108 protein-coding genes, 1 tRNA gene and 1 riboswitch (2 of these 110 only partly in view) are annotated in these 111,400 nt (G+C 64.4%); of the genes, 50 read left to right on the top strand and 59 right to left on the bottom strand.

Annotation, left to right across the window (positions count from 1 at the left end; translation table 11 throughout):
- The 6 genes from I6F09_RS11145 to soxA form a co-directional block, all read left to right on the top strand.
- Window positions 1-1,891, top strand: partial view of a molybdopterin cofactor-binding domain-containing protein gene (locus I6F09_RS11145; RefSeq protein ID WP_225188054.1) — the 3' portion only. The gene continues 296 nt to the left of window position 1, outside the view; the window shows 1,891 of its 2,187 coding nt (coding positions 297-2,187); its start codon lies beyond the left edge, outside the window; it ends in the stop codon at window positions 1,889-1,891.
- 104 nt (window positions 1,892-1,995) lie between these two features.
- Window positions 1,996-3,267, top strand: a complete 1,272-nt coding sequence (locus tag I6F09_RS11140) for an NAD(P)/FAD-dependent oxidoreductase (protein WP_225188053.1) — start codon at window positions 1,996-1,998, stop codon at window positions 3,265-3,267.
- A complete protein-coding gene (gene soxX / locus I6F09_RS11135; protein WP_036004323.1) occupies window positions 3,260-3,706 on the top strand; it encodes a sulfur oxidation c-type cytochrome SoxX in 447 nt (148 codons plus the stop codon). The genes I6F09_RS11140 and soxX overlap by 8 nt, the downstream gene beginning before the upstream one ends.
- Window positions 3,707-3,711: 5 nt before the next feature.
- Complete coding sequence (locus tag I6F09_RS11130; RefSeq protein WP_225112691.1) at window positions 3,712-4,179, top strand: SoxY-related AACIE arm protein; 468 nt, start codon at window positions 3,712-3,714, stop codon at window positions 4,177-4,179.
- Window positions 4,179-4,496, top strand: a complete 318-nt coding sequence (soxZ, locus tag I6F09_RS11125; protein WP_036025996.1) for a thiosulfate oxidation carrier complex protein SoxZ — start codon at window positions 4,179-4,181, stop codon at window positions 4,494-4,496. The genes I6F09_RS11130 and soxZ overlap by 1 nt, the downstream gene beginning before the upstream one ends.
- Window positions 4,493-5,272: a sulfur oxidation c-type cytochrome SoxA gene (gene soxA / locus I6F09_RS11120; RefSeq protein ID WP_225112693.1), complete on the top strand. Its 780-nt coding sequence runs from the start codon at window positions 4,493-4,495 to the stop codon at window positions 5,270-5,272. Before soxZ ends, soxA begins: the two co-directional genes overlap by 4 nt.
- 53 nt (window positions 5,273-5,325) lie before the next feature.
- Here soxA and I6F09_RS11115 read toward each other — a convergent pair whose 3' ends face one another.
- The 3 genes from I6F09_RS11115 to I6F09_RS11105 form a co-directional block, all read right to left on the bottom strand.
- Window positions 5,326-6,990 (bottom strand): regulator, encoded by a 1,665-nt coding sequence (locus I6F09_RS11115; protein ID WP_225188052.1) that lies wholly within the window; start codon window positions 6,988-6,990, stop codon window positions 5,326-5,328.
- A 9-nt stretch (window positions 6,991-6,999) separates the two neighbouring features.
- The gene (locus I6F09_RS11110; protein WP_225139651.1) at window positions 7,000-7,698 is read right to left on the bottom strand and encodes an isochorismatase family cysteine hydrolase; all 699 of its coding nucleotides are present in this window, start codon (window positions 7,696-7,698) and stop codon (window positions 7,000-7,002) included.
- A gap of 326 nt (window positions 7,699-8,024) precedes the next feature.
- Window positions 8,025-8,978: a hypothetical protein gene (locus I6F09_RS11105; RefSeq protein ID WP_057026814.1), complete on the bottom strand. Its 954-nt coding sequence runs from the start codon at window positions 8,976-8,978 to the stop codon at window positions 8,025-8,027.
- Window positions 8,979-9,140: 162 nt separating this feature from the next.
- On the opposite strand from I6F09_RS11105, the gene I6F09_RS11100 reads away from it, so the two are divergent.
- The gene (locus I6F09_RS11100; RefSeq protein WP_225188051.1) at window positions 9,141-12,617 is read left to right on the top strand and encodes an indolepyruvate ferredoxin oxidoreductase family protein; all 3,477 of its coding nucleotides are present in this window, start codon (window positions 9,141-9,143) and stop codon (window positions 12,615-12,617) included.
- Window positions 12,618-12,673: 56 nt separating this feature from the next.
- On the opposite strand, the gene I6F09_RS11095 is transcribed toward I6F09_RS11100, so the two are convergent.
- From I6F09_RS11095 to I6F09_RS11085, 3 genes are all read right to left on the bottom strand, one after another.
- Window positions 12,674-13,693 (bottom strand): trypsin-like peptidase domain-containing protein, encoded by a 1,020-nt coding sequence (locus I6F09_RS11095; protein ID WP_036026003.1) that lies wholly within the window; start codon window positions 13,691-13,693, stop codon window positions 12,674-12,676.
- 92 nt (window positions 13,694-13,785) lie between these two features.
- A complete protein-coding gene (locus I6F09_RS11090; protein WP_225155448.1) occupies window positions 13,786-14,235 on the bottom strand; it encodes a gluconate 2-dehydrogenase subunit 3 family protein in 450 nt (149 codons plus the stop codon).
- Window positions 14,236-14,242: 7 nt separating this feature from the next.
- Window positions 14,243-15,841, bottom strand: a complete 1,599-nt coding sequence (locus tag I6F09_RS11085) for a GMC family oxidoreductase (RefSeq protein WP_225188050.1) — start codon at window positions 15,839-15,841, stop codon at window positions 14,243-14,245.
- A 201-nt stretch (window positions 15,842-16,042) separates the two neighbouring features.
- On the opposite strand from I6F09_RS11085, the gene I6F09_RS11080 reads away from it, so the two are divergent.
- Entirely contained in the window at window positions 16,043-16,831 is a 789-nt protein-coding gene (locus I6F09_RS11080; protein WP_109144585.1) for a thermonuclease family protein, read from the top strand.
- Between the two features lie 221 nt (window positions 16,832-17,052).
- On the opposite strand, the gene cyoD is transcribed toward I6F09_RS11080, so the two are convergent.
- From cyoD to I6F09_RS11060, 4 genes are read right to left on the bottom strand one after another with little or no spacing between them, the layout of a single operon-like run.
- Window positions 17,053-17,439, bottom strand: coding sequence for a cytochrome o ubiquinol oxidase subunit IV (cyoD, locus tag I6F09_RS11075; protein ID WP_036026014.1), 387 nt, complete (start codon window positions 17,437-17,439; stop codon window positions 17,053-17,055).
- On the bottom strand, window positions 17,436-18,077 hold the full coding sequence (locus I6F09_RS11070) for a cytochrome (ubi)quinol oxidase subunit III (protein ID WP_036037890.1): 642 nt from the start codon (window positions 18,075-18,077) through the stop codon (window positions 17,436-17,438). Before I6F09_RS11070 ends, cyoD begins: the two co-directional genes overlap by 4 nt.
- A complete protein-coding gene (gene cyoB / locus I6F09_RS11065; RefSeq protein ID WP_225188049.1) occupies window positions 18,077-20,077 on the bottom strand; it encodes a cytochrome o ubiquinol oxidase subunit I in 2,001 nt (666 codons plus the stop codon). The genes I6F09_RS11070 and cyoB overlap by 1 nt, the downstream gene beginning before the upstream one ends.
- Complete coding sequence (locus I6F09_RS11060; protein ID WP_036026020.1) at window positions 20,067-20,900, bottom strand: ubiquinol oxidase subunit II; 834 nt, start codon at window positions 20,898-20,900, stop codon at window positions 20,067-20,069. Before I6F09_RS11060 ends, cyoB begins: the two co-directional genes overlap by 11 nt.
- A gap of 243 nt (window positions 20,901-21,143) precedes the next feature.
- Between I6F09_RS11060 and I6F09_RS11055 the strand changes: the two genes are divergently transcribed.
- Window positions 21,144-21,944 (top strand): SDR family NAD(P)-dependent oxidoreductase, encoded by an 801-nt coding sequence (locus I6F09_RS11055; protein ID WP_225188048.1) that lies wholly within the window; start codon window positions 21,144-21,146, stop codon window positions 21,942-21,944.
- Between the two features lie 157 nt (window positions 21,945-22,101).
- On the opposite strand, the gene I6F09_RS11050 is transcribed toward I6F09_RS11055, so the two are convergent.
- Window positions 22,102-23,412: a sorbosone dehydrogenase family protein gene (locus I6F09_RS11050; RefSeq protein WP_225188192.1), complete on the bottom strand. Its 1,311-nt coding sequence runs from the start codon at window positions 23,410-23,412 to the stop codon at window positions 22,102-22,104.
- Window positions 23,413-23,675: 263 nt separating this feature from the next.
- Between I6F09_RS11050 and I6F09_RS11045 the strand changes: the two genes are divergently transcribed.
- The 3 genes from I6F09_RS11045 to I6F09_RS11035 all read left to right on the top strand — a co-directional run bounded on the left by I6F09_RS11045 (window position 23,676) and on the right by I6F09_RS11035 (window position 26,219).
- Complete coding sequence (locus I6F09_RS11045; RefSeq protein ID WP_036004266.1) at window positions 23,676-24,866, top strand: urate hydroxylase PuuD; 1,191 nt, start codon at window positions 23,676-23,678, stop codon at window positions 24,864-24,866.
- 143 nt (window positions 24,867-25,009) lie between these two features.
- A complete protein-coding gene (locus tag I6F09_RS11040; RefSeq protein WP_225188047.1) occupies window positions 25,010-25,867 on the top strand; it encodes a VOC family protein in 858 nt (285 codons plus the stop codon).
- Window positions 25,868-25,943: 76 nt separating this feature from the next.
- Window positions 25,944-26,219 carry a hypothetical protein gene (locus tag I6F09_RS11035; RefSeq protein WP_225188046.1) on the top strand — a complete coding sequence of 92 codons (276 nt, stop codon included), beginning with the start codon at window positions 25,944-25,946 and terminating at the stop codon, window positions 26,217-26,219.
- Here I6F09_RS11035 and I6F09_RS11030 read toward each other — a convergent pair.
- The gene (locus tag I6F09_RS11030; protein ID WP_225188045.1) at window positions 26,216-27,253 is read right to left on the bottom strand and encodes a L,D-transpeptidase family protein; all 1,038 of its coding nucleotides are present in this window, start codon (window positions 27,251-27,253) and stop codon (window positions 26,216-26,218) included. The two genes, I6F09_RS11035 and I6F09_RS11030, sit on opposite strands and share 4 nt — an antisense overlap.
- Window positions 27,254-27,431: 178 nt before the next feature.
- Between I6F09_RS11030 and I6F09_RS11025 the strand changes: the two genes are divergently transcribed.
- Window positions 27,432-28,394 (top strand): lytic transglycosylase domain-containing protein, encoded by a 963-nt coding sequence (locus tag I6F09_RS11025; RefSeq protein WP_225146164.1) that lies wholly within the window; start codon window positions 27,432-27,434, stop codon window positions 28,392-28,394.
- Between the two features lie 43 nt (window positions 28,395-28,437).
- On the opposite strand, the gene I6F09_RS11020 is transcribed toward I6F09_RS11025, so the two are convergent.
- Window positions 28,438-29,502, bottom strand: a complete 1,065-nt coding sequence (locus I6F09_RS11020; protein ID WP_225188044.1) for a DUF1236 domain-containing protein — start codon at window positions 29,500-29,502, stop codon at window positions 28,438-28,440.
- Between the two features lie 108 nt (window positions 29,503-29,610).
- On the opposite strand from I6F09_RS11020, the gene I6F09_RS11015 reads away from it, so the two are divergent.
- Window positions 29,611-30,069: an NUDIX domain-containing protein gene (locus I6F09_RS11015; protein ID WP_225188043.1), complete on the top strand. Its 459-nt coding sequence runs from the start codon at window positions 29,611-29,613 to the stop codon at window positions 30,067-30,069.
- A gap of 11 nt (window positions 30,070-30,080) precedes the next feature.
- Here the strand turns inward: I6F09_RS11015 and I6F09_RS11010 are convergent, their stop codons facing one another.
- Window positions 30,081-31,064: a tripartite tricarboxylate transporter substrate binding protein gene (locus tag I6F09_RS11010; protein ID WP_225127499.1), complete on the bottom strand. Its 984-nt coding sequence runs from the start codon at window positions 31,062-31,064 to the stop codon at window positions 30,081-30,083.
- Between the two features lie 429 nt (window positions 31,065-31,493).
- Between I6F09_RS11010 and I6F09_RS11005 the strand changes: the two genes are divergently transcribed.
- Both I6F09_RS11005 and I6F09_RS11000 read left to right on the top strand, forming a co-directional pair.
- Window positions 31,494-32,138, top strand: coding sequence for a hypothetical protein (locus tag I6F09_RS11005; RefSeq protein WP_225188042.1), 645 nt, complete (start codon window positions 31,494-31,496; stop codon window positions 32,136-32,138).
- The gene (locus tag I6F09_RS11000; protein WP_036026046.1) at window positions 32,135-32,404 is read left to right on the top strand and encodes an HGGxSTG domain-containing protein; all 270 of its coding nucleotides are present in this window, start codon (window positions 32,135-32,137) and stop codon (window positions 32,402-32,404) included. The genes I6F09_RS11005 and I6F09_RS11000 overlap by 4 nt, the downstream gene beginning before the upstream one ends.
- A 113-nt stretch (window positions 32,405-32,517) precedes the next feature.
- On the opposite strand, the gene I6F09_RS10995 is transcribed toward I6F09_RS11000, so the two are convergent.
- Together I6F09_RS10995 and I6F09_RS10990 are read right to left on the bottom strand one after the other, a co-directional pair.
- The gene (locus I6F09_RS10995; RefSeq protein ID WP_036037914.1) at window positions 32,518-32,700 is read right to left on the bottom strand and encodes a hypothetical protein; all 183 of its coding nucleotides are present in this window, start codon (window positions 32,698-32,700) and stop codon (window positions 32,518-32,520) included.
- 172 nt (window positions 32,701-32,872) lie between these two features.
- Complete coding sequence (locus I6F09_RS10990; protein WP_036026050.1) at window positions 32,873-33,097, bottom strand: DUF3606 domain-containing protein; 225 nt, start codon at window positions 33,095-33,097, stop codon at window positions 32,873-32,875.
- 344 nt (window positions 33,098-33,441) lie between these two features.
- Between I6F09_RS10990 and I6F09_RS10985 the strand changes: the two genes are divergently transcribed.
- From I6F09_RS10985 to I6F09_RS10965, 5 genes are all read left to right on the top strand, one after another.
- Window positions 33,442-34,683, top strand: a complete 1,242-nt coding sequence (locus I6F09_RS10985; RefSeq protein ID WP_036026052.1) for an MFS transporter — start codon at window positions 33,442-33,444, stop codon at window positions 34,681-34,683.
- Between the two features lie 67 nt (window positions 34,684-34,750).
- Window positions 34,751-35,944: a M20/M25/M40 family metallo-hydrolase gene (locus I6F09_RS10980; RefSeq protein ID WP_225127508.1), complete on the top strand. Its 1,194-nt coding sequence runs from the start codon at window positions 34,751-34,753 to the stop codon at window positions 35,942-35,944.
- A 267-nt stretch (window positions 35,945-36,211) separates the two neighbouring features.
- Window positions 36,212-37,414, top strand: a complete 1,203-nt coding sequence (locus I6F09_RS10975) for a hypothetical protein (protein ID WP_074447521.1) — start codon at window positions 36,212-36,214, stop codon at window positions 37,412-37,414.
- Between the two features lie 172 nt (window positions 37,415-37,586).
- Entirely contained in the window at window positions 37,587-38,675 is a 1,089-nt protein-coding gene (locus I6F09_RS10970) for a mandelate racemase/muconate lactonizing enzyme family protein (protein WP_225188041.1), read from the top strand.
- A gap of 220 nt (window positions 38,676-38,895) precedes the next feature.
- On the top strand, window positions 38,896-40,044 hold the full coding sequence (locus tag I6F09_RS10965; RefSeq protein ID WP_225188040.1) for an amidohydrolase: 1,149 nt from the start codon (window positions 38,896-38,898) through the stop codon (window positions 40,042-40,044).
- Window position 40,045: 1 nt separating this feature from the next.
- On the opposite strand, the gene I6F09_RS10960 is transcribed toward I6F09_RS10965, so the two are convergent.
- On the bottom strand, window positions 40,046-40,261 hold the full coding sequence (locus tag I6F09_RS10960) for a hypothetical protein (RefSeq protein ID WP_036004204.1): 216 nt from the start codon (window positions 40,259-40,261) through the stop codon (window positions 40,046-40,048).
- A gap of 91 nt (window positions 40,262-40,352) precedes the next feature.
- On the opposite strand from I6F09_RS10960, the gene I6F09_RS10955 reads away from it, so the two are divergent.
- Window positions 40,353-41,075 carry a DUF72 domain-containing protein gene (locus tag I6F09_RS10955; protein ID WP_225188039.1) on the top strand — a complete coding sequence of 241 codons (723 nt, stop codon included), beginning with the start codon at window positions 40,353-40,355 and terminating at the stop codon, window positions 41,073-41,075.
- A 1-nt stretch (window position 41,076) separates the two neighbouring features.
- Here the strand turns inward: I6F09_RS10955 and I6F09_RS10950 are convergent, their stop codons facing one another.
- Together I6F09_RS10950 and I6F09_RS10945 are read right to left on the bottom strand one after the other, a co-directional pair.
- The gene (locus I6F09_RS10950) at window positions 41,077-42,264 is read right to left on the bottom strand and encodes a CoA transferase (protein WP_225188038.1); all 1,188 of its coding nucleotides are present in this window, start codon (window positions 42,262-42,264) and stop codon (window positions 41,077-41,079) included.
- 141 nt (window positions 42,265-42,405) lie between these two features.
- Window positions 42,406-42,873 carry an EF-hand domain-containing protein gene (locus I6F09_RS10945; protein WP_036004194.1) on the bottom strand — a complete coding sequence of 156 codons (468 nt, stop codon included), beginning with the start codon at window positions 42,871-42,873 and terminating at the stop codon, window positions 42,406-42,408.
- Between the two features lie 207 nt (window positions 42,874-43,080).
- On the opposite strand from I6F09_RS10945, the gene I6F09_RS10940 reads away from it, so the two are divergent.
- Complete coding sequence (locus I6F09_RS10940) at window positions 43,081-43,968, top strand: hypothetical protein (RefSeq protein WP_225188037.1); 888 nt, start codon at window positions 43,081-43,083, stop codon at window positions 43,966-43,968.
- 30 nt (window positions 43,969-43,998) lie between these two features.
- On the opposite strand, the gene I6F09_RS10935 is transcribed toward I6F09_RS10940, so the two are convergent.
- From I6F09_RS10935 to I6F09_RS10910, 6 genes are read right to left on the bottom strand one after another with little or no spacing between them, the layout of a single operon-like run.
- Window positions 43,999-45,048 (bottom strand): LacI family DNA-binding transcriptional regulator, encoded by a 1,050-nt coding sequence (locus I6F09_RS10935; protein ID WP_225188036.1) that lies wholly within the window; start codon window positions 45,046-45,048, stop codon window positions 43,999-44,001.
- The gene (locus I6F09_RS10930) at window positions 45,045-45,689 is read right to left on the bottom strand and encodes a ThuA domain-containing protein (protein ID WP_036004213.1); all 645 of its coding nucleotides are present in this window, start codon (window positions 45,687-45,689) and stop codon (window positions 45,045-45,047) included. The genes I6F09_RS10935 and I6F09_RS10930 overlap by 4 nt, the downstream gene beginning before the upstream one ends.
- Before the next feature lie 10 nt (window positions 45,690-45,699).
- A complete protein-coding gene (locus tag I6F09_RS10925; RefSeq protein WP_225188035.1) occupies window positions 45,700-46,797 on the bottom strand; it encodes a Gfo/Idh/MocA family oxidoreductase in 1,098 nt (365 codons plus the stop codon).
- 21 nt (window positions 46,798-46,818) lie between these two features.
- Window positions 46,819-47,664 carry a carbohydrate ABC transporter permease gene (locus I6F09_RS10920; RefSeq protein ID WP_225188034.1) on the bottom strand — a complete coding sequence of 282 codons (846 nt, stop codon included), beginning with the start codon at window positions 47,662-47,664 and terminating at the stop codon, window positions 46,819-46,821.
- A complete protein-coding gene (locus I6F09_RS10915) occupies window positions 47,657-48,598 on the bottom strand; it encodes a sugar ABC transporter permease (RefSeq protein WP_225139672.1) in 942 nt (313 codons plus the stop codon). Before I6F09_RS10915 ends, I6F09_RS10920 begins: the two co-directional genes overlap by 8 nt.
- A 3-nt stretch (window positions 48,599-48,601) precedes the next feature.
- Window positions 48,602-49,867: an extracellular solute-binding protein gene (locus I6F09_RS10910; RefSeq protein WP_225134205.1), complete on the bottom strand. Its 1,266-nt coding sequence runs from the start codon at window positions 49,865-49,867 to the stop codon at window positions 48,602-48,604.
- Window positions 49,868-50,026: 159 nt separating this feature from the next.
- Here I6F09_RS10910 and I6F09_RS10905 point away from each other — a divergent pair, with 159 nt between their 5' ends.
- Window positions 50,027-50,785: an SDR family NAD(P)-dependent oxidoreductase gene (locus I6F09_RS10905; protein WP_057026998.1), complete on the top strand. Its 759-nt coding sequence runs from the start codon at window positions 50,027-50,029 to the stop codon at window positions 50,783-50,785.
- A 76-nt stretch (window positions 50,786-50,861) separates the two neighbouring features.
- Here I6F09_RS10905 and I6F09_RS10900 read toward each other — a convergent pair whose 3' ends face one another.
- Window positions 50,862-51,080: a hypothetical protein gene (locus I6F09_RS10900; RefSeq protein WP_225188033.1), complete on the bottom strand. Its 219-nt coding sequence runs from the start codon at window positions 51,078-51,080 to the stop codon at window positions 50,862-50,864.
- Between the two features lie 514 nt (window positions 51,081-51,594).
- Here I6F09_RS10900 and I6F09_RS10895 point away from each other — a divergent pair.
- Window positions 51,595-51,873 (top strand): hypothetical protein, encoded by a 279-nt coding sequence (locus I6F09_RS10895; protein ID WP_225188032.1) that lies wholly within the window; start codon window positions 51,595-51,597, stop codon window positions 51,871-51,873.
- A 514-nt stretch (window positions 51,874-52,387) separates the two neighbouring features.
- Here I6F09_RS10895 and I6F09_RS10890 read toward each other — a convergent pair.
- The 9 genes from I6F09_RS10890 to I6F09_RS10850 form a co-directional block, all read right to left on the bottom strand.
- The gene (locus I6F09_RS10890) at window positions 52,388-53,101 is read right to left on the bottom strand and encodes an ABC transporter ATP-binding protein (RefSeq protein ID WP_057026842.1); all 714 of its coding nucleotides are present in this window, start codon (window positions 53,099-53,101) and stop codon (window positions 52,388-52,390) included.
- The gene (locus I6F09_RS10885; protein WP_225188191.1) at window positions 53,082-53,813 is read right to left on the bottom strand and encodes an ABC transporter ATP-binding protein; all 732 of its coding nucleotides are present in this window, start codon (window positions 53,811-53,813) and stop codon (window positions 53,082-53,084) included. The genes I6F09_RS10890 and I6F09_RS10885 overlap by 20 nt, the downstream gene beginning before the upstream one ends.
- Before the next feature lie 32 nt (window positions 53,814-53,845).
- Window positions 53,846-54,835, bottom strand: coding sequence for a branched-chain amino acid ABC transporter permease (locus tag I6F09_RS10880; RefSeq protein ID WP_036026083.1), 990 nt, complete (start codon window positions 54,833-54,835; stop codon window positions 53,846-53,848).
- Window positions 54,836-54,851: 16 nt separating this feature from the next.
- Window positions 54,852-55,721, bottom strand: coding sequence for a branched-chain amino acid ABC transporter permease (locus I6F09_RS10875; RefSeq protein WP_036004151.1), 870 nt, complete (start codon window positions 55,719-55,721; stop codon window positions 54,852-54,854).
- Window positions 55,721-55,879: a hypothetical protein gene (locus I6F09_RS10870; protein WP_225139674.1), complete on the bottom strand. Its 159-nt coding sequence runs from the start codon at window positions 55,877-55,879 to the stop codon at window positions 55,721-55,723. The genes I6F09_RS10875 and I6F09_RS10870 overlap by 1 nt, the downstream gene beginning before the upstream one ends.
- Before the next feature lie 64 nt (window positions 55,880-55,943).
- Window positions 55,944-57,068 carry an ABC transporter substrate-binding protein gene (locus I6F09_RS10865; RefSeq protein WP_225134249.1) on the bottom strand — a complete coding sequence of 375 codons (1,125 nt, stop codon included), beginning with the start codon at window positions 57,066-57,068 and terminating at the stop codon, window positions 55,944-55,946.
- 82 nt (window positions 57,069-57,150) lie between these two features.
- Window positions 57,151-58,593, bottom strand: a complete 1,443-nt coding sequence (locus tag I6F09_RS10860; protein WP_225171675.1) for a glutamine synthetase family protein — start codon at window positions 58,591-58,593, stop codon at window positions 57,151-57,153.
- A 33-nt stretch (window positions 58,594-58,626) separates the two neighbouring features.
- Entirely contained in the window at window positions 58,627-59,985 is a 1,359-nt protein-coding gene (locus tag I6F09_RS10855) for an aromatic ring-hydroxylating dioxygenase subunit alpha (RefSeq protein ID WP_036026089.1), read from the bottom strand.
- Window positions 59,986-60,041: 56 nt separating this feature from the next.
- Entirely contained in the window at window positions 60,042-61,760 is a 1,719-nt protein-coding gene (locus I6F09_RS10850; RefSeq protein WP_225188031.1) for an amidohydrolase, read from the bottom strand.
- Between the two features lie 145 nt (window positions 61,761-61,905).
- Between I6F09_RS10850 and I6F09_RS10845 the strand changes: the two genes are divergently transcribed.
- Genes I6F09_RS10845 through I6F09_RS10835 form a run of 3 tightly spaced genes read left to right on the top strand, consistent with a single transcriptional unit; the run spans window position 61,906 to window position 64,358 of the window.
- Window positions 61,906-62,268: a 2Fe-2S iron-sulfur cluster-binding protein gene (locus tag I6F09_RS10845; RefSeq protein ID WP_346730114.1), complete on the top strand. Its 363-nt coding sequence runs from the start codon at window positions 61,906-61,908 to the stop codon at window positions 62,266-62,268.
- Window positions 62,265-63,503, top strand: coding sequence for an FAD-dependent oxidoreductase (locus tag I6F09_RS10840; protein ID WP_225188029.1), 1,239 nt, complete (start codon window positions 62,265-62,267; stop codon window positions 63,501-63,503). The genes I6F09_RS10845 and I6F09_RS10840 overlap by 4 nt, the downstream gene beginning before the upstream one ends.
- A 60-nt stretch (window positions 63,504-63,563) precedes the next feature.
- Window positions 63,564-64,358, top strand: a complete 795-nt coding sequence (locus I6F09_RS10835) for an IclR family transcriptional regulator C-terminal domain-containing protein (RefSeq protein WP_109144609.1) — start codon at window positions 63,564-63,566, stop codon at window positions 64,356-64,358.
- Window positions 64,359-64,386: 28 nt separating this feature from the next.
- Here the strand turns inward: I6F09_RS10835 and I6F09_RS10830 are convergent, their stop codons facing one another.
- Window positions 64,387-64,728, bottom strand: coding sequence for a 5-carboxymethyl-2-hydroxymuconate Delta-isomerase (locus I6F09_RS10830; protein WP_036004140.1), 342 nt, complete (start codon window positions 64,726-64,728; stop codon window positions 64,387-64,389).
- Window positions 64,729-64,948: 220 nt separating this feature from the next.
- A tRNA-Gln gene (locus I6F09_RS10825) sits at window positions 64,949-65,023 on the bottom strand.
- A gap of 243 nt (window positions 65,024-65,266) precedes the next feature.
- On the opposite strand from I6F09_RS10825, the gene I6F09_RS10820 reads away from it, so the two are divergent.
- A complete protein-coding gene (locus I6F09_RS10820; protein WP_225139678.1) occupies window positions 65,267-67,045 on the top strand; it encodes an acyl-CoA dehydrogenase in 1,779 nt (592 codons plus the stop codon).
- 107 nt (window positions 67,046-67,152) lie between these two features.
- Here I6F09_RS10820 and I6F09_RS10815 read toward each other — a convergent pair whose 3' ends face one another.
- Window positions 67,153-68,385, bottom strand: coding sequence for an MFS transporter (locus I6F09_RS10815; RefSeq protein ID WP_225188028.1), 1,233 nt, complete (start codon window positions 68,383-68,385; stop codon window positions 67,153-67,155).
- Window positions 68,386-68,593: 208 nt separating this feature from the next.
- Here I6F09_RS10815 and I6F09_RS10810 point away from each other — a divergent pair, with 208 nt between their 5' ends.
- The 7 genes from I6F09_RS10810 (at window position 68,594) to I6F09_RS10780 (ending at window position 76,964) form a co-directional block, all read left to right on the top strand.
- Window positions 68,594-70,255 carry a bifunctional metallophosphatase/5'-nucleotidase gene (locus I6F09_RS10810; RefSeq protein WP_225188027.1) on the top strand — a complete coding sequence of 554 codons (1,662 nt, stop codon included), beginning with the start codon at window positions 68,594-68,596 and terminating at the stop codon, window positions 70,253-70,255.
- A gap of 123 nt (window positions 70,256-70,378) precedes the next feature.
- Window positions 70,379-71,308 carry a histone deacetylase family protein gene (locus I6F09_RS10805; RefSeq protein WP_036004131.1) on the top strand — a complete coding sequence of 310 codons (930 nt, stop codon included), beginning with the start codon at window positions 70,379-70,381 and terminating at the stop codon, window positions 71,306-71,308.
- 73 nt (window positions 71,309-71,381) lie between these two features.
- Window positions 71,382-71,633 (top strand): exodeoxyribonuclease VII small subunit, encoded by a 252-nt coding sequence (locus tag I6F09_RS10800; protein WP_008132970.1) that lies wholly within the window; start codon window positions 71,382-71,384, stop codon window positions 71,631-71,633.
- Between the two features lie 627 nt (window positions 71,634-72,260).
- Window positions 72,261-74,189 carry a 1-deoxy-D-xylulose-5-phosphate synthase gene (dxs, locus tag I6F09_RS10795; protein WP_225127537.1) on the top strand — a complete coding sequence of 643 codons (1,929 nt, stop codon included), beginning with the start codon at window positions 72,261-72,263 and terminating at the stop codon, window positions 74,187-74,189.
- Between the two features lie 218 nt (window positions 74,190-74,407).
- Window positions 74,408-74,962, top strand: coding sequence for a nucleoside 2-deoxyribosyltransferase (locus I6F09_RS10790; protein WP_225188026.1), 555 nt, complete (start codon window positions 74,408-74,410; stop codon window positions 74,960-74,962).
- A 27-nt stretch (window positions 74,963-74,989) separates the two neighbouring features.
- On the top strand, window positions 74,990-75,724 hold the full coding sequence (locus I6F09_RS10785; protein WP_225150024.1) for a TlyA family RNA methyltransferase: 735 nt from the start codon (window positions 74,990-74,992) through the stop codon (window positions 75,722-75,724).
- A complete protein-coding gene (locus I6F09_RS10780; protein ID WP_225188025.1) occupies window positions 75,717-76,964 on the top strand; it encodes a methyltransferase in 1,248 nt (415 codons plus the stop codon). Before I6F09_RS10785 ends, I6F09_RS10780 begins: the two co-directional genes overlap by 8 nt.
- Before the next feature lie 6 nt (window positions 76,965-76,970).
- On the opposite strand, the gene I6F09_RS10775 is transcribed toward I6F09_RS10780, so the two are convergent.
- From I6F09_RS10775 to I6F09_RS10755, 5 genes are read right to left on the bottom strand one after another with little or no spacing between them, the layout of a single operon-like run.
- A complete protein-coding gene (locus I6F09_RS10775; protein WP_225146185.1) occupies window positions 76,971-77,822 on the bottom strand; it encodes an ABC transporter permease in 852 nt (283 codons plus the stop codon).
- A gap of 2 nt (window positions 77,823-77,824) precedes the next feature.
- Window positions 77,825-78,673, bottom strand: coding sequence for an ABC transporter ATP-binding protein (locus I6F09_RS10770; RefSeq protein ID WP_225188024.1), 849 nt, complete (start codon window positions 78,671-78,673; stop codon window positions 77,825-77,827).
- Entirely contained in the window at window positions 78,670-79,716 is a 1,047-nt protein-coding gene (locus I6F09_RS10765) for an ABC transporter substrate-binding protein (RefSeq protein WP_225112637.1), read from the bottom strand. Before I6F09_RS10765 ends, I6F09_RS10770 begins: the two co-directional genes overlap by 4 nt.
- A gap of 41 nt (window positions 79,717-79,757) precedes the next feature.
- Window positions 79,758-80,972 (bottom strand): CaiB/BaiF CoA-transferase family protein, encoded by a 1,215-nt coding sequence (locus I6F09_RS10760; protein WP_225188023.1) that lies wholly within the window; start codon window positions 80,970-80,972, stop codon window positions 79,758-79,760.
- A complete protein-coding gene (locus I6F09_RS10755; RefSeq protein WP_225188022.1) occupies window positions 80,969-81,904 on the bottom strand; it encodes a hydroxymethylglutaryl-CoA lyase in 936 nt (311 codons plus the stop codon). Before I6F09_RS10755 ends, I6F09_RS10760 begins: the two co-directional genes overlap by 4 nt.
- On the opposite strand from I6F09_RS10755, the gene I6F09_RS10750 reads away from it, so the two are divergent.
- Window positions 81,848-82,903, top strand: a complete 1,056-nt coding sequence (locus I6F09_RS10750) for a GntR family transcriptional regulator (protein WP_225188021.1) — start codon at window positions 81,848-81,850, stop codon at window positions 82,901-82,903. The genes I6F09_RS10755 and I6F09_RS10750 overlap by 57 nt on opposite strands.
- Before the next feature lie 84 nt (window positions 82,904-82,987).
- The gene (locus tag I6F09_RS10745; RefSeq protein WP_225188020.1) at window positions 82,988-84,067 is read left to right on the top strand and encodes a Tat pathway signal protein; all 1,080 of its coding nucleotides are present in this window, start codon (window positions 82,988-82,990) and stop codon (window positions 84,065-84,067) included.
- On the opposite strand, the gene I6F09_RS10740 is transcribed toward I6F09_RS10745, so the two are convergent.
- The gene (locus I6F09_RS10740) at window positions 84,064-84,663 is read right to left on the bottom strand and encodes a hypothetical protein (protein ID WP_225188019.1); all 600 of its coding nucleotides are present in this window, start codon (window positions 84,661-84,663) and stop codon (window positions 84,064-84,066) included. The genes I6F09_RS10745 and I6F09_RS10740 overlap by 4 nt on opposite strands.
- Before the next feature lie 111 nt (window positions 84,664-84,774).
- On the opposite strand from I6F09_RS10740, the gene I6F09_RS10735 reads away from it, so the two are divergent.
- Complete coding sequence (locus tag I6F09_RS10735; protein WP_225188018.1) at window positions 84,775-85,614, top strand: nucleotidyltransferase domain-containing protein; 840 nt, start codon at window positions 84,775-84,777, stop codon at window positions 85,612-85,614.
- Window positions 85,615-85,621: 7 nt separating this feature from the next.
- Here the strand turns inward: I6F09_RS10735 and I6F09_RS10730 are convergent, their stop codons facing one another.
- Window positions 85,622-86,257 (bottom strand): hypothetical protein, encoded by a 636-nt coding sequence (locus I6F09_RS10730; RefSeq protein ID WP_225188017.1) that lies wholly within the window; start codon window positions 86,255-86,257, stop codon window positions 85,622-85,624.
- A 193-nt stretch (window positions 86,258-86,450) separates the two neighbouring features.
- Complete coding sequence (locus I6F09_RS10725) at window positions 86,451-87,314, bottom strand: DUF1194 domain-containing protein (RefSeq protein ID WP_036004084.1); 864 nt, start codon at window positions 87,312-87,314, stop codon at window positions 86,451-86,453.
- Between the two features lie 259 nt (window positions 87,315-87,573).
- Window positions 87,574-87,650, top strand: a riboswitch (Fluoride riboswitch).
- A gap of 118 nt (window positions 87,651-87,768) precedes the next feature.
- Between I6F09_RS10725 and I6F09_RS10720 the strand changes: the two genes are divergently transcribed.
- The 3 genes from I6F09_RS10720 to clpS all read left to right on the top strand — a co-directional run bounded on the left by I6F09_RS10720 (window position 87,769) and on the right by clpS (window position 89,831).
- Window positions 87,769-88,971: an MFS transporter gene (locus I6F09_RS10720; protein ID WP_225139685.1), complete on the top strand. Its 1,203-nt coding sequence runs from the start codon at window positions 87,769-87,771 to the stop codon at window positions 88,969-88,971.
- Window positions 88,972-88,999: 28 nt separating this feature from the next.
- Complete coding sequence (gene crcB / locus I6F09_RS10715; protein ID WP_036004076.1) at window positions 89,000-89,383, top strand: fluoride efflux transporter CrcB; 384 nt, start codon at window positions 89,000-89,002, stop codon at window positions 89,381-89,383.
- Between the two features lie 142 nt (window positions 89,384-89,525).
- Window positions 89,526-89,831, top strand: coding sequence for an ATP-dependent Clp protease adapter ClpS (gene clpS / locus I6F09_RS10710; RefSeq protein ID WP_036004073.1), 306 nt, complete (start codon window positions 89,526-89,528; stop codon window positions 89,829-89,831).
- Window positions 89,832-89,873: 42 nt separating this feature from the next.
- On the opposite strand, the gene I6F09_RS10705 is transcribed toward clpS, so the two are convergent.
- The 4 genes from I6F09_RS10705 to fabI form a co-directional block, all read right to left on the bottom strand.
- Window positions 89,874-91,064 carry an adenylate/guanylate cyclase domain-containing protein gene (locus tag I6F09_RS10705; protein ID WP_225188016.1) on the bottom strand — a complete coding sequence of 397 codons (1,191 nt, stop codon included), beginning with the start codon at window positions 91,062-91,064 and terminating at the stop codon, window positions 89,874-89,876.
- A gap of 62 nt (window positions 91,065-91,126) precedes the next feature.
- Window positions 91,127-92,215 carry a chorismate synthase gene (gene aroC / locus I6F09_RS10700; protein WP_036026145.1) on the bottom strand — a complete coding sequence of 363 codons (1,089 nt, stop codon included), beginning with the start codon at window positions 92,213-92,215 and terminating at the stop codon, window positions 91,127-91,129.
- A gap of 186 nt (window positions 92,216-92,401) precedes the next feature.
- Complete coding sequence (locus I6F09_RS10695) at window positions 92,402-93,001, bottom strand: histidine phosphatase family protein (RefSeq protein WP_225139687.1); 600 nt, start codon at window positions 92,999-93,001, stop codon at window positions 92,402-92,404.
- A 12-nt stretch (window positions 93,002-93,013) separates the two neighbouring features.
- Window positions 93,014-93,829, bottom strand: a complete 816-nt coding sequence (gene fabI, locus I6F09_RS10690; protein WP_018648668.1) for an enoyl-ACP reductase FabI — start codon at window positions 93,827-93,829, stop codon at window positions 93,014-93,016.
- A 172-nt stretch (window positions 93,830-94,001) separates the two neighbouring features.
- On the opposite strand from fabI, the gene I6F09_RS10685 reads away from it, so the two are divergent.
- Both I6F09_RS10685 and I6F09_RS10680 read left to right on the top strand, forming a co-directional pair.
- A complete protein-coding gene (locus tag I6F09_RS10685; RefSeq protein WP_225155412.1) occupies window positions 94,002-94,490 on the top strand; it encodes an RNA polymerase sigma factor in 489 nt (162 codons plus the stop codon).
- A 106-nt stretch (window positions 94,491-94,596) separates the two neighbouring features.
- Window positions 94,597-95,367 (top strand): anti-sigma factor, encoded by a 771-nt coding sequence (locus I6F09_RS10680; RefSeq protein ID WP_036004055.1) that lies wholly within the window; start codon window positions 94,597-94,599, stop codon window positions 95,365-95,367.
- Between the two features lie 317 nt (window positions 95,368-95,684).
- Here I6F09_RS10680 and I6F09_RS10675 read toward each other — a convergent pair whose 3' ends face one another.
- Both I6F09_RS10675 and I6F09_RS10670 read right to left on the bottom strand, forming a co-directional pair.
- The gene (locus tag I6F09_RS10675) at window positions 95,685-96,647 is read right to left on the bottom strand and encodes a J domain-containing protein (RefSeq protein ID WP_225112631.1); all 963 of its coding nucleotides are present in this window, start codon (window positions 96,645-96,647) and stop codon (window positions 95,685-95,687) included.
- A 166-nt stretch (window positions 96,648-96,813) separates the two neighbouring features.
- Window positions 96,814-97,215 carry an RT0821/Lpp0805 family surface protein gene (locus I6F09_RS10670; protein ID WP_346730116.1) on the bottom strand — a complete coding sequence of 134 codons (402 nt, stop codon included), beginning with the start codon at window positions 97,213-97,215 and terminating at the stop codon, window positions 96,814-96,816.
- 119 nt (window positions 97,216-97,334) lie between these two features.
- On the opposite strand from I6F09_RS10670, the gene pdxH reads away from it, so the two are divergent.
- Together pdxH and I6F09_RS10660 are read left to right on the top strand one after the other, a co-directional pair.
- The gene (pdxH, locus tag I6F09_RS10665; protein ID WP_036004041.1) at window positions 97,335-97,976 is read left to right on the top strand and encodes a pyridoxamine 5'-phosphate oxidase; all 642 of its coding nucleotides are present in this window, start codon (window positions 97,335-97,337) and stop codon (window positions 97,974-97,976) included.
- A gap of 26 nt (window positions 97,977-98,002) precedes the next feature.
- A complete protein-coding gene (locus I6F09_RS10660; RefSeq protein ID WP_036004050.1) occupies window positions 98,003-98,755 on the top strand; it encodes an SDR family oxidoreductase in 753 nt (250 codons plus the stop codon).
- 213 nt (window positions 98,756-98,968) lie between these two features.
- Here I6F09_RS10660 and I6F09_RS10655 read toward each other — a convergent pair whose 3' ends face one another.
- Window positions 98,969-99,187, bottom strand: a complete 219-nt coding sequence (locus I6F09_RS10655) for a hypothetical protein (protein ID WP_035696491.1) — start codon at window positions 99,185-99,187, stop codon at window positions 98,969-98,971.
- 204 nt (window positions 99,188-99,391) lie between these two features.
- Window positions 99,392-100,369: a magnesium transporter CorA family protein gene (locus tag I6F09_RS10650; RefSeq protein WP_109144626.1), complete on the bottom strand. Its 978-nt coding sequence runs from the start codon at window positions 100,367-100,369 to the stop codon at window positions 99,392-99,394.
- Between the two features lie 339 nt (window positions 100,370-100,708).
- Here I6F09_RS10650 and I6F09_RS10645 point away from each other — a divergent pair, with 339 nt between their 5' ends.
- Window positions 100,709-101,389 (top strand): L,D-transpeptidase, encoded by a 681-nt coding sequence (locus tag I6F09_RS10645; RefSeq protein ID WP_036031037.1) that lies wholly within the window; start codon window positions 100,709-100,711, stop codon window positions 101,387-101,389.
- 36 nt (window positions 101,390-101,425) lie between these two features.
- Here I6F09_RS10645 and I6F09_RS10640 read toward each other — a convergent pair whose 3' ends face one another.
- Window positions 101,426-102,508, bottom strand: a complete 1,083-nt coding sequence (locus I6F09_RS10640) for an extensin family protein (RefSeq protein ID WP_225188015.1) — start codon at window positions 102,506-102,508, stop codon at window positions 101,426-101,428.
- Window positions 102,509-102,573: 65 nt separating this feature from the next.
- Between I6F09_RS10640 and I6F09_RS10635 the strand changes: the two genes are divergently transcribed.
- Both I6F09_RS10635 and I6F09_RS10630 read left to right on the top strand, forming a co-directional pair.
- The gene (locus I6F09_RS10635) at window positions 102,574-104,202 is read left to right on the top strand and encodes a fatty-acid--CoA ligase (protein ID WP_036004029.1); all 1,629 of its coding nucleotides are present in this window, start codon (window positions 102,574-102,576) and stop codon (window positions 104,200-104,202) included.
- Between the two features lie 253 nt (window positions 104,203-104,455).
- Window positions 104,456-105,310 (top strand): DUF1499 domain-containing protein, encoded by an 855-nt coding sequence (locus tag I6F09_RS10630; RefSeq protein WP_057026863.1) that lies wholly within the window; start codon window positions 104,456-104,458, stop codon window positions 105,308-105,310.
- A 71-nt stretch (window positions 105,311-105,381) separates the two neighbouring features.
- Here the strand turns inward: I6F09_RS10630 and I6F09_RS10625 are convergent, their stop codons facing one another.
- From I6F09_RS10625 to I6F09_RS10610, 4 genes are all read right to left on the bottom strand, one after another.
- On the bottom strand, window positions 105,382-106,299 hold the full coding sequence (locus I6F09_RS10625; protein ID WP_225188014.1) for an MBL fold metallo-hydrolase: 918 nt from the start codon (window positions 106,297-106,299) through the stop codon (window positions 105,382-105,384).
- A gap of 162 nt (window positions 106,300-106,461) precedes the next feature.
- Window positions 106,462-107,676, bottom strand: coding sequence for an acyl-CoA dehydrogenase (locus I6F09_RS10620; protein ID WP_036004014.1), 1,215 nt, complete (start codon window positions 107,674-107,676; stop codon window positions 106,462-106,464).
- 136 nt (window positions 107,677-107,812) lie between these two features.
- Window positions 107,813-108,889, bottom strand: a complete 1,077-nt coding sequence (gene ribB / locus I6F09_RS10615; protein WP_036004011.1) for a 3,4-dihydroxy-2-butanone-4-phosphate synthase — start codon at window positions 108,887-108,889, stop codon at window positions 107,813-107,815.
- Window positions 108,890-109,078: 189 nt separating this feature from the next.
- Window positions 109,079-110,809, bottom strand: coding sequence for a cation:proton antiporter (locus tag I6F09_RS10610; RefSeq protein WP_225188013.1), 1,731 nt, complete (start codon window positions 110,807-110,809; stop codon window positions 109,079-109,081).
- A gap of 67 nt (window positions 110,810-110,876) precedes the next feature.
- Here I6F09_RS10610 and I6F09_RS10605 point away from each other — a divergent pair, with 67 nt between their 5' ends.
- Window positions 110,877-111,400, top strand: the 5' portion of a protein-coding gene (locus I6F09_RS10605) for a DUF3124 domain-containing protein (protein ID WP_225188012.1). Its footprint extends 4 nt past the window's final position; 524 of the gene's 528 nt are visible here — the first part of the coding sequence; the start codon lies at window positions 110,877-110,879; its stop codon lies beyond the right edge, outside the window.

Here is a 111,400-nt window from a genome sequence, read left to right as displayed (position 1 = left end):
CGGCCAGAGCGTCGCCCGCAAGCGCGTCTGGGGCGATTTCTCGACCGGCGGCAGCCGCGGCATCCGCTCCTCGCAGGACTATGTCCGCAAGGGCGGCGCCACCGCGCGCGTGATGCTGATCCAGGCCGCAGCCGACGCCTGGAAGGTGCCGGCCTCCGAATGCAGGGCCCAGAACAGCGTCATCACCCATACGCCCTCGGGCCGGACCACGACCTATGGCAAGGTCGCCGAAGCTGCGGCGAAGCTGACGCCGCCGGCGGACGTCAAGCTGAAGGATCCGAAGGACTGGAAGCTGATCGGCAAGGGCGTCAATCGGCTCGACACGGCCGACAAGACCACCGGCGCGATGATCTACGGCGTCGACGTCAAGCTGCCGGGCATGCTGAACGCTGCGATCAAGGACTGCCCGGTGTTCGGCGGCAAGCTGAAGAGCTTTGACGAAGCCAAGATCGCCAACTTGAAAGGCGTCAAGAAGGTGGTCAAGGTGGGCGATACCGCGGTCGCGGTCGTTGCTGACACCTGGTGGCACGCCAAGACCGCGCTGGAGGCACTGCCGATCGTGTGGGACGAAGGCGACAACGCAAAAGTCTCCAGCGAGTCGATTGCGAAATGGCTGGCCGAGGGCCTCGACAATGCGCAGCCCGCCTATGTCGGCAACAAGAACGGCGACGCGAAGGCCGCGATTGCCGGCGCCGCCAAGAAGATCGAGGCCGTCTACTCCTATCCCTACCAGAACCACGCCACGATGGAGCCGATGAACGCCACCGCGCTCTACACGGCCGACAGATGCGAGGTCTGGTGCGGGACGCAGAACGGCGAGGCGGCGTTTGCAGCGGTGCTGGAAGCGTCCGGCCTGCCGCCGGAGAAGTGCGACGTGCACAAGGTGATGTTAGGCGGCGGCTTCGGCCGGCGCGGCCAGACCGACTATGTCCGCCAGGCGGTTATGATCGCCAAGCAGATGCCGGGCACGCCGATCAAGCTGCTGTGGTCGCGCGAAGAGGACATGGCGCACGGCAGGTATCACCCGATCACCCAGTGCAAGATGACCGGCGCGTTCGATGCCAACAACAACCTGATCGCGCTGCACTACCGCCTGTCCGGGCAATCGATCCTGTTCTCGCTCCGCCCCGAAGCGTTGCAGAACGGCATGGATCTCGCGGCATTCCAGGGCGTCGCCCAATCCGGCGAAGCCGCATTTGGCTATTCGGTGCCGAACCTTCTGGTCGAGCATGCGATGCGCAACCCGCACGTCCCGCCCGGCTTCTGGCGCGGCGTCAACGTCAACCACAACGCGATCTACATGGAATGCTTCATGGACGAGCTCGCCCATGCCGCAGGCCAGGACCCGCTCGAATTCCGTCGCAAGCTGATGGGCAACCACCCCAAGCACCTCGCGGTGCTCAATGCGGTTGCCGAGAAGATCGGCTGGACCACGCCGGCGCCGCAAGGCGTCTATCGCGGCATCGCCCAGGTGATGGGCTATGGCAGCTATGTCGCCGGCGCCGCCGAGATCTCGGTGACAGAGGGCAGCAAGATCAAGGTGCATCGCATCGTCGCCTCCACCGACCCCGGCTACGTCGTCAATCCGGCGCAGGTGGAGCGACAGGTCGCCGGCTCCTTCGTCTATGGCCTCTCCGCGCTGTTCTACGGCGGCTGCACCGTGAAGGGCGGCAAGATCGAGCAGACCAACTTCGACACCTACAACTCGATGCGCATCAACGAGATGCCGAAGGTGGAGGCGGTGATGGTGCCGAGCGGCGGGTTCTGGGGCGGCGTCGGCGAGCCGACCATCGGCATCGCGGCGCCGGCGGTGCTGAACGCGTATTTCGCCGCGACCGGCAAGCGCATCCGCCATGTGCCGCTACGCGACCAGAACATCACCTTCGCGTAAAGCATGATCCGGAGAAGTGTGGAGCGGGTTTCCGAAAAGATCATGCTCAAAGGACAAATCGCGGCGGCCGTATCGGCCGCCGCAGCATTTTCCGGACAGGTCTCATGAATGCGCCGGTGACGCGGCGGAATGCCGTCCTCGGCATCGCCGTCGCAGCCACATCGCTCGCCGCCCCTTCGATCCTGCGCGCACAATCGGCGGGCCGCGTCGTCGTGGTCGGCGGCGGCTTTGGCGGCGCCGCTTGCGCCCGCGCGCTCAAGCGCGCCGATGCTAAATTGCAGGTCACCCTGATTGAGCCGAACAAGACTTACATCTCCTGTCCCTTCAGCAACGAGGTGATCGCGGGCCTGCGCGAGATCGAGGCGCAGCAGTTCGCCTATGACAAGCTTGCCGCCGGGGGCATCAGCATCGTCACACAGGCTGCGACGAACATCGACACGCAAACACGTCGTGTGACGACGGGCGATGGCACCACGTTCGGCTATGACCGCCTCGTGCTCTCGCCCGGCATCGACTTCCATTTCGAAGCCCTGCCCGGCTACGACGACGCCGCATCGGAGACGATGCCGCACGGCTGGAAGGCCGGCGCGCAAACGCTTTTGCTGCGCCGGCAATTGGAAGCGATGGCGGACGGCGGCACGATCGCCATTGCAATCCCGGCCAATCCTTCCCGGTGCCCGCCAGCGCCCTACGAGCGCGCGAGCCTGATCGCGCATTACCTGAAGTCGAGAAAGCCGCGGTCGAAAGTTCTGATCCTCGATGCCAAGGACGCGTTCTCTCAGCAGCGGCTGTTCGAGAAAGCGTGGAAGGAGCTCTATGGCGACATGATCGAGCGCGTCGCACTGTCGCAAGGCGGCCGCGTCACCTCGGTCGATCCGACGATGCGAACCATCGTCACGGAGTTCGGCAACTACACCCCTGACGTCGCCAACGTCATCCCGCCGCAGCGCGCGGGGCGCATCGCCGCCATCGCGGGCGCTGCGGACGCGACGGGCTGGTGCCCGATCGATCCCGTCACGTTCGAGTCGAAACTCGTTTCGAACGTCCACGTCATCGGCGATGCCTGCCTCGGCGGCGGCATTCCCAAATCAGCATCCGCTGCGAGCGCGCAAGGCAGGGCCTGTGCTGGCGCGATCGTGAATCTCTTTGCAGGCCGCGCGCCGGAGACGCCACGCCTGACAGGCGTCTGCTACAACGTCGTCGCGCCCGGTTACGGCTTTTCGTTGGCCGGCAACTACGAGCCCAGGGGCGACATCTTCGCCGAGGTCGAGGGCGGCGCCACCAGCCCGGTCGACGCGCCGCGCGAATTGCGCGCCCGCGAGGCGGACGAGGCCGAGCGCTGGTTTGAAACCATCACGGCGGACACCTTTGGCTAGAGCACCGATCCATATCGCAGCGCTGATCTCTGCCAGCCTCGCCTGCAGCGCGAGCGCGGACGAGCTCGTGCCCTACACAATCGTCGGCGACGGCATTCCCGCCTCGCTCACCGGCTCGCCCAGCGATGCCACGCGTGGGCGCGCGCTGGTGCTCGCACGCACGACGACCTGCATCCTCTGCCATTCCGGCCCATTTCCGGAAACGCGGTTCCAGGGCGACCTCGCGCCTGATCTTGCCGGTGCCGGGAACCGGTGGTCCGCGAGCCAGTTGCGGCTTCGACTGGTCGATGCCTCGCGCTTCAATCCGGACACCATCATGCCGTCCTATTATCGCAACGACGGCCTCGTCCGCGTCGGACGCAACTTCGCCGGCAAGCCGATCCTGTCGGCTGCGGAGATCGAGGACATCGTGGCTTTTCTTGCAACGCTTCGGGACTAGGTTTCATGCCAACCACGCGACGACAATTCTTGAACCTCGCCGGATGCGTGACAGTCGCCGGCACGGTCCCGATCGTGACGCTGCGGCCGCTTCAAGCGACGCCGGCGATGCTCAACGCTGCGATCCGTAACCTCGTCGGCGAAGCCCAGCTTCGCAACGGCAGGATCAGGCTCGACATTCCGCCGCTGGTCGAGAACGGCAATACGGTGCCGATGACGGTCAGCGTTGCAAGCCCGATGACGGCGGACGACCACGTCAAGAGCATCCACGTCTTCAACGAGAAGAACCCGCAGCCGAACATCGGCAATTTCTATCTTGGTCCTTCCTCCGGCCGCGCCCAGGTCTCGACCCGGATCCGGCTCGCCGACACCCAGAAGGTGGTCGCGATCGCGCGCCTGTCCGACGACACGTTCTGGCAGGTTGCCGCCGATGTCGTCGTGACGCTGGCGGCCTGCACCGAGGAGATGAACTGATGGCCGCCCTCATCAACGTTCCCTCGAAAGCCAAACGCGGCGAGATCATCGAGATCCGCACGCTGACCTCGCACATCATGGAAACGGGATTCCGCCACACCGCGGACGGCAAGCTCGTGCCGCGCGACATCATCACGAGCTTCATCTGCCGCTACAACGGGGCCGAGGTCTTTCGCGCCGACCTGTTTCCGGCGATCGCGGCGAACCCATATTTATCGTTCTTCACGGTGGCCAAGGAGAGCGGCAAGTTCGAGTTCGAGTGGATCGGCGACAACGGCTATTCGTCCACCGCATCGGCATCGATCACGGTCGAATGATTGTTTGGCGCGCGATAGCGGCGGCGATATTCCTCGTCACAGGCCCAAGCCTGCTCGCCGCAGAGATCCCGCCCGATGCGCGCCGCTCCGGCTATGCCTTCATGGGGCCGGACTCCCGGGCGATGCAGGACGACGACACCGCCAATCCCGGCATGCTGTTCGTGCTCGACGGCGAGCAGCTGTGGAAGAAGAAGACCGGCAGCGCCGACAGGGCATGCGCCGATTGTCATGGCGATGCGCGCACCAGCATGAAGGGCGTCGCGGCGCGTTATCCTGCCTTCGACAAGGCCCTCGGCCGTCCCGTCACGCTCGACCAGCGCATCAATCTCTGCCGGGCCAATCATCAGCAGGCGACGCCGCTACCTTACGAGACCCGCGACCTGCTCGCATTGTCCGCCTTCGTCGCCCACCAGTCGCGTGGCAATCCGATCACGGCCGGCGACGATCCGCAACTCAAGCCGTTTGTCGACCAGGGCCGCGACCTCTTCATGCAGCGCGAAGGCCAGCTCAACCTTGCCTGCACCAACTGCCATGACGACAATTTCGACAAGCGCCTCGCGGGCGCTCCGATCACGCAAGGACAGCCGACCGGCTATCCGCTGTATCGACTGGAATGGCAGACGCTGGGCTCGCTGGAGCGACGGCTGCGCAGCTGCATGAGCGGTGTCCGCGCCCAGGCCTATGATTACGGCTCGCCCGAGCTGGTCGCGCTCGAGCTCTATCTGATGTCGCGCGCGCGCGGCCTGCCGATGGAAACGCCGGCGGTGCGGCCCTGAAACAGCAACGGCCGGACCATCCGCCCGGCCGTTCCGCAACAATGAAGCCGGGCCTACTCCGCCGGTGCGGCCGACATCTCCGGATGCGCGGCATAGTGTTCGCTGGCGCCGAGCTTGCTGGCCGCGAACAGGCCGGCGGCCATCACGGCGTAGGCCAGCGCGACCGCGGGGGTCACGCCAAAGCCGCCGATGCCGACGGCCTCGCCATGCATGAAGCCGAAATAGGTCAGGATCGCCCCGACCAGCGCAAAGGCGGAGGCCTTCTCGAAATCGCGCTCGATGATGAAGACACCGATAGCGCCGAGGATGAGGCCGCCGAGGATGGAGCCGCCGCCCATGACTTCGAGGCCGTGATAGAACACGCCCTGCTGCGGCAGCGCCGCCACCGCTGCGGTCTTGACCGCGTCGGCCTTGTCGGCCGCCATCCCGCCGACGGTTGCTGCCGCAGTCATGGTCGAGGCCAGCATCGTATCGATCTGGAGCTTGGCCCAGGCGGCAAGGTGCGGGGTCAGTGCCAGCACGATCGCAGGCGCGTGCTTGACCGGCGTGGTCTGGAACGCCTGCGCGCCGATCAGCATGCCGATGTAGAGCAGGATCGGAGAGATCGCGACCACGGGCATCAGCGCCAGCAGCACCGAGATGATGCCGAACCAGGACAGCACCACCACCATGATGCCGGTCGCAGCCGAATAGCCGATTCGGCCGCCCATCGCCTTCCAGCCGGGATGGCCGATATAGACCGCGTTGATGAAAGGATTGCCCATCAGGCAGCCGATCAGGCTGACGACGCCGTCGGCGGTGAGCACGCGCGTGGTCGGATAGTCGTCGCCGGCCGCTTCCGCGCTCTCGACATTGTCCATGGCTTCGACGAGGTCGTAGATGCCGAACGGAATGGCCGTGACCAGGATGATGCCGAGGAATTCGAAGCCGGAGAAGACGTAGCCAAACGCCGGGATCGGCACCGAGAAGCCGAAATTGGCGAAGGCCGCACCGACGCCCGCGATGCTCAGGCCGCCGAGGCCGAGCCCGAACAGGTTCGAGCCCCAGGCGATGATCATGCCGGCCGCGATTGCGACGAGGCCCGCGGGAATGCCGCGCCAATACTTCACGCCGCCGAACCAGCTCACCAGGATGATGGCGAAGCAGACGAGACCGATCTGCGGCGTCATGTACATCTCTAACGCTGGCCGCATCGAGATGAAGGTGACGGAGACCCCTGCGAGCGTGCCGAGCAGCGCCCCGCGCGGCGTGATCTTGCGGATGAACGGCGCGAGGAAGCCGCCGATCATCAGGATGAAGCTCTGGAAGAATACCCAGACGAGGCCCGCCGACCACCCCTTGAGCGGATCGCCGGTCTTGAGCGTGATCGGCAGCATGATCACGAAGGTCACGATGAACATGTGCGGCACGCTGACGCCCGACGGCAGCGCGCAGACGTCGTTGCGGCCGGTCTTCTGGGCCAGGCGATAGGCGAGATAGGCGTAATAGAAGGTGGAGAGACACATCATCAGCCCGAGCGCGGGCAGGATGCGGCCGAACACGAGGCTGTCGGGCATCTTCAGCACGAAGCGCAACAGGCCCGTGAGCACCAACATGTTGACGAGGATGTTGGCGCCGAAGCCGAACAACGCGTTCCAGTCGCCCGACGTCCATAGCGCCGGCTTGAAGTCGAACTTGTTCAGATCAGAACTGCCGGCCGTCCCCGTCAATGTGCTCATGATATACCCCTATGTGGTCGAAACCTTCATTGCCTCCAGAACTGCGGCTGAATCCGCGACCCAACCGAAGATGCCGCCCTGGGCCTTGATCATCTTCAGGCCCATCTCGTGAAACTCGGGGAAGTAGGACGCGCAGCCGTCGGCGATGACGACGCAGCGATAGCCGCGGTCGTTGGCCTCGCGCACCGTGGTGTTGACGCACACTTCCGTGGTGACGCCGCACACCAGCAAATTCTCGATGCCGTATTTTTCCAGGACCTCGCCGAGCTCGGTCGCGTAGAACGCCCCCTTGCCGGGCTTGTCGATCACGATTTCGCTGTCGAGCGGATAGAGCTCGGGAATGATGTCGTGGCCGGCCTCGCCGCGAATGAGGATGCGGCCCATCGGACCGGGATCGCCGATGCGAAGGCTCGGCGCGCCGCGCTCGACCTTGGCCGGCGGCGCGTCGGAGAGATCGGGCAGATGCCCCTCGCGCGTGTGAATGACCAGCATGCCGGTGTCGCGCGCGGCCGTCAGCACCGCGCCGATCGGCTTCACCGCGCGCGCGAGCTGGCTGACGTCGTTGCCCAGCGTCTCGCCGAAACCGCCGGGCTCCATGAAGTCGCGCTGCATGTCGATGATGAGGAGTGCGGTGGCGGGCCAGTCGAGCGTGATCGGCTCAGGCTCGGCGCTGACGACGCCCCTTGTCGGCTTGGCTGAGTTCAACATGACGGCCCCGCGAGAACTCTCCTGAGCGGGAGTTCTGCAAGCGCCGTGCCATTGTGTACAATTGCGGTTGAGCGCGGGTAGCGAGGAATTTGTCGTCTGGTCAAAAGGTTACGCCGGCGATCGGCGTCTGCTCATTCCCTGTGCGATGGCTTCGCGCCGTGCATCTGCTTAAAGGATGAGCGGCCTCCGCTCGTCATTCCGGGGCGACGCGAAGCGTCGAGCCCGGAATCCATCGGGCGGCAGTGCGCGAGGTGAGATGGATTCTCTGATGCGCAATTGCGCATCATAGCTCGCGCTGCGCGCGCCCCGGAATGACGGGAGTGGGACTACCGCCCTGCCCCATACAACTGCCGATGCTCTTCCTCATACGGGGCGTAGGACTCCTTCAGCGTCGCCATGTTCAGCAGCATGGCCGCCACCATCGTGCCCGCCTTGTCGAACACGCGCGTCTTGACCCAGGCGCTTTCAGTGCGGCGGCTGCCGGACAGCGCGACCACTTCGCGCTCGACCTCGTATTCCTCGCCCTCGAAAAGTGGACCCTTCAGCAGGCGGATCTCCTGGTCGGCGAACAGGCCGACGGCCGGGCCCTTGGCCGGCAGCGGATCGTCCTTGGAGCGGTACTGGAACAGCACGCTCAGCATCTCCATGGGGATGATGGGCTTGCCCCACGGATTATCCGCGCCCGAATAGTACGGCGAGCTTTCGGTGATGACGGCGAGCTTCTGCCTCAGCGAGAACGGATAGAGGTCGCCCATGTTCTGGTCGAACGCCATGCGCACCGACTGCCGCTTGCTGGTCTGCGCCACCTTCACATCGCGCAAGATCACGGGATCAGTGAGCGGCTTGAGCTCGCCAAGGCGCGCCTCGAGCGCCGTTGCAACCGGCAAATCGCCGACTGATGCCGTGCCGCGCAGCACCTCAGTGCCGTCGCGCTTGACCATCTGGATCTGGCACTGGCGGGTGCCGGGCAATGGCTTCGCCAGGATCGCCTGCACCTCTTCGCCCTCATAGCAGACGCTGCGGTAATGTGCTGAAAGGCAGCCTATCTCGAACCAAGCCTGCCCCCACAGCCGCTCGCCGAGCGGAGCGAACTGGCTGAAATGCGTCGGGCCCTCGATCGTGCCGCCCTTGAAGCCGAGCTTCTGCGCGGTGGCGTCGTCATGGATCGAGGCGTGCGCGTCATAGGTCTGCGCCTGCAGCATCTGGCGTGGCTGACGCCACGGCCCGATCAGGGCCTCTGCCGTCTCCGTGATCTCGGTGTCGAATGCGTTTGCAGTCATGGCGCTCTCCGCGTGCAAGCCATGACTAGCAGGAGCGCCACGGATGCGGCCAGCGATATTGACTTCGCTGGCCCATCCTTTTGACTGTCACAATCGCATCGCGCAGCCGCGATTCCTCCCGCACCGCAAACCTCCCGCCGAACGAAAGACGAGGACTTCCGAATGACGCTGTTGCAGGTCGAGCTGGACGACAAATACCGGCTCGAATCGAAGCGGATCTTCCTGTCCGGCACGCAGGCCCTGGTCCGCCTGCCCATGTTGCAGCGCGAACGCGACCGGCTTCAGGGCCTCAACACCGGCGGCTTCATCTCGGGCTATCGCGGTTCCCCGCTCGGCATGTACGACCACGCGTTGTGGCGGGCGAAGTCGCACCTTCAGCAGCACGACATCGCTTTCGTCCCTGGTTTGAACGAGGACCTCGCCGCAACTGCGGTCTGGGGCAGCCAGCAGGTCGGCCTGTTTCCCGGCGCCAAGGTCGATGGCGTGTTCGGCATCTGGTACGGCAAGGGCCCGGGCGTCGACCGCTCGGTCGATGCGCTCAAGCACGCCAATGCCGCCGGCACCTCGCGCAACGGCGGCGTGCTGGCGCTCGCTGGCGACGACCACGGCTGCCAGTCCTCGACGCTGGCGCATCAGAGCGAGCAGGTGTTCGCGGCGGCGCTGATTCCCGTGATCAATCCTGCCACGCTCCAGGACTATCTCGACCTCGGCCTCTACGGTTTTGCACTGTCGCGCTTCTCGGGCTGCTGGGTCGGCTTCAAGGCGATCAGCGAGACCGTGGAGAGCTCCGCGTCGATCTATAGCGACCCTGAACGCATCCAGATCGTGGTGCCCGACGATTTCGAGATGCCGCCCGGCGGCCTCAACATCCGCTGGCCCGATCCGCCGCTCGAGGCTGAGAAGCGCCTGTTCGGCCCCAAGATGGCCGCGGTGCAGGCCTTCGCCCGCGCCAACCAGCTCGACCGCATGGTGCTAGATTCCAAGCCTGCGCGGCTCGGCATCGTCGCGACTGGAAAAGCCTATCTCGACCTGCGCCAGGCCCTCGTTGATCTCGGCATCACCGACAAGGACGCGCAGGACCTGGGCCTTCGCATCTACAAGGTTGCCTTGACCTGGCCGCTGGAGGAAAGCGGCGCGAAACGTTTCGCTGAAGGTCTTCAGGACGTGCTGGTGGTCGAGGAGAAGCGCGGCTTCATCGAAGACCAGCTGATGCGGATCCTCTACAACGTCGATGCCTCAAAGCGCCCGACCGTCACCGGCAAGCGCGATGAGCGCGGCGCACCGCTGTTGCCGAGCGAGGGCGAGCTGACGCCGACCATCGTCGCTGGCGCGCTGGTGGCGCGCTTGCGCAAGCTCGGCCATCACAGTCCCGTGCTGGAGCAGCGCCTCGCCAGGCTCGAGGCCTTCGACAACCCGGTGACGACCAGCACGCCGATCAAGCTCGCGCGCACGCCGTTCTTCTGCTCGGGCTGCCCGCACAACACCTCGACGCGGGTGCCCGAGGGCAGCCGCGCCATGGCCGGCATCGGCTGCCACGGCATGGCGCTGAGCATGCCGACCCGCCGCACGGATCTGATCTCGCATATGGGCGCCGAGGGCGTGAACTGGATCGGCCAGTCGCCCTTCACGAACGAGAATCACATCTTCCAGAATCTCGGCGACGGCACCTACACGCATTCCGGCCTGCTCGCCCTTCGTGCGGCTTCGGCCGCCGGCATCAACATCACCTACAAGATCCTCTACAACGACGCCGTGGCGATGACCGGCGGCCAGCCCGCCGAAGGCGCCTTCAACGTCGCGCAGATCGCCCATCAAGTCTGGGCCGAAGGCGTCAAGCGGCTTGCGATCGTCTCCGACGATCCCACAAAGTATCCGCAAGGCGGATACTTCCCGCAAGGCGCGACCATCCACCACCGCCGCGAGCTCGATGCCGTGCAGCGCGAGCTGCGCGATATCAAGGGCCTAACGGTCATCATCTACGACCAGACCTGCGCCGCCGAGAAGCGCCGCCGCCGTAAGCGCGGGCTCTATCCCGATCCCGCCAAGCGCGCCTTCATCAACGAGCTCGTTTGCGAAGGTTGCGGCGATTGCTCGCAGGCCTCGAACTGCGTCTCGGTGCAGCCGCTGGAGACCGAATTCGGCCGCAAGCGCCAGATCGACCAGTCGAACTGCAACAAGGACTTTTCCTGCGTCGAGGGCTTTTGCCCGAGCTTCGTCACCGTCCATGGCGGCTCGCTGAAGCGGATGAAGACCTCGGCTGTGGATTCCGGCCAGCTGTTCGCGGATCTGCCGCTGCCGCCGGCGCGTGAGCTGGACGGGCCCTACAACATCCTCGTCACCGGCATCGGCGGCACCGGCGTCATCACCATCGGTGCCCTGCTCGGCATGGCTGCCCATGTCGACGGCCGCGGCTGCTCGGCGCTCGACTTCACCGGCCTGTCGCAGAAGAACGGCGCGGTGATGAGCCATGTCCGCATCGCCCCGAAGCCGGAAGATATTTCCGCGGTCCGCATCACCACGGGCGGCGCTGACGTCATCCTCGGCTGCGACATGATCGTTTCCGCGGGCCCGACGGCGCTGAGCCGCGCCGAGCGCGGTGTGACCAAGGCCTACATCAACGCTGATCTGCAGCCGACCGCGAGCTTCGTGCAAAACCCCGATCTCGATTTCGAGATGGGCGCGATGCAGACCGTGCTCCGCGACGCCATCGGCGACAACAACCTCGACATCATCGACGCGACAGGCATTGCCGCGGCCCTGATGGGCGATTCCATCGCCACCAATCCCTTCATGCTCGGCTTTGCGTTCCAGAAGGGCGCGATCCCGCTGTCGCTGGAGGCCCTGCTCCGCGCCATCGAGATCAACGGCGCTGCGATCGAGATGAACAAGCTCGCCTTCACCTGGGGCCGGCTCGCAGCCCACGACATGTCGCGCGTGCGCAGCGTGCTTCAGTTCAAGGCTAGAGCGTCCGCGCCGGCGAAATCGCTCGACGACATCATCGCGACGCGCACCGAATTCCTGAACTCCTATCAGGACAAGGCCTATGCCGACCGCTACCTCGCAGCCGTCGCGAAGGTGCGCAAGGCGGAGAGCGCGGCTTCGCCTGAGTCAACCGAGCTCACCGAAGCGGTCGCAAAGAACCTGTTCAAGCTGATGTCCTACAAGGACGAATATGAAGTCGCCCGGCTCTACACCGACGGCAGCTTCGCCAAGAAAGTCTCGGAGAAGTTCGACGGCGACTTCACGCTGAAGTATCACCTCGCACCGCCGATCTTCGCCAAGCGCGACAAGGCAACCGGACATCTGCAGAAGCAGGAGTTCGGCAGCTGGATGACCCACGCCTTCCGCGTGCTCGCCAGGCTGAAATTCCTGCGCGGCACCGCGTTCGATCCGTTCGGCCGCACCGAGGAGCGCCGGACCGAGCGCAAGCTAATCGCGCATTACCTGGCGATGATCGATCAGCGGATCACAGGGCTGAAGGCGGAGCAGATCCCGCTGCTGGCGCGGCTCGCGCGCGTGCCGGAGACCATCCGCGGCTTCGGCCACGTCAAGGAGGCCAACATCAGGCTGGCGGCGGCCGAGACGGCGCGGCTGGAAGCGGAGCTGGAGAACAGCCGCTTTGCCGCCGCGGCGGAGTAGAGGCTAGGCGCCAGCCTCTCTCCGCGTCAGGCACATACACGCTGTCATCGCCCGGTTCAGCGCGCCGGCTTGCGCTCGATCGGGTCGATATCGATCGCCCGGAGGCGGCCGAGGCGCAGCACGTCCATGGCGAGCCGGCGGCCGATCCGGTCGCGGTCGAGCACGCGGATCAGATCGTCGACGCCATTGATCTCGACGCCGTCGAGCCTGATCACGACGTCGCCGGGCAACAGGCCTGCCTTCGCCGCTGGTCCATCCGGCTCGATCTGCATCAGAAGCGCGCCCATCTTGTTCTCGACCCCGGCCAGCACCGCGTGCCGCCGCGGGACCGGCGCGGTCTGCCCGGCGACACCGATATAGGCGCGGCGGACATAGCCGTGGCGGATGATCTCCGACAGCACGAATTGCGCGGTGTTGCTGGCGACCGCAAAACAGATTCCCTGCGCGCCATTGATGATCGCGGTGTTGATGCCGATCACCTCGGCATGCGACGACACCAGCGGCCCGCCGGAATTGCCGGGATTGAGGGCGGCATCGGTCTGGATCACGTCCTCGATGGTGCGCCCGCTCACCGAGCGGATCGAGCGGCCGAGCGCCGAGACCACGCCGGCCGTCACGGTCGATTCGAAGCCGAGCGGATTGCCGATCGCGATCACGAGCTGGCCGCGCCGCAGGCTCTTGGAATTGCCGAGCGCGGCATAGGGCAAGTGCCGCACGCCATTGGCACGCAGCAGCGCCAGATCCGTATCGGGATCAACACCGAGCACCTGGGCGTCGCCGACATGGCCTTCGACGTCGCGCAGCCGGATCTCCTTCGACGTGCCGACCACATGACTGTTGGTGAGCACGAGCCCATCCGGCGAGATCACGATGCCGGAGCCGAGCCCGCCGCGCTCGCGACCGTTCGACACCTTGGGGCCGGTCTCGACGCGCACGACCGCGGGCCCGACCCGGTCGGTCACGTCGATCACGGCATTGGAATAGGCGTCCAGCAGCGCCCGGTCATCGGCCGGGCCAGGCGCCGTCGTCCGCGATGACGGTGCGTCATCGGCGATATCTGAGGTGAAGTCCAACATGGCAAGAGTCCTCGAAGGCTCACACAGATGGTGGCCTGCTCCCGGAGGCGCAAGTGGCCCGCCTGGAGCGCAGGGCCGGACTGCCCAGATGGCTAGGGCGGGCGCCTCAGCGAGCCACCTCTCGCCTTGACCGGATCGAGCAGCGACCAGTCCCCCTCTGGGAGCACATGGCCCTTGGGGAATGGCGCGCGCAGCTCGAGCCCCAGCGAGCCCAGCACGCGGTCGTCGCGGTAATAGCATTGCAGCACGACACGGACGAGCGTTGCGGCGGCGGCGCCGCCGCTCTTCCGAAACTCATGCACCACCGCATCGCGTCTGGCGGCATCGAGCTCGGCAAGCGGGCCCCCGGCGAGCCGCGCCAAATGATCCAGCGCCGCCGCGACCAATTTGGTATCGCGACCGAGCGTTGCCAGCATGTCGGCCTGGATCGCGGGATCATCGGCGCCCGGCACCTTGTACTCGTCACTGGCCGGGATGATCATCGCGGCGATAGCGCGGAGATCGTCGCGCTGCCTGCGTGTCAGTTGGTTGTCTGCGGACATTACACCCTCAATCGAACAGATTGGCGAGGCGCTGCTTCATCTGGTCGGCGATGTAGAGCGCGAGGGCCTGGATGGTGGAGGTCGGGTTCACGCCGCCCGAGGTGACGAAGATGCTGCCGTCGACGATGAAGAGGTTCTTCACGTCGTGCGAGCGGCCCCATTCATTGACGACGGAACGCTCGGGATCGGTGCCCATGCGCGCAGTGCCGAGCAGGTGCCAACCGCCCCAGGGGATCGGCGAGTTGACGCAGATGTCGCTCGCGCCGGCCGTCTCGAGGAACTCGCGGCCGCGCGCCAGCGCGTGCTCCATCATCTTCCGGCTGTTCTCGCTGATGGTGTAGTCGACCTTCGGCGCGGGAATGCCGTGACTGTCCTTCAGCACCGGATCGAGCGTGACACGATTGTGCTCCTCCGGCAGATCCTCACAAATCGCGGAGAAACCTAAGCGATGGCCGTTGAGCTTGCGGAACACGCGGTGGTGATCCTCGCCCCACGGCAAGATGCCCTTTTGCTCGCTCACGACCGCTTCGAACACCGGCCCGGCCCCGCGCACGAACTGAACGCCATAGCCGCGCACGAAACCGCGCGACAGGTCGGTGTCATACCATTGCTTGCTCCACAGGCAGGTCGGCGGCGCGCGGTTGGAGTCAGTCGGCTCCTTCACATAGCCGTAGATCTGCGCATAGGGATGGAACATCAGGTTCTTGCCGACGAGGCCCGACGAATTGGCGAGACCGTTGGGGAAGCGGCCCGATGCCGAGTTGAGCAGCAGCCGCGGCGTGCCGACGCCGTTGCATGTGATGACGACGACATGCGCGGGCTGAAACTGCTCGATGCCGTCTTTGTCGTAATAGACCACGCCCGAGGCCATGCCGTTCTCGTCGGTGGTGATCTCGCGCACCCGGCAATGCGTGCGCAGCTCGACGCCGGCACGGATCGCATGCGGCCAATAGGTGATGTCGGTGGAGGATTTTGCGCCTTGCGCGCAGGCCGGCGTGCAATGCCCGAGATTGATGCAGCGCGCCCGGCCCTCGTAGTCCATCGTCGCGACCGTGGTGTCCGACGGCCACCAGTGCCAGCCGAGCTTGTTCATGGCCTTGGCGATGATGGCGCCGGACAGGCCCATCGGCTGCTGCGGCATCGGCGGATGCGTCAGCGGCGACAGCGGATCGCCCGATAGCCCCGACGTGCCCATCATGCGGTCGTTCTCTTCGAAGAACGGAGTCAATGCCTCGTAGTCGATCGGCCAGTCGTCGGCGACGCCGTCGAGCGTCTTCACCTTGAAATCGGAGGGATGCAGCCGCGGCCAGTGCGCGGTGTACATCACCGTCGAGCCGCCGACCGCGTTGTAGTTCACGACCTTGATGGGAGAGTTGTCGTCGTTGATAGGGTAGTCCTCGGGACGGCCGCGAACATTGGGGCTCGACGACCACTCGCCGTAGAACTTGGCCTCCCAGTCGCGGCCCGTGCTGGGATATTCCGCCGGGTTCATCCAGCCGCCCTGCTCCAGGCAGAGGATGTGCATCTTGGTCTCGGCCAGCGACCACGCCACCGCCGCGCCCGAAGCGCCGGCGCCGATGATCAGGACATCCACCGGGTCTTTCATCGCAACCTTGTCCTCCCCCTCGCCGCTTACCGGGCGATTCGGCCTTGCGCGGTCAGCGAGGCCGGCGAAACGATACGGGCAGAGCGCCGGCGGAGTAAAGCGGCGGGGCCGGAATGTCGCACTTCGCGAGGCGCAGACCATTGGTCTCGCCACATCCGGATGCTAGGAACGGGGCGCACGAGCCATCGATAGCGAGACCGTATGTCCTTCCAGAAAATCTTTGCAGCCGCCCGCGCTTTTGCGCTCGTTTCGTTTCTCGCCTTGTCCGGATTTCTGGCCTTGTCCGGACCAGTTTCCGCGCTGACCGGCGCCGCGACGGCCCGTGACGGCAACTCGGTCCAGCTCGGCGACGTCACCTACCGGCTCGACGGCGTCGACGCGCCGGAGCTCGACCAGGTCTGCATCGACAATAAAGCCGATGCCTGGACCTGCGGCATCGAGGCCCGCGACCAGCTCGCGAAGCTCATCAACAAACGAACGGTGCGCTGCGACGATGTCGGACCCGAGAAGAGCTTTGGCAAGCGGCACCGCGCCATCTGCACGGCCGAAGGCGACAAGGCCAGCCTGAACGAGCAGCTGATCAAGCTCGGCTTTGCCCTCGCACGCGAGCCCATGAAGGCCAACGTCAAGCCGGCAGCCACCGAGGCCAAGACGACGGCGGCGGGGATCTGGAAGGGCTGTTTTGTTGCACCGCAAGATTTCCGCAGCGGCAAGAAGGACGGCGCGCTGCTGGGCACCGCCTGCCGCCCGGACCGCGACAAGGAAATCCGCGCCGTGCTGTTTCCGGAGGAGCTGACCATGCCCCCCAATTGCAGCATCAAGGGCAAGCTCGCGGTGCGCGCCCGCGTCACCGGCAATATCGGCATCTACCATCTGCGCGGATGTCCGAGCTATCCCGCGACCACGACACCGGATCGCTGGTTCTGCTCGGAGGACGACGCCCAGGCGGCCGGCTTCCGCAAGGCCTACAATTGCCGCCGGCCAAGGTGAGCAAGCTCCCTCACGCATCCGTGAGTGGTAATCCGAGACCGTATTGATCCGGAATTGAACTTCGTCGGCGGTTGCTGCATTTGTATGCCAACGCAAGCGCCCTTGCGCGAGCGTTTCCTTGGCAGCAATCCGGCTCCGGCCGATTGTCTTTGCTTGGGCGTTTCCTCCCTAGACTTGGGCCGCTTGTCACAAGCAAGCGGCTCTTTCTTTTTGCGCGGCTGTCACTGCATCCGCATGATCTGGTCCATCGGCGGCATGTTGGCGTTGAGATTCGCCATGATCCAGACCGTGCCGCCGACCACCAGGAACACCACCAGCAGACCGAAGGCGAGCGCCAGCACGTTGTTGGTGTTATCGGGGCCGGTGGTGATGTGCAGGAAGAACACCAGATGCACGCCCATCTGTGCGATCGCGAGCACGATCAGCGCGACGGGAATCGAGGGCTGCCAGACCAAGTCCGTGCCGGCGATGAAGAACGACGTCGCCGTGAGCAGCAGCGCGAGCACGAGCCCGACGACGTAACCGAGGATCCTTGCGCCGACGCTATGCTCTTCTTCCTCGCCCGGCGCGAGGTCGCGTTTGACCATCCCATGCGTCTGCTCACTCATGGCGCGCTCCCGAGCAGGTAAACGACGGAGAACACTGCGACCCAGACGATGTCGAGCGCGTGCCAGAACAGCGCAAAGCACGTCATCCGGCGCAAGATGTCCGCGCGAAAGCCCTTGGCGAACACCTGGGCCATCATGGTGAGAAGCCACAGCACGCCGGCGGAGACGTGAAGGCCATGGCAGCCGACCAGCGAGAAGAACGCGGTCAGGAACGCACTGCGTGACGGGCCATAGCCGCGCGCGATGAGGTCGGCAAATTCGCGAAACTCGAGAACGAGGAATATCAGCCCGAGCACGCAGGTCACGGTCATGCTAAGATAAAACCAGAACCGGTTGCGCACGTCGGCGGCGATGCTGGCCATGCCGCAGGTGAAGCTCGACAACAGCAGGCAGACCGTCTCGATCGCCACGTTCCTCTGCTCGAAGATCTCCGCGCCCTTGGGGCCGCCGGCGGTCTGGCCTGACAGCACCGCATAGGCCGCGAAGAAGCAGGAGAACATCACGATGTCGGAGAGCAGGAAGATCCAGAAGCCGTAGGCGGTCACGATCCGCTTCGGCGCGGGGCCGGGATGCTCGATGACGAGGCCGATATGATGGGGATCGGCGTGCGCGTGGCTTGCGGTCGCGGTCATCGCCATCAGACTGCTCCCGCCATGCTGACGAGGTTGCGCCGTTCCTCGATGTTGCTGCGGTCGATGCGGGCGACCTCCTCGGCCGGGATGACGTATTCGTCATGGTCGCGCCAGGCGAACACGACGAAGGTCGCCCAAGCGCCCAAGCCGCCCAGGATCACCATCCACCAGATGTGCCAGATCAGCGCGAATCCCATGATGGTGGCGAAGAAGGCACAGACGAATCCGGTCGGGGAATTCCGGGGCATCTCGATATCCTGATAATCCGGCGTCTTATGCGCGAGCGATTGCTGCCTCGCGCGCGCCTTCATATCCCAATAGGCGTCCTCGCCGCGCACATCGGGATTGAAGGCGAAGTTGAACACCGGCGGCGGCGACGAGGTTGCCCATTCCAGCGAGCGCCCGTCCCAGGGATCGCCGGTGCGGTCGCGCAACGCCTCGCGATTGCGGATGCTGACGACGAGCTGCACGATCTGACAGATCACCCCGATCGTCAGCACCGCCACGCCGACCGCCGCAACGATCATCCAGGGCCGCCAGGCCGCGACGTCGTAGTGCTGCATGCGCCGGGTCATGCCGAGCATGCCGGCAATGTAGAGCGGCATGAAGGTTATGAAGAAACCGATGAAGGTGAACCAGAACGCGGCCTTGCCCCAGCGTTCGTCGAGACGGAACCCGAACGCCTTCGGGAACCAGTACTCGAAGCCGGCAAAAACACCGAACAGCACGCCGCCGATGATCACGTTGTGGAAGTGCGCCACCAGGAACATGCTGTTGTGGAGCATGAAGTCGGCCGGCGGCACCGCGAGCAGCACGCCGGTCAGTCCGCCGATGAGAAACGTCACCATGAAGCCGACCGACCACAACATTGGTGTCGCAAAACGGATGCGGCCGCCATACATCGTGAACAGCCAATTGTAGATCTTCACGCCGGTCGGTATCGCAATGATCATGCTGGCGATGCCGAAGATGGCATTGACGTTGGGACCTGCGCCCATCGTGAAGAAGTGGTGCAGCCAGACCATGAAGGAGACGACACAGATCGCCATGGTCGCGAGCACCATGGAGCGGTAGCCGAATAGCGCCTTGCCGGAGAAGGTCGAGACCACCTCGGAGAAGATGCCGAAGGCGGGCAGCACCAGGATGTAGACCTCGGGATGGCCCCAGGCCCAGATCAGGTTCATGAACATCATGACGTTGCCGCCGGCCTCGTTGGTGAAGAAGTGGAAGCCGAGATAGCGGTCGAGCAGCAGCATCGCCAGCGTCGCGGTAAGGATCGGGAACGCCGCGACGATGAGGAGGTTCGAGGCCAGAGTGGTCCAGCAGAACATCGGCATGCGCAGGTAGTTCATGCCCTTGGTGCGCAGCTTCAGCACGGTGGTGACGAGATTGATGCCGGCCACCAGCGTGCCGAGGCCGGAAATCTGCAGCGACCAAGCGTAATAGTCGACGCCGACGCCGGGCGAATAGGACAGTTCCGACAGCGGCGGAAAGGCGAGCCAGCCGGTGCGCGCGAATTCGCCGACCACGAGCGAGATATTGACCAAGAGCGCGCCGGTCGCCGTCAGCCAGAAGCCGACCGAATTGAGCGTCGGGAAGGCGACGTCGCGCACGCCGAGCTGGAGCGGTACGATGAGGTTCATCAGCCCGATCACGAACGGCATCGCCACGAAGAAGATCATGATGGTGCCGTGCGCGGAGAAGATCTGGTTGTAGTGCTCCGGCGGCAGATAGCCCTGCGACTGATACGCCACAGCCTGCTGGATCCGCATCATGATGGCGTCGCTGCCGCCGCGCAGCAGCATGACCGAGGCGAGCAGGATGTACATGACACCGATGCGCTTGTGGTCGACGCTGGTGATCCATTCGCGCCAGAGATAGGGCAGATGTCCCTTCACCACGACCCAGCCCAGCACGCCGAGGATCGCGACCAGCACCACCGCGCCGGCCACGAGCGGAATCGGCTGGTCGAGCGGGATGGCCGACCAATCGAGCTTACCGAGCATCATGGCCTCCACTGTGCGACCGGCCTGCTTCGGACGCGAGGGCCGGCCCGGGCCCCGGCGGAATATGCTGGGTCGCGATCAAATCGAACAGGCGCGGATCGTCGAGGCGGTAGACCGGCCTGCCCTTCTCAATGCCCTGCTGCATCAGCTTCTTGTAGCTGTCCTCGTTCAGCACCGCGTCCGTCTTAGCCGTGTTCGCCACCCAGTCCGGGAAGGCGAGCGGCGAGATCACGTTGACGTCGAACATCATGTCCGGGAAACCGTCGCCGGAGAAATGCGCGGACAGGCCCTGAAGCTTGCCTTCGTTGTCGGCGCGCAGGTTCAGCTTCGTCACCATGCCGTTCATGGTGTAGATCATGCTGCCGAGCTGCGGGATGAAGAACGTGTTCATCACGCTCGATGACGTCAGCTGGAAATTCAGCTCGGCGCCGGCCGGCACCGTCAGCGTGTTGACGGTGGCGATGCGCTGGTCCGGATAGATGAACAGCCATTTCCAGTCGAGCGAGACCGCCTGGATCCGCACTGGGCTGCCGGTGCCCGGCACGGGCGCGGCGGGATCGAGCTGGTGCGAGCCGATCCAGGCGACGCCGCCGAGCAGGATCACGGTGAGCGCCGGAATAGACCACACCACCATCTCGACGCGGCCGGAATAGACGAACTCCGGCTGGTAGCGCGCCCTCGGATTCGAGGCGCGAAACCAGAACGCGAAAGCCAGAATCGCGAAAATGGTCGGCACCACGATCACGAGCATGATGAAGACCGAATCGACCAAAATAGTTCTATTGGCCGCAGCCACGGGCCCTTGCGGATCGAGCAGATTCATCGGCAAGCCACTGGTGGTTGGGAAGCCCCGAGACTGAGCCTAGCGCGGGAAAGGCTCCGCGACAAACGCTGCGAGGCCGGAACGGTTCCTCGACCGCAACGGCCAGCCATGCGCGATGGACCGGCCGCCACATGCAATTCCGTGCGATGTCAATGACATGAACGCGGAAAGCGCGCTCTTCTCTCCCAGGAGCGCGATTGCTAGTCTGCACGAAAATAATGACAAGGAAGGGAGTAAACCGAGATGCGCTTGAAGGACAAGGTCGCGATCGTCGTCGGCGCCGGGCAAAGCCCCGGCGAAGGCATGGGCAACGGCCGCGCGACCGCGCTCACCTTCGCGCGCGAGGGCGCCAAGGTCTTGTGTGTCGACCACCATCTGGAATCGGCGCAGGAGACGGTCACGATGATCACCGCGAAAGGCGGCACGGCGGCGGCCTTCAAGGCGGACGTGACCAAGGCTGCGGATATCAAGGCGATGGTTGCGGACGCGCAATCGCGCTGGGAACGTATCGACGTGCTGCACAACAATGTCGGCGTCAGCCTCGCCGGTGGCGATGCCGAGCTGCTGCAATTGACCGAGGAGGCATTCGATCGCGTCGTCGCGATCAATCTGAAGAGCTGCATCCTCGCCGCGAAGGAAGTGATCCCGATCATGCGCGCGCAGAGAAGCGGCGCCATCATCAACATCTCGTCGATGGCCGCGATCACCACCTATCCTTACGTCGCCTACAAGGCGACGAAGTCGGCGATGATCGCCTTCACCGAACAGGTCGCCTACCAGAACGCCGAATACGGCATCCGCGCCAACGTCATCCTGCCCGGCCTGATGAACACGCCGATGGCCGTCGACACCCGCGCCCGCGAATGGCACAAGACCCGCGCCGAGGTCGAAGCCGAACGCGACAGCAAGGTGCCGCTGCGCAGAAAGATGGGTACGGGCTGGGACGTCGCCAACGCCGCGCTGTTCCTGGCGAGCGATGAGGCGAATTTCATCACCGGTGTGACGCTGCCGGTGGATGGTGGTGCGAGCGTGAGACGGGGATGAGGTGCTCTTCTTCCTTCTCCCCTTGTGGGAGAAGGTGGCGCAAAGCGCCGGATGAGGGGTTCTCTCTACACCTGAGACTGCTCGTGACGATAGATACCCCTCACCCGGCTTCGCGTTCGCGAAGCCACCCTCTCCCACAAGGGGAGAGGGTGCAGCGTCACCGCGGCGCGCTTGTCACCCACCAGATCGTGCCGTTGCCATCTTCCGAGATCAGCAGCGATCCATCTTTCGCCACCGCCACTCCCACCGGCCTGCCCCACACTTCCGTATCGTTCACGACGAACCCGGTGACGAAATCCTCGTACTCGCCGGTCGGCTTGCCGTCCTTCATGCGGATGCGGATCACCTTGTAGCCGGTGCGTTTCGACCTATTCCAGGAGCCGTGCTGGGCGGCGAAGGCGTCGCCCTGGTATTCGGGCGGAAACTGCGCGCCCTGGTAGAAGGTCATGCCGAGTGAGGCCGAGTGCGGCTGGATCAGCACATCGGGCACCGTCACCTTGTCCTTGAGATCCGGCCGCGCGCCGGCATGGCGCGGGTCTTCATTGCCACCGATATAGAACCATGGCCAGCCGTAGAACGCGCCTTCCTTCACGCTCGTGACGTAATCGGGCACGAGGTCGTCGCCGAGACCGTCGCGCTCATTGGTCGAGCACCAGGGCAGACCGGTCTGCGGCTGGATCGCGAGGCCGACGCAGTTGCGGATACCGGTGGCATGGATCTTTCGCTCCCTGCCGTCAGGGTTGAAGGCCAGCACCGCGCCGCGCTCGAGCTCGCTGGCCCATGTGGCGCCGAGCGGCTGCGTCTTCGCCCACGCCTCCATCCCGCCGGGCGGCGTGCCCATGCCTTCGGCGACGTTGCTGAGCGAACCCACCGACACCAGCATACGCTTGTTGTCGGGAGTGAAGACGATATCGCGGGTGGAATGGCCCCCATCCGGCAGGCTTGCGACAACCGTCTCCGCTTTGCCGCGCGCCTTGAGATCGCCGGCCTTGTAGGGAAAGCGAACGACGCTGTCGGTGTTGGCGACATAGACCCATTGCGGATTGTCGCCGTTCGGAAAGAAAGCGATGCCGAACGGCTGCCGCAGGCCGCTGGCGAAGATCTCGTTGGTCGCGACCTTGCCGCCCTCGCCCGCGCGCAGCACCCGAACGGTGCCGGCGCGTGTTTCCGCGACGAACACATCGCCATTCGGCGCCACGCGGATGATGCGCGGCGCACGCAGGCCTTCGGCGAACAGCTCGATCTTGAAGCCGGCCGGCACTTGGAGCTGGGCTTCCGGCGGACGCGGCACCACGCGCGACGAGCTCGCAACCGATCGCGTGGCGCCGGGCCTGACCAGATCCTGCGGCCGGATCAGCCTGACCGTGCCGGGCTTGTCGGCGCGCCAATCGCCATAGGCATCCTTGCCCTGCAACACGGGCTCGGCGTGTGCGCCGGCCGCAGCAGCAGCCAGCAGCGCTGCGAGCATCGCCACGAACCTTATCCTGTCGCTCAATTCGTCGTCCTCCGCCTTGGGCGTGTCGTGCGTCAACGCCGATCACCCGCAAAAGGTCTCTCGGCGAGTTTGGCGCCTGCCGAATCCCACGTCAGTTCATGCCCGCACGATGTGCATCAGCCGCAGTCCATCATACTGGAAAATGCGGTTGAACGGTGCGACACATTGTGAGGGCGGCGATCGCCGGTTACGGTCATGGAGGCTGCGGCATCCAGGTCGCGCCGGATGAGGAGATCATGTGGGGATCCGTCATATCGGAATGGGCGAGCCTGCTGCTGCGCTGGCTGCACGTGGTGGCCGCAATCGCCTGGATCGGCAGTTCCTTCTATTTCATCGCCCTCGACCTCAGCCTGAAGCCGAAGGCCGACCTGCCGGGCGGCGTGCAGGGCGAGGCCTGGCAGGTCCATGGCGGCGGCTTCTACCGGATCATGAAATACCTGGTCGCGCCCAGCCAGATGCCGGACGAGCTGACCTGGTTCAAATGGGAGGCCTACACGACCTGGCTGTCCGGCTTCGCGCTGATGGTGGTGGTGTATTATCTCGAGGCCGACCTGTTCCTGGTCGACAAGTCGATCCTCGACCTCACATCATTCCAGGCCGGACTGTTCAGCTTCTGCAGCCTGGCGCTGGCGTGGCTGCTCTATGAGGCCGCCTGCCGCACCGGGCTCGCCCAGCGCGAACTGCCTTTCGCCATCGGCGGCTATCTGTTCCTGGTCGCACTCACTTACGCCTTCACCCATGTGCTGAGCGGACGCGGCGCCTTCAACCAGATCGGCGCGATCATCGGCACCATCATGGTCGCCAACGTCTTCACGCTGATCATTCCGAACCAGAAGAAGATCGTGGCCAGCCTGATCGCCGGACAGGCGCCTGACCCCAAGCTCGGCAAGGCCAGCAAGGAACGCTCGGTCCACAACAATTACCTGACGCTTCCCGTCGTCGTGCTGATGATCAGCAATCACTACCCCCTGCTCTACGCCACGCGCTTCAACTGGATTATCGTCGCGATCGTCCTGGCGCTCGGGCCGGTGATCCGCCACTTCTTCAACGAGCGTCATGCCGGGCGCAAATCGCCCTGGTGGGTGTGGGGCGTGGCCGCGGCCGGCGTGATTGCGATCCTCCTCCTCTCCGCCGCCGGACCGCGCGAGGTGAAGACGGGCGCATTGTCGGCGCCCGTCACGGCCGCCAATGTCGAGGAGATCGTGATGTCCCGCTGCAGCATGTGCCACGCGGCCGAGCCGGTCTGGGCCGGCATCGTCACCGCGCCGAAGGGCATTGTGCTCGACACGCCCGAGCACATCCATCGCAACATCCGCCTGATCGGACGGGTCGCGGCCTGGTCGAATTCGATGCCGCCGGGCAACATCACGGAAATGACCGGCGAGGAGCGCGCCGTCCTCGCGGCTTACCTCGAGCAGGCGCGCTGAAGCGTGTCGGAGGATGCCTCGCGCGGAATGAAATTCCGCTTCTCTCGCGGAATTGAAAATGACTTGACGGCCCATCCGGCGTAGACATGGCCGGCAGCCGCCGGCGCGGCGCAAAATCAGCTTGCAATCGGGGAATAACAACAGTGGCCCTCAAGAACGTCATCGGTATCGACCACGCCGTCGTCATGGTGAAGGACCTCGACAAGGCCGCCGAGAACTACAGACAACTCGGCTTCACGGTCTCGCCGCGCGGCACCCACAGCGCGCATATGGGCACCGGCAATTACACCATCATGTTCGACCCCGATTACATGGAGCTGCTCGGCGTGCTCGTGGCGACCGAGCACAATGCGCCGGCCCGCGCCTTCGTCGAGCGCCATGGCGAGGGCATCGAGCGCATCGCTTTCACCGCAGTCGATAGCGCCGCCGGCGCCGAGGAGATCCGTGCACGGGGCCTCGAGCCGATCGGCCCGACCGATTTCGAACGCCCTGTCACGCTGCCAGATGGCACGATCTGGGCGGCTAAATTCCGCACCTTCATGTGGCCGACGGCTGAAGCGCCGGGCGGCGTGCGCATCTTCGCCTGCCAGCACAAGACCCGCGAGACCGTGTGGATCCCCGAGCTGATGACCCACGCCAATGCGGCCAAGCGGATCAAGCAGACGCTGATCGCAACGCCAGAGCCCGCCAAGGAGGCCGCGCATCTCGCCCGCCTGATCGACCGCGAGGCGAAGACCGACGCGGACGGCGCCGTCATCGTGCCCTCCGGCGGCGATCGCGCCGACTTCGTCTATTTGACGCTGGACCAGCTCGCCAAGCGTTATCCCGGCGTGTCGCTGAATGGCCTCTCAGAGCGCGGTGCCGCCGCGCTGGTGCTGGTCAGCGGCGATCTCGCCGCGACCGAGAAGGCGCTGGGGCCAGCCGCCGTGCGCAGCGGAGCTGCGATCTGCGTGCCGCCGGCCAAGGCCAACGGCACCCTGCTCGCCTTCATTGCCGGCTGATTTGAACCAATTCTTTAACGGGCGTTTACCCGGCGGCTGTAGACTTCCCGGTCATCAAGCCACCGGGGCCAAATGCATGTTCAAAGAGGGATCGCCGATCGCCTATGACGCGCCGGCCGAGCTGAAGAAATGGCCGTCGCTGAAGGGCGAGCGGCAGAAGGATCGCGGGCCGCCCTATCTCGTCTACAACGGCACGCTCGCCGAATGCGTCCGCGAGCTCATGGGCAAGCCGATCAAGGGCATCTCGCTCTACGACATCATGACGACGCCGCAGGCCGCCTTCGATCAAAACGTGCTGTCGCCCGGCGACGCCGCGGAGATCGCGATGCGCAAGAATTTTCCGAAGGACTAGTTCGCGGCACGCTTCGCAGCGGGCGTGCCCTGCCGCTTCGATGAGGATTCCGTCGGCGCATCGAGGAAGACGACGGGCATGCCGCGCTTCACGTTCTCGCCGAGCACACGCGCGTCCCAATTGGTGAGCCGAACGCAGCCGTGCGACGCCGACTTGCTGACCTTGTCGGGCTCTGCCGTTCCGTGGATGCCGTAGCCCTGCGCCGACAGGCCGATCCAGTATGCGCCCACCGGATTGTTCGGACCCGGCTTGATGTCGAACGGTCTCTTGGACTTGACGCTCTTGAACTTGTAGTCGGGATTGTAGCGGTAGGTCGGCAGCTCGTGGCTGGCGGTGACCTTCAGCGTTCCGGTTGGCGTCGGGCGATCCGGACTGCCGACTGACGCCGGATAGAACGCCAGCAGAGCGCCGCTTGCGTCGAACGCTTTCAAGGTCCCGTTGGTCTTATCGACTTCGAGCCGGGCAATGCGCGGCAACTCGCGCCGCGCCGGAACATTGGCAACCACGATCGTCTCTCCGGCCTTGTCGAACGCCTTGCCCGGATTGAGCACCTTGAGCAGATCCGCGCTCATGTGGAATTTCTCGGCAAGTCCTTCGAGCGGGCTGGTGTAGCTCAGCGCATCCAGCGACTTCATGTCATCGAGCTTGGCCGGCAGCTTCTTTAAGAACGGTCCCTTCACGTCGGGGTCGGTGATCTTGTAGTCGACGAGAATCGGGCCCTCGCTCGCTGCAGTCAGCTTGTCCCAGAGCTCCGGCGCCACAACCTTGTCGGATGCGATGCCGTTCTGCTCCGCGAACGCCTTGAGCGCCTTCTGCGCGTTCTCGCCGAACTTGCCGTCGATCTCGCCGGGCGAAAATTGCGCGCGATCGAGCAGCACCTGAAGCTTCACCACGGCTGCATTCAGCTTGTCGGTGGCCGGCGGCTTCGCAGGACGCGCAGCCTCGTTCACCGCAGCCCGATCGAGATTGCCTGCGAGCGCCGGGCCGGCGAGCCACAGCGACATCACCGCGCCTAGTATCCATCGCATCGTCATCGCGCATCCCATTCGCAAACAGCCCGCAAAGCCGCGGAGAGTTTCTCTTCGGGAACACCGTAGTAACACCGAAGGAACCGACGAGATCGCAGCTTTGCCGCAATCGGACGGTTAAGAACTTCCTATCGCCGGCGCATCGCTGGCCGTTCCATCCCACAGTTCGAGGTTCTCCCAGGAAATGCGATTTGTCGTCGCGGCTTGCGCCGCGTTTCTGCTTCTGATGTGCGATCTCGATCCGTCGGCATCCCGCCAAGCATCACGTTTCGACACCACTGTTCTCAAGAACAATCATGCCTCGTCACTTGTTCCGGTGGTCGAGCTCTTCGTCGCCAGCGTGCAAGCGATCGAGCTTGCCAACGCGCACGCGGCTTACGAGCAGGTGATCGAGCCACCGCGCGCGGTTGAGCCGGTGGTGCAGGCGGAGCCCTCGCCAACCGAACGATTTTGTCACGCGCTGCGCGAGGCCGCCGAGTCCAGCGGCATTCCGGTGCCGTTCTTCGCGCGCCTGATCTGGCAGGAGAGCCGCTTCAAGTCCAACGAGGTCAGCCATGCTGGCGCGCAGGGCGTCGCGCAGTTCATGCCGGGGACGGCCGCCGAGGTCGGGCTCGACGATCCCTTCGATCCGATGAAGGCCCTGCCGGCGTCGGCAAAATTCCTGCGCAAGCTGCGCGACGATTTCGGCAATCTCGGCCTTGCTGCCGCGGCCTACAATGCCGGTCCCGGCCGCATCCAGAAATGGCTTGCCAGGCAGAGCGAGCTGCCGCGCGAAACGCGTGACTATGTCCGGATCATCACCGGCACCAAGGCCGAAGACTGGACCGAACGGTCGGAGGCACTCGCGATCCGCATCGACCTGCCGCGCGAAGCGCCATGCGAAGGCATCGGCAGTCTCTCGAAGGCCAAGGACGTCGCCTGGGTTCCGGTGAACCTGACGCCTTCGGTGGCGAACATCATTCGCAAGGCGGAGCAAGTCGCGGCGCGCGTGACGACGAAGGGCGCCCGCAAGCGGCTCGCCACACTGTTGCGGAAGAATGTCACGGCTCCCGGCAAGGCCCGCAGCATGATCGCGGCACGCGCGGCCGGAAAGAGCGCGAAGGCTCGCGCCGTTCGTCTCGCATCGCGCGAACGGACGTCAGGCTAACGATCGGAGCCGCTCGCTTGCGGCGGCTCCGACCCAAATCGACCTAGTCGATCTCCTCGATCACCCGCCGCTCGCGCGGCTCGATGACATAGGTCCGGGTGTCGCGGTGGATGTAGCGATATTCACGCAAGCCCGGCGCATCGCGGTAGACCGTGGTCGGGAACTCCTCGACCTCGACGCTCTCGGGAAGACGGTCACCGACGCGGATCTCACTGCGCGCCGTGCTGCCGGTGGTCCGCACTTCCTTGCGCCCCTCGGTACGGGTTTTCGCATGCTTGCGGATCACCTCGCGATCGCGATCCGAGAACTTGCTGGCGCTACGCTCGCGCGTGGTCGTCGTTGTCGCCGTGGACTGGCCTGAATACGGCAGCACCGTCACGATCTTGTAGGTCGCCGGATCGACCACGACGATCTGATCTTTCACCAGCGCAAAGCTGTAGCCGCGATATTGCGGCACGATCTCGACGACGTCGGGCGGCAGCGTCGAGAGGTGCACGTCGCGCGGCACCACCGTGCCGACGTTCAGCGCGAAATTGACGTTGGTCAGCGGCCGCACGTTGAGGTGCGAGATCGACGCGCTGATCTTGGTCTCCTGCTGCTTGTTGAGGTTGACGTCGGTCTGGGCGGCCGCCTGGTTGCTCGTCGGCGCAGACGGTGCCTGCTGGGCCTGGTTGGTTCCAGATGCGGCCGGTGCCTGCTGGGCTTGATTGCTGGCCGGCGGCGGATTGGACCGGTCCTGTGCCTGGTTGGTGTTCGCAGCTGGCGGGTTGGCGCTCTGCTGCGTTGCAGGCTGGTTACCGGCTGCATTGGAATTCGCCGTCCCGCTCTGCGACTGCGCAGTCGAGCCCGTATTGGCGGTGCCGGAGCCGGACGATGGTGGATTGGTCTGCGTGGTCTGGGCCGGCGTTCCCGACGACGGGGATTGCTGCGGTTGCGATGTGGTCTGCTGCTTGTCGGTCGCGCTCGACGGCGAGGTCGTGGATGGCGCGGTGGAGTTCGACTGGGACTGCGGCGTCTGCTGAGACGGCGGATTCGTGCTGGGCGATTGCGCAAACGCGGCGCTCGCCAGCACCACCCCCAATGCGGTGGTTGCCAACAGGCGGATCATGGTTCACTCCCTTTCATCAAATGAACATTGGCTACTAACCTGCGCTAGGACGCGCAGTTCCACTTTTTCCCGAGGGAAGGCCGCGGCTCTTTTTCTGCGGAACCTGCAATGCCATCGAAGAGTGCCGGGATCATCGCTTATCGCAAGCGTGGGAACATCGAGGTGCTCCTGGTCCATCCCGGAGGGCCGTTCTGGCGCAACAAGGATCTCGGCGCATGGTCGATCCCGAAAGGCGAGTACGCGGACGGAGATGACGCAGAGGCCGCTGCGCGACGGGAGTTCGCCGAGGAGCTGGGACAGGAGCTTTCCATGCCGTTCACCCCGCTCGGCCAGGTCAGGCAGCGCGGGGGCAAGCTCGTCACTGCCTTCGCGGCCGAGCTCGATCTCGACGTGCGCAGCATTCGCAGCAACACGTTCGAGATGGAATGGCCGCCGCGCAGCGGCAAGCGGCAGGCCTTTCCGGAAGTCGACCGCGCCGAATGGTTCACGCTCGACGCGGCGCAGGAGAAGATCAATGCAGGACAGCGTCCGCTGCTCGACCGGCTTAAGCTGCTGATGGGCAGATAGCGCGTCGCGCCCTATTCCGCCTTGATGTTCGCCGCCGCGACCACCTCTGCGAGCTCCTTCGTCTCCTTGGCGATCTTCGCGGCGTAGTCGGCCGGGCTGAGCACGCTGACGACGCCTTGCGCGCCGAGCTTCTCCTCGGCCGAGGGATCCTTGGCGGCGGCGACGATCTCCCGATGCAGGGTTTCCAGGATCGGCGCGGGTGTTGCCTTGGGCATGAAGAAGCCGACCCAGAACGAGATGTCGAATCCGGGATAGCCGGCTTCCGCCACGGTCGGCACGTCGGGCAGCGCCGGCAGCCGCTCGGCCGAGGACACCGCCAGCGCGCGCAGCTTGCCGGCCTTGACCAGCGGCACGGCGGAGAGCGGATCGAACACCGCCAGCACCTCCTGCGCGAGAATGCCGACCTCGGCGGCCGAGCCGCCGCGATAGGGCACATGGATCAGCTTGATGCCGGCCTTCTGGCTGAGCAGCTCCATGGCGAGATGGGCGAGATTGCCGTTGCCGCCCGAGCCGTAGGCGAGCGCGCCGGGCGCGGCCTTCGCCGCAGCGACGAGATCGGCCACCGACTTGACGTTCGCCGTCTTGGGATTCTCGGGATTGACGACGAGGACGAGCGGCGCCGAGACCACTGTGGTGAGCGGCGCAAAATCGACTTGCGGATCGTAGCGGATGTCCTTGAACAGCGTCTTGTTCAGCGTGATCGTCGACGAGTTGCAGGCGAGCATGGCGTAGCCGTCCGCATCGGCGCGCGCGACGCCTTCGGCCGCGATCATGCCGTTGGCGCCGGCGCGGTTCTCGACGACGAAGGGCTGGCCGAGCTTGTTGCTGAGCCGATCGCCAATGATGCGCGCGACGACGTCGACCGGGCCGCCCGCACTGAAGCCGACCATGATCTTGACCGGCCGCGACGGATATTTCTGCGCGAGAGCCTCTGTCGCCGGCGCCAAGGCGCATAGAGCTGCGATGACTGCCAGCAGGCGGGCGGTTCGTTGCATTCGTTCTCTCCCAGACCTCTTGGCGCCGCTTGTGCATGCTTGTTGGTGCGACGCCGTAGAAGTCATGAATAGCGGCCGTGCCGGATTTCGCAATCGCGTTTGAGCGCCGGCATTCCGCCGCACGGCACGTGTGTGCCGCTTCCAAAACAAAAGTGCGAAAACAACCCCTTGCACAGTAGACCGCCCCTTTCAGAACAAAGGCTTGCGCAGGGCCGAGGAAATTTTTCGGATTTACGAAATAAATTCTGTCGCGTCGGGCAAAACAGTGCCATAATGCCATCATCGCAACGGTCGCGAGCGTCACGGCCTGCCGGCCCGGACCCGTGCCGACGCGGTTGCGCCTAAACCCTTCATCGACATTCCGAAATCCGCATTCGCGCGCAGCGGCGAACGGCCGTTCGCGCTTGCGCGCTCAAAGGACACATGCCCATGACGACAGCTCTCGAACGCCACATCCCCTCGCCGCTCGCGGCATCCGATCGCAGCGTCCCCGCCGCGACCCCGCGCGTAAAACTCTACAAGCGGCGCATTGCGATCAGCCATCCCGACCCACAGGCCGGCGAGCGGCTGCTGGCCGAGGCGCTCGGCGCCGCCGACCGCGACGCGATGCACGGCATGCTGAGGCAATTGGTCAAGGCCAGCGTGGTCGGGCAGAAGCCGGATGAGGCCAATCTCGCCTTCATGATCTCGACCATCAGGAGCATCGCGCCGAAGGATTCCATCGAGGCCATGCTGGTGTCGCAGATGGTGTCGGTGCACATGGCGGCGATGCGCTGTGCCTGCCGGCTCGCCTGCACCGACGATCTCGCACAGCAAGAGGGCGTCGCCCGCGCGTTGACCCGACTCTCCCGCACCTTCGCCGCCCAGGTCGAAGCGCTGAACCGTCATCGCAATAGCGACGAGCGCGCGATCACGGTGCAGAATTTGTCCGTGCAGGACGGCGGACGGGCGATCGTGGGCAACGTCACGCAGCATGCCAGCATGATCATTGCGGAGGCTGGCGCAATGGAGACGACTTCGAATGCAGAAACGGGCGCAGGCCGCGAGGTCCATACGAGTGGCGCCTGCGTATGACCGGCGATCACATCCGTCATACCGATGCAATGCAGTCGAGCCCGCGCTGCGGGGCGCAGACGCGCCGCGGTCTCGCGTGCCGCGCGCCAGCCGTGCACGGCAAGCGCCGCTGCCGCATGCATGGCGGCGCGCCGAGATCGGGCGCTCCGAAGGGCAACCGGAATGCATATCAACATGGAATGTGCACACCGGACGCCCGCGCCGAGCGACACCGGATGAAGGCCTTGCTGGAGGACGCTTGGAAGCTGCTGATCGAGTTGAAATAGATTGCGGCCCAGGAGCGACGCGGATGACGCCATTCCGGCGCGAGACATGACCTCAAGAAAACGAAGCTCTGATGGAGCCTTAAGCCAAAAAGCTCGGTGCCGCAGCCATAGAACTAGGGCCGTGTATTTGCCGGAGCCACAGGGACAATCTGCAGCCCAGCTGCGTTCAGCGCTTCAGTGATTTGCTTGGCCAGCAGCTTGGCTTCCTCAGTGCCGATTTGAGCGTCGGGAAGCCGCTCGAAGAACGCACAAAGCGTCGTCGCTATGATGGTATTGACCTGGTGCGCATCAACCATTTGCTGCACGCGACATTAAGAATGACTTCACCGGCGCGGCGGTCGCCTGCCGGGCCGTGGCGGGTCATCGCAAGCCGAAGAACGAAAGAATGACGGCGATCACAACGATGAGCCCTATGAGGTAGATCAGACTGTTCATCGCAATTCTCCTTTCCCACGTGATGGGTTGGATTCATTCGAGGGTCGTCGCTGCGTCCCTGGCACTACCTTGCTGAACGGCCAGCTTTTCGAGCTCCACTTCCTTCTCGATGGCCGCCAGAGAGTTGCCGATCTTGTCGACGATCCTGACCAGATCGGCATTGGAGATGCGAAGCCGCCTGCGGACCGACTTGACCTGCTCAGCGTTCGCAAGATCGAGCGTCGTGCGAATGGGCCGTGGCGGTCTCGAGGACAGCATGATCAGGTCTCCCTAACCTAGGTAAGAGAGACGATGTCTCCTTTGTTCCTACGTTCGCCAACGGAAGCTCCCAAGAGCGAAGATGATGCAACCGTCGCGCGCACCGCGGAGACGCCCACAACACTTTATCCCCGCGGCGCAACGCCATGACTCCCTACCAGGCTGAGTGCCGTCTCGAAGGTGGTGCGTTGCAATGCGGCTAACCTCTCGGCAATGGCATTGCTCGAGAGGTCGAGTACCAGTCCGAGGTCACATTCCGGCATGAGGGGGGCGCGCTGCCGCCATTGGCACCCGCCCCCTCAATCCTGTAACCCACCCTAAAACCTTCTCGGGACGGGACGCTCATGACCAATGCCGACGACGACGCGGGCACCGCCACCCGCGCGCTGATCTTCGCGCTGGTCGCGCTCGCCTGCGGCCACATGCTGTCGACCCTGCTGCGCACCATTCCGGCGGTGAGCCTCGACCTGATGGCGGCGGATTTCCACATCGAGCCGCAGGCGCTGGCGAGCCTCACGTCGGTCTACCACTTTGCCTTTGCAGCCTCGCAGATCCCGGTCGGCGCGGCGATGGACCGGTTCGGCGTGCGGCCGGTGTCGCTCGCCCTGCTGGCGGGAACCGTGTTCGGCGCGATGGCCTCGGGGTTTGCGACGGGGCCCGAGAGCTTCGCCGTCGGGCAACTGCTGCTCGGCGTCGCCACCTCGGGCATGCTGATGTGCCCGATGACGCTCGCAGCCAAGCAATTGTCGGCGGCGCGATTCGGATTGTGGTCGGGCGCCATCCTCTCGATCGGCAATATCGGCATGCTGCTGTCGGCGAGCCCGCTCGCTTTCGTGATCGATACTTACGGCTGGCGCGCCGGGTTCTGGATCTCCGCAATCGGCGGCATCCTCGTCGCGCTGGCGGTGTTCGTACTGGTGCCGCACCAGCCGGCCGAGCACAAGGACGAGTCCTCGCCGCTGTCGCAGATGATCGATGTGGTCAGGCTCGGCCTGTCACGGCCGCTGCGCGGCGTGATCGCGCTGGCGATGGTGTCGCTGGCGAGCACGCTGGTGCTGCGCGGCCTGTGGGGAGGACCCTGGCTGATGGAGATCAAGGGCCTGACGCGGATCGAGGCCGGCAACCAGCTCGGCGCGTTCACGCTGGCGATGATCGCAGGCCCGCTGCTCGTCGGCATGATCGACCGCAGGCTCGGCCGCCGCCGCGAGCTGGTCGCCGGCACGCATGCGATCGCGGCGCTACTGCTCGCGCTGATGGCGCTGGGAGCGCCGCACTTTGCCGTTGCATGGCTGTTCGGCGTGAACGTCATGCCGCCCTCCTACGATCTGGCATTGTTCGTGCTCATCGGGCTCTTCACCTCGGCGCAGCCGCTGCTGTTCGGCATGTCCAGGCAACTCGTCGATGCGCAGGTCGCCGGCAAGGCGCTTGCGGCCGTCAATCTCGCCTTCTTTCTCGGCACTGCGCTGATGCAATCCGTCACCGGCGCGGTGGCCGCGCTCGCGGGGCTGCCGGCGGTGCTGCTGTTCATGGCGGCGGCACTGGCCGTAGGCGTGCTGATTTTCTTGATCTACACGCAGCGCGTCTGAGCCCCTTGCGAAATGCGGAAGCGCAGGAGATGCTGCGCCGCCATCCGCATCAAGGGAATTCGAGTCCATGCCTGTCGACACCAAAGCCGCCACCGATCGTCTCATGCGCTTCCTCGCCGTGGAGGGCGTCACCGGGCAGGAGGCGGCGATCGGGCGGGAGCTCACGGCTGCGCTGAAGGAGAGCGGTGTGCCGGCGAAGGCGATCCGGCTCGATGACGCCAACACGCGCATTCCGGTGCCGACCGAGACCGGCAACCTCATCGTCGACCTGCCCGGCCGCGGCGCGCTGCACAACCATCCACGCATCATGTTCATGACCCACATGGACACGGTGCCGCTGTGCGCCGGTGCCAAGCCAAAGTTGACGGGGCGCAAGATCGTCAACGACGCCAAGACCGCGCTCGGCGGCGACAATCGCTGCGGCTGCGGCGTGCTGGTGACGCTGGCCGCCGAGCTCCAAAAGCAGAAGCTCGATCATCCGCCGATCACGCTGTTGTTCTGCGTGCGCGAGGAGAGCGGGCTCTATGGCGCGCGGCACGTCAAGCTCGACGAGCTCGGCAAGCCCGTGATGGCGTTCAACTATGACGGCGGCTCGGCCTCCAACGTCGTGATCGGGGCCGTCGGCGCCGACCGTTGGACCGTCGAGATCTTCGGCCGCGCCTCGCATGCCGGCGTCGCACCCGAGCGCGGCATCTCCTCGACCATGATCATGGCGCTGGCGCTTGCGGACGTGAAGGCCGGCGGCTGGTTCGGCAAGGTCGTGAAGGGCAAGAGGCAAGGCACCAGCAATGTCGGCCCGGTCACCGGCGGCGAAGGCCGCCCCGCGGGCGATGCCACCAACGTCGTCACCGACTACGTGCACGTGCGCGGCGAGAGCCGCAGCCATGACGGAAAATTCTTCAAGGAGATCACCAAGGCCTACAAGGCCGCGTTCGAGAAGGCGGCCAAGAAGGTCACCAACGCGCAAGGCAAGTCCGGCAAGGTCAAGTTCAAGGCCGAGACCGACTATTATCCGTTCCGCATGAAGGAGAACCTGCCGGTGGTCAAACGCGCGATCGAGGCGGTGTCTGCGGTGGGCGGAACGGCGAACGTGCGCGCCGCCAATGGCGGCCTGGACGCCAACTGGATGGTCCGCCACGGCGTTCCGACCGTGACCTTCGGTGCCGGCCAGAACGAGGCGCACACGGTCGACGAATGGATCAATCTCGACGAATACGACCGCGCCTGCGCGCTGGCGGTGCAGCTGGCGACGATGCGGTGAGATGGCAAACGGCACGTCATAGCGCTTTAACACGGCTCTGATCTAACGGGTCGATCGCGGCTTCCGTGAAGTCCGCGCCTGTCCCGTGCTGCCATCGATGGCGAGCACCGTCACGCGGTTCCTCGGCCGCAATCAAACCGAGTCAGGAGCAAACCTCCGCCATCAACTCCAAGTAGATTCAGATCCAAGCGTGACCGCAGTGCGTCTCGCCGAGACCTCCGCTGTTTTCAGAGTCACGTGACTGACATGAAATGGGAGTGATGCGCCATGCGCACGATGCCGAACGACACCCTGATTCTTACCTTTCCGGACTTCAGCCAAACCGCGACCATCGTCGGGGATCCCAACTTCCCGATCGACGGCTGGGGCGGGAACGACACGGTGACGGCAACCATCCTCAACGCGGACGTGTTCGTTACGCTGATCGGCGAAGACACGGTCATGCAGGGCAATTCCCACGGCGGCAACGACACGCTCACGGCGAACGTGGATTATCCCTTCAGCGGCGCCACCATTATGGGCGACGCCGAGACCATGTTGGGCAATGCTGCAGGCGGCAGCGACACGCTCACCGCCGACGCCGGCGGCAATTTCCGCTCCAACATCTCCATTTACGGAGATGCCGGAGGCGACATGTCGGGCAACACGCAAGGCGGCAATGACACGCTGACAGGCGTGACCGGTGGGCGCGCCTTCGAGAACGTGTTCAGCGGCGATGCCGGGGGATCCATGAGCGACAACGCGCATGGCGGCAACGACACGCTGAACGTATTCGAATATGCATACGAAAGCACGGCGACCCTCAGTGGGGATGCCATCGGTGCCATGACCGGCAATACAATCGGTGGCAACGACGACCTCACGCTCGGCATCAGCAGCGGCATGGCGATCGGAGGTGGAACGCTGGCCGGCGATTCGCTCACGTCATTGACCGACAATGCCCAGGGTGGCAACGATACCCTGACCTTCGTGACGAATGGCGGCGAGCCGCCGCCGGCCGTCTACGGCTCCCAGCTGATTGGCGACGCCATGAACATGTCCGGCAGTGCGCGTGGCGGCAATGACATCCTCAATGGCGGAGAGTTCACTGATCATCTCTACGGCGATGCGCGGACTTATGCGCCATCTACCCCTGGCTCTATCACCGGCGGCACGGACACGCTGAACGGCGGCGCGGGTAATGATCAGCTGTGGGGCGGACCGAACAACGATGTTTTCGTCTTCACGGCCGGCTCCGGCAACGACGTCATCAACGACTTCAATCAAGGCAACATCGCGGTCGGCAGCACCGCGGGGGAACTCGACGTGATCAACCTGCACGACTACGGTTTTGCCGACTGGGCGACCCTGTCCGGCCTCATCAGCGATGACAGCTCGGGCAATGCGGTGATTCAGCTCACTGCCAATGACACCATCACCCTGAGCGGAGTGCATGCGGCCTCGCTGGAGGCGACTGACTTCATAGTCTAGCGTAAGGTGGGTTAGCCCCGCGGATTGCGCGAAGCGCAAACCGCTAGGCGTAACCCACCACTGTTCGTATCCGCAGAGACAGAAGAGGTGGGTTACGCCAGCGGACTGCGCTTCGCGCATCCGCTAGGTAACCCACCCTACGAAGAAGAAGAACCAAAGACAGGGAGGCACCATGCCACGCATCGCAAACATCGAGACCGGGCTCTACCGGATCCCCCTCCCCATCACCCTGTCGGACTCCACGCATGGCGACATGACGGCGTTCGAGCTGATCACCTGCCGCATCCGCGATGCCGATGGCGCCGAGGGCGTCGGCTACACCTATACGGTCGGGCGCAACGGCGGGGCTGTGGCCGACATTCTCAAGCGCGAGATCCCGCCGCTGGTCGAAGGACGCGAGGCCGACGATACCGAGGCGATCTGGCATCATGTCTGGTGGGGGCTGCATTATGGCGGGCGCGGCGGGCCGGCGGTGCTGGCGCTCTCGGCACTCGACATCGCGCTGTGGGATCTGAAGGCGCGCCGCGCCAAGCTGCCGCTGTACCGCCTGCTCGGCGGTTTCGATGCGCATGTGCCGTGCTACGCCGGCGGCATCGACCTCGATCTCTCCGTCGATGCGCTGCTGAGGCAGACCGACGGCAATCTCGCCAAGGGCTTTCGCGCCATCAAGATGAAGGTCGGCCGGCCCGACCTCAAGTCCGATGTCGCGCGCATCTCCGCGATGCGGCAGCATCTCGGCGACGGCTTTGCGCTGATGGCGGATGCCAACATGAAATGGACGGTCGAGGAGGCGATCCGCGCCGCGCGTGCTTTCGTTCCTTTCGACCTCACCTGGCTCGAGGAGCCGATCATCCCCGACGACGTCGCGGGCCATGTGCGTATCATGCAGGCGGGCGGCGTGCCGATCGCAGCGGGCGAGAATCTGCGCTCGCTGTGGGAGTTCAAGAACTACATCGCCAGTGGCGCGGTGTCCTACCCGGAGCCCGACGTCACCAATTGCGGCGGCGTCAGCGCGTTCATGAAGATCGCGCGGCTCGCGGAAGCGTTCAACCTGCCCGTCACCAGCCATGGCGCGCATGACATCACCGTGCACCTGCTCGCGGCCTGCCCGAACCGATCCTATCTGGAGGCGCACGGCTTCGGGCTCGACAAGTATATCGAGCATCCGCTGGTGCTGAAGGACGGGATGGCGCTGGCGCCGGACAGGCCCGGGCACGGGATCGGGTTTGACTGGAAGGGGCTGGCGAAGCTGGCGCCTTAGGGCACCGTCATGCCCGGGCCTGCGCGGCCGAAGCCGCTACGGCGCGGCGAAGGCCCGGGCATCCACGTTCTTTTCAGCTGCGAAGCAAGACGTGGATGGCCGGGTCAAGCCCGGCCATGACGATGTGGCTGCACGCGAGCCATTCCCCTTCGCAGGATGCGTCAGCCCGATAATCCTTTTATGGTGACGGCACCCGACACCTTGCGAAAGATCCCCTGCCTTGACCCCCGACCTGCACCAGAAACTGACCGCGTGGCGGCGGCATCTTCACGCCCACCCGGAGCTGTCGCTCCAGGAGAAAGAGACCGCCGCGTTCGTGCAGGACAAGCTCACCGAGCTCGGCATTCCCTTCGAGGCTGGAATCGGCGGCCACGGCATCGTCGCGACCTTGAGGCGCGGCCACGCGCAGAGGCGGGTCGGCCTGCGCGCCGACATGGATGCGCTGCCGATCACCGAGGATACCGGCCTGCCCTATGCTTCGAAGACATCGGGCGTGATGCATGCGTGCGGCCATGACGGCCATACCGCCGCGCTGCTCGGCGCCGCGGCGCTGCTCGCCACTGATACCGATTGGAGCGGCACGGTCGACTTCATCTTCCAGCCGGCCGAGGAAGGCTTTGGCGGCTCGCGCGCGATGGTCGCGGCCGGGCTGTTCGATCGCTTTCCGATGGAGCGGATATTCGGTTTCCACAACTGGCCGGGCCTTGCCGCCGGCACCATCGCCGTGCACGACGGCGTGGTCATGGCCTCCGGCGGGCGCATCACCATCACGATCGAGGGCCACCCCGGGCACGCCGGCATGCCGCATCTGACCCGCGATCCCGTGGTGGCGGCCGGGCACCTCATCGTCGCGCTGCAATCGGTCACCTCGCGCGGCGTCGATCCGCTCGACACCGCCGTGCTGTCGCTCTGCACGATCGAAGGCGGCACCGCGCCGAACCAGATCGCCGGACGCGTCACCATCCGCGGCACGCTGCGCTATCACCGCGAAGCGGTCAAGGACGTCATCCTCGACGGCATCACGCGTACCTGCGCCGGGATCGCGACCAGCTTCGGCGTCAAGGTCACGCCCGAGATCGTCTGGGGTGTCGGCGTCGTGATCAACACGCCTGATGAGGCCGACCTCGCGCGCATCGCCGCAGAGAAGGTGCAGGCGCCGGTGCGGCGTGATCTCGCGCCGAGCATGGCCGGCGAGGATTTTGCCCATTATTTGCAGCAGCGGCCCGGCGCCTTCGTCTGGATCGGCAATGGCGAGTTGCGCGACGGCGCCGAGCTGCACGGCCCGCGCTACGATTTCAACGACGCGATCCTGCCCGTCGCCTCGCGCTGGATGGCCGAGGTCGCCAAGGCGGCGCTGGCGTCGAAATAACTTAGGAGATTTCGCGCGGCAGCTTCCAGTCCGGCCGCGGCGCGAATGTCTCGTCCACGCGCTCGACGTGATAGCCGGCGGGCAGAAGGTGGCCGCCCTCCTCGTCGGCAACGGGCACGTCGGTGACGAGGCCTTCGATCAAGGCGGCTTCCCACACTTCCTTCTCGGTCGGAAAGGGATTGCCGATCTGCTTGTCGCCTTCGAACAGCGCGTACATCGGTTCCGGTCCTCACCGTTGATGCTCACGAGAAACGTATCGGCCGCACGGACGTTCCCTCCGGCAAATGGCAACGGATGGTACGTGAAACATGGCGCGCGTTCTGATCGGAACTTCGGGCTGGCACTACGCCTCCTGGCGCGGCCCGTTCTTCCCCGAGGGCGTGACGCTGAAGCAGCAGCTTCGCTACTATGCCGGGCAGTTCGACACCACGGAGCTGAACGGGGTGTTCTACCGCACGCCGACGCCGGAGGCGGTGAAGGGATGGCGGGAGCAGACCGGCCGCGATTTCGTGTTCGCCTGGAAGGCGTCGAAATTCATCACGCACTGGAAGCGCCTGTCGGAGCGCTCCGTCAACAGCCTCGAGCTGCTGGAGGACCGCATCTCCAGGCTCGGCGGCAAGGCCGGCCCGATCCTGTTCCAGCTGCCGCCGCAATTCGAGGCGAATGCGGACCGGCTCGCCTCGTTCTTCAAGCTGCTGTCGCGAAAGCGGCGTTACAGTTTCGAATTCCGCCATCCGAGCTGGTATCAGCCGCGCATCCTGCGCATGCTGGCTGAGGAGAACATCTCGCTGTGCCTGTCCGATCATCACGACGCGCCGGCGCCGTGGAAGCGCACGGCGGATTTCGTCTATGTGCGCGGACACGGGCCAAGCGGGCGCTATCACGGGCACTATACCAAACCCACGCTGGCGCAATGGGCTAGGCGCATCAAGTCGTGGAAGCGGCAGGGCTGCGACGTCTATGTCTATTTCGACAACGACCAGAAGAGCGCAGCACCCGCCGATGCAAAGGCGTTGAAGCAGCTGCTGTGAGTTAGATGATGCCGCCTTGCCGGAGCGCCGCGATCTCGTCTGCATTGTAGCCGAGGTCGGCGAGGACGCGGTCGGTGTGCTCGCCGAGCGTCGGCGGACGGTGCGCGATCTCGCCCGGCGTTTCCGACAGCCGCACCGCGGCGCGGGCAACCGGGGCCTGCTTCGGCAGGCCGGGATAGTCGACGTCCTGCATGAAGCCGGCGGCGCGGATATGCGGATGATCCAACGCCTGTTGCGGCGAGAGCACGGGACCGGTCGGAATCATCGCCTGGCCCAGCGTGTCGACGGCCTCCTGCGTGGTGCGCTCGGCGCACCAGCGCGCCATCCGCTCGCTGATGATGCGGCCGTTATTGCCGCGGCTGATGTCGTCGGCAAAGCGCGGATCGTTCAGCCACACATCCTCCTCGCCCATCAGCCGCGCCCAGCGCTTGAACAGCGGATGGCCGGTGACCTGGCACAGCACCCAGCCGTCTTTGGTGCGGTAGATGTCGGCAGGTGCCGCGGTCTGACCGAGATTGCCGGTCGGCACGCGGTTGACGTCGATGACGGCCTGCTCGATCAGCGTGGCATTGGTGAAGGACAAAGCGGTTGCGAGCAGCGCACCCTCGACGATCTGCCCCCGCCCGGACTTGCCGCGCTCGATCAGCGCCGCGAGCGTGCCGAACGCGCAGTGCAGCGCAGTGCCGAAATCGACCCAGTTCACCGCGGCGCGGTACGGCGGATCCCCGCTGCCGGTCATGTAGACCGAGCCCGACATCACCTGGCCGACGCCGTCGAAGCCGACGCGGTCGGACCACGGGCCCGGCCCGCCGAACGCGGTCGCCGTGGTCAGGATGATGTCCGGCTTGATCGCCTTCAGCGATTCGTAGTCGAGCTTCATCGCGCTCAGGGTCTGCGGCGGCAGGTTGGCGACCACGACGTCCGCGGTCGCGATCAGGCGGCGCATCACCTCCTGGCCTTCCGCCTTCATTGGATCGAGTGTGATGCCCTTCTTGTTGCGGTTGATCTGGAGGAACAGCGCGCCCTCGCCGCCTTCGCCCACCGGCGCGACGAACCGATCCTCGCTGCCGTCGCGCTTCTCGACCCGGATGACCTCGGCCCCGAACTCGGCCAGCAATGTCGCGCAATAGGGCCCGGCGATATAGCGCCCGAAATCGAGCACGCGCACGCCCTCCAAGACTCCTCCCATCGCACCCTTCCCTGTTTTTTTGCAGATTACAGGGACTGGCCGCCAGGGCAAGTTGGGAAGCGCGCATGCGATTTTCATCGTCACATCGCGAACGCCTCGATGAAGCCGCCGTTCGTGTACCCGCCTTGAGGTTCCCGCTCGCTATTGCTGCGGGGCGGAGCCCTTGCTCCTGTGCATGAACGCCATCATCTCCTCGAAAGTGAGCTTGCCGTCCTTGTCGCGATCCATTGCCTTGAAAATGCGTTCATGGGCGACCTGAAACTCGGGCAGCGAGACGTTCCCGTCTCCATCAGCATCCATCAGCGCGTAGACGATGCGGAAGACGACCGGCGGCTCCATGGCGGCACCGCCCATCGCGCCATGCCCTTTCATTCCTTGTCCCATCATTCCTTGTCCCATCATCCCGCGCCCCATCATTCCCATCATGTCTCCACCGCGCATCGGGCTCTGCCGCTCGGCGGATGGGTTGGCAGGAGAACTCGACTGCGGGGATGCCGGCGTCTGCTCCTGTCCGGGATGATGACCTTGATGGTCCGCTGGCGATTGAGCCAGAGCTGGCTGGCCCAGGATGGCGAGCAGCAACGCTGCAGCAACGGTTCGACCTAGCATGACGCTTCCTCCGGCCTTGATGTCGGTCCGACGAGCTTGCCGAACGTCATCGGAATTATCTTGAGCCAAGTCAAAAAGGCGGGCTGGTGGGCCAGGTTTCACCCCGCCCGTGCGGAGGAAGCGGCGCGGTCACCGACGGAAACTCGACGGCCGGAGACTATGCGTTAAGATGCGACCGGTTCGTCCCCCAGCGAGAAGTGCACACCCATGCCGCAGCAATTCGATCGGTCCGCAGAAGATCTCGGCAACGCCATCCATTTCGAGCACGTCAACATCCAGGTCCCGGACCAGCGCCTCGCCACGCTGTTCTACGTCGCCGGGCTCGGGCTCACCCGCGATCCCTATCTGATGGTGTCCGACACCAACATGTGGATCAATGCCGGGCGGAGCCAGTTTCATCTGCCGAGCGGCCGGCCGCAGGTGCTGCGCGGACATATTGGCCTCGTCATCGAAGGCCGCGAGGCGCTGCTGGCGCGGCTTGCAACGGTCGCGAAGAAACTCGAGGGCACCGCGTTCGCATTCACCGAGCATAACGACCATGTCGAGGCGGTCTGCCCCTGGGGTAACCGTTTGCGCTGCTACGAGCCCGACGCGGCGCGGTTCGGCCGGATCGCGCTCGGCATTCCCTATGTCGAGTTCGACGTGCCTATGGGATCGGCAGCCGGCATCTGCGCCTTCTACCCTGAAGTCATGGGCATGCTCGCGAGCTTGCGGAACGGCGATGGCACTGTGGCCGCCGTGAAGACGGGCCGCAACCAGCATCTGCTGTTCCGCGAGACCGACCGGCCGCAGGCCGACTATGACGGCCACCACGTGCAGATGTACATCACCGACTTCTCCGGCCCCTACCGCAAGCTGCTTGCGCGCAGGCTGATCTCCCGCGAGGACAATCAATACCAATACCGGTTCTGCGACATCGTCGACCTCGACAGCGGCAAGCCGCTGTTTACGGTCGAGCACGAGGTGCGCTCAGTGACCCATCCGATGTTCATGCGTCCGATGGTCAATCGCAATCCGGCGCTCAACAACCGCAATTACGCGGTCGGCCACGACGAGTCGGCTTGGGCGATGGGGCCGGATCAGTACGAGGGATAATTCTCACGCGGCGCTTCCGTGCGCTTCACGCTACGGCAGATTGTCCCGCAGGAAAATGTCGATGCGGATGCGCTCCTGGTCGGGGCTGATCGGCTCGCCCGAACAATGGGCGAGCAGGACTCGCGCCGCAGACCGCGCCTCATGGCCGGCATCCTGGTTGATGACGGCGTCGAGCGTGCCGCGCACCAGGAAGCGCCTGGTGTGCTCGGTCAGCTCATGGGTGATCCAGACCACCTCGCGCGCGCGGCCCGAGGCCTCGAGCGCATCGGCGATGCCGCGGTTTCCGGCGCCGCAACAATAGATGCCGCGGAGGTCGGCATGGCGGGCGAGCAGCGCGGCCGTGAGGTCCCGGGTGCGGTCGCTGTCGTCGCGCCCCTCGATGACAGGCAGTGCGGACAGGCTCGCATACTCGCTCGACAGGATCTGGTGGAAGCCGAACTGCCGTTCGGTGTGATCGCGCAGCGACAACGATCCCGCAATCACGGCGACGGTGCCCTCGCGCCCGGCGAGGAAGCGTCCCATCAGCGTGGCGGCGGTGCGGCCCGCGGCCGGATTGTCGATCCCGACATAATGCACCCGGGACGAACTCGGCGCGTCCGACACCAGGGTGACCACGGCAACCCCGCGCGCGACGAGCTCGTCGATCGCGGCGCGCACCCGGGGATGATCGAGCGCGATGACGGCGACGCCCTGATAGGCCGGCGAGAGGTTCTCCAGCGCTCGGGCAAGGACATCGGGGTCGAACACGTCGACATGGTGGATGTCGATGAAGCCGCGATGGCCGGCGAGCCAGTCCGCGGTGCGCACGACCTGCTCGCTGAGGTTGGTCATGAAGCTGTTGCTGCCGGTCGGCAGCACGAAAGCGAAACGGAAGGTCTGCCCGCGGGCGAGCCGCGCCGCGGCAAGATCGGCGCGATAGCCGAGCTTTGCCACCGCGGCCTCGACACGGGCGACGGTTTTGGCGCGGACACCCTCGCGCCGGTTGACGACGCGATCGACGGTGGCGAGCGAAACGCCCGCGGCGCGCGCGACGTCCTCGAGCGTGGCCCGAAGCACCGGCTGGGTCGCGCCTTCAGTCATTCGCGCGCGGCCCACAGCATGCCGCGGGTCATCAACGTCCGGATCTCCGGCACGTCGAGCTCGTAGGCGCGGTGGCCCAGCGAGGAATAGAATACCCTCCCCGCGCCATAGCGCTTCTTCCACACCACGGGCATCACCACGCCCTCGATCCAGGGCGCGTGCTCACCGGTGAAGGTCGTCGTTGCCAGGACCTCGATGGCGGGATCGACATGCATGTAATATTGCTCAGACCGATGCTCGAAGCTCTTCAGACCCGTCATGATCGGATCGTCCGGCTTCGTCAAGTCGACCTTGTAGTCGATGATGTTGCCGGGATGGGCGACCCACTGCCCGCCGCACAGGAATTGGTAATCGACCGATTCGCGGAAGGCATCGCACATGCCGCCATGATGGCCGGCAAGCCCGACGCCACTGCGCACCGCATCGCAGAGGTTGAGCGCTTCCGCCTTCTCGATCTTGGACATCGTGTAGATCGGTATGATCAGCGACAGATCGTGGATCGCGGGATCGGCGAAGGCTGCCGTCGTGGTTTCGATCCGCACCTCGAAGCCCTCCGCCTTCAGCCAGCCACGGATCATCGACGCGCAGAGATCGGGATCGTGTCCCGGCCAGCCGCCCCATACAATCATTGCCTTGCGCATGGTCATTCCCTCAATCGATCTGTCCGGTTTCGCGTCCCGCCGGCAGCATCGCCGGCCGCTCGACGCGGCTCTCGATCTTGACGCGACGGCCCTCGTCGGCGGAAGTCTGGAACGCCTCCATCACCTCCAGCACGTGGAGGGCGAGCGCGCCGCTGGCGCGATGCGGCCGGTCGTTCAGGATCGCGCCAGCCATGTCGGCGACGCCGATCGAGCGGAACTCGCCCTCGACGTGACCGTGCGTCAGCGGCATCGCTTCCCATTCGCCGCCGGTTTTGGCCACCTGAACCTCGCCGCCGAAGCGATTTGGATCCGGCACCAGCATGCTGCCCTTGTCGCCGTAGATCTCGATCGGCGCATGCCGATGTTTCGGCACGTCGAAGCTCATCGTGATCGACACGACGGCGCCGCTTTCGAACTCCAGCGTCCCCGCGACATGGGTCGGGACCTCGACCGGAATCAGCGCGCCGTTCATCGGCTGGCTGGTGACGAGGCGCTCGTTCCTAGGGCGCGCGGTCGAGCCCATCACGCTGGCGACCGGGCCGAGCAATTGCACGAGATCGGTGATGTAATACGGCCCCATGTCGAGCATCGGCCCGCCGCCGCGCAGGTAATAGAAGCCGGGCGCCGGATGCCAGCGCTCGTGGCCGGGGCAGCCGAAGAAAACGCTGCCCGCGACTGGCGTGCCGATCGCGCCGTCGTCGATCAGCTTGCGCGCGGTCTGATGGCCGCCGCCAAGGAACGTGTCGGGCGCGCAGCCGACGCGCAGGTTCTTCTGCGCGGCAAGCTCCATGACCTTGCGCGCCTCAGCGACATTGATGCCGAGCGGCTTCTCCGAGTGAACGTGCTTGCCGGCGTTCAGCACCGCCAAACTGACATCGGTGTGGGCGAGCGGCACCGTGAGATTGACGATGATTTCGACGTCGTCTCGCTTCAACAATTGGTCGACCCGCATTCCCGGCAAGCCGAAGGCCGCGCCCTGGCGTTCCGCAATCTCGCTGCGCATGTCGGCGAGCGCCCTGACCTCCATGACCGGAAAGCGCTGGGCCGCCTTGAGATAGGCGGTGCTGATCACCCCGCAGCCGATGATTCCGATGCCGACTTTTCTCATGTTATCTCCTCAGAATACGGCTCATCCCTTGACCGCGCCCGCGGTGAGGCCGGCCACGATGTGCTTCTGCGCCAGCAGGAACAGAATGATCGTGGGCAGGATGGTGAGCGTGATGAAGGCCAGGATCAGGTGCCATTCGGACGAGTATTCGCCCTGGTAGACCATGATGCCGAGCGGCCAGGGATACAGCGCGTCGGTGTTCAGCATCACCAGCGGCAGCAGGTAGGCGTTCCAGCTGTTGACGAAGGTGATGGTGCCGACGGTCGCCAGGATCGGACGCGACAAGGGCAGCGTCACATAGCGGAAGAATTTGATGTAGCTGCAGCCGTCGACCAGCGCCGCCTCGAGCAGCTCATAGGGGATGTCCTTGAAGAAACGGCGTAGCAGCAGCACGCTCATGGCGAGGCTGAACGCCACCTGCGGCAGCGCGACGCCGAAATAGGTATCGAGCAGGCCGAGATCCCGCACCTTGATGAACAGAGGCAGCACGGCGGTCGCGGCGGGAAACAGCAGGCCCAGCGTCAGATAGCTGAGCAGCATCGATGAGCCGAAGAACCTGACATGGGCGAAGGTGAACGCGGCCATCGAAGCCGTGATCAGGGTCAGCGCCACCGCCAGCGTCGAGATGACAAGCGAATTGCGCAGCAGCTGCCAGTAGCGCGCCGAGAACAGGATGTCGGCGTAGTTCTGCCATTCCCATTGTGCGGGCAGGCCGAATGGATTGACACGGAGCTCGCCGAGCGACTTGAAGCCGCCGAGCAAGGTCGCGAGCAGCGGCACCAGGACGAAGATCGCGACCATGCCGAGGAACAGCGCCTTGAACAGCGCTGCGGGATCGAACGCGTTTCTGGCCCCGGCACTATTCATCGCGCATGAACCATCGCTTGTAAGTGAAGGCAAAGGTCACGCAGATCGCGAACAGGATGACGCCGATGGCGCTGCCATAGCCGACGCGCATGCGCGAGATGCCATTGTTGTAGAGAAAGCTCACCAACGTGTTGGAGGAATCGGCCGGTCCGCCGCGCGTCAGCGGCATGACGAGATCGAACAGCTGCAGCGATCCGATGATGGCGAAGAACACCGACAGGCGGATCGTCGGATAGAGCAAGGGGATCACGACGTGGCGCAGCGTCTGCGTCCGCGTCGCGCCGTCGATACGGGCGGCCTCGACCAGGTTTTTGTCGAGGCTCTGGAGCGCGGCGATGAACAGCATCATGTGGAAGCCGAAATATTTCCAGACCACCACGATCAGCACCGCCAGCATCGCCGTGTCGGTCGAGGCCAGCAGATGCGGAGGCTCGGCGCCGAAGGTGCGCCAGATCGAGGCGACGAGGCCGTAGTCGCCGTCATAGACGAAGCTGAAGATCAGGCCGGTTGCGATCTCGGCGAGGATATAGGGCATGAAGAACAGCATGCGCAGCGCCACGGCGCCACGAAAGCGTTCGGCCAGCATGAGGGCGAGCGTGAGCGCAAGCGGCAGCTGGACGGCGAGCGAAACGGCGATGATCAGCCCGTTGTTGCGCAGCGCGAGCCAGAAGGCCCGCGTCTCCAGCACGAAGCGGTAATTGTCGAAGCCGATCCAGTTCGTCGGCCTGCCGAACCCGTTCCAGTTGAAGCCCGAGTACCAGGCGGCCTCGCCGATCGGCAGCACCACGAACAGCGTGAACAGCAGCAGCGCGGGCGGCAGGAACAGGATCAGGACCGTGAAGCGGCCATCCCAGCCTGGGCCACGAATCCCGACCTGGGGGGCCGCCTCACCGGCAACGCCGATCGGCGACGACATCGCGATCCGTCGCGCCACCGGTCAGTTACCCTGCTTGTACGCCGCTTCGATGGCTTTCGCTGCGTTCTGCGGGCTCATGCTGCCGCCGGCGATCTCAGCCGTGACGTCGTTGACGACGCGGCCGACCGACGGGCCAAGGCTCTGGTCATAGAAGTTCTGGTGATAGTTGGACTTCGCCAGATTGGCCGCGATCTGCTTCATGAAAGCGCTGTTGAGACCGGCCTCGCCGCCCTTGACGACGGGAACGATGAAGTTGCCGGCGGCAAGCCGCGCCTGCACGTCCTTGGAGATAAAGAATTTCAGGAAGTCGGTGGCTTCCTTGGGCGCCCCTTTGGTGATCAACCAGCCGGTGATGCCGCCGAGCGTGTCTGACGGCTCGCCCTTGCCGCCGGGTACGACCGGAAAATCGAACCAGCCAAGCTTGTCGTCGCCGAGACCAACCTTGTCGGCGGCAAGCGCGCGCTGGGTGTGATAGAAGGACGAGATGGCCAGGATCATCGCGGCCTTGCCGTCGCCGAAATAGCCGACGGCCTGCGGATTCTTGAAGCCGAGGAAGCCGTTCTGGAAGGGCTGGAGATCGACCAGCTGCTTGAACAGCTCGCCGGATTTCTGAAAGGTTTCGCCGGCGAACCCGCCATTCTCACCCTTCAGTGCTGCATCGAAGGCTGGCTTGCCGCCGATGCGCACTGCGAGATGCGTCCAGTAAAAATGCAGCGGCCATTTATCGGCACCGCCAACCACAATCGGCGTCACGCCCGCGGCCCTCAGCGTTTTCACTGCGCCGAGCAGATCGTCCCATGTCTTGATCTTGCTCGGGTCGACATTCCCCTTGGCCATCAAGTCCTTGTTGTAGAGGAAGCCGACCTGCGAGAGCGCGGTCGGCAGGCCATAGACCTTGCCGTTGCTGGTGAAAGCCGCGAGCGCTGCCGGTGCGATCGTGTCGCTGTAGCCGCCGCTTTTCACGGAATCGGTGATGTCTGCCAGGACGTCGGCCTCGATCTGGGTCTTCAGCACTCCGCCGGCCCAGCTATAGATGATGTGCGGCCGATCCTTCGATTGCAGGATGGTCGGCAGCTTGGCCTTGTAGGCCTCGTTCTCGAGGAACTGCATCTCGACCTTCACACCGGGGTGCGACGCCTCATAGCTGCGTGCGACCTCCTCCCAGATCTTCACCTGGGCCGGGTTGACCTCGATGTGCAGCCATTTGACCGTGGTGTCGGCTGACGCGGAACTGGCCCAAAGCAGGCATGCGGCAGCGGCGAGTCCCAGTTTCCCGAGCAATCTCATCACATCCTCCCGACCGTCTTATTCTTTGACACAATCCTGCCCTCAATTTTTGAGGTGCGCAACACAAATTCTGATCTATGCACCTCACCAATGGAATGGCTATGGTTTGCGAAAGAGTCGACGCGGCCTGCCGCGCCGGCCGCAACAAACGAGGTGCCCATGGCTGCGATCTATTCCGACCTCGCCGGCAAGGTCGTACTCGTCACCGGCGGCGCAGCCGGAATCGGCGCTGCGATCGTGCGGCGCTTTGCGGAGCAGAAATCCAAGGTCGTGTTCTTCGACATCAAGGTCGAGGAGGGACAGCGCCTGGCGCGCGAGCTGTCCGAGCAGGGATTGGCTGCGCATTTCCAGCATGTCGATCTCACCGACATACCCGCGCTGCGTGCCGGCGTCGCCGAGGCACGCAAGGCTCATGGCCCGATCAACATCCTGATCAACAATGCCGCGCATGACGAGCGGCACAACACCGAGGAGATGACGCCGGACTATTGGGACGACCGCATCGCGGTGAACCTGAAGCACCAGTTCTTCGCATCTCAGGCCGTGTTGCCGGACATGAAGGCGGCCAATGCCGGCGCCATCGTCAATTTCGGCTCGGTGTCGTGGATCGCAGGACAAGGCGGCATGGCCGCCTACACCGCGAGCAAGTCAGGCGTGATCGGGCTGACGCGCTCGCTGGCGCGCGACTACGGCCCCTACAACATCCGCGTCAATGCGATCGCGCCAGGCTGGATCATGACCGAGCGGCAGCTCGAGAAATGGATGACGCCGGCCGGCGAGATCGAGTTGCAGCAGCGACAATGCCTGAAGCGCCGGCTCATGCCGGACGAGGTTGCGAAGTTCACCGTCTTCCTCGCCTCCGACGAGGCGTCCGCCTGCACCGCCCAGCACTATATCGTCGATGGTGGCTGGGTCTGAGATGCCTTGAGGATCCAGTCGGAAATCTGATCCGGGCGCGGCTGCGCGAAGCTCACGAAGTCAAGGACGCGATGGATCAGGCTGGTTGTGACCGGCTGGCGCCGTGGTCGCGCGTGGCCGACCGATGCCCCTCGCTCAAGGTCTTGCCGCTGGCGACATTGACGAAGTGCAGCGAGGCGCAAGCGGGACACCGGACCGGGACGTGCGTGTCCGCGGCGTCGGAGCCTGTGCCGGAAATCCAGTGCTGCACGTTCACGCCCGTGCGGGGGCATTTGAAGATGACGTTGCGCTCCATGCTGGAGATATGCGCCCGTCGCGGCGACCTGGAAATTGCGGGCCAATACTTACGCAGATGTCCTGAACGGATTGACGCGAGCAGCGGTGAAGACATCGCGCAGCGCTTGTAAGCAGGTTGCCGATCGAGAAGCGTTCGGTCGAATACCGCCGCCTCCTTTGAGCTGGATCAAGACATGTTTGCGACGCCGGCGATAGTCTTGTGTCGGCATCGGGAACGCTTTTTCGAGGTCCCCTTTGCCGGAGCGAGCGACGTTTGGATTTCGAGGCCTTCCCGGCGCCGCTTTCACGGAGAGTGCAGAAGACCGCGAACATGGAGCAGGCCGGAGAGCGGCTCCGCCGAAGAGTTCGATGGAACGAAGATCGGCAGCGCGGGTTTGCTGGACGAGTTCAGACCCTGGATGGAAGAGCCACGCGAACAATCGGCCTCGGCGCTCCCATCGAGCCCGAGGCCGATTTTCGTCGAAGCCAGTGCATGGTCTGGACAAGGGAGGATGCCGATCAGGAGAACCGACATGCTTGCCGACATTGACACCGACGATCTCACCGAGGTCGTGCGCTACGCCCTGGAGACGACCCGCGCGACGACGGCCTGCCCGTTCCATCGGGACGTGATCGTCCGCATCGGCGATGACGCCGCCGAGAGTCACGCCTTCGAGCGCGCCAAGCGAATCGTCAGATGCGACGGCGCCGAATGGAACAAGGAGGCTCTCAGGGCCGAGCTCGGCCGCCAGGTCGGCGCAGCCGCCGACGGCCGCTGCCCGAAGTGCGATCCGACCGCCTCGTGCACCTAGCGCGCCGCGATTTGCAAAATGTTGCGGCGCCATGCGTCGGCGACGAGCCATGCAGATCGACCCGCTCCGGCGACTTAACTTGTGTGAAGGCCGCAGATGGAATTGGCACCTAGCCTGAACGACGCGCGTCGTGCATCAGAGGTCAGACTTCCCGTGAAAGTGACAAAGCCGATCGCCTCGATCATGCGCGGGAGTTCCAAGACGGATCCTCCGTCGCCGGACGGGAACGACGAATGTCAGCTGCCGCCATCGGCCGAGAGGCGTCAGGTCGTCGATGAGTACGCCGAAAACTTGCGGAAGATCATCCGAAGACTGCTTGGAAGGCTGAACTGACAGCGCTTGCGGTCGTCCTTGAGCGCTTTGCGGCAAGGGATCAACTTGTCCGGCCCTTTGGCGTGCGATCGTGCTGCCGGTTCGCCTTTCCGGGCGAGCGCTACGGCCAAACCCCGCCGCCCGAAGGGGCAAGGGTGATACGAGCTTGCCCATCGTCTCAATGACAAGGACGTCGCATGCCTCAGTGCACCCCAACACCGAGCAGGCGCTCGACCATCTTGGGGTCGTCGCGCAAGTGCGCGCATTCCCCACTCCAGACCGCTTTGCCGCGTTCAACCACCATGACATGATCGGCAAAGCGCAGCGCTCGTTCGATCTGCTGCTCGACCAAAACGATGGTCATCTCACCAGAACTCGCCAGCGCGGTGATGATTTCCATGATCTGATCGCAGATCACCGGCGCGAGCCCCTCGAGCGGCTCATCCAAGAGGAGAACTGAAGGCCTTCCCAGCAGCGTCCTGGCGAGCGAGAGCATCTGCTGCTCGCCGCCCGATAGTTGCGTCCCGAAATGGCGTCGACGTTCGGCCAACCTCGGAAACATCACGTAGACCTCTTCAAGTGCCTCTCGACCTCGATCCTTGAGACCCGCGACCAGGTTTTCTTCCACCGTCAGCGACCGAAATATGTCGCGTGTCTGCGGTACGTAACCGAGACCTCGTTGAGCGCGTGTCGATGCCTTGGTGTCTGTGAGATCAGCCTCGCCCAGGAATACTTTTCCCCCATGATGGGTCGTCAGACCCATCAGCGATGCGAGCAAGGTCGTCTTGCCGACTCCGTTTCGACCAAGGACGCTGAGACGGCCTCCGGGCAAGACCTCGAACGACATGTGATCGATGATACGGGTGGGGCCATACCCGGCACTGAGACCTTTGACTTCAAGACGCGTGGCGGGCATCTGCGTAGCTACCTAGATAAGCTCGACGGACTTCCTGATGGTGCGTGACTTCTGCCGGATCGCCCTGGAAGATCAGCTTTCCGTTGGCGAGAACGAGCACACGGCGGGCAAATTTGAACACCAGGTCCATGTCATGCTCGATCATCAAGACCGCGATATCAGATGGCAATCTGTCGATCGCCTCGATGATCTTGGAGGACTCCTCCGACGGAACCCCTGCCGCGGGCTCGTCCAGGAGCAGGACCTTCGGCTCGAGAGCAAGCCCGATTGCCAGGTCAAGAAGGCGCTGCTGACCGTACGCCAGTTGCGAGACCTGCCTGTCGGCCAGATGGGCGATACCGAGCGTTCCAAGGGCCCGCTCCCACTCCCGACGAACGTCCGGCCGATCCATCGGGCAGGAAAATATGCTTCTCGTGAGCCCCTTTCGTTGCATCACGGCGAGCGCGACGTTTTGTGCGACCGTCAGGCTCTTGAAGAGCCTCGTGATCTGAAATGTCCGGATCAAGCCGGCGTCGACGCGATCGGAAATCGGTAGCGCGGTGACATCAACACCAGCGAGGTGGACGGCACCCTGTGAAGGGGTCAAGTCACCGGAGATGACGTTGACGAGCGTGGTTTTGCCCGCGCCGTTCGGGCCAATCAACGCGACCCTTTCTCCCTTCCCGATACTGAAGGAAATATCATCGTTGACCCGCATCCCGCCGAAGGACATCGAAACGTTTCGCAGTTCGAGCAGCGGCCGGCTCACGGGCGCCTCCTCATCACCGAGGCGGTGCGACCAGCAAGCAAGCCTCCAAGGGACACCAGGCCTTTCGGGGCGAACAAAACGACCGCGATCAGCAACGCACCGACCATGGTCATCCAATGGAATGGATTCGCAGCCGAGACGTAGTGCTCGAACACTTGAAAGACGATGGATCCGATCAGCGCGCCCCAGAGACTGCCTGCGCCACCCAGGACCAGCATGACGAGAGCTTCAGCCGACCGCTCAAATCCGATGCTATCCAGTCCCACGACGCCCGTATTGATGGCATTGAGAGCACCACCAATTCCGCCAACAACCCCCGACACGCCATACATCAGCACGAGCCGGGGATACACGCGGGCACCGATCATCCGAGCTCGCAGGCTGTCATCCTTGATTGCCTGACAAAGCAGGCCGAACGGAGAGTGCACGATTCGAAGCAGCACCACGAACACGACCATGAGCACCGCAACGGAGAACACGTAGCCGGTGCGACCGTACATGTCGAACGCGTAGACCCCGAAGACTCGTCCAGGCGAAATGCCGGACAATCCGTCGCTTCCGCCCGTCAGGCTGGACAGTTTGTTGGCCAGCGCCGCGACGAGCTGTCCGACGGCAATGGATAGCACGAGCTGGGGGAGACCCTTGAACCTCGTGACAAGGACGCCTGAGACCAGCCCCATCACGGCACCGGCCACCGCCCCCACGAGCAACAACAGCAGGGGGTCGGAATGTCCGGCAAGGCATGCGTTACCCACGACGTAGGCGCTCACACCGTAGATCGCAGCATGTCCAAGGGTGGCGACACCGCAATACCCCGTGACCAGATCGAGCGACAGCACCAGAAGCGTGATGCTGATCAGTCGCGTCAGAAACGCGAGGTCATCCGGAAAAAGCGTGTAACCGAGCACTCCGAGCGCCAGCGTGATTGCGACAGCGCGCAGCTCAAGCGGCACGGAAAAACGCGGCGGGCTCACGCCATCGACCATGGCTCGATCGGTCACGTCAGTGCCTCCTGCCCAAAAGGCCGTTCGGGAACAGAAACACGACCAGGATGACCGCAAGATAGAAGAAGAACTCACCATATTCGGGTGCAAGATACTTGCCGGTCGTGTCCGCGAGGCCAAGCAATATCGATGCCGCCACGGCGCCCGGGATCGATCCTGCCCCGCCGACCGAGACGACGACAAGGAACGTCACCATATATCTGAGCGCGTAAAAAGGTTCGACGGGCAACAGTTCGGCGCCCACCACGCCCCCGAACGCCGCCAGGCCGACCGCAAGCGCGAAGGTCGCGGAAAAAAGGATCTGCGTCTTGATTCCGAGCGACTCGGCCATGTCACCGTTGTCGACCGCGGCACGCAGCCGGATCCCGAACTCGGTGCGGTCGATCAGTAGCCAGAGCAAGCCCGCGGTGCACACTCCGCAAATCGTCACGAAAATCCGATGAGCCGGGATCATTCGGAAGCCGAGATCGACGGGACCGCTCAGCAGCGGAGGCAGCGGAATGGATTTGGTTGTCGGGCCAAGAATGTAGTTGGCAACGCCGATGATGACGAACGCGATGCCGATCGTGAGCAATATCTGGGTCAGCTCATCGGACTTGCGATAAATCCGGCGGTAGAGAAGAAACTCGAGCGGAAAGGCGATCGCGATGGTGCCGAGGACCGCTAGGACAATCGCGAGTGGATATCCAACTCCCGCGTTCTTGAGCGCAAAAGACGCGAGATATCCCCCGATCATCGCAAATGCGCCATGAGCAAGGTTCACGACCCTCATCAGGCCCATCATGATGGACAGCCCGATGGAGATGATGAAGAGCACCATGCCGTACGAGAGGGCATCTAGCCCGATGCTGAGACCCGTCCACGCCATTAGTTGAATGCTTCCGCGGCTTTTCGGATCTGGAGCCGCTCGGCAGCCAGCCCGAACAGGTGGATGTGCGCGTCCGTCAAGCCGGGTATCATCCGGTCGCTGGCATCGCCATAGATGCGACCGTTGACGAAGCGAATAGACTGCGACCGACCACTCATTCCGGGCCCTTATCCGACACGATGAAGAGATTGCTCGCGAGATTTACATCGCGAGCGATCCGCCCTAGTTCTTCGCCAGGCCCCAGTCCGGCTGCGCATCGAACGTTTGCAGTTCCTTGTTGAGGAGCTTGCCGTCCTGCTTCACGACTTCGCGCAGATAAACGTTCTGACGAATATGCCGGGTATCCGGGTCGATCGACACGGGGCCGCGCGGACTGACCCATTTCATGCCCTTCACGGCCGCAAGGGCTTTGTCCGGATCCTTTTGACCGTTCGTGGCCTCAACCATCTTGTAGATGAGCCGAGCACCGTCATAGGCCGCGACCGACGCCATGGTGATGTCGTCAGCCTTGGCGCCAGCCTTGATCAGATCGGCCAGGAAGGCTTTGTTCTCTGAAGAGTCATGCGAGACCGCGTAGTGGTAAGTCGACAGGATGCCTACGCCGCTGTCACCGATAGTCGGAAGATCGGGCTCGGTCACGACATCACCCGTGGACAACAACTTCACGCCAGACGCTTTCAGTCCATTGTCGATATAGGCCTTGACGAACCCCAGGGTCGGCGGACCGGCCGGCAAGAACGTGAAGATCATGTCAGCGCCGGAATCCTTGATCCTTTGCATGATCGGGCCGAAATCGGTCGTATTGAGCGGCATCCTGATCGATTGGACGATAGTGCCTCCATCTGCCTCGAACGTCTTTTTGAAGGCTGATTCGGCATCGATGCCGGGGCCGTAATCGCTGACGGCGATCGCCACCTTCTTGGCCGCTCTGGCCTTCGCCACCTTCGCCGCGGGGACCGTATTCTGCCACATCGTAAAGGACGTCCGCACGATGTAGGGGCTCTTCTCGACGATCGCGGACGTCGCGGCGTTCATGACGATCATAGGCACCTTCGCTTCCTCGAGAAGCGGAGCGACGGCCAGGGCGTCCGGAGTGAAGTACAGTCCCGCGATGTACTGAACCTTCTCCTTGACGATCAACTCCTGAGCCAATGATTTCGACTTGGCGGGGTTCGGCGATTCTTCGTCGCGATAGACAAACTCGATCTGATGATCGCCCACTTTCGATCCATGCTTGGCCACCCAGGCGTCAATGCCGTACTTGAAGTTCTGGCCGAACAAGGCATACGGACCGGACATGGTGCCGATGATACCCACCTTGATGGTGTCGCACTGCGCCGGCGACATCCAGGCAGTGGCAATCGCGACGGCCCCAACAAGTCCAAACCTCAAGCTCATATCTCTCTTCTCCCGCTTCGGTGATGCTGTTTCAGAACATTTCGAAATATTCTCGCTGCTCCCACTCGGTGACCGTCGATTGGAAGCGCTCAATTTCCGCGTTCTTGATGAAAACGTAGTAGTCGACGAATTTCTCTCCCAGAGCCTCGCGGAAGAAGGGGTCATCGCGTAACGCGAACACCGCCTCGCGCAAGGAGGTCGGCAGGAGGTTCGCCTTGGTCTCGTAGGGGGTGTCCGCCGACGGACCGGGATCGAGCTGGCGATCAATGCCGTTGAGGCCGGCCAGAATCTGCGACGCCATGTAAAGATAGGGGTTTGCGGCCGGCTCGCCGATCCTGTTTTCGAGCCGGGTGGCTTTGTCGTCGGGACCGCCCAGCACGCGGATCATGACGCCCCTGTTGTCGCGTCCCCAGATCGCCCGATCCGGAGCCAGCGAGTAGGAACGGTAGCGTTTGTAGCCATTGATCGTCGGCGTCGAGAAGACCGCGGATGCCCTGGCATGCTCCAGCAGCCCGGCCATATAGTGCTTGCCAAGGTTCGACAGGCCGGCCGGTTCGCTGGTCATGAACGCGTTGACGCCGTCTGTTCGGGAGACCAGCGATTGGTGAAGGTGCCACCCCGATGACATCACGTTCGGTATCCGCGGCCGGCACATGAAGGTCGCGTGATAGCCGTGGCGGTTGCAGATCTGCTTCACTGCCGTACGAAACAGCACCATGGTGTCCGCCGGCTCAATGCCGACGGTGGGCTGGAACACGAACTCGCACTGGCTCGGCCCGTATTCCAACTCGATCGACCGAAGCGGCAAGCCCAGCGCCACAATGTTTTGCCTGATCAGCTCGAGCGCAGGCTCCATCTGGTCGTAACGTTGCTCCGTCAGGTACTGATAGCCCTGCGAAAGCAGGCTGACCTCCGGAGGCTCACCCGGTTGGCCGGGACTGCCGGCGTCCCAAGGCGCCAGTCGGGGATTCTCGACTCTGAAGATGTGGCATTCGACCTCGAGGCCCGCTTTGAAATCATAGCCCCGGTCCTTGAGCTGCCCCAGCACGGATTGATACAGGCCCCTGGAGGCGAAGGGCACGGGTCGTCCGTCGGAGAAGTAGAGGTCGCAAAGCACCCACCCGGTTTTTGATGCCCAGGGGAGAACCTTGAAGGTGGTGGGATCAGCGACCATCAAGATGTCGCCTCCCCCCTGCATCTCGTGCATCCCGAACCCGCCGCCAGCGGTGAAGACGGGAAACACCGTGCGGTGAGAGGTATCTTTCGCGAGCAATGTCGTCGTTATCGAGCAGCCGCTCTCGATCGACGAGAGCGCCTCGGAAGCGACCAGCGCCTTGCCGCGCAAGATGCCGTGCTGGTCCGGAAAGGAGAGCCGGATCGTATGCAACTCCTGCTCCTCCGCCATCCGCCGCATGCGGATGGCAGCCTCCTTCTGTTCGGACGACCAGAGACCGTGCTTTTCGACGAAACTCAACGACATCTCCTTTGCTGAGCTGGGCGGCCTGGCTTATTCGGCGGCGGTCAGGTGAGGCACCTTCTTGGCGAGCTCGGCGGGCACCGGCGCGGCCCAGGGAGCGCCCCGACGACGCTTGACGTCCACTTCCATCCAGTAGGTTTCCCAGCCCTTCGTCGGACCGATGCCGTCCATTGTGGCCGGCCCCTGGATGCTGCGCGCGCTGGCAGCGTCGAGGAACAACAGCGGCTTGCCCCCGGAGGCCACCTTCTCGATCTCCTGGCGAAGCAGCCGGCGGTACTGAATGATCGCCTTGTCGGATTGCCCGAGATGCTCACGCGTCCGGTCCTGAATAGCGCCCATCGACTCGACGGCCCACTGGTCGTGGACGTTGATGTCCGCGCCCATGCCGGTGTAAGTCTCGGTCGCCTGCTCGTGCGGGTCGAAGCCGTAGTCGTTCGACTTGTTCTTCCGCGAGCGGTATTCCGGCAACTCGTAAAGCTCGAGGCGCTGCGCGCGCATTTTCGCCTTGTCGACGGGCGCGGCGTAGCTGGTGAAAATCGCATACCAATAGCAATTCACGTCGTCGACGGGCACGTGCCACTGGGTAATCGTCATCTCCGTGCTCATCGGAATGACGAACGCATGCGGGAATAGCTGGTTGGTGACGCGAACGTGGGTGCGCTGCTCGTCGATTTCTCGCAAGGCGATGAGCCGCAGGCCGTATTCGGTGTGCTCGACGTTGATGATCGGCCGGTCGTACTCGCGCAGGACCTTCGTCATGGGCATTTCCGAGTCGGCCGACGCACCGCGAAACTGCTTGCCATAGGCCGCCGATGTATCCTCATCCTCGAAGAACCGGTGAAGGAACGATGCGTGGGCCGGGTCGATGCCGACTTCCAGCGCCTGCAGCCAATTGCATTCGATCAGGCCCTTGAAGGCGAAGGTGTATTCGTCCGGCGCCGCGAAGCAGTCGATCTCCGGAAACGCGGGCGGCTCGCCTTCACCCAAATACGCCCACAGGATTCCACCCTTCTCCACGACGGGGTAGGACCGCTGCTTGATATTTTTGCAGAGCGAGGAGTTTGCAGGCTCGGCGGGCGTCTCGAGACACTGTCCCGTGACGTCGAACAGCCACCCGTGGAAGGCGCAGCGCAGGCCACCGTTCTCGAGCCGGCCGAAGGCAAGGTCGGCGCCCCGATGCGGGCAGTCGCGATCGAGCAGGCCATAGCGCCCCGTTTCGTCCTTGAACAGAACGAAGTTCTCGCCGAGAAGCTTGACGGCCTTGATGGGGCGCCCCTCCGCGAGTTCGTCGACGAGCGCAGCAGGCTGCCAATACATCCGCATCAGCTTTCCCGCAGGCGCCTTCGGTCCGACGCGGGTAATAAGGTCGTTCTGCTCTTGGCTCATCATGACTTGGATCTCCTCTCTCGGCTTCGAGATGCGTCCTCATGCTATCGGGACGCAGACTAACGCTGAAACACGATCTTGCCGCCGACGATCGTCAGGTCGGCTTTGATGTCTTTGATCTGCTCCTCGGGGACCGTCATGAGGTCCGCCGACAACACGGTCAGGTCCGCGAGTTTTCCGGCCTCGATCGTCCCCTTCTCGTTCTCTTCGAACATATAGTGCGATGCCGCGCTGGTGTAGAGGCGCAGCGCCTGCTCGCGGCTGACGGCTTCGTTCGCTCCATAAACGCGTCCGGCGAGATCCTTGCGGGTTACCATGACGTAGATGTTGATGAAGGGATTGATCGTGTTCACCGGGAAGTCGGTGCCTGCGCCGAGGCTGTTCAGCCCCACCTTCTCGATGAGAGTTTTCGTGGGCACGGCCCGATTGGCGACCGCCGCACCCAGGAAGCGCTCGACGGTGGCCGCCTTGTCCCACATGAAAACGTTCTGGAGGTCGACTCTGACACCGAGGCGTTTCGCGCGCTCCATTTGCTCGGGCACTATCAAGCTTCCATGGATCAGGACGAAACGCCGGTCCTTGATCGATTTCTCCTTGTCGGCCGCTTCGAATGCATCAAGGACGTAGTCGATGCCCTTGTCGCCGACAGCATGGACACCCACGCGCCAATTGTGGCGATTGCAAATGGACACCAGCTCCTTGAGGCGTTCCGGCGATTGCTGGGCAATGCCGTGGTAGTCATCATGCGAGTCCGGATAGGCCTCGCGCATAAGCGCCGTCTTGAGCGTCATGCCGCCATCGTAAAGGATCTTGATTCCGGCGAACTTCAGCCAGTCATCGCCAAAGCCGGAGGAGGCGCCGTTGCCTCGCATGATGGCCTCCCAGGCCGCGTTCTCGGCGGGGGGCTCCGGGCGCCACATGAGACCGACCCGTAGCGTTGCTTCACCGGCCTGCGCCACGCGCTGCAGGGCCGCGATGTCCCTGGGCGAGGTGGCCCCTTCTACGGCGCTGGTGATCCCGAACGAGTTCAGCACACCTTCCGCGAGCTTGAATTGGCGAAACTCGTCGTCCGCCGTCCACTCCGGAACGGTCTTTTCGACCTGATCGATCGCCGTCTCGACCAGAACGCCGGTCAGGTCACCGGCACTGTCGCGCTCAAACGATCCGCCGCTTGGGTTTGGCGTGGCCTTGGTTACGCCGGCCTTCTCGAGCGCCATCGAATTGGCCATCGAGAAGTGGCCAACGGTCCGGAGATAGACCGGATTGTTCGGCGCGACGCCGTCGATTTCCTGGCGTGTCAGGTAACGCTTTTCCGCGAGCTGTGACGGGGGATGCCAGGCGCTTCCGATGATCCACTCGCCGGGCTTTTTCTTCGCCACGAACTGCTTGATGCTTGCGAGGGCATCCGCAACAGTCTTGGCGCCGCTCATGTTGACGACGTAGTCGGACAGACCGGCAGCCTTGAAATGCGCGTGCGTGTCGATCAGCCCGGGAACGACAGTCTTGCCCTGCAAGTCGATCGTGCGGGTGCGATTTCCGGCCAACGCCTTGATCGTCGCCGCGTCTCCTACGGCCAAGATTCGTCCGTCGCGAACGGCAAGCGCTTCCGCAACCTTTGACTGACCGTCCATGGTGAGAATCTTGCCGTTGATTAAGGCAAGCGAGGGAGCATTGGCCTCCTGCTGCTGGGCAAACGCCGCGCCTGATGTCAGCACCACTCCCACGATCGCTGTCGTCAGCTTCATTGCATCCTGCCCTGTCGTTCGGTAGTCGAACATTAGTTCGATATCGTTCAGAATGACTCCAATGTGACGGGCAAGCAAGCAAAATATTTCCGCATAACTTGCCTGATGGAACCGCAGCGGCGGCCAACAGGTCGGGATTGAGGGTCCGCCAGAACTGCTGTAACCGTTTAGCGAACTTATGTTCTCAGATCGAACAAACTTAGGAAACGGAGGTCGGATGCCGCGAGTGAGATTTGTCCAGCAGGACGGCAGCGGAAAATCCATCGAGGTCGGACGCGACGTGAGCGTGATGCTCGCGGCCGTCCGCAACGGTATTCACGGCATCGACGGCGAATGCGGCGGCTGCCTCGATTGCGCGACCTGTCACGTCTACGTCGATGAAAAACAAGCAAGCTCTGTCCCTCAGCCGAGCGAAGAAGAGCTCGAGTTGCTGTCCGCCGTCTCGGGAGAGCGAAAGCCGAACAGTCGGCTGAGTTGCCAGCTGAAGGTGCCCGCCCCTCTCGACGAGCTGGTGGTCCATGTGCCGGCGAGGCAATCATGACAGGACTGGTCATCATCGGCGCATCATATGCGGGGGTTCAAGCCGCTCTCACGGCTCGTGAGGCCGGCTATTCTCAGCCCATCACCATCGTGTGCGACGAAGAGTGGCTGCCCTATCAGAGGCCGCCGCTATCCAAGGACTTCCTTCTCGGGCGCATCAGCGAGCAAAATCTGATCTTGCGCGACGAGACTTTCTTCGAAGGCAAGCAGATCAATCTCGTTCTTGGGCAGCGCGCCACGCTGCTCGATTTGCACGCGCGACAGGTCACTCTGGCCGGCGGCAACGCTTTGAAGTTTGAAAAACTCCTCTTCGCCACGGGCTCGCGCGCGCGGCGCATCGCGGTTGAAGGCGCGGACTTCGATGGAATTTTCTATCTGCGTTCGGTGACCGATGCGATCGACCTGAAGGCAGGTCTGGCCAATGCTGCGGAGATTGTCATCGTCGGGGGCGGCTTCATAGGGCTGGAAGTTGCGGCCTCCGCGGCAAAGCTGGGCAAGAAGGTCACCGTCGTGGAAGCAAGCAGCCGCCTGCTTGAACGTGCCGTCTCGCCGGTCTTGTCGACCTTTCTTCTTGATACGCATTTGCGGGCTGGCGTCGACGTGATGCTCGACGAAACGGTTGCTTCCTTCAAAGGAAACGATCGAAAAGTTTCCGCTGTCGTGCTGGGCAACGGTGCCGTTGTCCACGCCGACCTGGTGCTGGTGGGGATTGGTGGTGTCGCCAATGACGAGATCGCGCGCTCGGCGGGGCTTAGATGCACGAATGGAATTGTCGTTGACGCGCACGGACAATGCGAAACATCGGACATTTTCGCGGCCGGTGACTGCGCCAACCACTTCAACCGCTTTTGCGAAAGCTGGGTGAGATTGGAATCGGTGCAAAACGCCCAGGATCAAGCGAAGGCCGCTGGACTGGCGATCGCCGGCGCTCGAGCGCCCTATGAGAATGTGCCGAGGTTCTGGTCCGACCAATATGACGTCAAGCTGCAGATCGTCGGGCTGGCCGGACGATATGATCGGCAGGCGGTCCGAGGTTCGGTCGACGACGGAAGATTCTCGGTCTTCTACTATCGCCAGGGCCGATTGGTCGCGGTGGACAGCGTCAACCGGCCAGGCGAGCAAATGGCAGCCCGACGCCTGATTGCGGCGGGAATCTCCCCTGCACCGGAGCAAGCCGCAGACTCTTCCTTTGACCTCAAATCCCTGGTGACAGCCGGAGACAAGGCTGGCGCCTAGCGCGCGGATTTGTGATGGTTCTCGCTTTCGAGAGGCCACTGAGAGGGACCGCCCAATAGAATGCCGAGGCTGAAGCGTACGGAAGAAGAGGAAAAGGCGCGGGAGGGCAGCGAGTTCATCGAGACCCTGGATCGGGGTCTTCGCGTGATACAGTCGTTCGGTATCGATCGCCGTCCAATGACCCTCAGCGACCTCTCCAAGAGCGCGAATCTTCCGCGGGCGACGGTGCGCCGGATTCTGATGACCCTCGTAAAATCCGGATTCGTCGCGGGCAACGAGCGGTTGTTTTCGCTAACGCCCAGAGTGCTGCTTTTGGCTTCGGCCTATTTGGCGTCGAACCAAATCAGCACCGTGATGCAGCCGTTGATGGACGAGGTCGCCGGCAAGGCCAGGGAGGTCTGCTCCCTTGCGGTCCTGGATGGCGAAGAGGTCGTTTTCATCGCCCGCTCGAGTCCGGCGCGGGTATTTTCGACCGGACTGGACATAGGATATCGGCTGCCGGCTTTCTGCACGTCGGTGGGACGCGTTCTGCTGGGCAGATTGGCAAACGACGAGCTGACGAGAACGGTCGACGGCATGAAGCTGGCGGCTCTGACCCAGTCGACGCTGGTCGACAAATCGGCAGTGATTGCGACGATCATTGCCGACCGCACCAAAGGGTATAGCCTTGTCGATCAGGAAGCCGAAGAGGGCTTTCGGTCGATATCGGTGCCAATTCGCCGCTACGATGGCGCCGTCATCGCGGCCGCAAATATCGGCGCTCATGTCGATCGCATCACGACCGGTGAGATGATCGATCGCTTCCTGCCTCTCCTCAAGGAGATGTCCCTCGCCGCGCAGCCCCTGCTCGTCTGAGAAGCTGCCGTCTTTTGGCGAGCACCCGTCATTTTAGCCGTTTCTTGTAGGCGACCGGGTCCATGTCACGGACATCCACGCTTATGCTGGCCACATCCGGGCATCGCTCTGTCATCGTCCGTCGAAGGCTCGTACTCAGCTCGACCTTCTGGTCGGGCGATCGACCTTCGAGCAAATAGACAGACAGATGCACGAAGCTGTCACGCTTCCCGGCAACCAGGAAATCGTTGTAGACGCACGCGCGCACCTTGACGTCCTCCGCCTTCATGATACCCGTTCGCCAAGCGGCTTCAAAGAGCGCTTCCATCAAGCCTGTTACGTCGTCGCGAGCGAGCGCCCCTTCCGAATATTCGATCACCAAGTGCGGCATGACGTTGTTCTCGTTTTAGGTGGCGTTCATGAGATGACCTCACCGTCGTAGACCGTTCGCCCCTCAACGTCGCCATCTTTGTCGCGGCGGGTCATGGTTCGCATGGGGAAGGCCCGGTCGGCGGAATCTTTGCCGAGAAACGCCCTGTGCAGCGCAGAGCTGTGCAGCAGCTCCCCAGCCGGGCCGGGTCCGTGGGTGATTTCAGGCTGGGCGGAAGATCTGGCTGGGGCGGGAGGGATCGAACCTCCGAATGGCGGAATCAAAATCCGCTGCCTTACCGCTTGGCTACGCCCCAACAGACGACGAACGGAACGGGCAGAACCGGCACCCGCAGATTCCCGTCGGTCGCAGCCGGTCTATAGGGAGCGGCGCGGCATTTCAACCGCCTGGAGGGGCAAAAAGGGCCCGGCGGCCGACACTCTATTCTGGGCTCCGACGGCCCTGCCCGTTCCGGCCAGCCCATCCGGCGTCCCGGCAGTTGAGACCGCTCCCGTTTCATGGGAATACGGCGCCAATATTTGTTCTCGGGGAGTGAGCCATGACCTACCGCGCGCCGATTTCTGACATGCTGCTGTCGCTCAACCATGGCGCGGGCCTCAAGGCCGCCCTGGAGGCCGGCCATTACGGCGATTTCGACGCCGACATTGCCGCGGCCGTGCTGGAGGAAGCCGGCAAGTTCGCATCCGACGTGCTGGCGCCGCTCAACAAGGTCGGCGACGAGCACGGCATCAAGCTCGAGGGCGCCAAGGTCACGACCGCGCCGGGCTGGCCTGACGCCTACAAGCGCTGGACCGAGGGCGGCTGGAATGCGGTGTCCGGCCCGGAAGATTTCGGCGGCCAGGGCCTGCCGCTCGCCATCAACGCCGCCTGCACCGAGATCTGGAGCGCGGCCAACGTCGCCTTCGGCCTTTGCCCGCTGCTGACGGCGTCGGCGATCGAGGCGCTGGACGCCCACGGCAGCGACGAGCTGAAGCAGATCTATCTCAAAAAGCTCGTCTCCGGCGAATGGACCGGGACGATGCAGCTGACCGAGCCGCAGGCCGGCTCCGACGTCGGCGCGCTGCGCACCCGCGCCGAAAAGCAGGCGGACGGCACCTATCGCATCAAGGGGACGAAGATCTTCATCACGTATGGCGAGCACGACATGACCGACAACATCGTGCATTTCGTGCTCGCGCGTCTGCCCGATGCACCCGCCGGCACCAAGGGGATCTCGCTGTTCCTGGTGCCGAAGTTCATGGTCAACGCGGACGGCTCGCTGGGGCCGCGCAACGACATCTATGCGAGCGGCGTCGAGCACAAGCTCGGCATGCATGCCTCGCCGACGTGCACCATGACCATGGGCGATCATGGCGGCGCCATCGGCTATCTGATCGGCGAAGAGAACCAGGGCATGCGCTGCATGTTCACGATGATGAACCAGGCCCGCCTCGGCGTCGGCCTGGAGGGCGTCGGCGTTGCCGACCGGGCCTACCAGCAGGCCCTGTCGTATGCGCAGGAGCGCCGCCAAGGCCGCGCGGTAGGCAAGAAAGGCGACGGCTCGGATGCGATCTTCGTGCATCCCGACGTCAAGCGCATGCTGATGCGGATGCGGGCCCAGACCGCGGCCGCCCGCACCATCTGCTATGCGACGGCTGTCGCGATCGACGTCTCGACCCGCGCCAAGGATCCGACGGTGCGCGCTGAAGCCGCCGCACGCGCGGCGTTGCTGACGCCGATGGCCAAGGCCTATTCCACCGATATCGGCAACGAGGTCGCCTATCTCGGCGTGCAGGTGCATGGCGGCATGGGCTTCATCGAGGAGACCGGCGCGGCCCAGCACTACCGCGATGCCCGCATCACCGCGATCTACGAGGGCACCAACGGCATCCAGGCGATCGATCTCGTCACGCGCAAGTTAGCTGCCAATGGCGGCGCGTCGGTGTGGGCGCTGCTCGACGAGCTCTCGGCGACCGTCAAGCAGGTGGAGGCCTCCAACGATCCCGCCTTCGGCACCACCGGCACCAAGCTGCGCGAGGCGCTGGAGGCGCTCACGCGCACCAGCAAATGGCTGCTGGAGCGCGTTGCCTCCGCGCCGAACGACGCGCTTGCGGGGGCGACGCCCTATCTGCAGCAATTCGGCTCCACGCTCGGCGGCTGCCTGCTCGCCTCCGAGGCGCTCGCCGCCAAGGCCGAAGGCCTTGGCGACGCGCCACGCTACGTCGCGCTGGCGCGCTTCTTCGCCGAGAACATCGCGGTGCAGGCGGGCGCGCTCGAGCGCACCGTGACCGAGAGCGCGGAATCGGTCGCAGCGGCGGATGCGGCGCTGCTGGGGTAAGGTGAGCGCCGCAAACGCGACATCTTAGCCCGGATGGAGCGTAGCGAAATCCGGGAAAGTCTCACCGCGGATACAGCGGTCCCGGATTGCGCTGCGCTCCATCCGGGCTACAAAGCTGCGACCTGAGCCCTTCTCCCCGGCCGCCACAGCACCACGCCCGCCGCGGCGAGATCGAGCACCACGCAGATCGCAAACGCCGTCGTGTAATTGCCCGTAACGCTCCGCACGAGACCGACGACACCGGGGCCGAAGGCGCTGACGATGCCGCTGATCGAGGTGCCCAAGCCCACCGCGGTCGCGAAGGCCGAAGCACCGATCTCGCGCTGGATGATCAAGGGCGGGAACGTGATCATGTTCCCCATCGAGAAGCCGTAGACGGCGCAGCAGGCCAGCAGCACGGTCGGGCTCGTGCTTTGCAGAGCCACGAACAGCGCAGCCGCCTGGCTCGTCATCGAAACCGCACAGGCGAGCCGGGCATCGAGCCGGTCGACGAACAGGCCGAGCGAGAGGCGCCCGACGATCGCCATCGCCGCCATGATCGTGACGGCAAGCCCTGCGGCGGAGCGGCCGATCAGCGGCTCGAGAAACGTCACCTGGTGGACGATGAAACCCATCTGCGCCAGCAGCGCGAACGCGATCGGCAGCACCATGGTCCAGAACGCCGCGTTGGCGAGCACCGCCTTGCGCGAGCGAACCGGCGCTGAGGAGCCGGAGGAACGTCCGCCCGCTGCAGGCGCCATGCCTGCGGGCCAGCCGATGAAGGTCACGACCGCCGGCAGCACCAGCACCATCATCGCGAGGGTCGCCGCCAGCATCGCGGAACGGAAGCCGATGCTGCCGGTCAGCGACAGCAGCAGCGGGACGAGAATGATGCCGCCGCAAGTCGCGCCGTTGAAGGCAAGGCTGAGCGCAAGCCCGCGCCGCTGCTCGAACCAGGAATTCAGCACGGTCGCGATCACCACCGTGCCCATGCCGGTCCAGCCAACCGACATCAGCGCATAGGCGAGATAGAGCTGCCAGGGCGTCTGCACCAGCGCCAGCAGCACAGTCGAAGCGCCGAGCGCCGACAGGCCGCACAGGATCAGCGCGCGCAGCCCGATGCGCTCGAGCAGGTCATCGGTGAAGATGACGAGCACGGAGGTCAGGAGAAACGAGAAGGTGCTGGCCGCGGAGATCAGCGTGCCCGGCCAGCCGTGAGCGCGCTGCAACTCGGCGAGATAGACGCCTTGGCCGTAGAGGCCGAAGCCGAACATGAAGAAGGCCATCAGGAAGCACGCCAGCACGACCCGCCAGCCGCGATAATACGGTGAGGATTCGTCGATCCGGGGGGCGGCAATCATGAATCTGACGGTCTGTCTGAAGGGAACGGGGCCGGATCGTGCCCCACAACCAGCGGTTTTTCAAATGAAACATTGTAGCTAATTGTTGCGGCACGTAGCGGACCTGGCGGCGATGATGGGATTGTCGGGGGAACGACGCTGCGCGTGCCTCAAAAATGACGACAACAACCTTCGTGAAATCTTCGCGCCGAACGAATAGTCTAACTCCATGCGACATCTTCTCCGCCTGGCCTGCTTCGTCCTCGCTCTCACCGGCACCCTCCCCGCTGCGGCCCAGAGCGCAGCCCCCGTCGAGCTGCGCATTCTCGCGATCAATGATTTTCACGGCCATCTGCGGCCGCCGCCGGGCGGCATCCGCATCAACGACCCCGAGGACAAGTCCAAGAAGGTGACGGTGGTAGCCGGCGGCGCCGAGTACATGGCGACGCTGCTGAAGCAGCTGCGCGACGGGCACAAGAACGCCATCTTCGTCGCCGCGGGCGACCTGATCGGCGCGAGCCCGTTTCTGTCGGCGATGTTTCACGACGAGCCCTCGATCGAGGCGCTCTCGATGATGGGCCTTGCGATCAGCTCGGTCGGCAATCACGAATTCGACGAGGGCAACACCGAGCTTCTGCGCATGCAGAACGGCGGCTGTCATCCCGTCGACGGCTGCCAGGGACCGCATCCCTTCAAGGGCGCCAAATTCCGTTATCTCGCGGCCTCCACCGTCGAGACCGCGACCGGCAAGAGCGTGCTGCCGCCCTACGAGATCAGGGAGTTCGACGGCATCCCCGTCGGCTTCATCGGCCTGACCTTGAAGGAGACCGCCGGCATCGTCTCGCCCGCGGGCATCGCCGGGCTCGAATTCCGCGACGAGGCCGAGACAGTGAACGCGCTGGTGCCGCAGCTGAAGGCGCGCGGCGTCGAAGCGATCGTGGTGCTGATCCACCAGGGCGGCGAGCCCGCCGGCGACTACAATGAATGCCCTGCCATCACCGGGCCGATCGTCGACATCGTCAGGAAATTCGACCGTGCCGTCGACGTCGTCGTCAGCGGCCACACCCATCGCGCCTACATCTGCAATATCGACGGGCGGCTCGTCACTAGCGGCGACAAATACGGCACACTCGTCACCGCGATCGACCTCAAGCTCGATCCTGTGACTCGCGATATCGTCGCCGCCAAGGCCGAGAACGTCATCGTCGCCAATGCTTCGCTGGCCAGGGATCCCGAGCAGACCGCGTTGATCGACGCCTACGACAAGCTCTCCGCGCCGATCGCCAACCGGCCCGCCGGCTCAGTGACGCAGACATTGTCGCGCGTGCCGAACGAGGCCGGCGAAAGCGCGCTCGGCGATATCATCGCCGACGCGCAATTGCTCGCAACGCGCGATGCGAAGGATGGCAGCGCTGTCATCGCGCTCACCAATCCCGGCGGCATCCGCACCGACATCGTTCCGAAGGAGAATGGCGCGATCACGTTCGGCGACGTCTTCGCCAGCCAGCCGTTCCGCAATCGTCTTGTCACCATGACGCTGACGGGCAGCCAGCTCAAGGACTTGCTCGAGCAGCAATGGCTGGACCCGAAGCGGCCGCGGATTCTCCAGGTGTCGAACGGCTTCAGCTATACCTGGGATGCTTCAAAACCGTTCGGCGAGCGCGTCAGCCTGGAGAAGATGACACTCAACGGCAGGCCGATCAAGCCAGGAAGCGGCTACCGCGTCACGCTCAACGATTACCTCGCCGTCGGCGGAGACGGGTTTACCGTCGCCAAACAGGGCACCGCGCCACAATACGGCGGTTACGATGCGGACGCGCTGTTCGCGTTCTTCCGGGCGCACGGGCCGGTCGGTCCGCTGCCGCCCCGGCGCATCCTGCGGGTGAATTGATCCGGATCAAGCGGGCAGCCCTTTGCCATTCCCGGCCAAGCGCTTAGATTGGATTTTGCATTGCGTTTTGGCGCCGGATGCGCCAACGACGGCAAAAGCCCGTTTTTCCGTGAGGCCGACCTGATGAGCACGCTTCTCCTTTCCCACAAGGCCTGCCTCGACCATGTCACGCCGCCGGGACACCCTGAAAGGCCAGATCGCCTACGCGCGGTGGAAGAAGCCTTGTCGCATGAGCGCTTCCAGTTCCTGGCGCGCGAGGAGGCGCCGGAGGGCGATCTCGATCTCGTCACGCTCTGCCACAACGAGCATTACGTCACCGAGCTGCGCCACATCGCGCCCACCAGCGGTCAGGTCTACATCGACGGCGACACCTCGATGTCCCCCGGCACGTGGGAGGCGGTGATGCGCGGCGTCGGCGGCGCGGTTGCGGCGACCGAAGCAGTGATGGCCGGCGAGCATCGCAACGCCTTCGTCGCGGTCCGCCCGCCCGGACATCACGCCGAGATCGGCAAGCCGATGGGCTTCTGCTTCTTCGACAACGTCGCGATCGCCGCGCGCCACGCCCAGCGCAAATACGGCATCAAGCGCGCGGCCATCGTCGACTTCGACGTGCATCACGGCAACGGCACGCAGGACATCTTCTGGTCGGACCCGACCGTGATGTACTGCTCGACGCACCAGATGCCGCTGTTTCCGGGCACCGGCGCCAAAAGCGAGCGCGGCGATCACGACACCATCGTCAATGCGCCGCTCGCCTCCGAGGACGGCGGCCCGGAATTCCGCGTCGCGTTCGAGAATCTGATCCTGCCGCAGCTCGAGAAATTCAGCCCGGAGCTCTTGATCATCTCGGCCGGCTTCGACGCGCATTATCGCGATCCCCTGGCTTCGCTCAACCTGCGCGCGGAGGACTATGCCTGGGTGACGCGCAAGCTGATGGACCTCGCCGACAAGACTGCCGGCGGCCGCGTTGTTTCGGTGCTCGAGGGCGGCTATGACCTGCAGGGACTGAAAGAATCTGTTACGGCGCATGTCGGCGCCCTGATGGGCGCTTGACCCACCCGCCACATTACGCCCGTAAAACTCTGCTTTCTCAAAGGTGAAGCGAATCGGGCAATCGGAAACGGATATGGCCGAAAACACTCAAGTCGACGTCTCCAGGCTCACCTTCGAGCGCGCGATCGAGGAACTCGAAACGATCGTGAAGCGGCTCGAGGACGGCAAGGTGCCGCTCGAGGAATCCGTGACGATCTACGAGCGCGGCGAGGCCCTGAAGCGGCGCTGCGAGGAATTGTTGCGCCAGGCCGAGGCGCGCGTCGACAAGATCACCACCGATGCCAGCGGCCAGGCCACCGGCACGGCCCCGCTCGACGTCCAGTAATAAGAGTGCTCTCCCGCTCAGTCTTCTGCCCCCGCAGGGCCGCGCAAGACCGCGACGCAGGTCCGCGTAGAATGTCTTCGCGGTGAGCGTGGCCGCTGCGTCCTTATCGCCGTGCGCAGCTCCCGGCCGTCATGCGGTTCCCTGGCGGTGGATACGTCCCTGCCTTCGAATCGGGTCGTTGAGAGCTAGAAAAGCCCATACTCGGGCCAAAAAGCCTGCCAAGAACCGAGCAAGGCCGGAACCCCTTACCGCGCCCCGAGGTTAACCACTTCTGGTCCGCGAGTTGCACCTGCATACCCCTAATCGGCCCAGCGGGTTGGCTTTGGCCTAAGCTTTGGTGTAAAGCTGCGCGGAGTGTGGCTTTTTGTAAGCCTTGCGTGGGCACCGATTACCGACGACAAGTGCTTCAAACTGCTGATGAAATTGGCTTGGGACGGACGAAGCCGATCTAAGTGACAGGGATCACAGAGACTGAACCGGAGCACACTTAAGCTTACCTAAGCTTGAAGGCGGGGCCTTGCCCCGTGCAGGTGGCTCCGACGGTTATAGGACTCGCGCTGCGCCGATATTGTGCAAACCCATCGCGCACCGGAATGACCTTCTGGTGCTGACAAATTGGAAATCGCCGTGAACGCATACAGTAAGACGCCGCTTCTCGACACCATCCGGACGCCGGAAGATCTGCGCAAGCTCAAGGTCGAGCAGGTTCGCCAGGTTGCCGACGAGCTGCGGCAGGAGACCATCGATGCCGTCTCGGTGACCGGCGGTCACTTCGGCGCGGGCCTCGGCGTGGTCGAGCTCACCACCGCGATCCATTACGTCTTCGATACGCCGCGCGACCGGCTGATCTGGGACGTCGGCCACCAGGCCTATCCGCACAAGATCCTCACCGGCCGGCGCGACCGCATCCGCACGCTGCGCACCGGCGGCGGCCTGTCCGGCTTCACCAAGCGCAGCGAGAGCGACTACGATCCGTTCGGCGCGGCGCATTCCTCGACCTCGATCTCCGCCGGCCTCGGCATGGCCGTGGCGCGCGACCTCTCCGGCGGCAAGAACAACGTTATCGCCGTGATCGGTGACGGCGCGATGTCGGCCGGCATGGCCTATGAGGCCATGAACAATGCGGGGGCGATGAACTCGCGCCTGATCGTCATTCTCAACGACAACGACATGTCGATCGCGCCGCCGGTCGGCGCCATGAGCGCTTATCTGTCGCGCCTCTATTCCGGCAAGACCTATCGCACGCTGCGCGATGCGGCCAAGCAGATCAACAAGCGCCTGCCCAAGATCCTCGCCAACCGCGCCAATCGCGTCGAGGAATATTCCCGCGGCTTCATGATGGACGGCGGCACGCTGTTCGAGGAGCTCGGCTTCTACTATGTCGGCCCGATCGACGGCCACAACCTCGACCATCTCCTGCCCGTGCTGAAGAACGTCCGCGACATGGAGACCGGTCCGATCCTGGTCCACGTCGTGACGCAGAAGGGCAAGGGCTACGGCCCGGCGGAAGCCTCCGCCGACAAGTATCACGCCGTCGTCAAGTTCGACGTCGCGACCGGCACGCAGGCCAAGGCCAAGCCGAACGCGCCGGCTTATCAGAACGTGTTCGGCCAGAGCCTCGTCAAGGAAGCGCAGAAGGACGACAAGATCGTCGCCATCACCGCGGCGATGCCGTCGGGCACCGGTGTCGACATCTTCAACAAGGCCTTCCCCGACCGCACCTTCGACGTCGGCATCGCCGAGCAGCACGCGGTGACCTTTGCCGCGGGCCTTGCGACCGAAGGCTACAAGCCGTTCTGCGCGATCTACTCGACCTTCCTGCAGCGCGGCTACGACCAGATCGTCCACGACGTCGCGATCCAGAGCCTGCCCGTCCGCTTCGCCATCGATCGCGCCGGCCTCGTCGGCGCCGACGGTGCGACCCATGCCGGCTCGTTCGACAACGCCTATCTCGGCTGCCTGCCCAACATGGTGATCATGGCGGCGGCGGATGAAGCCGAGCTGGTGCACATGGTGGCGACCCAGGTTGCGATCGACGACCGTCCGAGCTCGCTGCGCTATCCGCGCGGCGAAGGCCGCGGCATCGAGATGCCCGAGGTCGGCATTCCGCTCGAGATCGGCAAGGGCCGCGTGATCCGCCAGGGCAGCAAGATCGCGCTGCTCTCCTTCGGCACCCGTCTCGCCGAATGCGAGAAGGCTGCCGACGAGCTCGCCGCCCACGGCCTGTCGACCACGATCGCCGATGCGCGCTTCATGAAGCCGCTCGACACCGAGCTGGTGCTCAAGCTCGCGCGCGACCACGAGATCCTGATCACGATCGAGGAAGGCTCGATCGGCGGTTTCGGCTCGCATGTCGCGCAGTTCCTGACCGATCAGGGCGTGCTCGACACCGGCATGGTCAAGTTCCGCTCGATGGTGCTGCCCGACGTGTTCCAGGATCACGACACCCCGGCCGCGATGTACGCCCGCGCCGGCCTCGACGCCAAGGGCATCGTGGCCAAGGTGTTCGAGGCGCTCGGCAAGGATGTGAAGACCGAGACGGTCAAGCTGGCTTGATTGTCGCGGCAGACGCTGAACCCCACCTCTCCCGTAGGGAGAGGTCGGATTGCTCCTGGCGATGCGAAGCATCGTCCAGTGCAATCCGGGTGAGGGGCTCAGATCCCACGTGAGAACGTAACCCCTCACCCGCGCCTTTGGCGCGACCTCTCCCCTTGGGAGAGGTTTTGCACCGCCAACGTCGCGGCAACTCCGATGCCTTCTCAATCGGTCGTGCGATGAAAATCTATCTGGCAGGCCCCGACGTGTTCCTGCCGGATGCCCTCGAGATCGGCCGGCGCAAGGTCGAAATCTGCGCCGCGCACGGGCTTACCGGGCTCTACCCCCTCGACAACGCGATCGACCTCACCGCGCGCGACGCTTCGCGGCAGATTTTCTGCGGCAACGAGGCGATGATGGACGCGGCCGATGCCATCATCGCCAACCTCACGCCGTTCCGCGGCGCCGGCGCCGATCCCGGCACCGTCTACGAGCTCGGCTACATGGCCGGCCGCCGCAAATTCTGCCTGGCTTATTCCAACGATGGCGCCGCCTATGCCGACCGCCTCAGTCGCTTCATGGAGGTCACCTCCGAGAACGGGCGGCTGGTCGATGCCCAAGGGCTGACGGTCGAAGATTTCGGCCTCGTCGACAACCTCATGATGATCCATGCGCTGGAGCTGCACGGCTGCCCGCTGGTGACGCCGGCCACTATGCCGACCGACGTCTGGCACGATCTCACCGCGTTCGAGACTTGCGTCCGGATGGCGGCCGCGCGATTGATCGCTACATAAGCTTTTTAGTCGTCCGTCGGAGATCCGATGCCCCCTGCCCGCAAGCGCGCGGATGTATTGCTGGTCGAGCGCGGCCTGTTCGAGAGCCGGGCGCGGGCCCGCGCGGCGATCGAGGCCGGCCTCGTCACGGCCGACGACAAGCAGGTCGCAAAGCCGTCGGAGACGATTGCCGAGGACGCGGTGATCCAGGCCGAGCCGGCGCACCCTTACGTCTCCCGCGGCGGCGTCAAGCTCGCCGGGGCGCTGGAGCGGTACCCGATTGAGATCGAGGACCATGTCTGCCTCGACGTCGGCGCATCCACCGGCGGCTTCACCGAGGTGCTGCTAGCGAACGGCGCGAGCCTGGTGTTCGCCATCGATGTCGGAACCAGCCAGCTGCATCCCTCGCTGCGCGATCATCCCAAGATCGTGTCGATGGAGGAGACCGACATCCGCAGCTATGAGGGCAAGCGCCTGCCGGCGCGGCCCGATGTCGTCGTCATCGACGTCAGCTTCATCTCGCTGAAATCAGTGCTGCCGGTAGCTCTGTCGCTGGCAGCCGCGCCGATGAGCCTGCTGGCGCTGATCAAGCCGCAATTCGAGGCGGAGCGGAAGCACAACAAGAAGGGCATCATCCGCGATGCCGCCGTGCACCGGGAGATCTGCGACGACATCGCAGCCTTCGCGGCTTCGCTCGGCTGCACCGAGATCGAGATATTCCCCTCGCCGATCACGGGCGGCGACGGCAACATCGAATTCTTCCTGGGCGCGCGCCGTGGTTGAGCGCATCACGATCGATCATGTCGGCCATCGCGGCGACGGCGTCTGCCTCGACGCCGGCGAAGCAATCTATGTGCCTTACACGCTCGGCGGCGAGACCGTCGAGGTCGATCACGTCGCAGGCCATCATCCCGACCGCCGCAAGCTGCTGGCAGTTGAAGTCGCCAGCCCGGAACGCGTCGAGCCGTTCTGTCCGCATTTCGGCGTGTGTGGCGGCTGCGCCATCCAGCATTGGGCGACCGAGCCGTATCGGGCCTGGAAGCGCAACATCGTGATCGAAACGCTGGCGCAGGCCGGCATCGATTGCGAGGTGGCGCCGCTGGTCGACGCCCACGGCGCCGGGCGCCGGCGCATCACGCTGCACGGCCGGTTCGGCACGCACGACATCCTCAAGGTCGGCTTTTCGGCTGCGAGCTCGCACGACGTCATCCCGATCCATCGTTGCCCGATCCTCGATCCCGCGCTCGAGGGCGCGATCGATGCCGCCTGGGCACTCGCCGAGCCGCTGACGTCCAAGATGCCAGTGACCAAGCCATTGGACATCCAGGTCACCGCGACCGCCAACGGGCTCGATGTCGACGTGCGCGGCTCGGGCCCGCTGCCGACGGCGCTGGTCGCGGCGCTGTCGCGGGTCGCCGAGCAGCACCGTCTGGCGCGGCTGACACGGCATGGCGAGCTGGTGCTGCAACGCCTGCCGCCGACGGTGAGGATGGGCCGCGCCGAGGTGACGTTGCCGCCGGGCTCGTTCCTGCAGGCGACGGTGGCGGGCGAGGAGACGCTTGCCGCACTCGTCGCCGAGCGCATCGGCAAAGCCAAGGAGGTGCTCGACCTCTTCTGCGGCGTCGGCCCGTTTGCGCTCAGGCTCGCGGAGAAGGCCCGCGTCACCGCCTATGACAGTGACGCCGGCGCCATCGCGGCGCTGGCGAAAGCTGCGCGCACACCTGGCTTGAAGCCGATCAAATGCGAGCCGCGCGATCTGTTCCGCCGCCCGCTGGTGCCGCAGGAGCTGCGGGACTTCGACGCCGTGGTATTCGACCCGCCGCGCCAGGGCGCGCAGGCGCAGGCTCTGAAGCTTGCGGCGAGCAAGGTGCCGGTCGTGATCGCGGTGTCCTGCAACGCCGCGACGTTTGCCCGCGACGCACGGCTCTTGATCGACGGCGGCTATCGGCTGGAGTCCGTGGTACCGGTCGACCAGTTCCGCCACACGCCGCATGTCGAGCTGGTGGCGCGGTTCAGCCGCTGACGCGGGCTACGCCGAAGCCTCGAATTGCGGCTGCCATCGCAAGAGGTAGGACTGCAGCGAGCGCACTGCGATTGCCAGCAGGATGCCGACGAACATCATGACGAAGATGGCTACCATCATCTCGCTGGCATTGGCCCGCGCCTCAGCTTCGATGATGAGCTTGCCGAGACCGCGTTCGGCGCCGATGAACTCGCCAACGATCACGCCGATCAGCGCGAAAGAAACGGCCGGCAAGAGCGAGGCAAACACCCAGGCGAGCGCGGATGGGATCACGACCGTGCGCAGCACCGTGAATTCGCTGGCGCCGAGCAGGCGGGCGGCAGCGATCTGGTCACGGTCGACCGCACGCGTTCCCTCGAAGGTGTTGAAGAACACCACGAAGAACACGACGAGCCAGGCGGTTGCGATCTTGGAGAGGTCACCGAGGCCGAAAATCAGGATGACGAGCGGGACCAGCGCAATGCGCGGTATGGAGTTGAACGCCACGATGTAGGGGCTGAACACGCGAGAGAGGAAATCGGAACGGCCGAGCACCAGGCCGGCCGCGATCCCGCTCGCCGAGCCGAACAGAAAGCCCCACCAGGTGTTCTTCAACGTGACGAGTGTGGCAAGCCATAGATTGTTGTCGCTGCCCTTGATGCAGGCGGTAAAGCCGGTCGCGTCTGCGAAGCAGCCAAGCCGCAGGAAACTCTGCCAGATCAGCGACGGCTTGGCGACGAAATAGGGATCGAGGATTTTCGGCACGTAGGCCTTCGGCAGCAGCGTCTTGCTCCATTCGAAGCCCCATTGCCAGACGACGAGAACCACTGCGAGAATGGCCAATTGCCAGAACAGGATGACGGTGCGGCTGTTGGACATGATCAGTCGGCCCTGGTGCGGCGGAATTCTTCGCCGAGGGAATGCCAGATGTGGGAATAGAGCCGGGCGAACTCGGCCGTCTCACGCACGGCCACGGGATCGCGCGGACGCGGAATGGCGACGTCGAAGTCTTCCTTGAGACGCCCGGGGCGCGCCGAGAGCAGAATGATGCGGCTCGCCAGCGTCAAGGCTTCGCCGAGATCGTGAGTCACAAACAGAACGGTCTGCCGCTCGCGTTCCCAGATCTCCACCAGCGTCTTGTGCATCTCGAGCTTGGTGTGGGTGTCGAGCGCGCCGAACGGCTCGTCCATCAGCAGGATCTCGGGCTCCAGGATCAGCGTGCGCATTAAGGCGACACGCTGGCGCATGCCGCCGGACAGCATGCGCGGGAAGCTCTGCGCAAAGCCTGCAAGGCCGGCCTTCTCGATGGCGGTGGCAACGCGCGCGGCGCGCTCGCTCTTTGGCACTCCCGCGATCTCCAGCCCATAGCCGATGTTCTGCTCCACGGTCCGCCACGGAAACAGCGTATCGCGCTGGAAGACATAGCCGACCCTGGGGTTGACCTCGCCGGTCTCGACCGTGTCCTGGTCGATCAGGATGCGTCCGCCGGAGCGCGGCAACAGCCCCGCGACCATATTGAGAATGGTGCTTTTGCCGCAGCCGGATGGACCGAGCAGCGCGACGAACTCGCCCTGCTTGACCTCGAAGGAAACGTCATCCACCGCCACGAACTCGCGTCCGGACGCGTTGAAGCGCTTGGCAAGACCCTGTACGGCGATGCGCGTGCGCGCAGCCGCTGCTCGATCCTCGTCGCGCGCGAGCGCGAGGCTCTGGCTTGGCGCGGCGATCATTTGTATTTCGCCCTGGCCGCCTGAAGGAAGCTCATGTCGACCGCATCCTCGTATCTGGTCTCGGGAATGTCCGTGCCCTTGCGGTACCAGGGCTTGGCGCCGCGCTCGAACGACGCCTTGTCGATGACGCCGTCATAGGCCCAGGTCGACTTGTCGAAGCCGAGCTCGGCGCTGACGGCATCGGGATCTATCCCTGAAAAATACTTCGGCGTGACCAGCGCCTGCACCTCCGCGAGCGGCGCCGCCTTCACAAAAGCCATCGCCCGGTAGATCGCGTTGACGTAGGCCTGCACCATCGCCTTGTCCTGCTGGACCGTGTCCTGGAGCGTGTAGATCACCAGCACGGGCAACGTCCCGCCGAAATCCTTCTCGAACACGCCAGGCTTCGACGTGTCGTAGATCGTCCGGCCAAAACCCTTCTTCTCGACCTCGACGATCCAGCTCGGCGGCGCCACGATGGCGTCGAACTGCTTGGTCTGCAGCGATGGGAACATCGTGTTGGGCCCGCCGCCCGCAACCCAGTTCACCTTGTTGCCGAGCCCACGCGCTTCGAACACATAGGTGCCGTACACCCAGGTGCCTGACCCGATGGCGGTCGCGGCAACGATCGGCTTGGCGCCGTCGGGGCGCTTGTAATCCGCGAGCTTCTCGATCGAATTGATGCCGCTCTCGTAGAGGTCCTGCCGGACCACGATGTTGGCGTAGGAGCATACCATCTCGGTCGCGAGCAGCATCCTGCAGGGCTTGCCGCGCGCACCGAGCTGGAGCGGATGGCTGGCATCGCCGTGCGCGAACAGCGCCTGCCCCGCCGCCAATGTCTGCCGGCCGAACGTACCGGCATTGCCGGTAACGAGCTTGGAGTCGAGCCCTTCGTCCTTGAAGTACCCCTTCAGCTCCGCGATCATGCCGACGGCGTAAACCGGCGACACCGGCCCGAAAGCGAGCGAGACCTGCTTGGCCTCCGCACGCAATGGCCCCGGCAGCAGCGACGCGCCGGCCCATGCAGACCCCGCGAACAGCGCCTGGCGTCTCGAAATGCTCATGTGATCCTCCTCCCTTGGTTCTTGTTCAATCGCGCGGTCCGTCAGGACGGCGGGACCTTGATTGTCCCTGCTTGTCGCAGCTGTTCGATCTCATCCGGCGACATCCCGATCTCGCGCAGGATGTCGCCGCTGTGCTCGCCGATACCGGGTGGATCGTAGCGGTTGGACAGCCGCTTTCCGTCCATGGCAATCGGCAACAGCGGTGTCTTGACCTCGTTACCGTCAGGCAAACGGATGTCGGTCAGGCCGCCGGATTGGTTGAGATGCGGATCGTCGAAGAGATCGCCGGGCTTGTTCACCGGTGCGTAGGGCAGATCGAGCTGCTCGAGCCGCTTGGAGAGATCGGCCTTGTCCCATTGCTTGAAGATATTTGCGATTTCCGGGATCAACCAGCCGCGATGATCGACCCGGTCATTGCTGGTGGCAAAGCGGGGATCGGAGAGCCAAGCTTCGCGAGCGAAGGCACGGCAGAACGCTTCCCATTGCTCTTCACCGACGATGGTGACGAACAGTTTCGAGCCATCCCTGGTGTCGAAGAGGTCGTAGACGGGCCACGGGCTGTCCTTGATCGAATAGGGGATCGATGGCTGCCCGCTGACCACCTCGCACATCATCGCCTGGGCCATCAGGAACACGTTGTTCTCATACAGCGCACTCTGGATGTAGCGGCCCCGGCCGGTGCGCTGCCGCTCGGCGAGCGCGGCCTGGATCGCGATCACACCGAACATGCCGCCCATGACGTCATTGACCGAGGCGCCGGCGCGCATCGGCCTGTCGGGCAAGCCGGTCATGTAGGCGAGGCCGCCCATCATCTGCACGACTTCGTCGAGCGCCAGGCGGTTCTCGTAAGGACCAGGCAGATAGCCCTTGAGCGAGCAATAGATCAGGCGCGGTGCGAAAGCCGCGACGCTCTCGTAGTCGAGACCAATCCGCTTCAACAGGCCCGGCCGGAAGTTCTCGATCAGCACGTCGCTGTGCTCGAGCAGTCTGCGTGCGATGTCCTGGCCCTGTGCTGTCGACGTGTCCAGAGCGATGCTGCGCTTGTTGCGGCTGTAGGTCGCAAAGAAGCCGGCGGCAGGTCCCTTGAAGGCGCGGGTACGGTCACCCTTGGGCGGCTCGACCTTGATCACGTCGGCACCGAGATCGGCCAGGATCAAGCCGCAGCTCGGCCCCATCACCATCTGGCTGAACTCGATGACCCGAAGGCCCGCCAACGGACGAAGCTCAGATCCCGTCTCACGCACAGCCATGGTCATGCCGCGCTCCGCAGGAGCTTGGGAATTCCGGCCTCGTGCAGATGCCCGGTCAGATGGTCTGCGGGGATGTGGCGGGCGAGAATCTCGCGGGTCTGCATCAGGCGGTCGAGGTCGATGCCGGTGGAGAGCCCCATGCGCTCCAGCATGAACACCAGATCCTCGGTGACGATGTTACCGCGTGCGCCTGGAGCGAAGGGACATCCGCCGAGGCCGGATACGGCGGCATCGAAACGGCGAATGCCCGCTTCAAGGCCGGCGACGGCATTGGCCAGGCCGGCGCCGAGCGTATCGTGCAGATGCAGCCGCAGCGTCATTTGCGACCCGAGCTCGCGCTGCACCGCCCCGACGATCTGCCGGATCGATTTCGGCGTCGCATAACCGACGGTGTCGGCAAGCCCGATCTCGTCGGCACGCGCTTCGGCAAAAGCGCGCGCAACCCGGCACACCGCCGCTTCGCTCACCTCCCCTTCCAGCGAGCAGCCGAAGGAGGTGGAGATCGCCCCCATCAAGCGCGGCCGCTGCCCCAACGGCTGGGCGTCGATCGCAGCGCGGACTGCGCGAAACCCCTCGACCTGCTCGTCGACCGAGCGGCGCACGTTTGCGCGGTTGTGCGTCTCGCTGGCCGAGATGACGAAATAAACGGCGTCGACGCCGGCGCCGATGGCGCGCTCGGCGCCCTTGGAGTTAGGCACCAGCGCGCCGATGGTAGTCGATTTGTGCATGAGCGCATGCGCCATCACCGTATCAACGTCGGCGAATTGCGGCACGACCTTCGGCGGAACGAACGACCCGGCATCGATCTCGCGTATGCCCGCGGCGGCGATCATGTCGATCAACGCGCATTTGGCCTCGGTCGGAACGAAGATGTCCAGGTTTTGAAGACCATCGCGGGGCGCGACCTCGCAAATGTGGACATCGGGCTCGCGGGCCATGTGGGTCTCCCTCGGGACGATTGTATATTATTGCATAAAAGAACAATCCATGAGACAGTCTGTCAAGCCCTAAAACTTGCGTGCACTGCAATGAGCGCCACCGACAGTTCCCGACCGCGCAGCGACAAGAACGGTTCCGAGCGGGCCGAGCAGCTCGCCGGCCTGATCATGGCGCTAGCCCGCCGCGAAGGCATGAAGGCCGGAGACCGCTTGGTCGAACAAAGGCTTGCGGATGCGCTGGACCTTTCACGCGCGCCGATCCGGCTCGGCCTGAAGGCCCTGGAAGCGGCGGGGCTGGCACGCGGCGAGCCGCATCGTGGCTTCGTGCTGGCGAAGAATCCGACCAGCGGCGCCGCCCAACCGGCGCTCGCGGCCGTCAGGCGCGGCGAGCAGGTTTATACGGCCATCGCAGGGGACGTGCTCGCGAGCCGACTCCCAGCCGACGTCACGGAGGCGGAGCTCTTGCGCCGCTATGATCTGAGCCGCGCGGAGTTGCAGCGGCTGCTGGACCGTATCGCCGCCGAGGGCTGGATCGCACGCCTGCCCGGCTATGGCTGGCGTTTCGCGGAGACGGTCTCGAGCCCCGAAGCGCAGGCGCAGGCCAAGGCGTTTCGCGCAGTGATCGAGCCGGCGGCGATCGCACAGCCCGGCTTTGCGCTGCCCCAGGAGGTGATCACACGCCTGCGCGAGCGCCAACAGCGGGTCTTCGACGGCGAAATCGAGAAGATGACGATTGGCGAGATCTTTCACTCCGGCTGCGAATTCCACGAGGAGATCATCCGCGGAACAGGCAATCCATTCTTCCTCGAAGCGCTCAAGCGCGTGAACTCGATCAGGCGCCTGTTCGCCTATCGCAGCTTCGCCGATCGTGACGGCATGAGGCGGCACGTGCGCGAGCATCTGCGCCTGCTCGACGTTCTGGAAGCGCGGCGCTACAGCGAAGCCGCCGACCTGATGGCCCGGCACCTGCAGCGTCCGCTGGTCGCCGGCGTATCGTGATCCTGCCGACCTTGATTCCGGTCAATCTTCTCGGCGCCGCCTGGCGCTAAGAATGCCTCATCATGGGGTGTGGAGCGGAAGTCCGTGGCCAACCGGCGACAATTCATCACGACCGCGCTCGGGCTTTCTGCGGCAGCGATCGGCAGCCCTTCCGCCGCGCTGGCGGCGATGACCTATGACGAGGCCATCAACGCGTCACGGGCTCCGCTGCGAGCAGGCCAGAGGGATCGCGAGCTCGTCCGGTTTGCGACGCTTGCGGCCAACAGCCACAACACCCAGCCGTGGATCTTCGCCGTCCGCGGCAATGTCATCACGATTGCGCCTGACGTCGCGCGGCGCTGTCCGGCCGTCGATCCCGACGATCATCATCTCTTCGTCAGTCTCGGCTGTGCCGCCGAAAACCTCATCCTCGCCGCGGCCACGCTGGGCTGGCGCGCCGATCCGGTCGTCGACGGCGATCGCATCGTGATCACGCTCGACGAGGCCGCTCCTGCCGCATCGGCCCTGGCCGATGCAATTCCCGTCAGACAATGCACCCGCGCGGCCTTCGCCGGCAAGCCTGCCGCGCCCGAGATCCTGCGCCAGCTCGAGAACGCCTGCCGGCAACCCGGCGTCGCTGCGATCCTGATCACCGAGCGTGCCGGGATGGCTGAGGTCACCGACTATGTGCTCGAAGGCAATTCGGCGCAGATGCGCGACAAGGCCTTCATGCGCGAGCTCGTCGACTGGATCCGCTTCAACGAGGCAGAGGCGGTCGCGACGATGGACGGGTTGTTCGCGCCCGCATCGGGAAATCCTGCGCTGCCGTCCTGGATAGCCCGGCCGCTTCTGAAGCTGTTCTTCACCGAAAGCGGAGAAAACAAGAAATACCGCGAGCAGCTTGACAGCTCGGCCGGTGTCGTCGTGCTTGCTGCCGATCGCAGCGACACCTCGCACTGGATCGCGGTCGGCCGCGCCTGCCAGCGCTTCGGCTTGCAGGCGACCGCACTGGGACTGAAATATTCCTTCGTCAACCAGCCGGTCGAGGTCGCAGCACTGAGGCAGCAATTCGCGACCCGACTCGGCCTCGGCGAACGACGCCCCGACATCGTGATGCGCTTCGGCACCGGCCCAAGCCTGCCGCAATCGCTGCGGCGTCCGCCGGAGCTGGTGATGCGACCCTAGCGCCGAAGGCCGCTCAGCGCCGGCGATTCGCCGGGCAGCATGTTCGATCTGATATCGCTGTCCATGCGGCCCGATTCCTGCTGGGTGTAGCCGACGCCGAACGACAGGCTGAGATTTGAGGTCGGCTTGAATTCGACACCCGCAAACCCGCCATAGCCGGGCGCGGCGGTGGAGGTGAGCGGCGCCAATGAGCTGCCGATGCCGTTGCCGTATTTCAGCGTGTCGAAGCCGGCGAAAAAGGTGACGGGCATGCCGCCGCCGGTCTTCATCTGATAGCCGAATTGCGTGCTGTCATAAGAGAGCGCGCTGAAATTGCCGAGCGAGCCCGCCTGGTTGAAGCCGCTCAATCCGAGATTGCCGCGTTCGCGACCGATGAAGAAGCCGTTCGCAGAGCTCGTACGCCAATCGGCCTCTCCGGCGTTGAAGCCCGCAAAGTTGCCATAGCTGTCGGAGCTCAGGCCGGCAGCGCCGCCAAGGCCGAAAGGCCCGCCGGGAATCCAATATCGCAGCGGCGCCACTTGCGCGTGAACCGGCGCTCCGCCGAGGCAGAACACGGCGAGAGCTGCAAGAGCGCATGAGCGTGCAAGGTCGAACATTCTGGCTACCGTCTAAAAGCCCTTAAAACTATACTCCTCGACCGTCATCAATGCCAGCGGAGTGACCGCGCCGGCCCTCGCGGCCGCAGGTCTTTCGGGGAACCGCACCTAATGCCGGACGATCCGCTGCTCACCCGCCTGACATCCGTTGTTGCCGATGTACCTGGCGTTCAAGCTGTCGTACTCGGCGGCTCTCGCGCGCGGGGCCGCGCGCATGCGGCCTCGGACTACGATATCGGACTCTATTTCAAGTCAGCGCTGGACATCGGACGGTTGCTGGCCGCCGCGAAGACGATAGCGGACGATCCCGCCGCCACGACGGTGACGCCCGTCGGAGAATGGGGGCCCTGGATCGTCGGCGGCGCCTGGCTTTCGGTGGGAGGCTGCAAGGTCGACCTGCTCTATCGCGACGCCGACGCGGTCGAGGCCGTCATGGAATCCTGCGGCGCCGGCGTGGTCACCATGGACTACCAACCCGGCCATCCGCATGGCTTCTGCTCGGCGATCTGGATGGGCGAGATCGCATATTGTCAGCCGCTGCACGAGCCGACCGGCCTGATTGCCCGGCTCAAGTCGATCGCGATTCCCTATCCGGAGCCACTGCGCAGCGCCCTGATCCGGCGCTTCCAATGGGAAGTCCTGTTCAGCATCGAAAATGCCGAGCTCGCGGCCGCACGCAACGAGTGGACCCACGTCGCGGGCTGCCTCTACAGATCGCTCGCCTGCGTCGCGCAGGTTCTGTTCGCACTGAACGAGCGCTATCTGATCAACGAGAAGGGGGCGCTGCAGGAGGCAGCCGGCCTGCCGCTGACGATTCCACACCTGGTGGAGCAGGCCGACGAAATCTGGCGACTCGTCGCTGATGGCGGTTTCGCGCAGGCCTGCGCAATGCTGCGGCAGGTCGACCGAGAATTGAAGGCGCTGGCTCACCCCGGCGGAACAGCGCCGTAAAGGGTGGTTATGCGGTCTTGTCGACCGAAGACGACGAATCCGCCGGCGGATATTTCGTCACCGGCACCATGAAGGATTTGGTGCCGACCTGGTAGATGATCTTGCCGTTCTGCCCGTCGTCGCTTGCGATCTGCGTCTGTCCGAACATGATGACGTTCTTGTAGACGAAGCCGGTGCCCTTGCGGGTGACGCCGTCGGTGGTGACGCTGACCTCGGCCTCCTTGCCATTGACCGACAGCACCTTGAAGCTCGCGCTCTTGCCGTTCTCGCTGGAATAGCCGCCCCAGCTTCCCATCAGGCGGCTGTCGGACGCCGGCGGGTCCTGCTTTTGCAGATTTGCGGTCTGCTTGCCGACGCCCCCGAACGAGAACAGCATCACCATGTTCTTGCCGTCCTTGGTGCCGACCGTAACCCCGCCGAAGGTGATGAGCGTGCCCTGAACCTCGCCGAAGCCGCGCTCGGTGCGTCCGTTGTAGGTGTACTCGACCTGCGCCCGGGCCCCGCGGATGTTGACGACCTTGAAGCCGACGGGCTGGTTGTTGCCGACCCAATTGCCCTTCCACTCACCGAGCAGAGCGCTCTGCCGGTACAGCCGCTCGTTGGCGGGCGAAATCTGGCTGGTGCTCGATGTGACGATGGCCATTGGATTGCTCGGACGGGCCTGACAAACCCGCTTTCGCACGCTTGGGCAGGTCAGGATGCCGGCGGGAACGAACAGTAACGATGCGATTAGGGCCACGCACCCGTTAACGAGCCGTTAAGCGCGCGTTGGCCGGGCGGGCAAAAGGTCTCAGCCGGAACTGGCGGGCGTGATGCCGCCGGAAAAAACCGCCCCCTCACCGCCCCCAGCGATCGGACCAGATCTTCTCGCCGATGAGGCAATTGACGCGCGGCTCCTTGTCGGCAACCGGCATCACGGGCCGCTCCGGGGTGCGGCCGGCGATTTCCATCAGCAGCTTGGTGCGGATCGCTTCCTTGAACTTGTCGCGCTCCTTGATCGTGATGACGAAGGACCCCGGTCCCCCGATGACGCAGTCCTCGTAATAAAGATCGAGATTGTCGATATCCATGGTCGAATAGGACGGCTCCTTGACCATGATCGGCAGGCCGTTGATGACGATGCCTTTCTCCAGCGCGGCGTCACGCGCCATCGTGACCGGGCCGCCATTGTTGTTCGGACCGTCGCCGGAAATGTCGATGACGCGGCGCAGGCCGCGATAGGGATCCTCGTCGAACAGCGGCATCGCGAAGTTGATCGCGCCTGATATCGAGGTGCGCGAAGCGCGCCGGATCGGCGTCTTCATGATCTCGGCGGCAACCGCGTCCGCCGTCTCCGGACCATCGATCAGCCGCCAGGGAATGATGATCTTCTGGTCGCTGGAGGCGGCCCACTCGAAATAGGTCACTGCGATGCGGCCGTTCGGGCCGAGCTTCAGCGCCTGCAGGAACTCCTTCGACTGGATCGCCTGTGCATAGCCCTCGCGCTGGATCGCGAGCTCGTCCATGTCCATCGAGTAGGACACGTCGACCGCGAGGATCAGCTCGACATCGACGCTCTGCGCGTCCTTGTCGGCCGCAAGCCGCTGCGGTTGAGTTCTGGGCGATTCGAATTTGGGTCCTGGTGCCGCGATGCCCGCGACGTCCCCTCCGGCGAACATGCCGGCCACCAGCACAGCCCCGATCGAGAACAGCAAACGCATCGCAGTCTCCCGTCGTATGACGCGATGGTGACATGCAATCGGCTTGCCGCAAAGGCCGAAGATCGCTTGTGCTTCACATTCGAGTTAGGAATTCACACGTTACGCAAGTCTGCCGCCATGTTGCCGTGCTTGCGTCGGGAACAGGGGCGATCTCAAGAGCCGTCGTTCCGGGACTCGCGAAGCGAGGGCCCGGAATCCAGCTGCCGGCGGAGGCACGCGACCCCGCCCACTTGTCCGGCACGATTTCCATGCTAGGTTGGTCGCAGATGGGGATGGAGTCCCCCGACAACCGCCCGGCGATCGATGACCTCATGGGCTGATGACTCCTGCTCGAGGAGAGGCAATCTTGGGCCTCTGCCTTTGGCGGGAGCATGGACACACCCGCCGATGGCGGGTTTTTTGTTGCCTGCTGGCGGCCGGCAGGCGAATGCGAGGGGACCACGAAGACGTGACGATGACGACACCGAATGCCGTACGTACCACACTGCCCAGAGGGATCTGGGTGCTCGGCTTTGTCTCGATGTTCATGGACATCTCCTCCGAGATGATCCACGCGCTGCTGCCGGTCTATCTCGTCACCGTGCTCGGCGCCTCCACCCTCACCGTCGGCTTCATCGAGGGCATTGCCGAGGCGACCGCCTCGATCACCAAGATCTTCTCCGGTGCGCTGTCGGACTGGCTCGGCCGCCGCAAGCTGCTCGCCGCGCTCGGCTACGGGCTAGCCGCCTTCACCAAGCCGCTGTTCCCGCTCGCGCCCAGCGTCGGATGGCTGGTAGCGGCGCGCTTCATCGATCGCGTCGGCAAGGGAATTCGCGGCGCGCCGCGCGATGCGCTGATCGCAGATATCGCCCCCGTCGGCCTGCGCGGCGCGAGCTTTGGCCTGCGGCAATCGCTCGACACGATCGGCGCCTTCCTCGGCCCGCTCGTGGCAATCGGCCTGATGTGGTGGACGGCAGACAATTTTACCCTCGTGTTCTGGGTGGCGGTGCTGCCGGCCTTCCTGTCCTTCGGGCTGATCGCGTTCGCGGTGAAGGAGCCGGAGCCCGATCCGAGCCGGAAACGTGCGGAAAATCCGCTCAATCTCGCCGCAATGCGCCAGCTCGGAGCGGTCTATTGGCGCGTCGTCGCCGTGGGCGTCGTGTTCACGCTCGCGCGCTTCAGCGAGGCCTTCCTAATCTTGCGCGCACAGAACATCGGGCTCGACGTGATGTGGGTGCCGGCTGTACTGGTGCTGATGAACGTCGCCTATGCACTGTCGGCCTATCCGGCCGGCGTGCTGTCGGACCGGATCAACCGGACCGGCCTGCTCGCGCTCGGCCTGGTCTTCGTCGCCGCGGCCGACCTCGCGCTGGCGCTGCTCCCGAGCCTTGCGGGCCTCGCGCTCGGAGTCGTGCTGTGGGGACTCCATATGGGACTGACGCAGGGCCTGCTCTCGGCCATGGTCGCCGATGCCGCCCCGCCAAGCCTGCGCGGCACCGCCTTCGGCTATTTCAACCTGTTCACCGGGCTTGCCTTGCTGGCTGCGAGCGTGATCGCGGGTGCGCTGTGGGACGCCTATGGACCGGCGGGAACGTTTCTTGCCGGGCTTGGATTCGCGCTGGTTTCGCTGGTGGGGCTGCTCGCCGTCGGCAAAGGTCTGGCCACCGAGGGCAAGTGAAGCAAATGGCGAAGTGGGGAACGAGACATTGAACATTCAATACATCCTCGCCGTTGCCGGCGGCGGAGCGCTCGGCGCGGTCATACGCTATCTCGTTGCGATCGGGTCGGGCCGCGCGTTCGGTACGGATTTTCCGTGGGGCACGCTGATCGTCAACGTCACCGGATCGTTCCTGATCGGCATTTTTACCGCGCTGTTCGCGACCAAATGGAACCTGCCGCAGGCCGCGCGGATCTTTCTGACGGTCGGAATTTGTGGCGGGTACACGACGTTCTCGACGTTCTCACTGGATGCCTGGTATCTGATCGAGCGCGGCCAGACATGGGCATCTGCCGCCTACATGATTGCGTCGGTCGTGCTGTCGGTGGGCGCTCTGATCGCCGCATTACAGCTCGTTCGCGCACTTCCGTAACTCACGCAGGGCGCAAGTCGTGCATTCCTGCCCAGCCGCGACGGCATAGTGGCGAGCGGCCGCATATCTTGGAGCGCTCCCCGCTCCTGCGGTATGATGTGTTGGCTGGTGGCTCATTCGAGCCAGGGCGTTTCGGGACACGATGAACGACACCGTCACCAAACCGAAAACCAGGACCAGGACCAAGGTCGAGCGGCCGAAGCTCCACAAGGTCATCCTGATCAACGACGACTACACGCCGCGTGAATTCGTTACCATGGTGCTGAAGGCCGAATTCCGCATGACCGAGGATCAGGCCTACAAGGTGATGATCACCGCGCACAAGCTGGGCGCCTGCGTGGTGGCCGTATTCACCAAGGACGTCGCCGAAACCAAGGCAACGCGCGCCACCGACGCCGGCCGCGCCAAGGGCTATCCGCTATTGTTCACGACGGAGCCGGAGGAATAGGCTTCATCCTGCGACGATGAATGTCCTTCAGCTCAGTGCACATCACGCCATCACCACCGGCGTCTCCTCCGCCAGCCCGTAGACGCGCTGCGCCTTGGAAAATCCTGCGATCGGAAACTCGCCGAGCTGGTGCCAATCATGGCGGCAGACATTGGCAAAACCTTCCGAGGCGACGACGGTCCGCCCCAGGCGCCCCGTGATCTTCTCCAGCCTTGCCGCGAGATTGACCGCCGGGCCGATGCAGGTGAAGTCGAGGCGGTTGCCGCCGCCGATATTGCCGTAAAGGATGTTGCCGACATGCAGCGCGACGCCGAAGCGGAAGCGCTCGACGGCCTCGCCGACCGGAAAGGCGAGCGCCTCGACGCTGGCGCGCGAGTCGCGCGCCGCCGCCAGCACCTGCGCGCAGACATGAGCGGCATCGCCGACATATTCGTCGATCGGGAACACGGCGAGCAGGCCGTCGCCCATGAACTTCAGCACCTCGCCGCCATGGTCTCGGATCGCCGTGACCTGGCAGTCGAAATAATGATTGAGGATCTGGACAACCGTCTCGGGCGGCAGCCGGTCCGACAGCGCGGTGAAGCCGCGCAGGTCCGACAGCCAGATCGCCGCCTGCATGGTGTCGTTGTGACCGCGGCGGATCTGGCCGCCGAGGATGCGCGCGCCGGCGCGATTACCGACATAGGTGTCGAGCAGCATCTCGGCGGTGCGGCGCATAGTGATGATCTCGCTGATGCGTGCGAGAGGCGCTATGAGAGCTCGGATGGCTGCGATGTCGTCGTCGCTGAAGCCGCCGGGCTGCCGCGTGATCCAGCTCGTCGCGTGAGTGGAGCCGTCGAGAAAAGGCACCGGCACCGCGATATAATCGGTCGCGCCTTCGGCGTGCATGTCCTCGAGGAACGGAAATCGCTTGCTGTCGGGGTCGCCTGCGCGGCCCCTGACCTCGATGCCCTGCTCGAAAACCACGCGAAGCGGGCTGTGGGCGAATTGGGGCGTGTCCAGGATCTCAAAATCGACGCTGCCGATTTCAACTCCCTCGCCCTGCCGCCAGATGAAGTTGCGGCCGAAGACTTCGGGATGCAGCGTGCGGATGAAGATGCCGAACCGCCACAGCGGCAGGCCGGCCGCGACCAGACGTTCACAGAAATCGGCAATCCCTACGGCCGACTCCTGAGCCGCCCAAGTGCCGTCGATCAGCCAGTTGGAGATGCGCTGAAGCTCGGAGCTGTTCATGGCCGCATTTGCGGACGAAGTTGCAGGGCCGTCAAGCTGCGCGGTGGACTAGTACCGCGAGTTCAACGCCCGACCTGTCCGCGATCGCGCAGGAAGTGATCGGCCAGCACGCAGGCCATCATGGCCTCGCCGACGGGGACGGCGCGGATGCCGACGCAGGGATCGTGGCGGCCCTTGGTGAATATCTCGGTCTCGGTGCCTTGCCGATCGACGGTGAGACGCGGCTGCAGGATCGACGAGGTCGGCTTCACCGCGAAACGTACCACCACGGGCTGCCCGGTGGAGATACCGCCCAGCACGCCGCCGGCGTGGTTGGAGAGGAAGCGCGTGCCGTCATTGCCGGAGCGCATCTCGTCGGCGTTCTGTTCGCCCGTCAGTTCCGCCGCGCCAAAACCGGCGCCGATCTCGACGCCCTTCACCGCGTTGATGGTCATCATCGCGCCCGCCAGATCGGAATCGAGCTTGGCGTAGATCGGCGCGCCGAGACCTGCCGGCACGCCCTCGGCGACGACCTCGATCACGGCGCCGATCGAGGAGCCGCTTTTGCGGATGCCATCGAGATAGGTCTCGAAGAACGCGGCCTTGTCCTTGTCGGGACAGAAGAAGGGATTCTTGGCGACCTCGTCCCAGTCCCACTTGTCGCGGTCGATCTTGTGCGGGCCGATCTGCACCAGGGCGCCTCGCACCTTCACATCCGGCAGCACTTTCCGCGCGATGGCGCCTGCGGCAACGCGCATCGCGGTCTCGCGCGCCGAGGAGCGCCCGCCGCCGCGATAATCGCGCAGGCCGTACTTCGCCTCATAGGTGAAGTCGGCATGACCGGGACGAAACTTGTCCTTGATCTCGGAATAATCCTTCGAGCGCTGGTCGGTGTTCTCGATCAGAAGGCCGATTGGCGTGCCCGTCGTCACCTGAGCGCCGGTCTCGGGATGGGCCATCACGCCGGATAGGATCTTCACCTGGTCCGGCTCCTGGCGCTGGGTGGTGAAGCGCGACTGGCCGGGACGGCGCCGGTCGAGATCCCGCTGGATGTCGGCCTCGGTGAGCGGGATCATCGGCGGGCAGCCGTCAACCACGCAGCCGATCGCCACCCCATGGCTCTCGCCGAAGGTTGTGACGCGGAACATGTGGCCGAAAGTGTTGAAGGACATCGCTGCTCGCGGGTTCGTAAGTCAATGCTGACTTAACTCGCCCTGAAATAGGGGTCAAATATCGGCGAAGCCTTCATGGCCGGGCTTGTCCCGGCCATCCACGTTCTTGGTGGCTGCGAGCACGAAAGTCCGTGGATGCCCGGGACAAGCCCGGGCATGACGGCGGGGGCGAGGCAGCGCTCCGGGCTAACTAAACTTCTCCAACCGCCCGTCGCGGAACACGTAGACGGCGCCCTGCTCGATATAGAGCTCGGCGGCGCTGGCGGGCGTCTCGAGGCCCAAGGCCACCATCAGAGCTCGGCAGGTCCCGCCATGGGCCACTGCGACGGTGTCGGACAGGAGCTGGTCGTACCAGGTGCGCACGCGGATCTGCACGTCGGCGTAGGTCTCCCCGCCCGCAGGCCCCACGGTCCATTTGTCGGCGAGGCGCCTTGCATAGATGTCCGGATCCCTCGCCTCACTCTCGGCCAGCGTCAGCCCCTCCCAGGTGCCGTAGCCGATCTCGCGCAGACGATCGTCGAGCGCGTAATCGGCAGGCGGCAATTCGAGCTTGCCGCGCGCGAGCTCCATGGTCTGGCGCGCACGGCCGAGCGGGCTCGACACGTAAGCCAGCGCGGCCTTGTCGCGTCCGTCGCGCTTGAACAGTTCGGCGAGAATGCCGCCGGCCTGCACGGCCTGGCTGCAGCCGCGCGCGTTCAGCGGAATGTCCCTGGTGCCCTGAAGCCTGCCGAGCGCATTCCACTCAGTCTCGCCGTGGCGAAGATAGTAGATCGTAGGCTTGGGCATTTCAGTTAGAGGCTAGTCCTTCCCGCCAAGCGAGATATCAGGCGCATCCGGCCGCTTCATGCCGAGCACGTGATAGCCGGAATCGACGTGGTGCACCTCGCCGGTGACGCCGCGCGAGAGGTCGGAAAGGAAATACAGCGCGCTGCCGCCGACGTCTTCGGTGGACACGTTGCGCCGCATCGGCGCGTTGGTCTCGTTCCACTTCAGGATATAGCGGAAGTCGCCGATGCCGGACGCCGCCAGCGTCTTGATGGGACCTGCCGAGATCGCGTTGACGCGAATGTTCTTCTCGCCGAGATCGGCAGCGAGATAGCGCACGCTGGCTTCCAGCGCCGCCTTGGCCACGCCCATGACGTTGTAGTGCGGCATCCACTTCTCGGCGCCGTAATAGGAGAGCGTGATCAGCGAGCCGCCATCCGTCATCAGCTTCTCGGCGCGCTGCGCCACCGCCGTGAACGAATAGCAGGAGATCAGCATCGACTTCGAAAAATTCTCCTGCGTGGTGTCGACGTAGCGGCCGTCGAGCTGCTCGCCATAGGCGATCGCATGCACGAGGAAGTCGATCTTGCCCCATTTCTCCTTCAGCACAGCGAAGACGGCATCGATGGTCGCGGCATCGGTGACGTCGCAATGGCCGAGCACGAGGCCGCCGATCTCGGCGGCGAGCGGCTCGACGCGCTTCTTCAGCGCATCGCCCTGATAGGTGAAGGCGAGCTCGGCGCCAGCGGCGTGGCATGCCTTGGCGATTCCCCAGGCGATCGAGCGGTTGTTGGCGACGCCGAGGATGACCCCGCGCTTTCCTTGCATCAGACCCGAATTCTGCGCCATTTTTGCACGTCCCGTCGAACTCTCGTTGAGGTCTGGAGGTACACCAGCCCTCCCTCGCGGTACAGCCCTAATCCGCAGCATTAACGCTGTTTCGAGTGCCGGAATAGCCGTTCCGCTTGGGTGTTATGATCGCTATAGGCGCGCGTCGAACGCCAGGGATGTCAGGACCGCAATGAGTGCGTTTCGCCAGAGTGTGGAAGCCATGATCCCGGCGTTGCGCCGCTACGCCCGCGCGCTCACACGCGATGCGGATGCGGCCGACGATCTGGTCCAGGATACGTTGGTACGCGCGCTGCGTTCGGAGCGGCTGTTTCTCGGAGGCGACGTCAGGAGCTGGCTCTATACGATCCTGACCAACCTCAACAAGAACCGGCGGCGCTCGCTGGCAAGGCGGCCGCAATTCATGCCGCTGACGGACAACAACCCCGATGCCAGCGGGACCGAGGCCGAAGGACGCGACATCGAGAAGGCGCTGACCACCCTCGTCGAGGAGCAACGTTCGGTGCTGCTGCTGGTGATGCTGGAAGGCATGAGCTACCGCGAGGTTGCCGACATCCAGGGCGTGCCGATCGGCACCGTAATGTCGCGCCTGGCGCGCGCAAGAGCCCACGTCAAAGCCTCGCTGGAGGGCGAGCGTACGACGCTCAGGCGGGTGAAATGATGGCCGGGTCGATGCATCGAACGATCTCCGCCCGCAGCCGGATAGTGAGCTGCGCGAAGCTAACTCGCAGAAGACATTTTGGGCCGCAGAGCCAGAGACGACCGATATGAACGACCGCAAGATTCCAGTAACCGAGGACGAACTGCACGCCTATGTCGACGGCGAGTTGCCGGCCGAGCGACGCGCCGACGTCGAGGCCTTTCTTGCCGCCCACCCCGAGGACGCCGAGCGGGTGCAGTCGTGGCGGACCATGGCCGAGATGCTGCACGCGCGTTACGATTCGATTGCCCATGAACGGGTGCCCGCACGGCTCGAGCTCGAGAGGCTGGAGCGCCGCCCGCGGCAATGGTTTTACGGCGCCGCCGCGGCCGTGCTGGTCGCCTTCGTCGCCGGCGGCACCGCCGGCTGGGTGGCGCATGGCGCCGCCAACGCGCCCTCGACCTTCCGGAGCTTTACGGCGGACGCACTCGACGCCCACCGCCTCTATGTCGTCGAGGTCCGCCACCCCGTTGAGGTCGGCGGCAACGAGCGCGATCACTTGCAGGCCTGGCTGACCCGGCGCTGCGGCTGGACCGTGTTCGCGCCGAACCTGGAGGCGAGCGGGCTGAAGCTGGTCGGCGGCCGGCTGCTACCGGGACCGAACGGTCCGGCGTCGTTCCTGATGTACGAGGGCGCCTCGGGCGAGCGGTACACGATCTACAGCGCCAAGACCGAGAATGGTGCAACGCAAATGCGCTACGCCAAGACGGACAAGGACGGCGCGTTATTCTGGTCCGAGCGCGGCGTCGGCTACGTCGTCAGCGGCAGCAGCGATCGCGAGCGGCTGACCAAGGTGGCGCAGGCCGTCTACGACCAAGCAGAGAAAAACGGCACCTAGACAACCGCGCAAGGCCAGTGCCCAGATTCCGTCATCGAAAATTTGGAATCAGGACATCGACACGTCTCATTATCGCACCGGGTGCTCACGCGATTATGAGTGGCGTTCGATCCGCCGATCGACGCGGGCGGCCTCGATTGGGGTTTTTGGTACCGCGCTGGTCCCCCTCTCGAGGCCGCACCTTTTTATCGGCTGCCCCGCCGGACAGCCGACACGTCGAGACCATGAAGCGCTACCACGCCTCAGGCGTATGATGGGCATCATCTCCAGGACGATGCCGTGGTCCTTTAGGAGAACCCCTTCAGTTCGCTCTCGCCCTAACCGACACCGCTACGTGGATTGTAGGGGTGTTGGTCCCGCCACTTCTCCATCAATGCTTCAAGCTCGGCGTCGTTCCCGTCCGGTAGCATAATCCTGATGATGACGAAGAGATCCCCGGTTCCGCCGGCTTTCGGCAGGCCCTTGCCCTTGAGGCGGAAGGTCCGGCCGCTGGACGTGTTCTTGGGGACCGAGAGCTCCACGGCATTGCCGAGGGTCGGCACGCGGACCCTGCCGCCGAGCACCGCCTCGTAGAGCGTGACCGGCAGGTCGATCCTGAGGTCTGCGCCCTCGACCTTGAAGAACGGGTGCGGTGCAATGTTGATGGTGATCAGGAGATCGCCGGGCGGATGGCCCTGCGCACTTTCTCCCTGCCCCCGCAGCCTGATCTGCTGGCCCTCGGTGACCCCGGCCGGAATCTTGACGTTGAGCTCCTTGCCAGTCGGCAGCCGCACACGCTTCTCGCCGCCCTTGACCGCCTCTTCCAGCGAGACGCTCATGGCGACGTTGACGTCGAGATCGAGCCCGATGCCGCCAGTGTCGAACTCGAACTGGGCGCCGCCGCCGGCTCCGGGCCGTGCGCCGCGCATCCCGCCGCCGAACATGCTGTTGAGGATGTCCTCGAACGCACCGCCGCCCGGGCCGCCCGCACCGCCGCTTCGGAACGTATAGCTTTCGAACCCGCCTGGGCCCGCGCGGCCGCGAGGACCGCCGCCGCCCGGAAAACCCTGGAAGCGCGGCTTGCCCTCGGCGTCGATCTCGCCCCGGTCAAACTGCTTGCGCTTGTCCTCGTCGCCGAGGATCTCGTTGGCCGAGTTGATCTCGGCGAAGCGTTCGGCAGCCTTCGGATCACCCTTGTTGCTGTCAGGATGGTGCTTCTTGGCCAGCTTGCGATAGGCGCTTTTGATCGCGGCAGCGCTGGCGCTCCGCGGCACCCCCAAGACCTCATAGGGGTCGCGCATTCGTCACGTCTCCTTCAAGAAATCGAATTGTTCAAAGGGCTCCCCGCCCCACCTGCGGGTGATGTGGGAAGAGAGTGGCATTTTTGCAACTAGGAACGCGAGCTGAAGCTCTATCTTTGGAGCATGGTCTGATCGGAAAACCGGTTCCCACGTTTCCGGATCATGCTCAGCTCCGCCACGGCTTTAGCGTATGAATCTCCCAACGGCCACGACCGCTTTGGCAGCCGGCGCCCTGGAGCCAGCTTTCGGTATTGCCGTTGACGTAGCTCGCCAGGAAGTCGCGGCATTTGCGCCCGTCCTCGGCGGCATAGGACTGGGCGATGGGCGTCACCGAGCCGCGCGCCCCTGTCTCCGGATTCTCCCAATGCTGGCTGGAATCCTTGTCGCCCTTGCTGAGGACGTCAGAGGCGGCGTTGCGGGTGAAGGCGAGATCGGTCTCGGTCGGGGGAGCGTCCTTCGCCGGCCGCGCGATCGAGCCGGTGAGGTCGCTGTCCTCGGCCTTGGCATAGGCGCTGCCGTCGTTGCGGGAAAAGCTGCAGCCGCCGGCACCAAGCCCGATCAGAATCATCGTCACGACGAAGCCGGACGGCCGGATCGCCGATAGGCCAACGCGTCCCCATGCCCTATATAGGGCGGTAGCGGACAACAACGCGTTTTGGGCCGCGGGACGCAACTCGGACTCCGGACATGACCGACACGACCTCGATGAAACACCAGACACCCTTAACATCCGGTGATTTCACCGCCGCCGACGAGCCATTTGCGTTGTTCGAGGCCTGGCTGAACGAAGCGGTCAAGAGCGAGCCGAACGATCCGAACGCCATGGCGCTCGCAACGGTCGATCCCGACGGGCTGCCTGATGTGCGCATGGTGCTGATGAAGGGCTTCGATACCGAGGGTTTCGTCTTCTACAGCCACATCGCCAGCCAGAAGGGCCGCGAACTCGCCGCAAATCCTAAGGCAGCGTTACTTTTTCACTGGAAGTCGCTGCGCCGTCAGGTGCGCATCCGCGGCAACGTGACGCCGGTGACCGACGCGGAGGCCGACGCCTATTTCGCGACGCGGCCGAAGCAGGCCCAGATCGGCGCCTGGGCGAGCAAGCAATCGCAAGAGCTGGAGAGCCGGTTCGCGTTCGAGCAGGCCATCGCCAAGGTCGCGGCCAAATACGTCATCGGCGAAGTGCCGCGGCCGCCGGGCTGGAGCGGCTGGCGCATCACGCCGGTGCGGATCGAGTTCTGGCACGACCGCCCGTTCCGCCTGCACGACCGCATTGAATTTCGCCGTGACGCGGCCGGCCAACCGTGGTCCAAGACGCGAATGTATCCGTAAGCTTTGGGCCGACCTGAAAGATGTCCATGCCGCATTCGTCCAATGCGCCGCGCCGTACGCTGCTCCTGACCGGAGCCAGCCGCGGCATCGGCCACGCCACCGTGATCCGTTTCTCCTCGGCGGGCTGGCGCGTCATCACCTGCTCGCGGCATCCTTTCCCGGAGGACTGCCCCTGGGACGCAGGGCCGGAGGACCACATCCAGGTCGACCTCGGCGATCCCAAGGACACCGCGCGCGCGATCTCGGAGATCCGCAACCGGCTCGAGGGCGGCACGCTGCATGCGCTGGTCAACAACGCCGCGATCTCGCCGAAGGGCGCCGGCGGCTCGCGGTTGGGCTCGGTCGACACCGACCTCGATACCTGGACCCACGTCTTCCATGTCAACTTTTTCGCGCCGATCATGATGGCGCGGGGGCTGATCGAGGAATTGAAGGCCGCCAAGGGGTCGGTCGTGAACGTCACATCGATCGCGGGCTCGCGCGTGCACCCCTTCGCAGGCGCAGCCTACGCCACCTCGAAGGCCGCGCTCGCAGCGCTGACACGCGAGATGGCCTCCGACTTCGGCCGCATCGGCGTCCGCGTCAACGCGATCGCCCCGGGCGAGATCGACACCTCGATCCTGTCGCCGGGCACCGAGAAGATCGTCGAGCAGCAGATCCCGATGCACCGCCTCGGCACGCCCGACGAAGTGGCAAAGATCATCTACGTGCTGTGCACGGACACCAGCTCCTACGTCAACGGCGCCGAGATCCACATCAACGGCGGCCAGCACGTGTAGGCGGGCACTGTCATTGCGAGCGAAAGCGAAGCAATCCAGACTGTCTCCGCAAAGACAGTCTGGATTGCTTCGTCGCGGAGCCTGTCATCCGGCCCGCCGGAGGCGGGACCGGGTGGCTCCTCGCAATGACGGAAGTGGAAATGGCCGCTCAGGGAAGCAAGGCGATCCAGACAACGCCGCCGCAAGACCTGGATCGCCCTTACCTTCCGTTCCTCAATCGAGTCGAATCCGACGTGACCGCTCGCGCGGCCGCGGAGCGGCCGTGCTGAATGCAGTCGAGCAGTCGTCGTCGTTCTCACCATCGAGCAGCGGAGCACCACAGTGCCGGCACATGCGTGCCGACATCGACGGCGCCTTGCCGCTCGCCAGAACCTGACGGTAGTTCGCCAGATCGATGACGTTGCGGGGCGACGTTATGTGTTTCTCAACCATGGCTGTTCCTCGCGGCTACGCCCTGCTTATCGCAGACAAGTTTCGCGCAAACGTTCAGCCCACCGCTCAAATTTTACCGGAGGAATTGCGGCATGACACACGCGTCACCGCGTCGCCGCAATCCCGATCGATTCTGCGACACGATTCATCGTGTCTATGCGAGCGGCGTAAGGTCTCGGTAGGTATCTTTGCTCGCGCACGATCCTACAGCCACTTCTTCCACTTGAAGATCCAGTAGGGGACGATGGCGGCGATCAGCATCATCACCAGCGCCATCGGATAGCCGTGCACCCATTCGAGTTCCGGCATCACCTTGAAGTTCATGCCGTAGATCGAGGCGATCAGGGTCGGCGGCATCAGGACAACGGCCATGACCGAAAACAGCTTGATGATGTTGTTCTGCTCGAGATTGACGACGCCGAGCATGGCGTCGAGCACGAACGTGATCTTGCTGGAGAGATAGGAGGCGTGATCGGTCAGCGAGGCGACGTCGCGCTGCATGGTCTTGAGCTGCTCGCGCATGTCCTTCGACCACTTCACGCCCTCGACCACGGCGGACAGGAACGTCACGACGCGGCCGATCGACACCAGGCTCTCGCGAACCTTCGAGGTCAAGTCGCCCTTGCGGCCGATCGAGATCAGAATCTGGGAATATCGCTTGGCATGGCCGTGGCGCTCGCTCTCCGGCTCGAAGATCTCGTGGGAGACCTGGTCGATCTCGGCGCCGCAGCGCTCCAGAATGTCGGCGCAGCGGTCGATCACGGCGTCCAGGAGCTCCATCAGCACCATCTCGCCGGTGATCGAGGGCGTGCAGGAGCGGGCGAGCTTGGCCTCGACCAGCGCAAAGGGCTTGGGCAGGTCGTAGCGGACCGTCACCAGGCGGTGGTCGCCGAGGATGAAGGTCACCGCCGTGGTCCGGGGCATGTCGGTATCGGAGTGGCACATCAGCGTCGCGGTCATGTAGCGCGCGCCGTTCTCCATATAGAGGCGACTGGAGATCTCGATCTCCTGCATGTCTTCCCGGGTCGGGATGGCGATGCCCGCCAGCCGCTCGACCGCCTTGTCCTCGGCAGCCGAGGGGTTGACGAGATCGATCCAGACTGCGTTCTCCGGCAGCGCTGTGAGATCCTCGACAACCGCCTTCTTGAGGGAGGTCTCGGAGGGAACGAACACCGAAAACATCAAAAGCTCCAGAGATCCTGCGACAGAACGACAGCCCTTAGCGCGATTCTGACAGGTTCACGATGACAACAACATTAACGGAGCGTTTGCATCTGCGGCGGCCCTAGGGCTCAACTGTGGCGCCGGAGGAACAGTCTGGCGCGTCTTACCAAAAAAACCCGCACGACACCCCCAAATTTGCGGCAGAAAAGCCACAGCTGGGGTCTTACAGCCCTGGAAAACGGCTTCAGCGCTGGAATTGTGGCAGATTTCAACCATAATGGGCTTAACGGAGTCGAGGAACTTGGGCGCTACGCTCAGGTCCCTTCCGCACGGTATTGTTTTGATTGGAACCAAACCATGTCGTCGCTGAAAATTATGTTTGGGATTTTGGCCGCTGGCCTGATGCTGTCGGGCTGCATGCAGGCCACGACGCGTTACGAGGCGACGGACACCAAGGCGTTCAAGCCCAAGGACAAAGAACTCCTTGCCAAGGTGAAATACGAGAATACCGCGGTCGCAGAACCGTTCCGCCGCGCCATTGTCGAATTCCACCGCAAGGAAGCGCCGGGCTCGATCGTGGTCGATTCCGACAACCATTACCTCTATTACGTGCTGGAGGGCGGCAAAGCGATCCGCTACGGCATCACTGTCGGCGAAGAGGCCATGGCCTGGTCGGGCATCGCCAAGGTGGCCAGCAAGACCGAGTGGCCGGCCTGGCACCCCACCCCCGGCGAAATCTCGCGCCTCGGCGTGCCGACCTATGTCGCACCCGGACCGGACAATCCGATGGGCTCCCGCGCGCTGTACCTCCATTCTGGGGGCAAGGACACGCTGTTCCGCATCCACGGCACCAACCAGCCGGAATATATCGGCGCCTCGATCTCGTCAGGCTGCATCCGCCTGACCAACGAGGACGCGATCGATCTCTATGATCGCGTCAAGCTCGGCACCCTCGTCGTGGTGCTCGAGCCCAAGCACGGCGATTCGCCCTACAAGCCGCGCCTCGCGCTCCAGGGCGGTTCCAGTTCACCCTACTAAGCAGGCCTTGCCCGAGGCCTTTCAAAGGCGCCGGTTTCACCGGCGCTTTTTTGTTGCCGGCTGGTGCGATCGGGCTTTGTTGCCATCCGCCGCCGGCTTGTCCGCAGGTGCAGCAGGCTTTTCCGCCTCACCGCCGTCGGCGCCCTCCTTTGCCTCGGGCTTGGCCGCGACCTCGCGCGGCGGTGCCTCCTCGGGACGCTCCGCCGGCAGCAGCGGTGCGACCTGAGGCAGCGGATCCCACACGTTCCATTGGCAAATCCGGTAGTCGTTGCGTCGCTGCGCGAGATCGAGATGGATGTGGTCCTCGTGGTACCAGTCCGAACCCGGGCCTAGCACGGTGGAAAAGCGAGTGCAGACCGAGTGCAGCACGCGCTCGCGCACCTCGCGCGAGGTGGTGCGGTCGGTCAGGCCGATCGACTGCCCATTGGCGAGCTTGACGGCGCGGATGTCGATGGCATTGGCTTTGCCGTGCTCGGACAGCATCGCGCCGGCCACGCGGTTGCGGCCGCGGCACTCGAAGCTGTCGAAATTGTCGAGCTCGCTGACGGCGGAGCCGAGGCTGGTCGCCAGCGGCGTCATGTCCTTGCGCACCCAATCGGCGAGCGCGGACGCCATGGTGCAGCGGAGGATCGCCGCCGGCTTGACCGTCACCTTGCGCTTGTCCGGCAGCACGATGGCCTCCAGCCGCACCAGATCCTCGCCGCCGCAGGCACCGGGACCGCGGATATCCGGAATGGACGGCGCGATCGCGATCTCCTCGGTCAGCGCCAGCCGGCAGGCCGAGGCCTGCTTCTCGGGCGGCGGCGCGGCCTCGGCGGGCTTGTCCGCACCTGGCTTGTCGGGGGACGGCTTGCCGTCTGCCTGCGCCGCCCCCTCATCCGACGCTTTGGGGGCCTCCTCGGGACGCGGTTTCGGCAGCGGAATCCTGGCGGCGCGAACGGTTGCGCGGAGCTTCGGTGCTCCAATGTTGAAGATATCGAGCGGCGCATGATATTTCCGCGCCTCTGCCCTTTCGGCGATCAGCAACAGCCCCGCCGCAGCGGTAACCATTGCCGCCCCGGCGGACATATAGCCGCGACAAGACCATTTGCGACGAAAGTCCGGCAGGCTAAAACTCATGGCAATTCTTTGGCCCAACGCTGAGAGCGATAACGCGCCCAGCGACTTCTCGGAGGAACGTCGGAATGCTTGGTTTGATGCAAGATTGGCCCCTGCTCTGCCACCGGATCATCGAACACGCCGCCAGGATTCATGGCAAGCAGGAGGTGGTCACACGCTCGGTCGAGGGACCGATCCATCGCACCAACTACGCCGAGATCCACAAGCGCGCGCTCAAGGTCTCGCAGATGCTGGAGCGCGACGGCATCAAGCTCGGCGATCGCGTCGCAACGATCGCCTGGAACACCTGGCGCCATCTGGAGGTCTGGTACGGCATCATGGGGATCGGCGCCATCTGCCATACCGTCAATCCGCGCCTTTTCCCCGAACAGATCGCCTGGATCATCAATCATGCGCAGGATCGCGTCGTGATGACCGATCTCACCTTCATTCCGATCCTGGAGAAGATCGCGGACAAGCTGCCCAGCGTGGAGCGCTACATCGTGCTCACCGACAAGGCTCACATGCCGGAGACCACGCTGAAGAACGCGGTCGCCTACGAGGACTGGATTGCGCAGGCCGACGGCAAATTCAAATGGAAGGACTTTGACGAGAACACGGCGGCGGCGATGTGCTACACCTCCGGCACGACCGGCGATCCCAAAGGTGTGCTGTATTCGCATCGCTCCAACGTGCTGCACGCGCTGATGGCCAACAACGTCGACGCGCTCGGCACCAGTGCGTCCGAGACAATGCTGCCGGTGGTTCCGCTGTTCCATGCCAACAGCTGGGGCATCGCCTTCTCCGCACCCTCGCAGGGCACCAAGCTGGTGATGCCGGGCGCCAAGCTCGACGGCGCCTCGGTCTACGAACTGCTCTCGACCGAGAAGGTGACGCACACCGCCGGCGTGCCGACGGTGTGGCTGATGCTGCTCCAGCACATGACCGCCAACAATCTCAAGCTGCCGGATCTGAAGATGGTGATCTGCGGCGGCTCGGCAATGCCGCGCTCGATGATCAAGGCCTTCCTCGACATGGGCTCGAACGTCCGCCACGCCTGGGGCATGACCGAGATGAGCCCGATCGGCACCGTCGCGGCGCTGAAGCCGCCGTTCCAGAATGCGACCGGCGATGCCAGGCTCGACGTGCTGCAGATGCAGGGTTATGCGCCGTTCGCCGTGCAGATGAAGATCACCGACGATGCCGGCAAGGAGCTGCCCTGGGACGGCAAGACCTTTGGCCGCCTCAAGGTCTCCGGGCCCGCCGTCGCCAAGGCCTATTACCGCGTCGATAGCAACATCCTCGACGAGGACGGCTTCTTCGACACCGGCGACGTCTCGACCATCGACGAGGACGGCTATATGCGGATCACCGACCGCTCCAAGGACGTGATCAAGTCCGGCGGCGAGTGGATCTCCTCGATCGACCTCGAAAACCTCGCGGTGGGCCACCCCGCCGTGGCGGAAGCCGCCGTGATCGGCGTGTTCCACCCGAAATGGGACGAGCGGCCGCTGCTGATCGTGCAGCTCAAGCAGGGCCAGCAGGCCACGCGCGAGGACATCCTCAAGTTCATGGAGGGCAAGATCGCCAAATGGTGGATGCCCGACGACGTCGCTTTCGTCGACGGCATTCCGCACACCGCCACCGGCAAGATCCTGAAGACGGCGCTGCGCGACCAGTTTAAGGATTACCGGTTCCCGAACGCGGCGGCGTGACGGGCTGGGTGCGCCCCTCCTTGGAGGGGCGTCAGCGTCCGACTTGTTGAAGCCTCCACGACGTCATGGCCGGGCTTGTCCCGGCCATCCACGCCTTGCCCCACGGTGCAGTGAACGTGGATGGCCGGGACAAGCCCGGGCATGACGGCTTGGGCGTAGCCGGAACCCTTGAATTTGCTCCCGCGCCGTGGTCTCAACGGCGCATCGTCGCGCCAAATCGGCCGGCATCGCCAACCCCGGCAGAGCTCACCCGATGGCCCGCAGGTTTTCCGCTCCCTACCAGTCGGAGCCCGTGTCCAGCCTCGCGAGCTGGGCGCGCAATCTGGCCGTGTTCGCGGTTCTGGCGGTGGTGGTGTCGATCATCGTCGTCCGTTTCGATTTCCTGGAGCCCAAGCCGGCGCTGGCGACGTTCATCGGCGGGCTCGCGATCGCCGGCCTCTCGATCCTGTTCGGGCTCGCCGGCTTTGCCGCAATCTGGCAGAACGGCTCGCGCGGCATGGCGCGCATCCTGCTCGCCTTCCTGATCGACGGGGCGATCCTCGCCTATCCCGCCTATCTGGCCTTTCAATATCGCAAGCTGCCGTCGATCTACGACATCACCACCAATCCGATTGATCCGCCGCGCTTCGATGCGCTGGCGCGCCTGCGCACCGGCGAGGGCACCAACACCGCGGTCTATGCCGGCCTCTATTCGGCGGAGCAGCAGCGCCATTTCTATCCCGAGATCGAGCCCGTCGAGCTCGAGATCTCGGCCGACCGCGCCTATGCGATCGCGCTTCAGCTCGTCCACAAGCGCAAATGGATCGTGATCGACGAGCGCGCACCGCAGCCGCCGCGCCGCATCGGCCGCATCGAGGCGGTGGCGCGCACGCCGATCATGGGTTTCCGCGAGGACGTTTCGATCAGGGTCGTGCCGGATGGCGATGATTCCCGCGTCGATATCCGCTCTGCGTCGCGCAATTTCGACAGCGATCTCGGCAGCAATGCCGCACGCGTCAAGGCGTTCATCGACGACCTCAACACCGCCGCCGATGCCGATGCACTCAAGCCGGTGAAGAAGACGCCGGTGACGCCGCCCAAGGCGCCGGCGAAGACGGTGAAGAAGTGACTTGGCGAATGGGGAGTAGCGAATAGCGAATGGAGCCGCCCATTCGCTATTCCCCATTCGCTATTCGCCCCCTAGGCCATCCGATAGGTCCCGCCGATCACGGGATCGCCATCCGTCGCCACCACGCCGCGGGCGACCAGATCTTCCAAATGCGCCAGCACGGAATAGCCGGCAGCTGTCGTCAGGCGCGGATCGATACCGATATAGATCGCGCGGACCATGGTCGGGATGTCGGTCTCGCCCTTGGCGAGGCGGTGCAGGATCGAGGCCTCGCGTGCCTTGCGGTGGCGGATCAGGAAGCGCACGAAGCGCTGGCCCTCGGGAATCTCGGGGCCATGGCCCGAGAAATAGAGATCCTCCTCGCGGGTGGCGAGCCGGTCGAGCGAATCCATGTAGTCGATCATCGAGCCGTCCGGCGGCGCCACGATCGAGGTCGACCAGCCCATCACGTGATCGCCGACGAAGTTGAACTTCCGCTCCGGCCAGGCGAATGCCAGATGGTTGGCCGTGTGGCCGGGCGTCGCGACGGCTTCGAGCCGCCAGCCGTCACCTTCCACGACGTCGCCGTGCGCGAGATTGACGTCCGGGGCAAAATCGCGGTCGGCGCCGGATTCCGGATTGTGCTTCTCGCTCTCGAATCGCGGCCGCGAGGCGCGATGCGGGCCTTCGGCATAGACCGGCGCAGCCGTCGCCAGCTTGATCCGCGCGGTGTTCGGCGAATGGTCGCGATGGGTGTGGGTGACGAAGATGTGCGTCACGGTCTCGCCGCGCACGGCATCGAGCAGCGCCGCCGCATGCGCCGCATCGTCTGGACCGGGATCGATGATCGCGACATTGCCCTTGCCGACGATGTAGCTGACCGTGCCCGTGAAGGTGAACGGGCTCGGATTGTTGCAGAGCACGCGCCGCACGCCGGGGCGGACCTCCTCGACGATGCCGGGCTTCAGCGGAAAGTTGCGGTTGAACGGGACGTCGTCGTTGTCGGACATGGGACTTCCTGTGCCACACTCTCTGCCGTCATACCCCGCGAAGGCGGGGTATCCAGTACGCCGCAGCGCCAGTGACAAAAGCGAAGTCTCTGGGATACTGGATCGCCCGCCTGCGCGGGCGATGACAGTTGAGCAAGCTAGCCGCGGCGGAAAACACAGTGACTAGAAAAACGCCTGAATGCCCGTGATCGCGCGGCCCAGGATCAGGGCGTGGACGTCGTGGGTGCCCTCGTAGGTGTTGACCGTCTCGAGGTTATGGACGTGGCGCATCACGTGATACTCGATCGAGATGCCGTTGCCGCCGTGCATGTCGCGGGCGGTGCGGGCGATGTCGAGGGCCTTGCCGCAATTGTTGCGCTTCATGATCGAGATCATCTCGGGCGCGAACTTGCCCTCGTCCATCAGGCGGCCGACGCGAAGCGAGCCCTGCAGGCCGAGCGCGATCTCGGTCTCCATGTCGGCGAGCTTCTTCTGCACCAGCTGGGTCGCGGCGAGCGGCTTGCCGAACTGCTTGCGGTCGAGCGTGTATTGACGGGCGCGGTGCATGCAGTCCTCGGCGGCGCCAAGCGCACCCCAGGAGATGCCGTAGCGGGCGCGGTTGAGGCAGCCGAACGGGCCCTTGAGGCCGGAGACGTTGGGCAGCAGGGCGTCCTCCGGGACCACGACGCCGTCCATCACGACCTCGCCGGTGATGGAGGCGCGCAGCGAGAGCTTGCCGCCGATCTTCGGCGCGGACAGGCCCTTCATGCCCTTCTCCAGCACGAAGCCGCGGATCTGGTTGTCGTGCGCGGCCGACTTGGCCCAGACCACGAAGACGTCGGCGATCGGCGCGTTCGAGATCCACATCTTGCTGCCGGTAAGGCGATAGCCGTCCGACACCTTCTCGGCGCGGGTCTTCATGCCGGCCGGATCGGAGCCGGCATCGGGCTCGGTCAGGCCGAAGCAGCCGACCCACTCGCCGCTGGCGAGCTTGGGCAGGTACTTCTTGCGCTGGTTCTCGTCGCCATAGGCGTAGATCGGGTACATCACCAGCGAGGACTGCACCGAGTTCATCGAGCGATAGCCGGAATCGACCCGCTCGATCTCGCGCGCGACGAGGCCATAGGCGACGTAGCTCGCATTGGCGCAGCCATATTCTTCCGGCAGCGTGATGCCGATCAGGCCGAGTTCGCCCATCTCGTTGAAGATCTCGCGGTCGGTCTTCTCCTCGAGATAGGCCTTGGAGACGCGCGGCAGCAGCTTGTCCTGCGCATAGGCGCGGGCGGTGTCGCGAACCATGCGCTCGTCTTCGGTGAGCTGCTCGTCGAGCAGGAACGGATCGTCCCACTGGAAAGAAGCCGCAGCCGGCTTGTCCTTGGCCTGAGGGCGCACGCTCATGAAACGTCCTTTCGCGTCTGGTTCCGTCGATAATTGCCCGACAAAGTAAAGCGCCGCGGCAACAAGTTCAATTGCATCCTGGCTTGGTCGTTCCGGGGTGGCGCTTTCAGCTCGACCGGGAGAAAGACAATGCGTGTCAGCTTTCGAGCTGCTCGTTGGCGACGATCTCGATGCCGAAGCCCGATAGGCCCTTGTAGTCGTGCACCGACGAGGTGAGATGCCGGATCGAAGTCACGCCGAGGTCGCGCAGGATCTGCGCGCCGACGCCGACCTCGCGCCACTGGCGGTTGCGGTCGGCCTCCGTCGACGTCTCGTCCGGCAGCGGCGAAACGGGCACGCCGGCCGCGCCGTCGCGTAGGTAGACCAGCACGCCGCGGCCGGTCTTCTTGAAATGCTCGAGCACGGCGGCCATGCGCTTGTGGCCGGTGAAGGTGTCCTTGACGATGTTCGGCTTGTGAAAGCGCGTCAGCACGTTCTTGCCGTCGCCGACCCCGTTATAGACGAAGGCGACGTGGGCGATGGAATCGAACGGCGAGCGGTAGGCGTAGCCCTGCAACGGACCGATCGGGCTGTCGGTGACGAAGGTCGAGACCCGCTCGATCAGCTTCTCGCGCGCCTGGCGGTAGGCGATCATGTCCGCGATGGTGACGTGCTTGAGCTTGTGTCTGACCGCGAATTGCGCGACCTGCTCGCCCTTCATCACGCTGCCGTCGTCGTTCATGAGCTCGCTGATGACGCCGACCGGCGGCAGGCCGGAAAGCTTGCAGAGGTCGACCGCGGCCTCGGTGTGGCCGGAGCGAAGCAGCACGCCGCCGTCCTTGGCGATCAGCGGGAAGATGTGGCCGGGCCGGGCGAAGTCGTTGGCGCCGACATTGGGATTGGCGAGCGCGCGGCAGCACGAGGCGCGCTCCTCGGCGGAGATGCCGGTGCCGCCGTCGGGCTTGTAGTCGATCGAGACCGTGAACGCGGTGGTGTGCGCGGAATCGTTGTGGGCGACCATCGGATCGAGCCGCAGCCGGCGCGCGTCCTCGGTCGTCACGGGCGCACAGACGATGCCGGAGGTATGGCGGATGATGAAGGCCATCTTCTCGGCGGTGCACAGCGAGGCGGCGACGATCAGATCGCCCTCGCCCTCGCGGTCCTCGTCGTCGGTGACGACCACGAGCTCACCCCGAGCAAAGGCCTGCAAGACTTCCTGAACGCTATCGGGCATTTCCCAATCTCTATCGGTTATGGCCGGGAGGCTTAGCCGGACTTGGGTCGGGGCGCTAGTCTCCCCAGCGCAACCACATATGTCCGAGGGCGGGCCTGCCGATGGGTTTCAGGCTTGCACCGGGCATACCAGCGATATAGGCGCAGATTGCCCGCAAGGAAGGCGGGCAAGGAAGGCGGCCCGACGCCATCAGGGCAGCACCTCGCGGCGCTCGCCGAGGCGCTGATCGAGCTCGGCGCGCTTGTCCGCGAGCAGGCCGGCCTGGGCGGCTTCGATCACGGTAAACAGCTCATGTGCATCGCTGAGCCGGGTCACGGTGACATAGCTGGCGCCGGCCTCGTAGAGCGCGCCGACGTCGGCCAACAGGTCGGCCGTGGCGACGATCAGGGCGGTCGGATTGAGCGCGCGGACGTGACGGACCAGCTTCTCGTTGGTGGCGCCCTTCAGCAGCGAATCCGGCACGCTGAGGATGATCATCTCGGACTTGCCGACGCCGGCATGGAGCAGCGTGTCGGCGCTGCTGATGTCGCCATAGATCACGTGCAGACCACGTGAAAGCAGGGTCTGGTACACATTGGGGTTGAAATCGACCACGGTGATCTGCTCCAGCAGCACCGGTGCCTGCCGTTCGATCTCGGCCAGCAGCGCACTCGCCGCACGGAAAAAGCCGAGGATGACGATGCGGCGGGCCTCGCCATGGCCGCCCCCGTGGCCCTCCTCGGCATGGCCGTTGCCATGGTCGAGATCGCGCAGGCCGATCCGCTTCAAGGGGCCGATCGCCCAACGGGTGATCTCGTCGCTGCGGGTCATCACGAAGGTCGAGAGCACCGCCAGCACCACGAAGGCGAACGAAGCCGCATTCGCCGTCTCGGCTGCGATGTGGCGGTCCGCGACGCCGGTCTGGATCACGACCAGCGAGAACTCGGAGATTTGCGCGAGGTTGAGCGCCGGCAACAGGCTGGCGCGCAGGCCCTGCTTCATCAGATAGAGCGGGATGAAGGTGGTGACGAGGCGGCTCACCACCGTGAACGCCGCGATCATCAAGGCGAGGCTGATGACCGAGAGGCCGGGCACGGGAATGGTCATGCCAAGCGCGACGAAGAACAGCGTGATGAAGAAGTCGCGCAGCGTGGTGACCTTGGCGGTGACATCGAGCGCATAGGGGAAGGTCGAGAGCGAGACGCCGGCGATCAGCGCACCCATCTCGCGCGACAGCGACAGTTGATAGGCGGTCTCGGCGACGAGAAAGCACCAGGCGAGCGCGCCGAGCAGGATCAGCTCGGGCCGCCGGGCGATCTGGTGGAACACGCGCGGCAGCACGTAGCGGCTGACCAGAAGCGCGGCCGTGACCAGCACCGCGACGCGGCCGATCGAGAGCAGGATGACGCTGACCTGCAGATTGGCGAGACTCGGCTGCACCGCCAGGAACAGGATGGCAAAGATGTCCTGGAGCACCAGCACGCCGAGCGTGATGCGGCCCGGCAGCGTATCGAGCTCGCGCTTCTCGTAGAGCACCTTGACGATGATGACCGTGCTCGACAGCGCGCAGGCGACGCAGAGATAGACCGCATCGAAATGCCCACCGCCGAGCGACAGGCCGATGCCGACGAAGAACAGAAGCCCGAGCAGACAGCCGCCCAGCAGCTGGCTGGCCGCCGCGAACAGGATCACCCGCCCGGCCCGAACGATCTTCTTCAGGTCGATCTCGAGCCCGATCATGAACAGCATGAAGATCAGGCCAAGCTCGGAGATGACGCTGATCGATTCCTGCGAATGGACCCAGCCGGCGCCGAATGGACCTATGCAGAAGCCGGCGATAAGGTAGGCCAGGATCAGCGGTTGCCGGGAGAAATGGGCGAGAAGCCCCAGCATCCAGGCGAACAGAATAGAGAGTGTGATATCGCGAATGAGCTCATGCATGCCAAATTGGTCCGTTTTGCCGCACCCTAGAGGTGGGTTGCGGTGCGGCAAGCGAGCAATTCGTCACATGCGGAATGGGCTCTTCGCAGCCATGCTGCTCGCTCCCCTCGCCTTTGCCGTGCCCGCCGCCGCGCAATCCAAGGTCAGTATCGAACAAAACTTTGCCGATTCGCTCACCACGCCGCTGAAGGAGGACCTCGCCGTATCCGGCGGTTTCTACGTGCCCGCCTATTCCAGCGTCGCGATGAGCCAGGGCAAGCTGCGTGTCGACTTCTCGGTGACGCTGAGCGTACACAACGCCTCCGAGACCCAGCCGCTGGTCATCAAACGCATCGCCTATTTCGACACCGCAGGCAAGCAGGTCGAGAGCTATCTGAAGACGCCGGTGGCGTTGAGGTCGCTCGCCACCGTCTCGATCTTCATTCCGACCGACGACGTGCGCGGCGGGACCGGCGCCAATTTTCTGGTCGACTGGGCCGCCACGGGCGAGATCGCAGAACCCGTGGTCGAAGCCTTAATGGTTGGCGGCATCGCCAACACGCATTACGCTTTCATCAGTCAGGGCCGTCCGACCAGGACGGCCGGCAAGAA

This window comes from Bradyrhizobium sp. IC3195 (assembly GCF_020193585.1).
Taxonomy (GTDB): Bacteria; Pseudomonadota; Alphaproteobacteria; order Rhizobiales; family Xanthobacteraceae; genus Bradyrhizobium; species Bradyrhizobium yuanmingense.
The sequence above is the reverse complement of the archived record's forward strand: the minus strand, read 5'-3'. Positions and strand labels throughout refer to the sequence as shown.

What these genes read in the sequence shown, in the direction of transcription:
- I6F09_RS10925 (WP_225188035.1), bottom strand. Translation starts at nt 46,797, where the DNA reads ATGAGAAAAGTCGGCATCGGAATCATCGGCTGCGGGGTGATCAGCACC.
- I6F09_RS11110 (WP_225139651.1), bottom strand. Translation starts at nt 7,698, where the DNA reads ATGTTGAACTCAGCCAAGCCGACAAGGGGCGTCGTCAGCGCCGAGCCT.
- I6F09_RS10620 (WP_036004014.1), bottom strand. Translation starts at nt 107,676, where the DNA reads ATGAGCGTGCGCCCTCAGGCCAAGGACAAGCCGGCTGCGGCTTCTTTC.
- I6F09_RS10920 (WP_225188034.1), bottom strand. Translation starts at nt 47,664, where the DNA reads ATGAATAGTGCCGGGGCCAGAAACGCGTTCGATCCCGCAGCGCTGTTC.
- I6F09_RS10635 (WP_036004029.1), top strand. Translation starts at nt 102,574, where the DNA reads ATGCTTGGTTTGATGCAAGATTGGCCCCTGCTCTGCCACCGGATCATC.
- I6F09_RS10995 (WP_036037914.1), bottom strand. Translation starts at nt 32,700, where the DNA reads ATGGTTGATGCGCACCAGGTCAATACCATCATAGCGACGACGCTTTGT.
- I6F09_RS10775 (WP_225146185.1), bottom strand. Translation starts at nt 77,822, where the DNA reads ATGTCCAACAGCCGCACCGTCATCCTGTTCTGGCAATTGGCCATTCTC.
- I6F09_RS10930 (WP_036004213.1), bottom strand. Translation starts at nt 45,689, where the DNA reads ATGCGCAAGGCAATGATTGTATGGGGCGGCTGGCCGGGACACGATCCC.
- I6F09_RS10895 (WP_225188032.1), top strand. Translation starts at nt 51,595, where the DNA reads ATGCTTGCCGACATTGACACCGACGATCTCACCGAGGTCGTGCGCTAC.
- I6F09_RS11090 (WP_225155448.1), bottom strand. Translation starts at nt 14,235, where the DNA reads ATGTCCGCAGACAACCAACTGACACGCAGGCAGCGCGACGATCTCCGC.
- I6F09_RS10835 (WP_109144609.1), top strand. Translation starts at nt 63,564, where the DNA reads ATGCCGAGGCTGAAGCGTACGGAAGAAGAGGAAAAGGCGCGGGAGGGC.
- I6F09_RS10785 (WP_225150024.1), top strand. Translation starts at nt 74,990, where the DNA reads ATGCCCCCTGCCCGCAAGCGCGCGGATGTATTGCTGGTCGAGCGCGGC.
- soxA (WP_225112693.1), top strand. Translation starts at nt 4,493, where the DNA reads ATGATTGTTTGGCGCGCGATAGCGGCGGCGATATTCCTCGTCACAGGC.
- I6F09_RS10875 (WP_036004151.1), bottom strand. Translation starts at nt 55,721, where the DNA reads ATGGCGTGGACGGGTCTCAGCATCGGGCTAGATGCCCTCTCGTACGGC.
- soxZ (WP_036025996.1), top strand. Translation starts at nt 4,179, where the DNA reads ATGGCCGCCCTCATCAACGTTCCCTCGAAAGCCAAACGCGGCGAGATC.
- I6F09_RS10950 (WP_225188038.1), bottom strand. Translation starts at nt 42,264, where the DNA reads ATGGGAGGAGTCTTGGAGGGCGTGCGCGTGCTCGATTTCGGGCGCTAT.
- I6F09_RS10980 (WP_225127508.1), top strand. Translation starts at nt 34,751, where the DNA reads ATGCCTGTCGACACCAAAGCCGCCACCGATCGTCTCATGCGCTTCCTC.
- I6F09_RS10990 (WP_036026050.1), bottom strand. Translation starts at nt 33,097, where the DNA reads ATGCTGTCCTCGAGACCGCCACGGCCCATTCGCACGACGCTCGATCTT.
- I6F09_RS10610 (WP_225188013.1), bottom strand. Translation starts at nt 110,809, where the DNA reads ATGCATGAGCTCATTCGCGATATCACACTCTCTATTCTGTTCGCCTGG.
- I6F09_RS11095 (WP_036026003.1), bottom strand. Translation starts at nt 13,693, where the DNA reads ATGTTGGACTTCACCTCAGATATCGCCGATGACGCACCGTCATCGCGG.
- I6F09_RS10730 (WP_225188017.1), bottom strand. Translation starts at nt 86,257, where the DNA reads ATGGCCATCGTCACATCGAGCACCAGCCAGATTTCGCCCGCCAACGAG.
- I6F09_RS10975 (WP_074447521.1), top strand. Translation starts at nt 36,212, where the DNA reads ATGCGCACGATGCCGAACGACACCCTGATTCTTACCTTTCCGGACTTC.
- I6F09_RS10760 (WP_225188023.1), bottom strand. Translation starts at nt 80,972, where the DNA reads ATGACCATGGCTGTGCGTGAGACGGGATCTGAGCTTCGTCCGTTGGCG.
- I6F09_RS10940 (WP_225188037.1), top strand. Translation starts at nt 43,081, where the DNA reads ATGCCGCAGCAATTCGATCGGTCCGCAGAAGATCTCGGCAACGCCATC.
- I6F09_RS10650 (WP_109144626.1), bottom strand. Translation starts at nt 100,369, where the DNA reads ATGTTTTCGGTGTTCGTTCCCTCCGAGACCTCCCTCAAGAAGGCGGTT.
- I6F09_RS10740 (WP_225188019.1), bottom strand. Translation starts at nt 84,663, where the DNA reads ATGTTCGACCTTGCACGCTCATGCGCTCTTGCAGCTCTCGCCGTGTTC.
- I6F09_RS11035 (WP_225188046.1), top strand. Translation starts at nt 25,944, where the DNA reads ATGTTCAAAGAGGGATCGCCGATCGCCTATGACGCGCCGGCCGAGCTG.
- I6F09_RS10820 (WP_225139678.1), top strand. Translation starts at nt 65,267, where the DNA reads ATGACCTACCGCGCGCCGATTTCTGACATGCTGCTGTCGCTCAACCAT.
- I6F09_RS10660 (WP_036004050.1), top strand. Translation starts at nt 98,003, where the DNA reads ATGCCGCATTCGTCCAATGCGCCGCGCCGTACGCTGCTCCTGACCGGA.
- I6F09_RS10955 (WP_225188039.1), top strand. Translation starts at nt 40,353, where the DNA reads ATGGCGCGCGTTCTGATCGGAACTTCGGGCTGGCACTACGCCTCCTGG.
- I6F09_RS10765 (WP_225112637.1), bottom strand. Translation starts at nt 79,716, where the DNA reads ATGAGCATTTCGAGACGCCAGGCGCTGTTCGCGGGGTCTGCATGGGCC.
- I6F09_RS10810 (WP_225188027.1), top strand. Translation starts at nt 68,594, where the DNA reads ATGCGACATCTTCTCCGCCTGGCCTGCTTCGTCCTCGCTCTCACCGGC.
- I6F09_RS10720 (WP_225139685.1), top strand. Translation starts at nt 87,769, where the DNA reads ATGACGACACCGAATGCCGTACGTACCACACTGCCCAGAGGGATCTGG.
- I6F09_RS10735 (WP_225188018.1), top strand. Translation starts at nt 84,775, where the DNA reads ATGCCGGACGATCCGCTGCTCACCCGCCTGACATCCGTTGTTGCCGAT.
- pdxH (WP_036004041.1), top strand. Translation starts at nt 97,335, where the DNA reads ATGACCGACACGACCTCGATGAAACACCAGACACCCTTAACATCCGGT.
- I6F09_RS10985 (WP_036026052.1), top strand. Translation starts at nt 33,442, where the DNA reads ATGACCAATGCCGACGACGACGCGGGCACCGCCACCCGCGCGCTGATC.
- I6F09_RS10645 (WP_036031037.1), top strand. Translation starts at nt 100,709, where the DNA reads ATGTCGTCGCTGAAAATTATGTTTGGGATTTTGGCCGCTGGCCTGATG.
- I6F09_RS11070 (WP_036037890.1), bottom strand. Translation starts at nt 18,077, where the DNA reads ATGGCGATGACCGCGACCGCAAGCCACGCGCACGCCGATCCCCATCAT.
- I6F09_RS10725 (WP_036004084.1), bottom strand. Translation starts at nt 87,314, where the DNA reads ATGCGTTTGCTGTTCTCGATCGGGGCTGTGCTGGTGGCCGGCATGTTC.
- fabI (WP_018648668.1), bottom strand. Translation starts at nt 93,829, where the DNA reads ATGGCGCAGAATTCGGGTCTGATGCAAGGAAAGCGCGGGGTCATCCTC.
- I6F09_RS11085 (WP_225188050.1), bottom strand. Translation starts at nt 15,841, where the DNA reads ATGAAAGACCCGGTGGATGTCCTGATCATCGGCGCCGGCGCTTCGGGC.
- I6F09_RS11115 (WP_225188052.1), bottom strand. Translation starts at nt 6,990, where the DNA reads ATGAGCACATTGACGGGGACGGCCGGCAGTTCTGATCTGAACAAGTTC.
- I6F09_RS10705 (WP_225188016.1), bottom strand. Translation starts at nt 91,064, where the DNA reads ATGAACAGCTCCGAGCTTCAGCGCATCTCCAACTGGCTGATCGACGGC.
- I6F09_RS11130 (WP_225112691.1), top strand. Translation starts at nt 3,712, where the DNA reads ATGCCAACCACGCGACGACAATTCTTGAACCTCGCCGGATGCGTGACA.
- I6F09_RS10870 (WP_225139674.1), bottom strand. Translation starts at nt 55,879, where the DNA reads ATGAGTGGTCGGTCGCAGTCTATTCGCTTCGTCAACGGTCGCATCTAT.
- I6F09_RS10910 (WP_225134205.1), bottom strand. Translation starts at nt 49,867, where the DNA reads ATGAGATTGCTCGGGAAACTGGGACTCGCCGCTGCCGCATGCCTGCTT.
- I6F09_RS10845 (WP_346730114.1), top strand. Translation starts at nt 61,906, where the DNA reads ATGTTCTCAGATCGAACAAACTTAGGAAACGGAGGTCGGATGCCGCGA.
- I6F09_RS10865 (WP_225134249.1), bottom strand. Translation starts at nt 57,068, where the DNA reads ATGTCGCCGGCGCAGTGCGACACCATCAAGGTGGGTATCATCGGCACC.
- I6F09_RS10655 (WP_035696491.1), bottom strand. Translation starts at nt 99,187, where the DNA reads ATGGTTGAGAAACACATAACGTCGCCCCGCAACGTCATCGATCTGGCG.
- I6F09_RS10815 (WP_225188028.1), bottom strand. Translation starts at nt 68,385, where the DNA reads ATGATTGCCGCCCCCCGGATCGACGAATCCTCACCGTATTATCGCGGC.
- I6F09_RS10685 (WP_225155412.1), top strand. Translation starts at nt 94,002, where the DNA reads ATGAGTGCGTTTCGCCAGAGTGTGGAAGCCATGATCCCGGCGTTGCGC.
- I6F09_RS11010 (WP_225127499.1), bottom strand. Translation starts at nt 31,064, where the DNA reads ATGCAACGAACCGCCCGCCTGCTGGCAGTCATCGCAGCTCTATGCGCC.
- I6F09_RS10935 (WP_225188036.1), bottom strand. Translation starts at nt 45,048, where the DNA reads ATGACTGAAGGCGCGACCCAGCCGGTGCTTCGGGCCACGCTCGAGGAC.
- I6F09_RS10755 (WP_225188022.1), bottom strand. Translation starts at nt 81,904, where the DNA reads ATGGCCCGCGAGCCCGATGTCCACATTTGCGAGGTCGCGCCCCGCGAT.
- I6F09_RS11055 (WP_225188048.1), top strand. Translation starts at nt 21,144, where the DNA reads ATGCGCTTGAAGGACAAGGTCGCGATCGTCGTCGGCGCCGGGCAAAGC.
- I6F09_RS11100 (WP_225188051.1), top strand. Translation starts at nt 9,141, where the DNA reads ATGACGCTGTTGCAGGTCGAGCTGGACGACAAATACCGGCTCGAATCG.
- I6F09_RS10675 (WP_225112631.1), bottom strand. Translation starts at nt 96,647, where the DNA reads ATGCGCGACCCCTATGAGGTCTTGGGGGTGCCGCGGAGCGCCAGCGCT.
- I6F09_RS10625 (WP_225188014.1), bottom strand. Translation starts at nt 106,299, where the DNA reads ATGTCCGACAACGACGACGTCCCGTTCAACCGCAACTTTCCGCTGAAG.
- I6F09_RS11060 (WP_036026020.1), bottom strand. Translation starts at nt 20,900, where the DNA reads ATGAATCTGCTCGATCCGCAAGGGCCCGTGGCTGCGGCCAATAGAACT.
- I6F09_RS10770 (WP_225188024.1), bottom strand. Translation starts at nt 78,673, where the DNA reads ATGATCGCCGCGCCAAGCCAGAGCCTCGCGCTCGCGCGCGACGAGGAT.
- I6F09_RS10945 (WP_036004194.1), bottom strand. Translation starts at nt 42,873, where the DNA reads ATGCTAGGTCGAACCGTTGCTGCAGCGTTGCTGCTCGCCATCCTGGGC.
- I6F09_RS10900 (WP_225188033.1), bottom strand. Translation starts at nt 51,080, where the DNA reads ATGGAGCGCAACGTCATCTTCAAATGCCCCCGCACGGGCGTGAACGTG.
- clpS (WP_036004073.1), top strand. Translation starts at nt 89,526, where the DNA reads ATGAACGACACCGTCACCAAACCGAAAACCAGGACCAGGACCAAGGTC.
- I6F09_RS10830 (WP_036004140.1), bottom strand. Translation starts at nt 64,728, where the DNA reads ATGCCGCACTTGGTGATCGAATATTCGGAAGGGGCGCTCGCTCGCGAC.
- I6F09_RS10885 (WP_225188191.1), bottom strand. Translation starts at nt 53,813, where the DNA reads ATGTCCTTCGGCGGGATGCGGGTCAACGATGATATTTCCTTCAGTATC.
- I6F09_RS11050 (WP_225188192.1), bottom strand. Translation starts at nt 23,412, where the DNA reads ATGCTCGCAGCGCTGCTGGCTGCTGCTGCGGCCGGCGCACACGCCGAG.
- I6F09_RS11030 (WP_225188045.1), bottom strand. Translation starts at nt 27,253, where the DNA reads ATGACGATGCGATGGATACTAGGCGCGGTGATGTCGCTGTGGCTCGCC.
- I6F09_RS10840 (WP_225188029.1), top strand. Translation starts at nt 62,265, where the DNA reads ATGACAGGACTGGTCATCATCGGCGCATCATATGCGGGGGTTCAAGCC.
- I6F09_RS10960 (WP_036004204.1), bottom strand. Translation starts at nt 40,261, where the DNA reads ATGTACGCGCTGTTCGAAGGCGACAAGCAGATCGGCAATCCCTTTCCG.
- I6F09_RS10640 (WP_225188015.1), bottom strand. Translation starts at nt 102,508, where the DNA reads ATGAGTTTTAGCCTGCCGGACTTTCGTCGCAAATGGTCTTGTCGCGGC.
- I6F09_RS11005 (WP_225188042.1), top strand. Translation starts at nt 31,494, where the DNA reads ATGACGACAGCTCTCGAACGCCACATCCCCTCGCCGCTCGCGGCATCC.
- I6F09_RS11045 (WP_036004266.1), top strand. Translation starts at nt 23,676, where the DNA reads ATGTGGGGATCCGTCATATCGGAATGGGCGAGCCTGCTGCTGCGCTGG.
- I6F09_RS11025 (WP_225146164.1), top strand. Translation starts at nt 27,432, where the DNA reads ATGCGATTTGTCGTCGCGGCTTGCGCCGCGTTTCTGCTTCTGATGTGC.
- cyoD (WP_036026014.1), bottom strand. Translation starts at nt 17,439, where the DNA reads ATGAGTGAGCAGACGCATGGGATGGTCAAACGCGACCTCGCGCCGGGC.
- cyoB (WP_225188049.1), bottom strand. Translation starts at nt 20,077, where the DNA reads ATGCTCGGTAAGCTCGATTGGTCGGCCATCCCGCTCGACCAGCCGATT.
- I6F09_RS10630 (WP_057026863.1), top strand. Translation starts at nt 104,456, where the DNA reads ATGGCCCGCAGGTTTTCCGCTCCCTACCAGTCGGAGCCCGTGTCCAGC.
- I6F09_RS11015 (WP_225188043.1), top strand. Translation starts at nt 29,611, where the DNA reads ATGCCATCGAAGAGTGCCGGGATCATCGCTTATCGCAAGCGTGGGAAC.
- I6F09_RS10670 (WP_346730116.1), bottom strand. Translation starts at nt 97,215, where the DNA reads ATGATTCTGATCGGGCTTGGTGCCGGCGGCTGCAGCTTTTCCCGCAAC.
- I6F09_RS10970 (WP_225188041.1), top strand. Translation starts at nt 37,587, where the DNA reads ATGCCACGCATCGCAAACATCGAGACCGGGCTCTACCGGATCCCCCTC.
- I6F09_RS10905 (WP_057026998.1), top strand. Translation starts at nt 50,027, where the DNA reads ATGGCTGCGATCTATTCCGACCTCGCCGGCAAGGTCGTACTCGTCACC.
- I6F09_RS11140 (WP_225188053.1), top strand. Translation starts at nt 1,996, where the DNA reads ATGAATGCGCCGGTGACGCGGCGGAATGCCGTCCTCGGCATCGCCGTC.
- I6F09_RS10855 (WP_036026089.1), bottom strand. Translation starts at nt 59,985, where the DNA reads ATGATGAGCCAAGAGCAGAACGACCTTATTACCCGCGTCGGACCGAAG.
- aroC (WP_036026145.1), bottom strand. Translation starts at nt 92,215, where the DNA reads ATGTCCTTCAACACTTTCGGCCACATGTTCCGCGTCACAACCTTCGGC.
- ribB (WP_036004011.1), bottom strand. Translation starts at nt 108,889, where the DNA reads ATGCCCGATAGCGTTCAGGAAGTCTTGCAGGCCTTTGCTCGGGGTGAG.
- I6F09_RS10695 (WP_225139687.1), bottom strand. Translation starts at nt 93,001, where the DNA reads ATGCCCAAGCCTACGATCTACTATCTTCGCCACGGCGAGACTGAGTGG.
- I6F09_RS11080 (WP_109144585.1), top strand. Translation starts at nt 16,043, where the DNA reads ATGTCCTTCCAGAAAATCTTTGCAGCCGCCCGCGCTTTTGCGCTCGTT.
- I6F09_RS10790 (WP_225188026.1), top strand. Translation starts at nt 74,408, where the DNA reads ATGAAAATCTATCTGGCAGGCCCCGACGTGTTCCTGCCGGATGCCCTC.
- I6F09_RS11020 (WP_225188044.1), bottom strand. Translation starts at nt 29,502, where the DNA reads ATGATCCGCCTGTTGGCAACCACCGCATTGGGGGTGGTGCTGGCGAGC.
- I6F09_RS10805 (WP_036004131.1), top strand. Translation starts at nt 70,379, where the DNA reads ATGAGCACGCTTCTCCTTTCCCACAAGGCCTGCCTCGACCATGTCACG.
- I6F09_RS10850 (WP_225188031.1), bottom strand. Translation starts at nt 61,760, where the DNA reads ATGTTCGACTACCGAACGACAGGGCAGGATGCAATGAAGCTGACGACA.
- I6F09_RS10880 (WP_036026083.1), bottom strand. Translation starts at nt 54,835, where the DNA reads ATGGTCGATGGCGTGAGCCCGCCGCGTTTTTCCGTGCCGCTTGAGCTG.
- I6F09_RS11000 (WP_036026046.1), top strand. Translation starts at nt 32,135, where the DNA reads ATGACCGGCGATCACATCCGTCATACCGATGCAATGCAGTCGAGCCCG.
- I6F09_RS11105 (WP_057026814.1), bottom strand. Translation starts at nt 8,978, where the DNA reads ATGACTGCAAACGCATTCGACACCGAGATCACGGAGACGGCAGAGGCC.
- I6F09_RS10800 (WP_008132970.1), top strand. Translation starts at nt 71,382, where the DNA reads ATGGCCGAAAACACTCAAGTCGACGTCTCCAGGCTCACCTTCGAGCGC.
- I6F09_RS10890 (WP_057026842.1), bottom strand. Translation starts at nt 53,101, where the DNA reads ATGCCCGCCACGCGTCTTGAAGTCAAAGGTCTCAGTGCCGGGTATGGC.
- I6F09_RS10680 (WP_036004055.1), top strand. Translation starts at nt 94,597, where the DNA reads ATGAACGACCGCAAGATTCCAGTAACCGAGGACGAACTGCACGCCTAT.